Source organism: Roseinatronobacter thiooxidans, from assembly GCF_001870675.1.
In the GTDB taxonomy this organism is placed as follows: domain Bacteria; phylum Pseudomonadota; class Alphaproteobacteria; order Rhodobacterales; family Rhodobacteraceae; genus Roseinatronobacter; species Roseinatronobacter thiooxidans.
Map to the genome: position 1 here is coordinate 1 of NZ_MEHT01000001.1, position 115,343 is coordinate 115,343.

The 115,343-nt window shown below is 60.1% G+C and carries 101 protein-coding genes (1 of these 101 running past the window's edge); 51 read left to right on the plus strand and 50 right to left on the minus strand.

Annotated elements, in window-relative coordinates:
- The first annotated feature begins 209 nt into the window (after window positions 1-209).
- The 4 genes from BG455_RS00005 (at window position 210) to mepA (ending at window position 3,792) form a co-directional block, all read left to right on the plus strand.
- Window positions 210-653 (plus strand): DUF302 domain-containing protein, encoded by a 444-nt coding sequence (locus BG455_RS00005; RefSeq protein ID WP_071468181.1) that lies wholly within the window; start codon window positions 210-212, stop codon window positions 651-653.
- A gap of 193 nt (window positions 654-846) precedes the next feature.
- On the plus strand, window positions 847-1,332 hold the full coding sequence (locus BG455_RS00010) for a fasciclin domain-containing protein (protein ID WP_071467905.1): 486 nt from the start codon (window positions 847-849) through the stop codon (window positions 1,330-1,332).
- A 238-nt stretch (window positions 1,333-1,570) separates the two neighbouring features.
- Window positions 1,571-2,932 carry an MFS transporter gene (locus tag BG455_RS00015; RefSeq protein WP_071468182.1) on the plus strand — a complete coding sequence of 454 codons (1,362 nt, stop codon included), beginning with the start codon at window positions 1,571-1,573 and terminating at the stop codon, window positions 2,930-2,932.
- Window positions 2,908-3,792 (plus strand): penicillin-insensitive murein endopeptidase, encoded by an 885-nt coding sequence (gene mepA / locus BG455_RS00020; protein ID WP_071467906.1) that lies wholly within the window; start codon window positions 2,908-2,910, stop codon window positions 3,790-3,792. The genes BG455_RS00015 and mepA overlap by 25 nt, the downstream gene beginning before the upstream one ends.
- A 103-nt stretch (window positions 3,793-3,895) precedes the next feature.
- On the opposite strand, the gene pip is transcribed toward mepA, so the two are convergent.
- A complete protein-coding gene (pip, locus tag BG455_RS00025) occupies window positions 3,896-4,888 on the minus strand; it encodes a prolyl aminopeptidase (protein ID WP_071467907.1) in 993 nt (330 codons plus the stop codon).
- Between the two features lie 65 nt (window positions 4,889-4,953).
- On the opposite strand from pip, the gene ubiG reads away from it, so the two are divergent.
- Window positions 4,954-5,691 (plus strand): bifunctional 2-polyprenyl-6-hydroxyphenol methylase/3-demethylubiquinol 3-O-methyltransferase UbiG, encoded by a 738-nt coding sequence (gene ubiG / locus BG455_RS00030; RefSeq protein ID WP_071467908.1) that lies wholly within the window; start codon window positions 4,954-4,956, stop codon window positions 5,689-5,691.
- 36 nt (window positions 5,692-5,727) lie between these two features.
- Here the strand turns inward: ubiG and BG455_RS00035 are convergent, their stop codons facing one another.
- On the minus strand, window positions 5,728-6,531 hold the full coding sequence (locus BG455_RS00035; protein WP_071467909.1) for an undecaprenyl-diphosphate phosphatase: 804 nt from the start codon (window positions 6,529-6,531) through the stop codon (window positions 5,728-5,730).
- 208 nt (window positions 6,532-6,739) lie between these two features.
- Here BG455_RS00035 and BG455_RS00040 point away from each other — a divergent pair, with 208 nt between their 5' ends.
- Entirely contained in the window at window positions 6,740-8,182 is a 1,443-nt protein-coding gene (locus tag BG455_RS00040; RefSeq protein WP_071467910.1) for an NAD(P)-dependent oxidoreductase, read from the plus strand.
- Window positions 8,183-8,213: 31 nt separating this feature from the next.
- A complete protein-coding gene (gltB, locus tag BG455_RS00045) occupies window positions 8,214-12,752 on the plus strand; it encodes a glutamate synthase large subunit (protein WP_071467911.1) in 4,539 nt (1,512 codons plus the stop codon).
- A 74-nt stretch (window positions 12,753-12,826) separates the two neighbouring features.
- Here the strand turns inward: gltB and BG455_RS00050 are convergent, their stop codons facing one another.
- The 6 genes from BG455_RS00050 to BG455_RS17220 all read right to left on the minus strand — a co-directional run bounded on the left by BG455_RS00050 (window position 12,827) and on the right by BG455_RS17220 (window position 18,463).
- Window positions 12,827-14,230: an inorganic phosphate transporter gene (locus tag BG455_RS00050; protein WP_425438707.1), complete on the minus strand. Its 1,404-nt coding sequence runs from the start codon at window positions 14,228-14,230 to the stop codon at window positions 12,827-12,829.
- 137 nt (window positions 14,231-14,367) lie between these two features.
- On the minus strand, window positions 14,368-14,877 hold the full coding sequence (locus BG455_RS00055) for an NUDIX hydrolase (protein ID WP_245735425.1): 510 nt from the start codon (window positions 14,875-14,877) through the stop codon (window positions 14,368-14,370).
- A gap of 30 nt (window positions 14,878-14,907) precedes the next feature.
- A complete protein-coding gene (arfB, locus tag BG455_RS00060) occupies window positions 14,908-15,324 on the minus strand; it encodes an alternative ribosome rescue aminoacyl-tRNA hydrolase ArfB (protein ID WP_071468184.1) in 417 nt (138 codons plus the stop codon).
- A 253-nt stretch (window positions 15,325-15,577) separates the two neighbouring features.
- Window positions 15,578-16,213 carry a queuosine precursor transporter gene (locus BG455_RS00065; protein WP_071467913.1) on the minus strand — a complete coding sequence of 212 codons (636 nt, stop codon included), beginning with the start codon at window positions 16,211-16,213 and terminating at the stop codon, window positions 15,578-15,580.
- Between the two features lie 181 nt (window positions 16,214-16,394).
- Complete coding sequence (locus BG455_RS00070) at window positions 16,395-18,050, minus strand: bifunctional metallophosphatase/5'-nucleotidase (RefSeq protein WP_211307066.1); 1,656 nt, start codon at window positions 18,048-18,050, stop codon at window positions 16,395-16,397.
- 257 nt (window positions 18,051-18,307) lie between these two features.
- Window positions 18,308-18,463, minus strand: coding sequence for a hypothetical protein (locus BG455_RS17220; protein ID WP_170124767.1), 156 nt, complete (start codon window positions 18,461-18,463; stop codon window positions 18,308-18,310).
- Between the two features lie 332 nt (window positions 18,464-18,795).
- On the opposite strand from BG455_RS17220, the gene rimP reads away from it, so the two are divergent.
- The 4 genes from rimP to infB are packed head-to-tail and all read left to right on the plus strand — an operon-like array spanning window position 18,796 to window position 24,202.
- Window positions 18,796-19,401: a ribosome maturation factor RimP gene (rimP, locus tag BG455_RS00080; protein ID WP_071467915.1), complete on the plus strand. Its 606-nt coding sequence runs from the start codon at window positions 18,796-18,798 to the stop codon at window positions 19,399-19,401.
- A gap of 3 nt (window positions 19,402-19,404) precedes the next feature.
- Window positions 19,405-21,030, plus strand: a complete 1,626-nt coding sequence (nusA, locus tag BG455_RS00085) for a transcription termination factor NusA (RefSeq protein WP_071467916.1) — start codon at window positions 19,405-19,407, stop codon at window positions 21,028-21,030.
- 17 nt (window positions 21,031-21,047) lie between these two features.
- The gene (locus BG455_RS00090; protein WP_071467917.1) at window positions 21,048-21,680 is read left to right on the plus strand and encodes an RNA-binding protein; all 633 of its coding nucleotides are present in this window, start codon (window positions 21,048-21,050) and stop codon (window positions 21,678-21,680) included.
- Window positions 21,677-24,202: a translation initiation factor IF-2 gene (infB, locus tag BG455_RS00095; protein WP_071467918.1), complete on the plus strand. Its 2,526-nt coding sequence runs from the start codon at window positions 21,677-21,679 to the stop codon at window positions 24,200-24,202. Before BG455_RS00090 ends, infB begins: the two co-directional genes overlap by 4 nt.
- A 162-nt stretch (window positions 24,203-24,364) precedes the next feature.
- On the opposite strand, the gene BG455_RS00100 is transcribed toward infB, so the two are convergent.
- Window positions 24,365-26,539, minus strand: coding sequence for a hypothetical protein (locus BG455_RS00100; protein WP_425438708.1), 2,175 nt, complete (start codon window positions 26,537-26,539; stop codon window positions 24,365-24,367).
- Between the two features lie 240 nt (window positions 26,540-26,779).
- On the opposite strand from BG455_RS00100, the gene BG455_RS00105 reads away from it, so the two are divergent.
- Complete coding sequence (locus BG455_RS00105) at window positions 26,780-27,376, plus strand: thiamine diphosphokinase (RefSeq protein WP_245735426.1); 597 nt, start codon at window positions 26,780-26,782, stop codon at window positions 27,374-27,376.
- A gap of 2 nt (window positions 27,377-27,378) precedes the next feature.
- On the opposite strand, the gene ubiB is transcribed toward BG455_RS00105, so the two are convergent.
- Both ubiB and ubiE read right to left on the minus strand, forming a co-directional pair.
- Window positions 27,379-28,908: a 2-polyprenylphenol 6-hydroxylase gene (ubiB, locus tag BG455_RS00110; protein WP_071467921.1), complete on the minus strand. Its 1,530-nt coding sequence runs from the start codon at window positions 28,906-28,908 to the stop codon at window positions 27,379-27,381.
- 2 nt (window positions 28,909-28,910) lie between these two features.
- Window positions 28,911-29,663: a bifunctional demethylmenaquinone methyltransferase/2-methoxy-6-polyprenyl-1,4-benzoquinol methylase UbiE gene (gene ubiE / locus BG455_RS00115; protein ID WP_071467922.1), complete on the minus strand. Its 753-nt coding sequence runs from the start codon at window positions 29,661-29,663 to the stop codon at window positions 28,911-28,913.
- Between the two features lie 106 nt (window positions 29,664-29,769).
- Here ubiE and mutM point away from each other — a divergent pair, with 106 nt between their 5' ends.
- The 8 genes from mutM to BG455_RS00155 all read left to right on the plus strand — a co-directional run bounded on the left by mutM (window position 29,770) and on the right by BG455_RS00155 (window position 37,153).
- Window positions 29,770-30,633, plus strand: coding sequence for a bifunctional DNA-formamidopyrimidine glycosylase/DNA-(apurinic or apyrimidinic site) lyase (mutM, locus tag BG455_RS00120; protein WP_071467923.1), 864 nt, complete (start codon window positions 29,770-29,772; stop codon window positions 30,631-30,633).
- A gap of 64 nt (window positions 30,634-30,697) precedes the next feature.
- Window positions 30,698-31,474: an enoyl-CoA hydratase gene (locus BG455_RS00125; protein ID WP_071467924.1), complete on the plus strand. Its 777-nt coding sequence runs from the start codon at window positions 30,698-30,700 to the stop codon at window positions 31,472-31,474.
- A gap of 151 nt (window positions 31,475-31,625) precedes the next feature.
- Window positions 31,626-31,892: a 30S ribosomal protein S20 gene (gene rpsT, locus BG455_RS00130; RefSeq protein ID WP_071467925.1), complete on the plus strand. Its 267-nt coding sequence runs from the start codon at window positions 31,626-31,628 to the stop codon at window positions 31,890-31,892.
- Between the two features lie 459 nt (window positions 31,893-32,351).
- Window positions 32,352-33,692, plus strand: coding sequence for a chromosomal replication initiator protein DnaA (dnaA, locus tag BG455_RS00135; RefSeq protein ID WP_071467926.1), 1,341 nt, complete (start codon window positions 32,352-32,354; stop codon window positions 33,690-33,692).
- 106 nt (window positions 33,693-33,798) lie between these two features.
- Window positions 33,799-34,917: a DNA polymerase III subunit beta gene (dnaN, locus tag BG455_RS00140; RefSeq protein WP_071467927.1), complete on the plus strand. Its 1,119-nt coding sequence runs from the start codon at window positions 33,799-33,801 to the stop codon at window positions 34,915-34,917.
- Window positions 34,918-35,007: 90 nt separating this feature from the next.
- The gene (gene recF, locus BG455_RS00145) at window positions 35,008-36,102 is read left to right on the plus strand and encodes a DNA replication/repair protein RecF (protein WP_071467928.1); all 1,095 of its coding nucleotides are present in this window, start codon (window positions 35,008-35,010) and stop codon (window positions 36,100-36,102) included.
- Window positions 36,099-36,536 carry a VOC family protein gene (locus tag BG455_RS00150; protein WP_071467929.1) on the plus strand — a complete coding sequence of 146 codons (438 nt, stop codon included), beginning with the start codon at window positions 36,099-36,101 and terminating at the stop codon, window positions 36,534-36,536. Before recF ends, BG455_RS00150 begins: the two co-directional genes overlap by 4 nt.
- Window positions 36,533-37,153 (plus strand): LysE family translocator, encoded by a 621-nt coding sequence (locus tag BG455_RS00155; protein WP_071467930.1) that lies wholly within the window; start codon window positions 36,533-36,535, stop codon window positions 37,151-37,153. Before BG455_RS00150 ends, BG455_RS00155 begins: the two co-directional genes overlap by 4 nt.
- A 9-nt stretch (window positions 37,154-37,162) precedes the next feature.
- Here the strand turns inward: BG455_RS00155 and BG455_RS00160 are convergent, their stop codons facing one another.
- The gene (locus BG455_RS00160; protein ID WP_170124766.1) at window positions 37,163-39,142 is read right to left on the minus strand and encodes a lytic transglycosylase domain-containing protein; all 1,980 of its coding nucleotides are present in this window, start codon (window positions 39,140-39,142) and stop codon (window positions 37,163-37,165) included.
- A gap of 132 nt (window positions 39,143-39,274) precedes the next feature.
- Between BG455_RS00160 and dapA the strand changes: the two genes are divergently transcribed.
- Window positions 39,275-40,153: a 4-hydroxy-tetrahydrodipicolinate synthase gene (gene dapA / locus BG455_RS00165; protein WP_071467931.1), complete on the plus strand. Its 879-nt coding sequence runs from the start codon at window positions 39,275-39,277 to the stop codon at window positions 40,151-40,153.
- On the opposite strand, the gene BG455_RS00170 is transcribed toward dapA, so the two are convergent.
- The 4 genes from BG455_RS00170 to leuC form a co-directional block, all read right to left on the minus strand.
- Window positions 40,146-41,222, minus strand: coding sequence for an endonuclease/exonuclease/phosphatase family protein (locus BG455_RS00170; protein ID WP_071467932.1), 1,077 nt, complete (start codon window positions 41,220-41,222; stop codon window positions 40,146-40,148). The two genes, dapA and BG455_RS00170, sit on opposite strands and share 8 nt — an antisense overlap.
- Before the next feature lie 41 nt (window positions 41,223-41,263).
- Window positions 41,264-42,112 carry a hypothetical protein gene (locus BG455_RS00175; RefSeq protein ID WP_071467933.1) on the minus strand — a complete coding sequence of 283 codons (849 nt, stop codon included), beginning with the start codon at window positions 42,110-42,112 and terminating at the stop codon, window positions 41,264-41,266.
- A 264-nt stretch (window positions 42,113-42,376) separates the two neighbouring features.
- Window positions 42,377-42,982 carry a 3-isopropylmalate dehydratase small subunit gene (gene leuD, locus BG455_RS00180; RefSeq protein ID WP_071467934.1) on the minus strand — a complete coding sequence of 202 codons (606 nt, stop codon included), beginning with the start codon at window positions 42,980-42,982 and terminating at the stop codon, window positions 42,377-42,379.
- A 65-nt stretch (window positions 42,983-43,047) separates the two neighbouring features.
- Window positions 43,048-44,466, minus strand: a complete 1,419-nt coding sequence (leuC, locus tag BG455_RS00185; RefSeq protein ID WP_111361324.1) for a 3-isopropylmalate dehydratase large subunit — start codon at window positions 44,464-44,466, stop codon at window positions 43,048-43,050.
- 348 nt (window positions 44,467-44,814) lie between these two features.
- On the opposite strand from leuC, the gene rsfS reads away from it, so the two are divergent.
- Window positions 44,815-45,192: a ribosome silencing factor gene (gene rsfS, locus BG455_RS00190; RefSeq protein WP_084386047.1), complete on the plus strand. Its 378-nt coding sequence runs from the start codon at window positions 44,815-44,817 to the stop codon at window positions 45,190-45,192.
- Complete coding sequence (gene rlmH, locus BG455_RS00195; RefSeq protein ID WP_071467937.1) at window positions 45,192-45,662, plus strand: 23S rRNA (pseudouridine(1915)-N(3))-methyltransferase RlmH; 471 nt, start codon at window positions 45,192-45,194, stop codon at window positions 45,660-45,662. The genes rsfS and rlmH overlap by 1 nt, the downstream gene beginning before the upstream one ends.
- Before the next feature lie 20 nt (window positions 45,663-45,682).
- On the opposite strand, the gene BG455_RS00200 is transcribed toward rlmH, so the two are convergent.
- The 5 genes from BG455_RS00200 to BG455_RS00220 form a co-directional block, all read right to left on the minus strand.
- Window positions 45,683-46,600 carry a LysR family transcriptional regulator gene (locus tag BG455_RS00200; RefSeq protein WP_071467938.1) on the minus strand — a complete coding sequence of 306 codons (918 nt, stop codon included), beginning with the start codon at window positions 46,598-46,600 and terminating at the stop codon, window positions 45,683-45,685.
- Between the two features lie 149 nt (window positions 46,601-46,749).
- Window positions 46,750-48,867, minus strand: coding sequence for a molybdopterin-binding protein (locus BG455_RS00205; RefSeq protein WP_071467939.1), 2,118 nt, complete (start codon window positions 48,865-48,867; stop codon window positions 46,750-46,752).
- Complete coding sequence (mobB, locus tag BG455_RS00210) at window positions 48,864-49,364, minus strand: molybdopterin-guanine dinucleotide biosynthesis protein B (RefSeq protein ID WP_071467940.1); 501 nt, start codon at window positions 49,362-49,364, stop codon at window positions 48,864-48,866. Before mobB ends, BG455_RS00205 begins: the two co-directional genes overlap by 4 nt.
- Window positions 49,361-49,969: a molybdenum cofactor guanylyltransferase MobA gene (gene mobA, locus BG455_RS00215; RefSeq protein WP_071467941.1), complete on the minus strand. Its 609-nt coding sequence runs from the start codon at window positions 49,967-49,969 to the stop codon at window positions 49,361-49,363. The genes mobB and mobA overlap by 4 nt, the downstream gene beginning before the upstream one ends.
- On the minus strand, window positions 49,966-50,835 hold the full coding sequence (locus BG455_RS00220; RefSeq protein ID WP_177190856.1) for a formate dehydrogenase accessory sulfurtransferase FdhD: 870 nt from the start codon (window positions 50,833-50,835) through the stop codon (window positions 49,966-49,968). The genes mobA and BG455_RS00220 overlap by 4 nt, the downstream gene beginning before the upstream one ends.
- A gap of 71 nt (window positions 50,836-50,906) precedes the next feature.
- Between BG455_RS00220 and BG455_RS00225 the strand changes: the two genes are divergently transcribed.
- The 3 genes from BG455_RS00225 (at window position 50,907) to BG455_RS00235 (ending at window position 54,938) form a co-directional block, all read left to right on the plus strand.
- Window positions 50,907-51,419, plus strand: a complete 513-nt coding sequence (locus tag BG455_RS00225) for a DUF2478 domain-containing protein (RefSeq protein ID WP_071467943.1) — start codon at window positions 50,907-50,909, stop codon at window positions 51,417-51,419.
- Between the two features lie 172 nt (window positions 51,420-51,591).
- A complete protein-coding gene (gene clpB, locus BG455_RS00230; protein ID WP_071467944.1) occupies window positions 51,592-54,204 on the plus strand; it encodes an ATP-dependent chaperone ClpB in 2,613 nt (870 codons plus the stop codon).
- Window positions 54,205-54,392: 188 nt separating this feature from the next.
- Window positions 54,393-54,938, plus strand: a complete 546-nt coding sequence (locus BG455_RS00235) for an NYN domain-containing protein (RefSeq protein ID WP_245735427.1) — start codon at window positions 54,393-54,395, stop codon at window positions 54,936-54,938.
- Between the two features lie 107 nt (window positions 54,939-55,045).
- Here the strand turns inward: BG455_RS00235 and BG455_RS00240 are convergent, their stop codons facing one another.
- Window positions 55,046-58,363 carry an error-prone DNA polymerase gene (locus BG455_RS00240; RefSeq protein WP_071468188.1) on the minus strand — a complete coding sequence of 1,106 codons (3,318 nt, stop codon included), beginning with the start codon at window positions 58,361-58,363 and terminating at the stop codon, window positions 55,046-55,048.
- An 87-nt stretch (window positions 58,364-58,450) separates the two neighbouring features.
- A complete protein-coding gene (gene trmB / locus BG455_RS00245; RefSeq protein ID WP_084386049.1) occupies window positions 58,451-59,176 on the minus strand; it encodes a tRNA (guanine(46)-N(7))-methyltransferase TrmB in 726 nt (241 codons plus the stop codon).
- 181 nt (window positions 59,177-59,357) lie between these two features.
- On the opposite strand from trmB, the gene BG455_RS00250 reads away from it, so the two are divergent.
- Window positions 59,358-59,786, plus strand: coding sequence for an FKBP-type peptidyl-prolyl cis-trans isomerase (locus BG455_RS00250; RefSeq protein WP_071467946.1), 429 nt, complete (start codon window positions 59,358-59,360; stop codon window positions 59,784-59,786).
- Between the two features lie 428 nt (window positions 59,787-60,214).
- A complete protein-coding gene (locus BG455_RS17020; protein WP_143079847.1) occupies window positions 60,215-60,508 on the plus strand; it encodes a hypothetical protein in 294 nt (97 codons plus the stop codon).
- Window positions 60,509-60,595: 87 nt separating this feature from the next.
- Here the strand turns inward: BG455_RS17020 and BG455_RS00255 are convergent, their stop codons facing one another.
- From BG455_RS00255 to BG455_RS00280, 6 genes are all read right to left on the minus strand, one after another.
- Complete coding sequence (locus BG455_RS00255; protein WP_071467947.1) at window positions 60,596-61,264, minus strand: class II aldolase/adducin family protein; 669 nt, start codon at window positions 61,262-61,264, stop codon at window positions 60,596-60,598.
- Window positions 61,257-62,387, minus strand: a complete 1,131-nt coding sequence (locus BG455_RS00260; RefSeq protein ID WP_071467948.1) for a Tm-1-like ATP-binding domain-containing protein — start codon at window positions 62,385-62,387, stop codon at window positions 61,257-61,259. The genes BG455_RS00255 and BG455_RS00260 overlap by 8 nt, the downstream gene beginning before the upstream one ends.
- A gap of 4 nt (window positions 62,388-62,391) precedes the next feature.
- Window positions 62,392-63,327 (minus strand): carbohydrate ABC transporter permease, encoded by a 936-nt coding sequence (locus BG455_RS00265; protein ID WP_071467949.1) that lies wholly within the window; start codon window positions 63,325-63,327, stop codon window positions 62,392-62,394.
- 3 nt (window positions 63,328-63,330) lie between these two features.
- The gene (locus tag BG455_RS00270; RefSeq protein WP_071467950.1) at window positions 63,331-64,242 is read right to left on the minus strand and encodes a carbohydrate ABC transporter permease; all 912 of its coding nucleotides are present in this window, start codon (window positions 64,240-64,242) and stop codon (window positions 63,331-63,333) included.
- A gap of 96 nt (window positions 64,243-64,338) precedes the next feature.
- Window positions 64,339-65,667, minus strand: a complete 1,329-nt coding sequence (locus tag BG455_RS00275; protein ID WP_071467951.1) for an ABC transporter substrate-binding protein — start codon at window positions 65,665-65,667, stop codon at window positions 64,339-64,341.
- A gap of 37 nt (window positions 65,668-65,704) precedes the next feature.
- On the minus strand, window positions 65,705-66,793 hold the full coding sequence (locus BG455_RS00280) for an ABC transporter ATP-binding protein (RefSeq protein WP_071467952.1): 1,089 nt from the start codon (window positions 66,791-66,793) through the stop codon (window positions 65,705-65,707).
- 91 nt (window positions 66,794-66,884) lie between these two features.
- Here BG455_RS00280 and BG455_RS00285 point away from each other — a divergent pair, with 91 nt between their 5' ends.
- From BG455_RS00285 to BG455_RS00305, 5 genes are all read left to right on the plus strand, one after another.
- Window positions 66,885-67,568 (plus strand): GntR family transcriptional regulator, encoded by a 684-nt coding sequence (locus BG455_RS00285; RefSeq protein ID WP_245735428.1) that lies wholly within the window; start codon window positions 66,885-66,887, stop codon window positions 67,566-67,568.
- Window positions 67,569-67,640: 72 nt separating this feature from the next.
- Window positions 67,641-68,588 (plus strand): N-acyl homoserine lactonase family protein, encoded by a 948-nt coding sequence (locus BG455_RS00290; protein ID WP_245735429.1) that lies wholly within the window; start codon window positions 67,641-67,643, stop codon window positions 68,586-68,588.
- A gap of 3 nt (window positions 68,589-68,591) precedes the next feature.
- The gene (locus BG455_RS00295) at window positions 68,592-69,431 is read left to right on the plus strand and encodes a TIGR01459 family HAD-type hydrolase (RefSeq protein WP_071467954.1); all 840 of its coding nucleotides are present in this window, start codon (window positions 68,592-68,594) and stop codon (window positions 69,429-69,431) included.
- 2 nt (window positions 69,432-69,433) lie between these two features.
- Window positions 69,434-70,402 (plus strand): class II aldolase/adducin family protein, encoded by a 969-nt coding sequence (locus tag BG455_RS00300; protein WP_071467955.1) that lies wholly within the window; start codon window positions 69,434-69,436, stop codon window positions 70,400-70,402.
- On the plus strand, window positions 70,399-71,682 hold the full coding sequence (locus tag BG455_RS00305; RefSeq protein ID WP_071467956.1) for an FGGY-family carbohydrate kinase: 1,284 nt from the start codon (window positions 70,399-70,401) through the stop codon (window positions 71,680-71,682). Before BG455_RS00300 ends, BG455_RS00305 begins: the two co-directional genes overlap by 4 nt.
- 57 nt (window positions 71,683-71,739) lie before the next feature.
- Here the strand turns inward: BG455_RS00305 and BG455_RS00310 are convergent, their stop codons facing one another.
- From BG455_RS00310 to BG455_RS00330, 5 genes are all read right to left on the minus strand, one after another.
- Window positions 71,740-72,696 carry a D-2-hydroxyacid dehydrogenase family protein gene (locus BG455_RS00310; RefSeq protein ID WP_071467957.1) on the minus strand — a complete coding sequence of 319 codons (957 nt, stop codon included), beginning with the start codon at window positions 72,694-72,696 and terminating at the stop codon, window positions 71,740-71,742.
- Window positions 72,697-72,987: 291 nt separating this feature from the next.
- Entirely contained in the window at window positions 72,988-73,167 is a 180-nt protein-coding gene (locus BG455_RS00315) for a hypothetical protein (protein ID WP_143079848.1), read from the minus strand.
- Window positions 73,168-73,266: 99 nt separating this feature from the next.
- Entirely contained in the window at window positions 73,267-73,959 is a 693-nt protein-coding gene (locus tag BG455_RS00320) for a GntR family transcriptional regulator (RefSeq protein ID WP_071467959.1), read from the minus strand.
- Between the two features lie 331 nt (window positions 73,960-74,290).
- On the minus strand, window positions 74,291-75,673 hold the full coding sequence (locus BG455_RS00325) for an MmgE/PrpD family protein (RefSeq protein ID WP_071467960.1): 1,383 nt from the start codon (window positions 75,671-75,673) through the stop codon (window positions 74,291-74,293).
- A 505-nt stretch (window positions 75,674-76,178) separates the two neighbouring features.
- A complete protein-coding gene (locus tag BG455_RS00330; RefSeq protein WP_084386050.1) occupies window positions 76,179-77,210 on the minus strand; it encodes an AbrB family transcriptional regulator in 1,032 nt (343 codons plus the stop codon).
- An 82-nt stretch (window positions 77,211-77,292) separates the two neighbouring features.
- Here BG455_RS00330 and BG455_RS00335 point away from each other — a divergent pair, with 82 nt between their 5' ends.
- The 3 genes from BG455_RS00335 to tcuB are packed head-to-tail and all read left to right on the plus strand — an operon-like array spanning window position 77,293 to window position 80,402.
- A complete protein-coding gene (locus BG455_RS00335) occupies window positions 77,293-77,997 on the plus strand; it encodes a GntR family transcriptional regulator (RefSeq protein WP_071467962.1) in 705 nt (234 codons plus the stop codon).
- Window positions 77,984-79,354: an FAD-dependent tricarballylate dehydrogenase TcuA gene (gene tcuA, locus BG455_RS00340; RefSeq protein ID WP_071467963.1), complete on the plus strand. Its 1,371-nt coding sequence runs from the start codon at window positions 77,984-77,986 to the stop codon at window positions 79,352-79,354. The genes BG455_RS00335 and tcuA overlap by 14 nt, the downstream gene beginning before the upstream one ends.
- Complete coding sequence (tcuB, locus tag BG455_RS00345; RefSeq protein WP_071467964.1) at window positions 79,344-80,402, plus strand: tricarballylate utilization 4Fe-4S protein TcuB; 1,059 nt, start codon at window positions 79,344-79,346, stop codon at window positions 80,400-80,402. Before tcuA ends, tcuB begins: the two co-directional genes overlap by 11 nt.
- A gap of 225 nt (window positions 80,403-80,627) precedes the next feature.
- On the opposite strand, the gene BG455_RS00350 is transcribed toward tcuB, so the two are convergent.
- The 3 genes from BG455_RS00350 to BG455_RS00360 all read right to left on the minus strand — a co-directional run bounded on the left by BG455_RS00350 (window position 80,628) and on the right by BG455_RS00360 (window position 84,969).
- The gene (locus tag BG455_RS00350; protein ID WP_071467965.1) at window positions 80,628-81,725 is read right to left on the minus strand and encodes a 4-oxalomesaconate tautomerase; all 1,098 of its coding nucleotides are present in this window, start codon (window positions 81,723-81,725) and stop codon (window positions 80,628-80,630) included.
- A gap of 9 nt (window positions 81,726-81,734) precedes the next feature.
- Entirely contained in the window at window positions 81,735-83,747 is a 2,013-nt protein-coding gene (locus BG455_RS00355) for a tripartite tricarboxylate transporter permease (protein ID WP_071467966.1), read from the minus strand.
- Window positions 83,748-83,865: 118 nt separating this feature from the next.
- Entirely contained in the window at window positions 83,866-84,969 is a 1,104-nt protein-coding gene (locus BG455_RS00360) for a Bug family tripartite tricarboxylate transporter substrate binding protein (protein WP_071467967.1), read from the minus strand.
- Window positions 84,970-85,106: 137 nt separating this feature from the next.
- On the opposite strand from BG455_RS00360, the gene BG455_RS00365 reads away from it, so the two are divergent.
- The 3 genes from BG455_RS00365 (at window position 85,107) to BG455_RS00375 (ending at window position 88,655) form a co-directional block, all read left to right on the plus strand.
- Window positions 85,107-85,778 carry a response regulator transcription factor gene (locus BG455_RS00365; RefSeq protein WP_071467968.1) on the plus strand — a complete coding sequence of 224 codons (672 nt, stop codon included), beginning with the start codon at window positions 85,107-85,109 and terminating at the stop codon, window positions 85,776-85,778.
- A 59-nt stretch (window positions 85,779-85,837) separates the two neighbouring features.
- Window positions 85,838-87,208, plus strand: a complete 1,371-nt coding sequence (locus tag BG455_RS00370) for a sensor histidine kinase (protein WP_170124765.1) — start codon at window positions 85,838-85,840, stop codon at window positions 87,206-87,208.
- A 409-nt stretch (window positions 87,209-87,617) separates the two neighbouring features.
- Window positions 87,618-88,655, plus strand: coding sequence for an MraY family glycosyltransferase (locus BG455_RS00375; RefSeq protein WP_170124764.1), 1,038 nt, complete (start codon window positions 87,618-87,620; stop codon window positions 88,653-88,655).
- Between the two features lie 113 nt (window positions 88,656-88,768).
- Here the strand turns inward: BG455_RS00375 and BG455_RS00380 are convergent, their stop codons facing one another.
- Window positions 88,769-89,065, minus strand: a complete 297-nt coding sequence (locus tag BG455_RS00380; protein ID WP_071467971.1) for a PRC-barrel domain-containing protein — start codon at window positions 89,063-89,065, stop codon at window positions 88,769-88,771.
- Between the two features lie 475 nt (window positions 89,066-89,540).
- Between BG455_RS00380 and BG455_RS00385 the strand changes: the two genes are divergently transcribed.
- The 3 genes from BG455_RS00385 (at window position 89,541) to BG455_RS17225 (ending at window position 90,602) form a co-directional block, all read left to right on the plus strand.
- Complete coding sequence (locus tag BG455_RS00385; protein ID WP_071467972.1) at window positions 89,541-89,792, plus strand: hypothetical protein; 252 nt, start codon at window positions 89,541-89,543, stop codon at window positions 89,790-89,792.
- Window positions 89,793-89,852: 60 nt separating this feature from the next.
- The gene (locus BG455_RS00390; protein WP_071467973.1) at window positions 89,853-90,242 is read left to right on the plus strand and encodes a hypothetical protein; all 390 of its coding nucleotides are present in this window, start codon (window positions 89,853-89,855) and stop codon (window positions 90,240-90,242) included.
- Between the two features lie 192 nt (window positions 90,243-90,434).
- Entirely contained in the window at window positions 90,435-90,602 is a 168-nt protein-coding gene (locus BG455_RS17225; RefSeq protein WP_177190857.1) for a hypothetical protein, read from the plus strand.
- Here BG455_RS17225 and BG455_RS16785 read toward each other — a convergent pair.
- The gene (locus tag BG455_RS16785) at window positions 90,547-91,110 is read right to left on the minus strand and encodes a sigma-70 family RNA polymerase sigma factor (RefSeq protein ID WP_084386051.1); all 564 of its coding nucleotides are present in this window, start codon (window positions 91,108-91,110) and stop codon (window positions 90,547-90,549) included. The two genes, BG455_RS17225 and BG455_RS16785, sit on opposite strands and share 56 nt — an antisense overlap.
- A gap of 1,084 nt (window positions 91,111-92,194) precedes the next feature.
- Between BG455_RS16785 and BG455_RS00395 the strand changes: the two genes are divergently transcribed.
- Complete coding sequence (locus BG455_RS00395; protein WP_071467974.1) at window positions 92,195-93,112, plus strand: UTP--glucose-1-phosphate uridylyltransferase; 918 nt, start codon at window positions 92,195-92,197, stop codon at window positions 93,110-93,112.
- A gap of 413 nt (window positions 93,113-93,525) precedes the next feature.
- Window positions 93,526-94,794, plus strand: coding sequence for a TolC family protein (locus tag BG455_RS00400; protein ID WP_170124762.1), 1,269 nt, complete (start codon window positions 93,526-93,528; stop codon window positions 94,792-94,794).
- Window positions 94,795-94,822: 28 nt separating this feature from the next.
- Here BG455_RS00400 and BG455_RS00405 read toward each other — a convergent pair whose 3' ends face one another.
- Complete coding sequence (locus BG455_RS00405; RefSeq protein ID WP_071467976.1) at window positions 94,823-95,941, minus strand: glycosyltransferase family 2 protein; 1,119 nt, start codon at window positions 95,939-95,941, stop codon at window positions 94,823-94,825.
- Between the two features lie 100 nt (window positions 95,942-96,041).
- Between BG455_RS00405 and BG455_RS00410 the strand changes: the two genes are divergently transcribed.
- The 3 genes from BG455_RS00410 to BG455_RS00420 are packed head-to-tail and all read left to right on the plus strand — an operon-like array spanning window position 96,042 to window position 100,310.
- Window positions 96,042-98,195 carry a GumC family protein gene (locus BG455_RS00410; protein ID WP_084386053.1) on the plus strand — a complete coding sequence of 718 codons (2,154 nt, stop codon included), beginning with the start codon at window positions 96,042-96,044 and terminating at the stop codon, window positions 98,193-98,195.
- Entirely contained in the window at window positions 98,188-99,441 is a 1,254-nt protein-coding gene (locus BG455_RS00415; RefSeq protein ID WP_071467978.1) for a polysaccharide biosynthesis/export family protein, read from the plus strand. The genes BG455_RS00410 and BG455_RS00415 overlap by 8 nt, the downstream gene beginning before the upstream one ends.
- A gap of 2 nt (window positions 99,442-99,443) precedes the next feature.
- Complete coding sequence (locus tag BG455_RS00420) at window positions 99,444-100,310, plus strand: glycosyltransferase (RefSeq protein WP_071467979.1); 867 nt, start codon at window positions 99,444-99,446, stop codon at window positions 100,308-100,310.
- Between the two features lie 119 nt (window positions 100,311-100,429).
- Here the strand turns inward: BG455_RS00420 and BG455_RS00425 are convergent, their stop codons facing one another.
- Together BG455_RS00425 and BG455_RS00430 are read right to left on the minus strand one after the other, a co-directional pair.
- Window positions 100,430-101,374 carry a glycosyltransferase family 2 protein gene (locus BG455_RS00425; protein WP_071467980.1) on the minus strand — a complete coding sequence of 315 codons (945 nt, stop codon included), beginning with the start codon at window positions 101,372-101,374 and terminating at the stop codon, window positions 100,430-100,432.
- On the minus strand, window positions 101,371-102,624 hold the full coding sequence (locus BG455_RS00430; RefSeq protein WP_071467981.1) for an O-antigen ligase family protein: 1,254 nt from the start codon (window positions 102,622-102,624) through the stop codon (window positions 101,371-101,373). Before BG455_RS00430 ends, BG455_RS00425 begins: the two co-directional genes overlap by 4 nt.
- 153 nt (window positions 102,625-102,777) lie before the next feature.
- On the opposite strand from BG455_RS00430, the gene BG455_RS00435 reads away from it, so the two are divergent.
- Window positions 102,778-103,560 carry a family 16 glycosylhydrolase gene (locus BG455_RS00435; RefSeq protein ID WP_071467982.1) on the plus strand — a complete coding sequence of 261 codons (783 nt, stop codon included), beginning with the start codon at window positions 102,778-102,780 and terminating at the stop codon, window positions 103,558-103,560.
- A gap of 71 nt (window positions 103,561-103,631) precedes the next feature.
- On the plus strand, window positions 103,632-104,321 hold the full coding sequence (locus tag BG455_RS00440) for a sugar transferase (RefSeq protein ID WP_071467983.1): 690 nt from the start codon (window positions 103,632-103,634) through the stop codon (window positions 104,319-104,321).
- Here BG455_RS00440 and BG455_RS00445 read toward each other — a convergent pair.
- The 3 genes from BG455_RS00445 to BG455_RS00455 all read right to left on the minus strand — a co-directional run bounded on the left by BG455_RS00445 (window position 104,315) and on the right by BG455_RS00455 (window position 108,054).
- Window positions 104,315-105,355: a glycosyltransferase family 2 protein gene (locus BG455_RS00445; RefSeq protein WP_071467984.1), complete on the minus strand. Its 1,041-nt coding sequence runs from the start codon at window positions 105,353-105,355 to the stop codon at window positions 104,315-104,317. The two genes, BG455_RS00440 and BG455_RS00445, sit on opposite strands and share 7 nt — an antisense overlap.
- Entirely contained in the window at window positions 105,352-106,497 is a 1,146-nt protein-coding gene (locus BG455_RS00450) for a glycosyltransferase family protein (RefSeq protein ID WP_071467985.1), read from the minus strand. The genes BG455_RS00445 and BG455_RS00450 overlap by 4 nt, the downstream gene beginning before the upstream one ends.
- 105 nt (window positions 106,498-106,602) lie before the next feature.
- Window positions 106,603-108,054 carry a lipopolysaccharide biosynthesis protein gene (locus BG455_RS00455; protein WP_111361325.1) on the minus strand — a complete coding sequence of 484 codons (1,452 nt, stop codon included), beginning with the start codon at window positions 108,052-108,054 and terminating at the stop codon, window positions 106,603-106,605.
- Between the two features lie 327 nt (window positions 108,055-108,381).
- Here BG455_RS00455 and BG455_RS00460 point away from each other — a divergent pair, with 327 nt between their 5' ends.
- Window positions 108,382-109,602: a glycosyltransferase family 2 protein gene (locus BG455_RS00460; RefSeq protein ID WP_071467986.1), complete on the plus strand. Its 1,221-nt coding sequence runs from the start codon at window positions 108,382-108,384 to the stop codon at window positions 109,600-109,602.
- A gap of 10 nt (window positions 109,603-109,612) precedes the next feature.
- On the opposite strand, the gene BG455_RS00465 is transcribed toward BG455_RS00460, so the two are convergent.
- The 5 genes from BG455_RS00465 to BG455_RS00485 form a co-directional block, all read right to left on the minus strand.
- Window positions 109,613-110,599: a phosphoribosyltransferase family protein gene (locus BG455_RS00465; RefSeq protein WP_071467987.1), complete on the minus strand. Its 987-nt coding sequence runs from the start codon at window positions 110,597-110,599 to the stop codon at window positions 109,613-109,615.
- Between the two features lie 161 nt (window positions 110,600-110,760).
- Window positions 110,761-110,979 (minus strand): hypothetical protein, encoded by a 219-nt coding sequence (locus tag BG455_RS00470; protein ID WP_071467988.1) that lies wholly within the window; start codon window positions 110,977-110,979, stop codon window positions 110,761-110,763.
- A complete protein-coding gene (locus tag BG455_RS00475; RefSeq protein WP_177190858.1) occupies window positions 110,976-111,272 on the minus strand; it encodes a hypothetical protein in 297 nt (98 codons plus the stop codon). Before BG455_RS00475 ends, BG455_RS00470 begins: the two co-directional genes overlap by 4 nt.
- A 36-nt stretch (window positions 111,273-111,308) precedes the next feature.
- Entirely contained in the window at window positions 111,309-112,502 is a 1,194-nt protein-coding gene (locus tag BG455_RS00480) for a DUF2793 domain-containing protein (protein ID WP_071467990.1), read from the minus strand.
- A gap of 303 nt (window positions 112,503-112,805) precedes the next feature.
- Window positions 112,806-113,567, minus strand: coding sequence for a hypothetical protein (locus BG455_RS00485; RefSeq protein ID WP_143079850.1), 762 nt, complete (start codon window positions 113,565-113,567; stop codon window positions 112,806-112,808).
- Between the two features lie 119 nt (window positions 113,568-113,686).
- On the opposite strand from BG455_RS00485, the gene BG455_RS00490 reads away from it, so the two are divergent.
- On the plus strand, window positions 113,687-115,343 hold the 5' portion of the coding sequence (locus BG455_RS00490; protein ID WP_071467992.1) for a VWD domain-containing protein. The gene runs 1,049 nt beyond the window's last position; the window shows 1,657 of its 2,706 coding nt (coding positions 1-1,657); it begins with the start codon at window positions 113,687-113,689; its stop codon lies off the right edge, out of view.

The window sequence follows — 115,343 nt, forward strand, 5'->3', positions numbered from 1 at the left end:
AACATTCACCGCAAGAGAGAAATCACCTTCAATGCCAAAAAAGTTCAGACCACCCAAAACTCCCTTTAAAACTTGGTATTTCGCCATGCGCGCCATCATCGGGGCACATGCATGGTAGTGGACAGGGTTTGATCTGTGTCACATCATGTTTTCTGCAAGTGTCTTAGGATGACGTGACACATACATGCAGATGCAAAGGGAGCGAGATGATGAAAAACAAGGTATTTGCGGCACTTGCCGCGATGGCGCTGGCCACACCCGCCCTTGGGGACGGGTTTTACACTGTCGATGTCGATGCGGAATTCGAGGATGTCGTCTTCAATGTAGAGATGGCCATCACGAATCAAGGCCTGGTGATTGATGACATAAGCTATGTCGGCCAGATGCTGGAGCGCACGAAAGAAGATGTGGGCGGGGGTAAAGACCTGTTCACCGATGCGCGCATCTTTTCTTTCTGTTCGGCCTCACTCTCGCGCGAGGTGATGGAAGCGAAGCTGCGCAACATCCAGTTCTGCCCCTATAACGTCTATGTCTATCAGTCGGCCGAAGACGGGGCACCTGTTGTGGTAGGTTACCGCGAATTCAACGAGCCGACCATGCGCAGCATCAATTACCTGCTGCAACAGATCGTTGCGGAAGCAGCTGGAAACTGATGGATCAGGGCCAGATGCCCGGTCTGGCCCACCATTTTGACACGTTATTGTTACTGGAAGGTTCGGGCAGTCGCGGCTTAGCAGGCGGCCCCCTTGCGTCAATGCCATTCACGATATTTTGGGGGCTAATCCGGCGGGGTATTTCAGGCGTAGACAAGGCATCATCACGAAAGATGTAACCTTGGAGGTATCTATGTTTAGAATGACCCTTAGCGCAGTCGCACTTGCAGGTGCAGTTGCAATCCCGACATTTGCAGTTGCAGACATGCACGAGCAGCCCGGCGATATTGTCGATATCGCAGCTGGCAATGAAACCTTTTCCACACTGGTCGCAGCGGTCACAGCCGCAGGGCTGGTTGACACGCTGAAAGGCGAAGGCCCCTTCACTGTGTTTGCCCCGACAGATGAGGCATTCGCCGCACTGCCAGAAGGCACTGTAGAAGCCCTGTTGGAAGACATTCCGACGCTGACGGCAATCCTGACCTACCATGTCGTGCCCGGAACAGTCATGTCCACCGATCTGGAAGATGGGATGATGGCGGAAACCGTGAATGGCGCATCTGTCACCATCGGTGTGGGTGAAACAGTCACAGTTGACGGTGCCAATGTGATTCAGGCCGATATCGAAGCCAGCAATGGCGTGATCCATGTGATCGACGCAGTGATTCTGCCCGAATAAGCCCTTTCGCCACCGCGCAGCCCCTATTGCGGCCTGTCACAGGGCACATCAGGGGTTGAGACGGAGCGGATAAGTTCAGAACTGGCAGGGCGCATCGCGTTCTGCCAGTTTTTTAATGCCCCCCAATCTGGCGCAACAGACACCACCACACCCCGTCTGAATGCACCATTCCTGCATTGGCCCTTGTCAGCCCCTGCGCAGGCTGCCTTAGTATATGCATGAAACTGACGGGGGCCGGATGTCACAGCAGCACAAACGCATTTGGGGGTGGTGGATGTTTGACTGGGCGAACCAGCCCTATAACATCTTGCTTCTGACCTTCGTCTTTGCGCCCTATTTCACATCCTTTGTGGCACCTGACCCCGTTACCGGACAGGCCATGTGGGGCTGGATGCTGGCCATATCGGGGGTGCTGACGGCACTTTTTGCGCCCATATTGGGCGCGATTGCGGACAGTTCGGGTGCCAAGCGGCGTTGGATATTGCTTTGGTCGGCCATGTATGTTGCAGGTGCTGCCATGCTGTGGTGGGCTGTGCCCGATGCGGACCAGACCACGATTATCCTGATTCTTGTGGCCTTTGCCATTGGCATGGTGGGGCTGGAATACGGCATCGTCTTTACCAATGCTTTGCTGCCAACCCTTGGCACCCGCGAGAACTGGGGCAAAATTTCGGGGACCGGCTGGGCCTTGGGCTATATTGGCGGGTTAATCTCTTTGTTCATCATGCTGCTGCTACTGGCCGAGAATGACAGCGGCGTGACCTTGCTGGGCATCGCCCCGATTCTGGGGCTGGACCCCGATTTGCGCGAAGGCACCCGCGCTGTGGGGCCCTTCACAGCACTTTGGTATATGGTCTTTGTCATTCCCTTTTTTGTCTGGGTCAAAGAACCCGCACGGCCCAAAGCCGCCGCTGGCGCAGTCAAACGCGGGCTGGCAGACCTGAAAGCAACCCTGCGCGCCCTGCCCGCACGGCGCAGCCTGTTTGCCTATCTTGGCTCCTCCATGATCTATCGGGATGCGCTGAATGGCATCTATGCTTTCGGGGGCATCTATGCGGCGGGCGTTCTGGGCTGGTCGATCATACAGATCGGGGTCTTTGGTATTCTGGCGGCGGCAGTGGGTGCCTTGGCCTGCTGGATCGCAGGCAAACTTGATTCGCGCTTTGGCCCCAAACCTGTGATTCTTGCCGCCATTGTGCTGCTGATCGTGGTTTGTACAATTATCGTCGGAACAGATCGCACTATGGTGGTGTTTGCGCCAATCGCGGACGGGTCCAACCTGCCAGACATCATCTTCTACATCTGCGGCGCACTGATCGGCGCGGGTGGGGGCAGTCTGCAAGCCGCCTCGCGCACGATGATGGTGCGGCAGGCCGACCCTGCGCGCATGACCGAGGGGTTTGGCCTTTATGCGCTGTCGGGCAAGGCGCTGTCATTCGTGGCGCCTGCGCTGATCGCATTGGCCACAACCCTGACGGAAAGCCAACGGCTGGGCGTCACACCCTTGATTGGGCTTTTTGTTATCGGGTTGGTCCTGCTACTATGGGTGAAACCCGAAGGAGAGCCAGAATTCCAATGCGTATCCCCCTCTTCGCCCTGATCCTTGCCTTTGCACCCCTGCCCGGTGCTGCGCAATCGCTGGCCAACCAGCTTTTCGGCGGGCATGCCCTGCCTTCGCTGCAACAGCCCCAAGCCATTGGTTCGTATGCCAAGGGCTGCGCGGCAGGGCTGGTGCGCCTGCCGGAAACCGGGCCGACATGGCAGGCCATGCGCCTGTCGCGCAACCGCAATTGGGGGCACCCCGATGCGATTGCCTATGTGCAGGACCTGTCGCGCAAGGCCACGCAAATCGGATGGCGCGGCCTGTATATCGGCGATATCAGCCAGCCGCGCGGCGGGCCGATGACTTCGGGCCATGCCAGCCACCAGATCGGGCTGGATATCGATATCTGGATGCTTCCCCCTGCGCGCCTGAACCTGACACAGGCAGAGCGCGAGTCGATCAGTTCCATCTCGGTGCGCACAGAAGACCAGCGCCGTATCAATTCCAACTGGACAGCCCAACACCGCGAGGTGATGAAGCAAGCCGCCCTTGACCCGCGCGTTGACCGCATTTTCGTGGCCGCAGCGGTAAAAATCGAGATGTGCAGAACCGCGACCCCCGCAGATACACGCTGGCTTCAGAAAATCCGGCCAGCGGTGGGCCATAACTACCATTTCCATGTGCGCCTGAAATGCCCCCGCGGGGACAGCAACTGCGTGACGCAAACCCCCAGCGTGGCAGAGCTGTCGAATGGGGGAAATGGCTGTGACGAGACATTGCAATGGTGGGTCACAGATTTTCTGAACCCGCCAAGACGCGAACGTACCGAACCTGCCGCCCCCCGCAGCAGGCACCCGCGCGAATTCACGATGGCCGATCTTCCCGCCCTGTGCCAGCAGGTTGTGGCCTCAAACTGACAGGGTTGGAGGTGTTCATACTCGCGTAATGTATCGCACCCTCCCAAAAACCCGGCTTCTGGCCTACAAACATTGCCGCGTGAACGCGTGGCAACAAAAGCTTTCAAAGCCGAAGACGGTGCCCTTCATGGCGCAAATGGTTCATGACGCGCAGCAATTCCGCGCTTATGCCCGGCTCTGACAAGGCATGTCCGGCGACAGGCACCATTTCCAGCCGCGACCGGCCCCAAGCGGAATGCAGGTTCCAAGCGGTTTGTGGCGGGCAGATCATGTCATAGCGCCCTTGAACAATCGTGCCCGGCACATCTTGCATGCGCTCAAGCCCGCGCATCAGCGCGCCATCCTCGCCCAGAAAGCACTTATTGGCGAAATAATGGTTTTCCAGCCGCGCAAAGGCGCGGGCATAGTCGCTTGGCGCGTCGCCAACCCCCAAGCCCCGCGTCTCGATCGAGGCGAGAGCATTTTCCCAGCGTGTCCAACTGCGGGCGAATCGGTTTTCTTCGTGTAGATTGCCGCTGAACAACCGTCTGGAATAGGCGGCGATCAGGTCATCATGTTCATCTTCTGGCACGGGGCGGGTGAACTGTGCCCAGATTTCGGGAAAGAAGCGCGCCGCACCCCCACCATAAAACCAGTCCAATTCGGACTGCGTGCCCAGGAATACCCCCCGCAAGATCAGATAGGCAGCGCGGTCCGGGTGCGCTTGGGCATAGGCCAGCGACAATGTCGCGCCCCAACTGCCGCCAAACACCATCCAGCGCGAAATGCCCAGCGTTTCACGAATCAGCTCTATATCCGCAATCAGGTGCTGGGTGGTGTTGGCTGTGACCGACGCCGCAGGCTTGGAGCGCCCGCACCCGCGCTGGTCAAACAGCACCACCCTATAGGTGGCGGGGTCGAAAAACCGCCGCATGGTGGGGCTGCACCCGCCGCCGGGGCCGCCATGCAGAACCACGACCGGAATGCCATTCGGGTGGCCGGATTGTTCCACATAAACGCGGTGACCGTCCCCAACATCCAGAAGGCGCTGGTCGAACGGTTCGCAGATCGGATAAAGCGCCGATCCTGTGGTGTCATGTCCTGCTGACTTGTCCATAGACTGACTATATAGTGAGAAACGCGGGCCTGCCATGGGCATGTCACGAAAAAGCCGGAGGAAGCATGTACACATCCACAATCGACCCCAGCGAAATTGCCAAATTCGAAGCAATGGCCGCTGAATGGTGGGACCCGAACGGGAAATTCAAGCCTCTGCACATGCTCAACCCGTGCCGGCTGGACTATATCACCCGGCAGATCGCCGCAGAATTCGATCGTGACCTGACACAGCCCGCCCCCTTCAAAGGGCTGCGTGTGCTGGATATTGGCTGCGGGGGCGGGTTATTGTCTGAACCCATGGCGCGCTTGGGGGCAACTGTGGTGGGGGCGGATGCCGCTGAAGGCAACCTGCCTGTCGCCCGCTTGCACGCAGCACAACAAGGGCTGGAAATTGACTATCGCCACACCACAGCCGAGGATCTGGCCGAGAGCGGCGCAGAGTTCGATGTGGTGCTGAACATGGAAGTGATCGAGCATGTGGCCGACCCGCTGGCCTATCTGACAGCGTGCCAAAACTTGCTGCGACCGGGCGGGTTGATGATCTGCTCGACCCTGAACCGGACCGCGAAAAGTTTTGCCATGGCGATTGTCGGGGCGGAGTACGTTATGGGCTGGCTGCCCAAAGGCACACATGAATGGGCGAAATTCATCACGCCGGATGAACTGTATGCGCTGATCCGCAATGCAGGGCTGGTCCCTGTGGACCGTAAGGGGTTTGTGTTCGACAAGCTGTCTTGGGGCTGGTCGATTTCCGAACGGGATATGTCGGTGAATTATGTCACAGCTTCGGTCAAGCTGTGACGGTGTATTTGAGTATTTTTGGCAAGAAAATGCAGGCTAGCTATAGGCAATCCCCAACAGGATGACGCCAAGCGCAAGCCGGTAGATTACATAAGGTGTGAAGCTGACCGAGCGCAGAAGTTTCATCATGAAGACCAGCGCCGCCCAAGCCGCGAAGAAGGAAATCACCGCGGCAATGGCGCCGTCGCGCGCGGCTTGCCAGTCGGCAATGCGGACCACGTCAATGCCCAGCAATGCGCCCGAGGCGATGATCGTGGGGATGGACATGAGCATTGACAGTTTCGCTGCATCATGGCGGCCATAGCCCAAGGTCCGCGCGCCAGAGATCACGATACCCGAACGCGAGGTGCCGGGGATAAGCGCGATGGCCTGCCACAGGCCCAGATACAGGGCGTGTTTCATCGTCCAGCCTTCGGCAGTGCGCGTCTGCGGCCCCATACGGTCTGTCAGATACAGGACAATGCCGAAGATGATCATCATCCAGCCGATCACGGCGACACTGCGCAGCAAGTCCATCACGCCCAGAAGTTTGAAGATCAGCCCTAGGATTATCACAGGGATGGTTGCGATGATCAGGCACAGAGCCAGAAACCCGCCACGCGTTTCAATCCGCCCGCGCCCCAGTTCGCGCAGACCGCGCGCGGCAAGGCCGACATCTTGGCGGAAATACCAGCAGACCGCGAACAGCGTGCCGACATGCACCGCCACATCTATGACAAGGCCCTGATCCTCCAGCGAGGTCAGGGCGGGCAGCAAAATCAGATGTCCTGATGAAGATACCGGCAGGAACTCTGTGACGCCCTGAATGACCGCCAGCAGGAACAGATGGAAGAGTGGCATGGGAAACCTCTTTTGATCGCGCATAGCCTAAAGGCATTCTGTCGGAAGTGGAATTCGCAATATAAGTCAGCCATACTGACATATTAAATGCAAATTCTGTGGGGAAAGCCGCGCTTCGCTGCATAATTTCTGAATATAGGTCAGTATTTCTGACTTTTCATGCGCGGGTGCATTGTATAAAAGACAAAAAAATTCTGGAGGATCAGCCATGGCGAAACAGCAAATGCTCCGCTTCGTGAAGGTCGGCAAAGAGATGCCTGAAAAGCGTCCGCCGAATTTGCGGTCGGAAGATTTTAACGAAATCTATGCCGAATACGCGGAAGAAAAAGCTGCCGATCAGGCGGGCCGCTGCAGCCAGTGTGGTGTGCCTTATTGCCAAAGCCATTGCCCGCTGCACAACAACATTCCCGACTGGTTGATGATGACCGCAACTGGCCGGTTGGAAGAAGCCTATGAGCTGAGCCAGGCCACCAACACCTTCCCCGAGATTTGCGGCCGCATCTGCCCGCAAGACCGTTTGTGCGAAGGCAATTGCGTGATTGAACAGGCGGGCCACGGCACCGTAACCATCGGTTCAGTCGAGAAATACATCACCGATACGGCATGGGAAAAAGGCTGGGTCAAGCCGATTGCCCCTGCGTCCGAGCGGGGCGAGTCGGTCGCCGTGATTGGCGCGGGCCCCGGCGGGCTGGCGGCGGCTGATATGCTGCGCCGCGCGGGTATACAGGTGACTGTCTATGACCGCTATGACCGTGCAGGCGGGCTGATGACCTATGGCATTCCCGGCTTCAAACTGGAAAAACCCGTTGTCATGCGCCGGATCGAGCAGTTGGAACAGGGCGGCGTTGAATTTGTCCTGAACTGCACTGTGGGCGAGGATATCACCTTTGACGCCATTCGCGGCAAGCATGATGCCGTGCTGATTGCCACAGGTGTGTATAAATCGCGCGATCTGACAGCACCCAATGCGAATGCCGCAGGCGTGGTCAAGGCGCTGGATTTCCTGACTGCCTCCAACCGCAAAAGCTTTGGCGATGATGTGCCGGAATTTGACAATGGCGATCTGGATGCGCGCGGCAAGCGCGTCGTGGTTATTGGCGGGGGCGATACGGCCATGGATTGCGTGCGCACGGCTGTGCGGCAAGGCGCCACTTCGGTGCGTTGTCTGTACCGGCGCGACCGCGAGAACATGCCCGGCTCGCGCCGCGAGACACAGAATGCCGAAGAAGAAGGTGTGGAATTCGTCTGGCTGTCCGCGCCATCTGGCTTTGTGACCGATGATGCGGGCAATCTGTCTGGCGTGCGCGTGCAGAAAATGCGTCTGGGCCAGCCCGATGCCACAGGCCGCCGCGCGCCCGAGGTGATTGAGGGCGCGGATTACACCGAGGAGTCCGACCTTGCCATCATGGCGCTGGGGTTCGAGCCAGAGGATTTGCCAAGCCTTTGGGGCGTGCCGGAACTGACGGTCACGCGCTGGGGCACGATCAAGGCCAAGTTCAACACGCATGAAACCGACCTGCCCGGTGTGTGGGCTGTGGGCGATATCGTGCGCGGGGCCAGCCTTGTTGTCTGGGCAATCCGCGACGGGCGCGAAGCTGCGGAATCGATCCTGAGCTATCTTTCGGCCCCCGCACGGGTTGCGGCCGAATAATCCTTACTCCTTTGTCAAAGGAAGCTGAAGAATGACGAAATATGATGCAGAATGGGCCGCAAACGAAGACGCGCGCCGCGCCTATATTGCCGAACACGGGTTGTACAAGGCTGAGGATGAGCATTCATCCTGCGGTGTCGGGCTTGTCGTGTCGCTGGATGGCGCGCCATCGCGCAAGGTGGTCGAGAACGGGATCGAGGCGCTGAAAGCAATCTGGCACCGTGGCGCAGTCGATGCGGATGGCAAGACAGGCGACGGCGCGGGCATTCATGTGCAGATTCCGGTGCAGTTTTTCTATGACAAAATCCGCCGCACAGGGCACGAGCCGCGGATGGACCAACTGATCGCCGTGGGGCAGGTGTTCTTGCCGCGCACGGATTTTGCCGCACAAGAACGCTCGCGCACGATTGTGGAAACCGAAGTGTTGCGCATGGGCTATTCGATCTATGGCTGGCGGCATGTGCCGGTGGATGTGACAGTCTTGGGCGAAAAGGCAAATGCCACCCGCCCCGAGATTGAACAGATCCTGATCCGCAATTCCAAGGAAACCGACGAGGATACGTTCGAGCGCGAATTGTATGTCATCCGCCGCCGCATTGAAAAAGCGATCACCGCGGCAGGGATTGCCGGTTTCTACATCTGTTCGCTGTCCTGCCGGTCGATCATTTACAAAGGCATGATGCTGGCCGAACAGGTTGCGGAATTCTACCCCGACCTGAAGGACGAGCGTTTTGAATCGGCCTTTGCAATCTATCACCAGCGTTATTCGACCAACACTTTCCCGCAGTGGTGGTTGGCGCAGCCCTTCCGCATGCTGGCCCATAATGGCGAGATAAACACGCTGAAAGGCAACCTGAACTGGCTGAAAAGCCATGAAATCCGCATGGCTTCTGGTGCTTTTGGCGACATGGCCGAAGACATCAAGCCCATCGTGGCCTCTGGCGCGTCGGACTCTGCTGCGCTGGATTCGGTGTTTGAAGTGTTGGTGCGCGCAGGGCGCAATGCGCCGATGGCGAAAACCATGCTTGTGCCAGAGGCATGGTCAAAGCAGGCGGTCGAGATGCCAACTGCATGGCGCGACATGTATTCCTACTGCAACTCGGTCATGGAGCCATGGGACGGCCCTGCCGCCCTTGCCATGACAGATGGCCGCTGGGTCTGCGCAGGGCTGGACCGCAACGGCCTGCGCCCGATGCGCTATGTCGTCACCGGCGATGGCCTGCTGATCGCAGGGTCCGAGGCGGGCATGGTTGTGGTCGATGAACTGGCCGTGCGCGAGAAAGGCGCACTTGGGCCGGGGCAGATGATTGCCGTCGATATGAAAGAAGGCAAACTGTACCACGACACCGAGATCAAGGATAAACTGGCCACTTCGCAGCCCTTTGGCGCGTGGAATGACAAGATTGTCGATCTGAACGAAAAGCTGCGCGATGTGCCAGAGCTGCGCGGGATGGAACCAGCAGACCTGCGCCGCCGTCAGGTGGCTGCCGGGTTCACGATTGAAGAAATCGAGCAGGTTCTGGCCCCGATGGCCGAAGACGGCAAGGAAATGATCGCCTCTATGGGGGATGATACGCCAGCGGCGGTGCTGTCCAAAGTGTACCGCCCATTGTCGCATTTCTTCCGCCAGAACTTCTCTCAGGTGACCAACCCCGCGATTGACAGCTTGCGCGAATTCCGCGTGATGAGTCTGAATACCCGCTTTGGCAACCTGAAAAACGTGCTGGACGAAGACAGCAGCCAGACTGAAATTCTAGTGCTGGAAAGCCCCTTTGTCGCCAATGGCGAATTTGCCGAAATGGTGCGCGAATTTGGCGATCAGGTCGCGTTTATTGACTGCACCTTCCCTGCCGGCGCGGGGGATGATGCCCTGCGTGGCGGGTTGGAGCGTATTCGGTCCGAGGCAGAAGATGCCGTGCGTTCTGGCGCGGGCCATCTGGTGCTGACGGATGAACACCAGGGCGTGGACAAGGTCGCCATGCCCATGATCCTTGCCACAAGTGCTGTGCATAGCTGGCTGACGCGCAAGGGGCTGCGGACGTTCTGTTCGCTGAATGTGCGCGCGGCAGAATGTATCGACCCGCATTACTTTGCCGTGCTGATCGGCAGCGGGGCAACGACCGTCAACGCCTATCTGGCGCAGGAAACCATTGCCGACCGCATTGACCGGGGTCTGGTCGAAGGCAGCCTGATTGACGCGATGCGCCGCTACCGCGAGGCCGTTAATCTGGGCTTGTTGAAGATCATGTCCAAGATGGGCATTTCTGTCATCTCGTCCTATCGCGGTGGGCTGAACTTCGAGGCCGTGGGCCTAAGCCGTGCGCTGGTGGCCGAGTATTTCCCCGGCATGCCCAGCCGCATTTCCGGCATCGGCCTGCATGGTATCCAGATGAAACTGGAAGAGGTGCATGCAAAGGGCTGGCGCAACGGGCAGGATGTGCTGCCGATTGGCGGCTTCTACAAAGCGCGCCGGTCGGGAGAGAAGCACGCTTGGGAAGCGACCAGCATGCACTTGTTGCAACAGGCGTGCAACCAGTCCAGCTATGCGCTTTGGAAGCAGTATTCTGCTGCGATGCAGGCCAATCCGCCAATCCACCTGCGCGATTTGCTGGACATCAAGCCTTTGGGCAAGTCTATCCCGATTGAAGAGGTCGAAAGCATCACGGCCATTCGCAAGCGGTTCGTGACACCGGGCATGTCGCTTGGGGCGCTGTCGCCCGAAGCGCATATGACGCTGAACATTGCCATGAACCGCATCGGGGCCAAGTCCGATTCGGGCGAAGGGGGCGAAGACCCCGCCCATGCGCACCCGCTGCCCAATGGCGACAACCCTTGCGCCAAGATCAAACAAGTGGCCTCTGGGCGGTTTGGTGTGACGGCCGAATATCTGAACGCCTGTGAAGAGCTGGAAATCAAGGTCGCCCAAGGGGCAAAACCCGGCGAGGGTGGCCAGCTGCCGGGCATGAAAGTCACCAAGCTGATTGCGCGCCTGCGCCATTCAACCCCGGGCGTGACGCTGATTTCACCGCCCCCCCACCATGACATCTACTCGATCGAAGACCTTGCACAGCTGATCTATGACCTGAAGCAGATCAACCCGCGCGTGAAAGTGACGGTCAAACTGGTGGCGCAATCGGGCGTTGGCACGATTGCGGCAGGTGTGGCCAAGGCCAAGGCAGATATCATCCTGATCTCTGGCCACAATGGCGGCACAGGGGCCAGCCCCGGCACCTCGATCAAATATGCAGGCCTGCCATGGGAAATGGGCCTGTCCGAGGCGCATCAGGTCCTTGCCATGAACAAGCTGCGCGAGCGTGTGACGCTGCGCACTGATGGTGGGCTGCGCACAGGGCGTGACATTGTCATGGCCGCAATGATGGGCGCCGAGGAATATGGCATCGGCACTGCGGCCCTGATTGCGATGGGCTGTATCATGGTGCGTCAGTGCCAGTCCAACACCTGCCCTGTGGGTGTCTGCACACAAGACGAAGACCTGCGCGCCAAATTCACTGGCAATGCAGATAAGGTTGTGAACCTGATCACCTTCTATGCGCAGGAAGTGCGGGAAATTCTGGCCAGCATCGGCGCACGGTCGATGGATGAGGTGATTGGCCGCGCCGATCTGCTGGCGCAGGTCAGCCGTGGTGCGGCGCATCTGGATGATTTGGACCTGAACCCGCTGTTGCTGACAGTGGATGGGGCAGAGAATATCCGCTATGACCGCAACAAACCGCGCAATGCGGTGCCCGACACGCTGGATGCCGAAATCATCCGCGATGCCGCGCGCTTCTTTGAAGATGGCGAGAAGATGCAACTGTCCTACGCGGTGGAAAACACCCACCGCACTGTTGGCACGCGCGCATCCAGCCATATCGTCAAGCGGTTCGGCATGCGCAACAGCTTGCAGCCCGATCACCTGACAGTGAAACTGGCGGGCAGTGCAGGGCAGTCATTGGGCGCTTTCGCAGCACCGGGTTTGAAGATCGAAGTGTTTGGCGATGCCAATGACTATGTTGGCAAGGGTCTGTCCGGCGGCCTGATCGTGGTGCGCCCGCGCATGTCTTCGCCATTGATCGCGCGCGAGAATACGATCATTGGCAATACCGTGCTGTATGGGGCGACCAATGGTCATCTGTTCGCCGCAGGTCGCGCGGGCGAGCGGTTTGCCGTGCGCAATTCGGGCGCGAAAGTGGTGATCGAGGGGTGTGGCTCTAACGGGTGTGAATACATGACCGGCGGGGTTGCGGTGATCCTTGGGTCCATCGGGGCCAATTTCGGCGCGGGGATGACAGGCGGCATGGCCTATCTGTACGACCCCGAAGGACTGGCTGCGCCCTTGATCAACATGGAATCGCTGGTCACCTGTGCTGTCACCGTCCCGCATTGGGAAGATGAGCTGAAATCGCTGATAGAGATGCATGCCCGCGAAACCGAATCGCAGCATGCGCTTGAAATCCTGCGCAACTGGGACAGCGAAAAGGGCCATTTCCTGCAAGTATGCCCCAAGGAAATGCTGATTCACCTGCCACACCCGATCAGCTATGAGGCCGAGGCCGTGCCTGCCGAATAAGGGCGCGCGTCGATAGACCGAAAAAAGGCGCGAAGCAGATGCTTCGCGCCTTTTCTTATGCGGTTCTGAACCGCTTACAGCGCTATCAGGTTCATTAGATAGAACAGCATAGCCGACAAAAGGGCCGCAGTGGGCACAGTCACCACCCAAGCCGCAAGGATTGTGACGAAATGCGCGCGGCGCACCACCTTCTTGCGCTTGCGCACCTCGATGGGGCTGGTGGTATCTACGCGTTTCTCTTTCAAAACACGCTCATGGTACCATTCACGGAAAAAGCCCACGCCGAAAATTGCGCCAATGGCGATATGGGTGGAACTGACCGGCAGGCCAAGCCATGACGCGAAAATAACCGTAATCGCCGCTGCCAGCGCCACGCAATAGGCGCGCATGGCGTTCAGGCGCGTAATCTCGCTGCCCACAATATTGATCAGCTTTGGCCCGAACAGCAACAGTCCGATGGACAGGCCGATCCCGCCAATCAGCATCACCCATAGCGGAATGCCAACCGCATCGGACGCGCCACCATTCTGCACCGCATGAACGATTGCGGCAACTGGCCCAATCGCGTTGGCGACATCATTCGCGCCATGCGCAAAAGACAGCAGCGCCGCAGAGAAGATCAGCGGAATATTGAACAGGATTTTCAGCGATTTCTTGCGATTCTCCATCCCCTCGCTTTGGCGGCGGATGACGGGGCGCATGGCGAAGGTCAGCGCAAGCCCCACGCCAAGCCCGATCAGAATAGCCGTGCTGAAGGGGATTTTGATGATCTTGTCCAGACCCTTGAGCGACAGATATGTGGCGAAACACCCGCCCATGATGCCAATCAGAATGGGCACCCAGTAGCGGGCAGCCTCGATCATATTGGGGCGGTAGATGATGCGTGATTTGATGATCGCAAGGAAGATGGCTGCAAACAGCCCGCCCAGCAGGGGCGAAATGACCCAGCTTGCCGCGATTCGCCCCATCATGGGCCAGTTCACGGCGGCAAAGCCCGCCGCGGCAATGCCTGCGCCCATGACGCCGCCGACGATGGAATGCGTGGTCGAAACTGGCGCGCCAACCCATGTGGCCAGATTGATCCACAGCGCACCGGCCAGAAGGGCGGCCATCATCGCCCAGATGAAGACCTGCGTTTCAGCCACCGATTCGGGCGCGATGATTCCGCGCGACACTGTGCCGACAACATCGCCGCCGGCAATCAACGCGCCTGCGGTTTCGCAAAGTGCAGCCACAATCAGCGCGGTGCCAATCGTCAGCGCGCGCGCACCAACTGCTGGCCCCATATTATTGGCGACATCATTCGCGCCGATATTGATCGCCATATAGGCGCCAATAATCGCAGCGGCTATAACCACCAGACCCAGCGGCTCGAACCCGATAAAGGCCGCGACTGCCAGCCCCGTGATCGCCATGAAGGCAAGTGCAAGCCCGGGTGCAACCAGCGGGCGCGACGTATAGGCGACCGCCTGTTCCATTGCGGAAATGCGGTCGAGATCCTTGTTCAGCGTCTTCCAGGATTTTTCTTCAATATTTGACACGCGGTGGCACTCTCTGTCATCAAACTGTCACACAGGGCAGTATCAGAGGTGCCAGAACGCGACAATGACCTTGATTACGTCTGACCGGATTGTTGATCCAGCCGTTGCAGAAGGGCTTTCAATTCGGGCGGGGTCACCACATTGGCTGCATCTGCCAGCGAAAACCATTTGCGGGTGCGCTTTTTGGCTTCGGGATAAGTGTCGCTCAACTCGGATACATCCAGCCTGTAGATCAGGGGGCGGCATTGCACGGGCAAGCCACTTTTCTTGATCTTGGTATAGGTGAATGCGCCAATCGGGTCTTGGCTGATGGTTCCCCTGACGCCTGCTTCTTCCCACGCCTCGATCGCGGCGGTCTGGTTCAGGGCCTTGTTGCGCATGGGCCAGCCTTTGGGGGTGATCCAGTGTTCGCGCCGCAATGTCTGGACCAGCAGCACCTCTGGCCCGTCAGGGCCATCGCGCAGGCACAGGGCAGCCGCCTGCACAAAGGCAGGGCGGATAAATTCCAGCACGTTGTTCAGCATTTCATGCGGCATCGACCGGACATTCATCTGCTCTGTTCCCCTGTTCAACCCGCGTGACATGGTTTTGTTACGGTTTCGTGGCGCATTCGGTCAGTCTTGGCCCGGTGGCGTGCGCATAGACTTTATTTCGGCGCGGTGGGCCTTGGATTCAAGGCGGCGTCTTTTGCTGGCCAGTGTGGGCCGTGTCGGAATGCGCGGTTTCGGACGCTCCAGCGCAGTGCGGATCAACTCTGTCAGGCGAGCGCGCGCAATTTCGCGGTTGCGCGCCTGAGAGCGCGTTTCCTCCACCCGCAGCACCAAAGCGCCATCTTGTGTCCAGCGCCGCCCTGCCAGCCGTTTCAACCGCGCCTTGACAGGGTCTGGCAGGTTAGGGCTGCGCTCTGCCTCGAAGCGCAGCTCGACCGCTGTGGACACTTTGTTCACATTCTGCCCCCCCGGCCCCGAGGCGCGCGAGAAACTTTCGGTCATTTCCCAATCTTGCAAGATGATCTGGTCGTTGATGCGCATGGCCTGCATCCGAATCGGTGAATCGAAAGGGCCGCCTTAAAAACAGGCGGCCCTAAGCGAGCTTCAGGAGATGGAGCCAATTAGAGCATCGGCCCAATCAGAAGGATGTCCCCTTCGGGACTGCCGTCAGGACACGCCCCCTCTGACTGTCTTTGCACCTCTCTCCAACATCACTCTAGACACTGGACCACCTCCTTTCATTGAATTTCTGATAGGTTGATGGTGGCACATATTTTGTGTTTGTCAAAAGAAATTATGCGACAGGTTGCGTTAATTTCCGCACGATGAGTCGGAACGGCACCAAGGCCAGCAGCGCAAGCGCCAGCTTCACACCCCAATCTGCCACGGCAAGACTGACCCAAAGCGGCATTTCAGGGCCAAAACCCAGCATTGGCAGGACTTCGCCCGCCCAGGACACATCATTGGCAGGTTCAATGAAAACCAGCGTGGCCGAAAAGGCGATGCTGAAAAATAAGGCAGTGTCGAGCGTGGAGCCGATGAGGGTCGAGGCAAGCGGCGCGCGCCACCATGCGCCGCCGTGCTTATCCTCGCGCAGGCGATCAAAGATTGCCACATCGACAAGCTGCGCGGTCAGAAAGGCGATGCCAGAGCCAAGCGCGATGCGCAACGTGACCAGAGGGCCGAATTCTCCCATGATCTGCGTGCCGATCAGCGAACAGGCAACCCCCACCGCAAAACCAACCCAGACCACGCGGCGCGCGGCCTGTGGGCCATAGACGCGGTTCATGACGTCATTGACCAGAAAGGCCAGCGGATAGGTAAAGGCCCCCCAGGTGAGCCAGTTTCCGAACAGGAATTGAACAAGGATGTTTGAAGCGACAACAATGGCCGCCATGGCAAGGATGCCGGGCAGATGGCTGCGGGTCATAAGGCTGGTCCGTTTTGACAAGGTGGCGGAAACTTGGGTCTGGAAGACCGGCAGTGCTTAATCCGGTTTGGCCGATCAGGCAAGACGCGAAACACCGCGCGGCGTGGTGCCGGACTTGATCCGGCACCTCTGGTCCAGCCAAGAGGCCCCGGCGCAAGGCCGGGGCTGCCGCGCGCCCTCGTTACTGTAGGATACGCCCGTCCAGCGTAGGGGCGAAGGGTTCGTTCTCGGAAAGATAGCGCGCCAGAACCTCGGCCAGATCAATGGCCGTGTCATACCCGTTCGTGCCGCCGTCGCGCAGCATGGCGTAACCATCGCCGCCACCTGCCATGAAATTGTTGGTAACAAGTCCATAGGTCTGTGTTGGGTCCAGCGCGTCCCACCCGTCGCTGCCCATCACTTCCACTTCCGAGACGCGCCCTGCATTTGGCGCGACCGTCAGATCAAGCCTGAACCGGAGACCCGCCACTTGCGGGAAGCGGCCCGCCCCCTCTTCCACGTCATTCACCCCATGTTCCAGCGCGGCCAGCAATGTCTCGCCCGAGACCTCCAGCGTATAGAGTGTGTTCTGGAAGGGCAGAACAGTCAGCACATCTCCCAATGTCGCGGTGCCCGCCCCCATCGAGGCGCGAAGCCCGCCGCCATTTGTCAGCGCAACGCGAATCCCCTGATGTGCCACTTCGGCCAGCATGGCATCGGTGACTGTGTTGCCCATTTCACATTCGCCCGCGCGACAGGTCTCGCGGCTGCCGTCGATATCGGCCGACAGCTCGGCGACCGGGCGTCTGGTCAGTTCCTCGATCGGGGCGCGCAGGGGCGCGATCAGGGCCTCGATATCTTCGGCGGGCGCATAGGCCGCATCCAGCAAGACAGTGTCCCCGCTGGCGGCAATGACGGCACCATCATCGCCAAATTCCAGTGTCAGATCCCCCATATAGCGCGAGAAGGCATAGGCCTGCACAATCGGCACAGCCCGGCCAGAGGGGCTTTCGACAAGGGTCGCATATGCGACCGCATCTTCTGCAGTGTTCGACATCAGCGTATGGCTATGCCCTCCGATAATGGCGGAAATGCCATCGACCTCGGCGGCGATCTGCTGGTCGCGGCCAAAGCCCACATGGCTGAGCACGAGAATCTTGCTTACGCCGCGCCCCTGCAAAGCGGCCACGCCTTCGCGCAGATGCTCGATCTCATCCTGAAAGGTGACATCCTCGCCGGGTGAGGACAAAAAGACAGTGTCAGGCGTGGTGACCCCCAGAATGCCGATCTGCGCGCCATCACGTTCCAGCACCAGATGGGGCGAGATGCGCCCTGCAAGCGGCGAGCCGTCTTTGACCTGAATATTGCCGGACACAAAGGGAAAATCTGCCTCGTCTATCATCCGCGCAAGGCTTTCTGGGCCGCGGTTGAACTCGTGGTTGCCAATGCCCATCGCGTCAAATCCGATGGCATTCATCATCTGCACTTCGGCGCGTCCGCCATATGTCGTGTAATACAATGTGCCTTGCGACTGATCGCCTGCATCCAGCGTCAGAACGGAGCGTCCCTGTTGCTCATGTGCGGCGCGGTGCTGGCGGATGGCAGTTGCCAGCCGGGCAGAGCCGCCGAAACAGGTATTCTCTGCGGAATCAGAGGGCGAGCAGTTGGTGTTGAAGCGGCTGATCTCATCCACGCGGCTGTGCATGTCGTTGATATGCAGCACAGCCAGCGAAAAGCCGGTTCCAGCCTTGGCCGTGCTGAGCGAGAAGCGCCCCGCGCCAGCCATGGCAAGGCTGGCTCCGGCCACTGTCAGAAAGCCACGGCGGCTGAGTGTTGTCGTGTTCTTGTGAATTGCCATTGCGCTGGCCCTCCGGTCTTATGATTGAAAAGTGGTTTCTGAATTATGACGGTGTCACTGTGGTGCGACATCACAATGACAATGTGCCACGCAATGGTTACGCCGAAGCCGCTGCAACGCAAGATTTTTCCGCCGCTATGCCCGGTTTGATGCCAACTGACGCATGGTTTCCCCTGTCGTGGCGGCTTGCGCATGGGACACAGCTTTACAGGGGGGCCTGGCTGCCAGCATCATTTCATGTGCAAAGCCGCGCAGCGTCAGGTGAGCTTGGCTTCATACTGACCATATTTGCGGAAGCACATGGCGTTGCGCTTGGCCTGCCCAAAGCGCCGCCGGTTTGGGTCATAGACCAATTCTGGCAGATAGATGCGACCCGGCAATGCGCGGCGGCGCTGTGCCTCTGATCTTCGCATTTGGGGGCTTTGTCCCCATGCCCCAAGCCGCCATCAAAGACCTTACGTCGGACGTCGCAGATGAGGCATGTTGAACGCCTGCCATGACACAACAAAGGGTGCTCTTGCCGCCGCAAGACCGTACCTGCCAAAGCGCGGCGGTTAGCACAGGGGTTGCAATCTCGACTATGAGTGTCGCCATATTTTCCAGACCTATGTCGGTTTCGCTTGATATCTGCACGCAACTGTTTTAAGCGACCTCTCAACAGCGGCGCTTGAAACTCAGGCTCCACCGGAAATCATAACGGGCCGCGCGCCCGTTTTTTTGTGTTTGGCCCGGGAAAGGGGCAACAATGAGCGATCTTATCGCCAAGACAACCTTGGACCAACGCCTTGCAAAAATCGTCACTCCGGTGATCGAAGGGTTGGGTTTTGAACTGGTGCGCTTGCGCCTGATGGCGGGCAAGACCCGCACTTTGCAAATCATGGCAGACCGCCCTGATGGTGGCATTGAAGTGGCCGATTGCGCAGCAATCTCTACCGCTGTGTCCGCCGCGCTGGATGTAGAAGACCCGCTGGACGATGCCTATACACTGGAAGTGTCCAGCCCCGGCATTGACCGCCCCCTGACCCGGCTAAAGGATTTTGCCGTCTGGGAAGGGTACGAAGCACGTCTGGAAACGACAGAGCTGATCGATGGCCGCCGCCGCTTCAGAGGCGAGTTGGCAGGCGTTGAAGGCGATGAAGTGCTGATCGAGATCGAAGAGAATGGCGAGCCGATCACCATTGGCCTGCAATTCGACTGGCTGTCCGAGGCGAAACTTGTCCTGACGGATGAATTGATCGCCGAAATGCTGCGCGCCCGCAAGGAAAGCGGCGCATTCGACGAAAGCCAGTTTGACGAGATTGAAGACGACAACGAAGCGGACGCGCAAGGCGCGCCCCATCAGGAGGACTGACACATGGCAATCACCTCTGCCAACCAGCTTGAGTTGCTGCAAACAGCCGAAGCCGTTGCCCGTGAAAAGATGATTGACCCCGAACTGGTCATTCAGGCGATGGAAGACAGCCTCGCGCGGGCTGCAAAGTCACGCTACGGGGCCGATATGGATATCCGCGTCAGCATCGACCGCAAGACAGGCGTCGCCGCGTTTACGCGTGTGCGCACTGTTGTCGATGAGGAAGAGCTGGAAAACTACCATGCTCAACTGACCGTCGAGCAAGCCAAGCCCTATCTGGACGACCCGAAACTGGGCGATGAGATTATCGACCGCGTTCCCCCCGTGGAACTGGGCCGGATTGCGGCGCAATCTGCCAAGCAAGTCATTCTTCAGCGTGTCCGCGAAGCAGAGCGTGACCGCCAGTATGAAGAATTCAAGGACCGCGCCCACACCATCCTTAACGGTGTCGTCAAGCGCGAAGAATATGGCAATATCATTGTCGATATTGGCCGCGGCGAAGCTGTGCTGCGCCGCAACGAGAAGATCGGGCGCGAAAGCTACCGCAACGGCGACCGCATCCGCTGCTATGTCAAGGATGTGCGCCGCGAAGCGCGCGGGCCGCAGATTTTCCTGTCGCGCACAGCGCCGGAATTCATGGCCGAATTGTTCAAGATGGAAGTGCCCGAAATCTATGATGGCATCATCGAGATCAAGGCCGTGGCCCGCGACCCCGGTTCGCGCGCAAAGATCGGTGTGATTTCCTATGATTCGGGGATCGACCCTGTGGGCGCCTGTGTGGGTATGCGCGGCAGCCGTGTGCAGGCAGTTGTGAACGAACTTCAGGGCGAGAAGATCGACATCATCCCCTGGACCGAAGATCAGGCAACTTTCCTTGTCAACGCGCTGCAACCTGCCGAAGTCAGCAAGGTTGTGATCGATGAAGAGGCAGGCAAGATCGAAGTTGTCGTCCCTGACGAGCAGCTTTCGCTGGCCATTGGCCGGCGCGGGCAGAACGTGCGTCTGGCCAGCCAGCTGACGGGCCTCGACATCGACATTCTGACAGAATCCGAAGAATCGGCGCGGCGTCAGGCGGAATTCGCCCTGCGCACCAAGCTGTTCATCGACGAGTTGGACATTGACGAGATGATGGCGCAACTTCTGGTTGCGGAAGAATTCACCTCGCTTGAAGAAGTGGCCTATGTCGATCTGGATGAATTGCTGACAATCGACGGCTTTGACGAAGAAACCGCGCAAGAGCTGCAAACCCGCGCCCGCGAACGGCTGGAAGCAGTTGCAGCGGCCGCACTGGAAAGTGCGCGTGCCTTGGGTGTCGAAGACAGCCTGATCGAGTTTGAGGGCCTGACACCGCAAATGGTCGAAGCGCTGGCCAAAGACGGCATCAAGACCCTGGAAGACTTCGCCACTTGCGCCGACTGGGAACTTGCAGGCGGTTGGACCACAGTCGATGGCGAGCGGGTCAAGGATGAAGGCTTGCTGGAGCGCTTCGAGGTCAGCCTTGAAGAAGCGCAGCATCTGGTGATGACCGCGCGCGTTCTGCTGGGGTGGGTCGATCCAAGCGAGCTGGAACAGGACGGGGCCGAGGACGGTTCGGACGAAGACACCGAACTAGAGGGTGAACAGACCTGAGCGGCGCGGAGGCGCACATGACGCGCGGAGGCAAGACTGTCATCAAGGATGGGCCAGAGCGGCGTTGCATCGTATCGGGCGCATCCGGCGATGCACGCGCGCTGATCCGCTTTGTTGTCGGGCCAGAGGCGCAGATTGTGCCGGATCTGGCAGGCAAATTGCCCGGCCGTGGCATCTGGGTCAGCGCAGACCGCACCATGCTGGAGCAGGCAGAGAAAAAGAAAGCCTTTGCCCGCGCCGCCCGTCAGGCTGTATCCGTACCCGAAGGGCTTGCGGATATGGTCGAGGCGCTGTTACTACGCCGCGTGATCGATCTGATCTCGTTGGCGCGCAAAAGCGGATTGGCCCTTGCAGGCTATGAGAAATGCCGCGACCTTGCCCTGAAAGATGAGATGGCCATTCTCATTCAGGCGCATGACGGCTCGACTCGGGGAAAGACGAAACTGCGCCCGCCCGATGGGCCTGACAGCTATATCGGCTGGCTAAGTGCGCAGGAATTAGGTTTGGCATTTGGGCGCGAACATGTGATACATGCTTCGCTTCGTGCTGGTGGACTCAGTAAAGCTGTTGTAGAGGAAGCAACAAGACTGAAAGGTTTGCGCACAGGTATCGGCGGATATGCCGCCGGAGAGGATAAGACGGACGCATGAGCGATACAGACGGAAAGAAAACACTCGGAATAGGCGGCAAGGGCGGCCATGTGAAGCAAAGCTTCAGCCATGGACGGACGAAATCTGTCGTGGTCGAGAAAAAACGTAAACGCGTGGTGGTCCCGAAGCCGGGCGCCCAGCAAGCGCCTGGGACTCAAGGTAAGGTTCCAGCGCAGTCTGACCCATCGCGCCGCCCCGCCGGGATTACCGACGCCGAGATGGAGCGCCGCCTGAAAGCGCTTGCCGCCGCCAAAGCGCGCGAGACGAAAGACGCCGCCATCCGCGACGCGGAAGAACGTGCACGCGAAGAAGATCGCCAGCGCCGCCGTGATGAGGCAGAAGCCCGCGAACGCGAAGAACGCGAACGCGAAGATGCCCTGCGCGCCAAAGAAGAAGAAGAGGCCCGCGCCAAAGCCGAGGCCAAAGCCGACGCTGATGCGAAAGCCGCGAAAGCTGCGCGCAAGGTCAAAGAAGACGAAGCGCCATCGGCCCCAGAGGCCGCAGCCGCGCCCTTGTCCGAACGCGCACGGCCCGCAGCACCCGCACAGGATGCGCGCAAAACAGTCAAGCGCAGCGAAGATGACCGCGCAGTTCGCGCCAAACCCCGCGACGATGCGGGCGGACGCCGTGCAGGCAAACTGACGCTGAAAGACGCGCTGGCAGGCGATGGCGGTCGTCAACGGTCTATGGCTGCGATGAAACGCAAGCAGGAACGCGCCCGTCAGAAAGCGATGGGCCAGACCCAGTCGCGCGAAAAAGTTGTCCGCGAAGTGCAGTTGCCTGAAACCATCGTGGTGCAGGAACTGGCCAACCGTATGGCGGAACGCGTGGCAGATGTGGTCAAATCGCTGATGAAAATGGGCGTCATGGCCACCATGAACCAGACCATCGACGCCGATACCGCAGAATTGCTGATCGAAGAATTCGGCCACAAAGTTGTGCGCGTCTCGGATTCCGATGTCGAGCAGGTGATCACGCAGACCGACGACAACCCCGACGATCTGCATCCGCGCCCACCGATCATCACGATCATGGGCCATGTCGACCACGGCAAAACCTCGCTTCTGGATGCTATCCGCAAAACAAGTGTTGTGTCCGGCGAAGCGGGCGGCATTACGCAGCATATCGGGGCCTATCAGGTCAAAACCGAAAGTGGCGCGATCCTGTCTTTCCTCGACACGCCCGGCCACGCGGCCTTTACCAGCATGCGTGCACGCGGTGCGAATGTGACAGATATTGTCGTGCTGGTTGTTGCCGCCGACGATTCCGTCATGCCCCAAACGATCGAGGCGATTAACCACGCCAAGGCCGCCAAGGTGCCGATGATTGTTGCCATCAACAAATGTGACAAGCCGTCGGCCGATGCCAACAAGGTGCGCACCGAATTGTTGCAGCACGAAGTTGTTGTCGAAGCCATGTCGGGCGATGTGCAGGATGTCGAAGTCTCGGCCATCACCGGGGCAGGTCTGGACACACTGTTGGAAGCCATCGCGCTTCAGGCGGAAATTCTGGAACTCAAGGCCAACCCGGATCGCAACGCAATGGGTGCCGTGATCGAAGCGCAGCTGGATGTGGGCCGTGGCCCCGTGGCAACTGTTCTGGTTCAGAACGGCACATTGCGCCAAGGCGACATCTTTGTGGTCGGCGAACAGTGGGGCAAGGTCCGCGCATTGGTCAATGACAAGGGCGAGCGGATCAAGGAAGCTGGCCCATCTGTTCCTGTCGAAGTGTTGGGCCTGAATGGTACGCCAGAAGCAGGCGATGTGCTGAACGTGGTCGAAACCGAAGCGCAGGCGCGCGAAATTGCCGAATACCGGCAGGAAGCGGCCAAAGACAAACGCGCGGCAGCGGGTGCGGCAACCACACTGGAACAGCTGATGGCCAAGGCCAAAGCGGATCAGGATGTCGCCGAACTGCCCGTTCTGGTGAAAGCCGATGTGCAAGGCTCTGCCGAAGCAATCGTTCAGGCGCTGGAAAAGATCGGCAATGACGAAGTGCGCGTACGCGTGCTGCATTACGGTGTTGGCGCGATTACCGACACAGATGTGGGCCTTGCCGAAGCCTCGGGCGCGCCGATCATCGGCTTTAACGTCCGTGCGAATGCCTCTGCCCGCAATTCGGCCAACCAAAAAGGGGTCGAGCTGCGCTATTACTCGATCATCTATGATCTGGTTGACGACATCAAAGCGGCAGCCTCTGGCCTGCTGTCGGCAGAAGTGCGCGAGAACTTCATCGGCTATGCCGAGATTCGCGAAGTCTTCAAAGTATCGGGCATCGGCAAGGTTGCTGGCTGTCTGGTCACCGAAGGTGTCGCGCGGCGTTCTGCCGGTGTGCGCTTGCTGCGGGACAACGTGGTTATTCACGAAGGCACGCTCAAGACCCTCAAGCGCTTCAAGGACGAGGTCAAGGAAGTGCAGTCGGGTCAGGAATGCGGCATGGCATTCGAGAATTACGAAGATATCCGCCCCAAGGATGTCATCGAAATCTTCGAGCGCGAAGAGATCGAACGCAGCCTGACCTAAGTGTCAGTTGCATCTTGAAGATTAGGAAAAAGGGGCCAGACATGGCCCCTTTTTTCATGGGCTTGATTGCCCATCGCCCTTTCAGGTGCAAATGCACAAAGGCCCCGGTTCACAACCGGGGCCTTTGTGGGTTGGCCTGCAATTTGTTGGGGCTGCTACACCTTACCCCGCTGCATATTTGCGGGCAGGCTGGTCAAACTCTGACGCTGATGACAGGCGGAATGCACCCCCTTCCCCGCGCTGCAAACGCCCTTCGCGCAGCAAAGTCCCAAACCCGCGCAGCATATCGTCACGCGTCACATCACGCCCCTCATTATAGGCCAGAACATAGCTCATCAGGTCAACGCGGGTGAATTCTTCCTGCCCTTTAAGATGGGTCTTGAAGGCAGCCGCCGCTTCGATCTGCTCATCCAGCAACCATGCATCCACCGCTTCCGCGAAATCCTTGAACGCTTTGCGATCTTCAGACGACAAGGGCGAGGCTTTCTTCAACCCTTCCAGATCGATTGTCCGATCGGCGGTACTGGCAACGCGGCGGGGGCGCACTGGCGTGGCCTGTGCTGGATTATCCACACGCTGCTCTGACACCAGCACCAAGGGCGCGCGTTCCGGTTCAGGGCGGGACCGGCGTGTCGCGTCAACCCGCGCCGGGCGCCGTGGCACAGGCTGAAGGGCCTCTGCCAGCGCTGTTTCCTCGGACAGGTCAGGGCGCTCTGGCTGGGGTGCAGCGACGGCCACCTGCTCTGGTGCGGCGGTGGCAGTCTCTTCCTCAAGCTCTTGGTGTGCGGGTTCTGACGGTTGCGCCATCTCTGCCTCTCGCAGCGGGGTCGGGCGCAGCGGTTCTGGCGCGACCAGATCCTCGCGGTAGCGCTCGATCTCGCGCGCCTGCACGATATCGGGGCGACGCGGGCCTTTTGCGGCTTCTTCGGCGCGCGTTGCATCGACAGCCACGCGCATATGCTCGAACGTTTCGCGGCGGCGCTGCGATTCGACTTGCCCCAATTCCGAACGGGCCGTTTCCAACAGGCGGGCTGCCGTTTCATCTGTATCGACGATCATGGCGTCAAATTGTGCGCGCGAATTGACAGCACGGCGGGGCGCTGCCTGCCGCTCGATATTCGCAAGCTCTGCAATCAGGTCGGATTCGTCTGTCTGGCTTAGCCCTGTCTCGCCGATGGCCTTGCGGATGCGAACGCGCAATTCCTCATCCGTCAGGGGGCCGTCTTTGTCGTCTTCATCTGCGGGGGCCTGTTCCGCATCGAGTGCGGACGCAGCGGCATAGCTGTCTTGCAAATCGGCATCGAAATCATCATCGTCCAGATCATCGAACTCATCGTCGAAATCTGTTTCATCGCGGTCAAAATGCGCGGCCAGAACCGAAGCATCCTGCGTTTCATCCTCTGCGTCCGCCTCATCCGCCGCTGCGACACCCGGCTCTGGTTCCGGGTCGTTCATGGCCGCATCCATCGTTGGCGCATCAGCTTCTTCGCTAGCCTCGGAATACAGTTCTGCATCCCATACGGCGTCGTCGAATGTGCTTTGCTCGGCCAGCACCTCTGGCGCGATCACGGCCTGCTGCGGTTCCGCTTCAACCGGCGCAATCTCTGGCTGGGGTGCTGCCTGCTCTGTCGCTTGGGAGGCGGCGTCCTGTTTGGGCGCTGTGTTGGCGGCATGCGCGATTCGCGCGCGGATGCGGGCCAGTTTTTCGCTCATGCTGATTGAAGTGGCAGCTTCGGCCGCAGTTGGTTTGGGCTGAGGCACAGCGGCCATGGCAGGTGTCTGCACCCTATCTTCAACGGCCCCCGTGGGCGCGTCGGAAGTGTTTTGCACCTCTTCTGCGCTGTCCGAAAGGGGTGCATCTGCCTGCGGCTCTGTGGCCTGTGGGTGTAGGCCCTCTTCCTGCGGCGCATCCCCGCCAGATGCGGGCGCGGCACTATCTTCGGCAATGGCAGGGTCGGTTGGCAATTCTGCTACGGGCGCATCGTCTTGTGCAGATGCGTCCAAAAATTCCGCCGCTGTTTGGGGGGCAGGCATCGATTCGGGTGCAGGCGCGGTGTCAGCTGGCATCTCGCCCGACAGCGCAAGCGGGCCTGTCCCGTTACCGGCCAAAGCCTCTGCCCGCAAAACGACACCGTTCTCCTGAATGCGCGCTTCAACACGGCGCTGAATTTCACGTTCGGCAATACGATGCAGCATTTCGGCATCGGGGGTCGGGGGTTCCGCGCCAAAATAGCGGTCCTGCGCTGCCAGATCGCGGAAATATTCGGCAATGCCCTGCATTGTCCCGAAAGGTTCGTCAAACCCCTCTAGCGTGCAAGAGAATGTGCCATAAGACACTGTCAAAATTTTGTTAGGGCCAACCATAACATGCTCACTTTCGTTACCTGTACGATTGCAGATTTGCGCAACACCTGAGCGATTAGATGTTCAGACTTTGGTTATTTGATGATCTGAATATGGCTAAGAAAAGACCGATTCGAACTAGGGAAAGACTTTATCGATATGCGCCTGCCTGTCGACTCAATCTATGGCGTAACGCTGGTGGGTGGGGGCATATTCTCACAATGCGACCTAGATATGGCATTGACGCTGGCGCCGATGCTGGTCGCGGCAGATGGCGGCGCAAACAAGCTGATGGACTGCGGCCATATTCCGCAACATGTCATCGGTGATCTGGATTCGCTGGACGCTGCGCATCTTGCCCGCTTGGGCGACAGGCTGGTTCATATCGCGGAACAGGACAGCACGGATTTCGATAAATCCTTGCGCGCCCTGCATGCCCCCTTCATTCTTGCGCTGGGGTTTGACGGGGCGCGGCTGGACCATACGCTTGCCGCCATGTCGTCACTGGTGCGGCACGGGCGCGCGCGTGTCGTATTGCTGGCCGCAAAGGATATCTGCTTTCTTGCGCCACCGCGTCTGGCGTTGACGCTGCCTGTTGGTGCGCGCGTGTCGCTGTTTCCGATGGCCCCTGTAAGCGGGCGGTCAACAGGGCTTCACTGGCCGATTGACGGCATACAATTTGCCCCTGCCGCCCAGATTGGCACCTCTAACCACGCGGAGTCAGACCGGATTTTGCTGGAATTCGATCACCCCGGCATGTTGGTCTTGCTGGAGCGCGCGCATCTGGCAGTGACACTGGACGCGCTGCAAGCCAGCCCCGACTGGCGCTAAGTTCAGAGCATCGCGCCGATTACAACACCCGCGCCCAACACCCCAGCACCAATCAGACTCCAGACAACGGGGCCCGCGCGTTTTGGCGTGGTTTCGCGCCGTTCAGGGTTGGCTTGGGCGATCAGGGCCTCTTCCACCAACCGTGGCAGGTGCGGGCCGAAACGGGTCAGAATGCGCGCGGTCGCCAGCAGATCAGCCGCCAGCGCTTTTGGGCCAATGCTTTCGCGGATGTATTCTTCAACCACGGGTTTGGCCACATGCCACATGTTTATTTCGGGGTTCAGCGACCGCGCGACCCCTTCGACCACCACCATTGTGCGTTGCAGCAAGATCAGTTCAGTACGGGTTTCCATGCCAAAACGTTCTGTCACTTCAAACAGATAGGCCAACAGCCGCGCCATCGAGATGTGGCGCGCATCCATGCCGAAAATCGGCTCTCCCACCGATCGCAGGGCGCGGGCAAATTCGTCTATGTCACGGTCAGGCGGCACATAGCCCGCTTCAAAATGCACTTCGGCCACGCGCCGGTAATCCTTGCGAATGAACCCGAACAGGATTTCGGCATAGGCACGGCGGGTAAACGGGTCGATCCGGCCCATGATCCCGAAATCCAGCGCGATAATCTCGCCCGCGCCTGTGACCTTCAGATTGCCCTGATGCATATCGCCATGAAAGAACCCGTCCCGCAGCGCATGGCGCAGGAACAGCGTCAGCACGCGCACGCCCAGTTCGTTGCGGTCAATGCCAGCTGCATCAAGTGCGGCATTGTCGCCCATCGCCATGCCTTCGGCCCAGCTAAGCGTCATCACGCGGCGCGAGGACAGGTTCCAGATGGGGCGCGGCACGCTGAAGCCCGCGTCATTTTCAGTATTCGCCGCAAATTCCGCAGCCGAAGCTGCCTCCAGCCGCAAATCCAGCTCGCCCTCGACCACGCTTTCAAAATGGCGGATCACATCCAGCGGGCGCAGACGGCGGGTCGAGGGCAAAAGCCACTCAATCACACCGGCCGCAAAATAGAACGCATCCACATCGGTGCGAAACGCGCGCTCGACATCGGGGCGCAGCACTTTGACGGCAACGCGCACACCTGTATCGGCAAGAGTGGCCGAATGCACCTGCGCAATGGATGCAGCCGCCACCGGCTCTGACACATGCGAGAAAATCTGATCTACCGGCGCTTCCAGTTCCTGCGCGATCATCGCCATGGCTTCTGCGCGCGGGAATGGCGGCAGCTTGTCTTGCAGATAGCGCAACTGGTCGGCCAGTTCCTGCCCCACCACATCGGGGCGGGTGGCCAGGGTTTGCCCGAATTTGATATAGGCAGGGCCAAGAGCGGTGAGCGCGCGCGTCAGCGGCGGCTGGCTTGGGTCGCCCTTCAAGCCCAGCAGCTTGAACGGCCAGCCCAGCACGCGGGCCGCAAAGCGCAGTCGCGGGGGCGCATTCATGGCTTCCAGCACCACATGCATCGCACCTGTGCGCTCGAATGTGGCACCCGTGCGGATCAGCCGCCACAGATTGAACGGTCCGCGCATGATCAGATCTTCCAGCCGGAATGCAGCGCCGCAATACCCATCGACAGGTTGCGGTATTTCACCTGCCCGAACCCTGCAGCAACGATCATATCGGCGAAACGGTCCTGATCGGGGAAGCGGCGGATGGATTCGACAAGGTATTGATAACTGTCGCGGTCATTCGCCACGATCTGCCCCATGACGGGAATCACATTGAACGAATACAGATCATACAGCTTTTGCAGCCCATCAACGGGAAGCTGGCTGAATTCCAGCACCATCAGCCGCCCACCGGGGCGCAGCACGCGGTAGGCTTCGGACAGCGCATCTTCAATCCGCGTGACGTTGCGAATGCCAAAGCTGATTGTATAGACATCGAAACTGTTATCGGCAAAGGGCAACGCCATCGCATCGCCCACCAGCCAATCCAGCACATGGGCCATGTTTTCAGCTTCGGCGCGCTTCTGCCCCTCGATCAGCATCGATTCGGTCAGGTCCAGCACCGTGGCATGCGCCCCTGCACCTGCGCGTTTCAGGAAACGGAACGACACATCGCCCGTGCCGCCCGCAACATCCAGCAGGCGCTGGCCGGGGCGCGGGGCCAGCCAATCCATCATGGCGTCTTTCCAGACACGGTGAACGCCCATCGACATCAGATCGTTCATGACATCGTATTTCGAGGCAACGCGGGTGAACACACCCTGCACCAGCCCCGATTTCTGATCTTCACCTACGGTCTGATAGCCGAAATGTGTTGTCTTGTCGTTCTCGCTCATGCCTGCCACGCTCCGCATGTCTGCCCGCTTTGGGGCTGTCTGCTTCCTCTTATAAGGTTATAGGGGGGCGATACAATGCGACCCCGTGACAAGGCGGACCAAAGCCATGCCAGAATTGCCCGAAGTCGAAACTGTGCGCCGTGGCCTGTTGCCCGCAATGGAGGGGCAGCGCATTGCACAAGCCGAATTGCGCCGCGAAGGGCTGCGCTGGCCGTTCCCCCCTGACATGGCGGCCCGTCTGTCGGGCGCGCGCGTGCTGCATCTGCGCCGCCGGTCGAAATATATTCTGGCCGATCTGGATACAGGCGAAAGCCTGATCATTCATCTGGGCATGTCGGGGCGCATGGTCATCTCGGGGCTGGAAGCTGCGCATGTGCCCGGACAGTTTCATTTCGACCACCCTGCCATAGAAAAACACGACCACGTCCTGTTCCATATGGAAAATGGCGCGCGGGTCACGTTCAACGACCCGCGCCGCTTTGGCGCGATGGACATGGGCGCAACGGCCACGCTGGAGGCGCACCCCCTTCTGGCCAGCATCGGGCCAGAACCGCTGGGCAATGGATTTCAGGCAGACTATCTGGCAAGCCGCCTGCACGGGCGCAAAACCCCGATCAAAGCGGCCCTTCTGGACCAGCGAATCGTCGCGGGTCTTGGCAATATCTATGTCTGCGAAGCGCTGTTTCGTGCGCGCATCAGCCCCCTGCGTGCTGCGGGCCGCATTGGCGCAGGGCGCATCCAGCTTTTGACCGACACCATCCGCACCACCCTTATGGACGCGATCAAGGCGGGCGGGTCCAGCCTGCGCGACTATCGCCAAGCCAATGGCGAACTTGGATATTTCCAGCATTCTTTTCAGGTTTACGGGCGCGAGGGGGCAGCCTGCGTCACCGATGGTTGCCCACAAACCGTGCGGCGTGCCGTGCAATCAGGCCGATCCAGCTTCTATTGCCCAACCTGCCAGAGATGACTTGAACCCCGTGATCAAGCTGCTATGCCAATGAGCCTGATTACAACAACCAAGGTGCCAACCCATGGCCTATGAAACGCTGATCGTCGATATTGACAACCATATCGCACTGATCCGCCTGAATCGCCCTGATGCAATGAACGCGCTGAACAGCACCTTGCTAAGCGAGCTGGCAGACGCGCTTGGCGCTGCCGACAAGAATGACAAGGTGCGCTGCATCGTCATCACCGGCTCTGACAAGGCATTCGCGGCGGGTGCGGATATCAAGGAAATGTCGGAAAAAGGCTTTGTGGACATGTTCCAAGCCGATTTCTTCGCCCCCGAGACAGAGGCGATGTTGCGCGTGCGCAAGCCCATTATTGCCGCTGTTGGCGGCTATGCACTGGGCGGCGGGTGCGAATTGGCGATGATGTGTGATTTCATTATCGCTGCCGATACCGCCAAATTCGGCCAGCCAGAGATTAACCTTGGCGTGGTGGCAGGCATTGGCGGCACCCAGCGCCTGACACGGTTTGTCGGCAAGTCCAAAGCGATGGACATGCATCTGACAGGCCGCTTCATGGATGCCGAAGAGGCCGAGCGTTCGGGCCTTGTCAGCCGCGTGGTTCCCGCAGGCAAGCTGATGGAAGAAGCGATGGCGGCCGCCTCCAAAATCGCGGAGAAGTCACAGATCACGGTCAAGGTTGTCAAGGAAGCGGTCAATCGCAGCTATGAGACGACCTTGCGCGAAGGGCTTTTGTACGAACGCCGCGTGTTCCACATGCTGTTCAATACCAAGGACCAGAAAGAAGGCATGTCGGCTTTCCTTGAAAAGCGCCAACCGCAATTCCGCGACCAGTAACGAAAACAGCTATTCCCTTTTTTGCACAGCTGTCGTATATGCGCCGCACATGCGCGTGGGCCCGCTTAAGGCACGAGTCGAAACTGGTCTGTTGGGCCAGTTAGGGTCCGTTGTGCAAAATAATTGAAACGGACACGAAAGACACAAGCCCATGGCAAATACACCACAGTCGAAAAAGCGCGCCCGCCAGCTAGAGCGCCGCACCGAAATCAACAAAGCGCGCCGCTCGCGCCTGCGCACTTTCCTGCGCAAGGTTGAAGAAGCCATCGCTTCGGGCGACCAGACCAAAGCGAATGAAGCGCTGCGCGCAGCTCAGCCAGAACTGGACCGCGGCGTAACCAAAGGCGTTCTGCACAAGAACACCGTTGCCCGCAAAATGTCGCGCCTGTCAGCCCGCATCAAGGCACTGGCCGCCTGAATCTGGCGTCAGTCCTGCCAGAAAAACCTGCTTCTAAAAGGCACCTTTTCGGGTGTCTTTTTTTTGTGGCAGACAGGCAGTCGTGCCCCTCGTCTGGCGATTCTTTGCATCGCTTTTCGACGTCAAGCTGCAAGTTCTGTTGCCGCTCCGAGGTCCGGTTGCTAATGTCTGGACGACTCGGGGTCTGGTGCCATGAACAGTGAATCGCAGCCTGCGATGCCCATTGCCCAAGTTCGGAAATCGGTGTGTCTCTGTTTTTTACGCGGTGTTTAGCTGCCACTAAACTATGCGGAACCCACTGATATTATTGATGTAGTGTAAAGCACGGCAAGGTTTAGGCAGACCATTGCTTTGTAATGAGTGTCTTGGAATGCGCCAGGCAGGGGGCTGCCAGCACATAACAAGGTTTGGGTGAACGATGCGACTGTGGATGCAAGAAGATAAAAAGGCTGGGGTGTGATGGTTGCGGATCAATGGACCGGAATTTCTGAAGAGCTGCGTTATGAAATTGGGGATAGCAACCATAAGAACTGGATCGCGCCCTTGGAGTGCCTTGGGATCACCGATGGTGTTGTGCGCTTCAGGGCACCGTCCCGCTTTGTCGGCGATTGGGTAAAACGCACATATCACGACCAGATTTTCGCGCGCCTGCAAACGCTGGCCTGCGATGTGTCGCGGATGGAATTTATTGTGGGCGACCCCACGCCGCGCGCCGCAGTCGCTGCGCCAGCCACCAGCAAGGCCGCACAAGGTGATGACCTGCAAGGCGCCCCCCTTGATGGGAAATACCATTTCGACAATTTCGTTGTGGGCAAACCGAACGAACTGGCCCATGCCGCAGCCCGCCGCGTGGCCGAAGCCGGGCCTGTCACCTTCAACCCACTGTTTTTATATGGGGGTGTCGGCTTGGGCAAAACCCACCTGATGCACGCCATCGCATGGGAATTGAAAGCCAAGCGCCCTGATCTGCAAGTTCTGTATCTCTCTGCCGAACAGTTCATGTACCGATTCGTGCAGGCCCTGCGCGACCGCGAGATCATGGATTTCAAAAACCTGTTCCGCTCGGTCGATGTGCTGATGGTGGATGATGTGCAATTCATCGCCGGCAAGGACAGCACGCAGGAAGAGTTTTTTCACACGTTCAACGCCTTGGTTGACCAGAACAAACAGATCGTCATTTCCGCAGACCGCGCCCCCGGAGAGATCAAGGATCTTGAAGCGCGCATCTCGTCGCGGATGCAATGCGGCCTTGTGGTGGACCTGCACCCGACCAACTACGAATTGCGCCTTGGCATTTTGCAACGCAAAGCCGCGCAATTTGCCCAAAGCTATGGCAGCATCAAGATTGATGATGGTGTGTTTGAATTTCTGGCGCATCGAATCACCACCAACGTGCGCGTTTTGGAAGGCGCGTTGCAGCGCCTCTTCGCCTTTTCCAGCCTGATCGGGCAGGAAGTCACACTGGATATGGTGCAAGATTGCCTGTCCGACATGCTGCGCAGCTCAGAGCGCCGCGTGACGGTTGAAGAAATCCAGCGCAAAGTGGCTGAACACTTCAACATTCGTCTGTCCGATATGCTTGGCCCCAAACGCACCCGCACGATTGCGCGGCCGCGCCAGATTGCGATGTATCTGTCCAAAGAAATGACATCGCGCTCTCTGCCCGAAATCGGGCGACGCTTTGGCGGGCGCGATCACACCACGATTTTGCACGGCGTGCGCAAAGTTGTCGAGATGCGCACACAAGACACGCAGTTGAATGAAGATATCGAATTGCTGCGCCGCCTTCTGGAAAGCTGAACTCTTGCCGGAATCAGCGAAAAAACGCTTGTCGTCATATTAAAATTGACTAGGCTCGCGCACCCGGCAGGGTGTGTTCTGCTAGCGATTAAGAAGGGTCTAGGGCATGAAGATCAGTATTGAACGGGCGGTATTGCTCAAGGCCGTCGCTCAGGCGCAATCCGTGGTAGAGCGGCGCAACACGATTCCCATTTTGGCCAATGTCCTGATAGAGGCCAGTGAAGGCAGCGTGACCCTGCGCGCCACCGATCTGGACATCGAGGTTCTGGACCGCGCGCCAGCGATGGTCGAACAGGCCGGTGCCACGACAGTGTCGGCAGTGCTGTTGCATGACATCATCCGCAAATTGCCCGATGGCGCTTTGATCGAGTTGGTGGATGACAGCCGCACAGGGCGGCTGCAAGTCTCGGCGGGGCGGTCGAACTTCTCGCTGGCCACACTGCCGAAAGAAGATTTCCCCGTCATGGCGTCCAGCGAATACAGCGCCAATTTTGCAGCCCCCGCCAAAGTGCTGCGCCGCCTGTTCGACAAGGCAAAATTCGCCATCTCGACCGAGGAGACGCGCTATTACCTGAACGGCGTCTATATGCATGTGGCCGACAGCGAAGGCGGCCGCGTGCTGCGCTGCGTGGCAACAGACGGGCACAGGCTGGCACGCATTGATGCGCCCTTGCCCGCAGGGGCCGAAAACATGCACGGGGTGATTGTCCCGCGCAAAACCGTGGGCGAATTGCGCAAACTGCTGGAAGATGACGATATGGAGATTGCAGTCTCTGTCTCGGAAACCAAGGTACGTTTTGCAACGCCGGATATGACGCTGACATCGAAGGTGATTGACGGCACCTTCCCCGATTACAGCCGCGTCATTCCCACCCAGAACACCAAACGGCTGGAAGTGGACGCAAGCGAATTTTCCAAAGCGGTTGACCGCGTGGCAACGGTGTCTTCCGAACGCTCGCGCGCAGTAAAGCTGGCGCTGGAAGATGACAGGCTGGTTCTGTCGGTAAACGCCCCCGATTCGGGTGCCGCCGAAGAGGAACTGATCGTCGCCTATAGCGATGAACGGCTGGAGATTGGCTTTAACGCCAAATACCTGCTGGAAATCGCCTCTCAGGTAGATCGGGAAAATGCTGTGTTCATGTTCAACACATCCGGCGATCCAACCCTGATGCGCGAAGGCAATGACACCAGCGCGGTCTATGTTGTGATGCCAATGCGGGTTTAACCCAGCGGCACCGCAAACAGCCAAGCCCCGCAGCATTTGCGGGGCTTTTTCATGCTGGTAACTTGCAGCAATAGTTTTTACCGCTAGGCCATGTCGATTCATGTCTGCCACCTGACCCTCTCGCATTTCCGCTCGCATCAGCGCACGCGGGTTGACTTGGATGGGCGCCCTGTTGTGTTGTCGGGGCTGAATGGGGCAGGCAAGACGAATATTCTTGAAGCTGTCTCGCTGCTGTCACCGGGGCGCGGTCTGCGTCGCGCCAGCCCCGATGACATTGCGCGACGTCCGCAATCCCTGGGCTGGAAAATCCGCGCAGAAATGGCAACGCCGGGCGGGTCGCGCCAGCTAGAGACTTGGGCAGAACCCGGCAGCCCGCGACAAGTCCGCATAGACGAGAAGACCGCCCCCCAGATCGCCTTGGGCGAACTGGCCGCCATGCTGTGGCTGACACCCGCGATGGACCGTCTCTGGCTGGAAGGCACCGAAGGGCGGCGGCGGTTTCTGGACCGTACTGTTCTTAGCTTTCGCCCCGACCACGCCGCGCAATCGCTGGGCTATGAGAAAGCCATGCGCGAACGCAACCGCCTGTTGCGCGAAGGGGTGACAGATGCGGGCTGGTTCGCGGCACTAGAGGCGCAAATGGCCCAGACCGGCGCGCGGATCAGCGCCAACCGCCACGCCGCTCTTGCCATTCTTGGCCAGCATGCCGATCCGGACAGCCCTTTCCCCGAAGCCGATCTTGCGCTGGACTGCGCCGCCCCCACGCAGGAAGACGCCCTTGCAACCGCGCTGGCCGAAGGGCGCAGGCGCGATATGGCGGCGGGGCGCAGCCTGATTGGCCCGCACCGCGCCGATCTGCGCGCGACATGGGCCGCCAAGGGCATGGACGCCGCGCAATGTTCCACCGGAGAGCAGAAGGCGCTGCTGATCTCGATCATCCTTGCCAATGCCCGCGCGCTGGCCACGGTTCGGGGCAGCGCACCCATTTTGCTGCTGGACGAAGTCGCAGCCCATCTTGACGCGACCCGCCGCGCGGCGCTTTATGATGCGCTCTGCGACCTTGGCGCGCAGGCATTTCTGACCGGCACAGGGGCCGAACTATTTTCCGATCTCGGCCCCCGCGCGCAACATTTCACCGTCTCGGAGCGCGACGGGCGCTCGATTCTTGAGGAGATTGCCCCATGAGCTATCCGCGCCAGCGCATCACCCTCGTCACCCTTGGCGTCGACGACCTCAAGCGCGCGAAAGCGTTCTACAAGGGGCTTGGCTGGGTGCCCGCCGAAGAGGTTGACGGCATGGCCTGTTTCCAACTGCACGGACAGGCGCTGATGCTTTTCGGGCGTGCGGAACTGGCGAAGGATCAGGGCCGCGAAGGTGCGGTGCTTGGAACGGGCGCGGTCACGCTTTGCCAGAATTTCGACAGCCGCGAGGATGTGGACACCGCCTATGCCGAGGCGCTGGCGGCGGGCGCGCAGCCGCTCAAGGCCCCCGAAGCCGTATTCTGGGGCGGCTATTCGGGCTATTTCACCGACCCCGATGGCCATGTCTGGGAATTGGCCCATAACCCGTTCTGGCCGCTATCAGAAGATGGCAGCCTGACCTTGCCCGAGGCCCCATGACCATCTCATTGCTGGAACTTGCCTTTTACGCAGGTGCAATCCTGGTCCTGTTCCTGACGCCTGGGCCGGTCTGGGTGGCGCTGACCGCGCGGGCCATGTCGGGAGGGTTCACCTCTGCCGCGCCGTTGGCCGTGGGGGTTGCCTTGGGCGATATGATGTGGCCGCTGGCCGCGATTTTCGGCCTGACATGGATATTGTCGATCTATGGCGACCTTCTTGAAGCCATGAAATGGGTTGCCGTAGCCATGTTCGTGGTGATGGGCTGGCAGTTGATCCGGCATGCGGCGCGCGACATCTCGGCCGACAGCCGCCTGACCCGCCCCGGCGCGCTTGCCGGATTTGCCGCAGGCGTGACGGTGATATTGGCCAACCCCAAGGCGATTCTGTTCTATATGGGCGTCTTGCCCGGTTTCTTCGATCTGACCCGCGTGACATGGGCCGATATTGCGGCAATAGTCCTCGTCTCGGTAACAATCCCGATGCTGGGGAACCTTGGCATGGCGCTTCTGATCGACCGCGCGCGCGCGCTGTTGCGATCCGGCACGGCCATTGCGCGCACCAACCGCATCGCAGGGGTCTTGATGATCGGGGTGGGCGTGGTGATTGCCGTCACCTGACCCAGCCCCTTATCTGCCGCGCAAAAGCTGCTCCATCTCAATGGGTTGCGGCGTACCAGCAAGACGCGAGCGATAGATCACAAGCGATTCTGCCACACGCATAATGTAATTGCGCGTCTCGGCGAAAGGCACGCTTTCCACCCATGTAACAAAATCGACCGAGACATCGCGCGGGTCGCCAAGGCGCGGAATCCATTGGCGCGGGCGGCCCGGCCCCGCATTATAGCCCGCAGCCACCAGCGCCAGCGAAGGGCCGAATTCGTCGCGCAACTCTGCCAGATAGGCCGCGCCAAGCTGGGCGTTCAGGCTGGGGTTACGCGTCAGGTCACCCGCCTCAAACGGGACATTCAACTTGCGCGCCATCATCTGCCCTGTTCCGGGCAAGACCTGCATCAACCCGCGCGCATCGGCGGGGCTGACAACGGCGGGGTCAAATTCGCTTTCGCGCCGCGCAATGGCCTTGACCAGATCAGTCGGCACAGGCAGCGCCGTTCTGGCCAGTTCCGTCACAGGGAAATAGGCGCGCGGCAAGACAATCTCGTTTTGCACGGCAAGCTTGGCGATGTTCAGCGCGAAATTCGGCTCTCCCAGATCCAGCATCAAATCTGCCAGCGCGCCGATCTCTGCTTCTTCGGTCAATTGCCGCGCAAGAAACAGAATGAAGCGCCGCGCCTCGTGCCATTGATCTGCCTCTCGCAGCAACAAGGCCGCTTGCAACAGGTCAGACTCTGCAAGGGCAGTGTCGCGCCAATTTGGATAGTCCGGCCCGTTTATCAGCGCAGGGTCCAGCGTCATGCCCAGCTTGTCGGCGGCAAGTTGGCCGTAAAAACTGGTCTGATGCTCGGCCCCGAATTCATAGGCGGCGCGTGCGGTAATCTCATCGCCAAGCGCCTCATGGGTGCGGCCCTGCCAATAGCCTGCGCGCCCCAATGTGATCGGGCTGGTGCTGCGCACCTGCAACGCGCGGAAATGCGGCAGCGCATCGGCAGGCCGGCCCAGATGTTCCAGCGCGACAAAACCGGCCAGAAACTCCAGATCGACGAAACTCAACCCATCATCCAACCCGTGCGGCGTGGCCAGATCATAGGCGCGCTGAAACGCACCCTCCGACAGCGCGCTGCGCACCAGAAAAATGCGGCTGCGCCCCCACGATTCGGCAATCCCCAACCCCTCTGCCGCGCGCGACTGCGCCAGAATCAACTCTGCCGCGCCGTCATGATTGCCCGCGCGCATGCGGAACTGAAAGCGGTCATGCATCAGCCCCGGATCACTTTGCAGCGCATCGGGCACCGCCGCGACAAGGGCATCCACCCCTGCCGCGCGTTCTTGCAAGGCGATGCGCGCACGCGCCACGCGCTGTTCGTCCGCGCTGATGCGGTCCAGATGGCGTTGGGCGGCGCTACGCTCTCCGCGCCACAGCAGCATATCGACGCGGGTTGCGTGATAGGGCTGCAAGCCCCCATCGAAACTGCGCAGCAGCCGCAATTCGCTTTCACCGCCCAAAGGCTCTTCGCGCCACAACCGTTGGGCCAGTGCTTCGGCTTCGGCTTCGCGCCCCACATCGCGCAGGGCAAAGACCTTTGCAATCCAGCCCTGTTCCGACACAGGATCGCGCTGTTCAAAAAAGGACAGAATGTCTGATGTGCTTTGGCTGGGCAGCAAGGCCTCTGCCTCTCGGGCGACAGTATTGATCAGCGGCCAATGCGCTTTGTTGTCCAGAAACGCGACATAATCGGAAAAACTTCCATTCCCTGCGCGCAGGGCTTGCCACGCAATGATATCCTGCGCGACAGGGTCTGTCTGCGCCGCGCGTGCGCGTGCGCCCTGCCAATCGCCCGATTGCGCGGCGTCCAATGCGCTGGACAGCAGCCCCGCCGCACGCGGGGGCGGTGCGGTTTCTTGCCCCAATGCGGGCGACAGGCCCCATATTCCGACGAAACACAGGGCCATACCCCAGTGCCATAATGCCAAGGCACTTCTCCGACCCATGATGCGCGCCCCTTTTTCACCTTGAAAAACACTCTCGATAGTTCTAACCGCCTCGGTCAGGGCGGCAAGACACAATTGCGCAATCACATTTGGTCCGCATCTTGCCCCGTACACGCAACCGAGGAGGCGCGCATGCAGATCAGAGGGTCCATTCCAGCACTGGTCACCCCGTTGAAAGATGGCGCGCTTGATATTGACGCGCTGCATGCGCTGGTGACATGGCAGATCGACGAAGGCTCTCATGGGGTGGTGCCGGTTGGCACCACGGGCGAAAGCCCGACGCTGAGCCATGCCGAGCATCTGCTTGTGATTGAAGAAGTCGTGAAAGCCGCCGCCGGTCGTGTTCCGGTCATCGCGGGCGCAGGGTCGAATAACACGCTGGAAGCCATCAGCTTCATGCGCCACGCCGAAAAGGTCGGGGCCGATGCCGCGCTTGTCGTGACGCCCTATTATAACAAACCCACGCAAGCGGGAATGATCGCACATTTCACCGCCCTGCATGAATGTTGCGAGCTGCCGATCATCATCTACAACATCCCCGGTCGGTCGGTCGTCGATATGATGCCAGATACGATGGCGCGATTGGCGGAATTGCCGCGCATCATCGGGGTCAAGGATGCAACTGGCAAGTTGGAGCGCGTTAGCCAGCAACGTCTGGCCTGTGGGCCGGATTTTATCCAGCTTTCGGGCGAGGATGCCACAGCACCCGGTTTCAACGCCCAAGGTGGCGTTGGCTGCATTTCCGTGACCGCGAATGTCGCCCCGCGTCTGTGCGCCGAATTTCAGGAAGCAACCTTGGCAGGCGATTATGCGCGCGCGTTGGAAATTCATGACATACTGATGCCGCTGCATCTGGCCATTTTCGTGGAACCCGGTCTGGTGGCCGCCAAATACGGCCTGTCGCGCCTTGGCAAATGCACTGAAGACGTGCGCCTGCCCCTTCTTGGCCTGACACAAGATGCCCGCGACAAAATGGATGCGGCTATGCGCCATGCAGGCTTGATCAATTAAGCACAGTCACGGGGCGGAGACTGCGCAGGTCAATATCCACCCAAACGGGCCGGTGGGTTATGGGCGTGGCATCCGGCCCATCTAGCAACGTCGCGTCGGGGCTGCCCCGCGCGGGCCAGAACACCCCGCTGGCAAGCACGCGCATATCGGCTGATGGTAAAATATAGCTGACACGCAAATTGCCGGGCGCGTGGGGCCATAAAACCGTATCCTGCGCATCTGGCCCGGTATGCGTGGCGCTGAATTCATTGGCTGCCGCTTGCACTGCCCCTTCGCTTTCGGGACGGGGGTCTTGCAGCAAGGGACTGCTCAGCAGCGCAAGCATGGCACTGTTCAGGCCATCGCCATCAAATGGGTCAAGATTGCTGCCCCCGATCACAACAAACGGCCCCTGTGGTGGCGGCATCGGCAACTGCGCGTGCAGCAAGGCAAGCCAAAACGCCGTCTCGTCATGGTTGCGATACAGGTTGCGCGCGCTTCGCCCGCCGAATACGGGCGGGCCTGCTTGGTACACCAGCAGGTGCAGGCGCTGCCCCTCGCCTATGTGCAAAGGGATGTCCCAATGCCCTGTGCTGGAAAGGCGTTGTCCTGCCAGAACTGCGGGGTCCAGCGCAGGCAAGCGCGCATCTGGCAGGTCGCGCCACAGGAAATGCGAGAAATCGCGCGCGCGATCCGTATCGATCGGGTGGCGGGAAAGCAGCGCAAGCGCGCGCTGACCCGCGAAACTCCCGTAACCCTGCGTGTCGTCAGGCGTGTCGTCGCGGCCATCGCCCGACATGTCATGGCCCGTGCGCAGACCGGCATTCGATGGAAACGCAAAGGCATGGGGCAAATCTGCGCCGCGCGCGGCGATCATGTCCTGAAAAGCACCCAGAGTGACCAGACCATGGTCATAATCCAGCCCCGACAGAACCAGAATATCGGGGGCGAGATGGGCGATGATTTCGGCCTTGCGAGAGGGCAACTCGGCCCCTGCAAGCATGTCGCGCAAGGCGTAGCCCGGGCCGCGCGTGGCCAGATCTATGCGCCAGAATACCAGCCGCAAACTGTCAGAGCGGGCACCCGACAAAGGTGTGTCGGAGGCCGCAACAGGCGAAACCAGAAAAAGGTTCAGGAATAGGCAGATTGCGGTGGCAAGGGCACGGCATCTTGCGCTTCGGCAACCCGCCTGCGCTGCGCCCGAATAAGCTGCGCCACGCGATACATCGCAACGCCGCGCATCACCAATGTAACCGGAATGAACGCCCAGAGCGAGACCCCCCATACCAACGCCAGAGGCGTTTCCAATGTCACCGGCTGCACCAGAAATGTGGACAGATGCAGCAACGCTGGCAAAGAGAATGGCATGATAATCCCTAATACGACGTTAATTTGTGCGTCGCGTTCCAGCCGTTGAACGATATCAACGCCTTTGGTGGGATCAAAATTGGGCAGATTCACCCAGACATTGAAGATTTCGGCGCGGCGCGGCCAATAGCCCAGCATCAGCCCGATCAGAAACACCCCCAGCCCAACCAGCGACAGGGTATAGGCCAGCGCGGCGCTGACCTTGACGATTGCCAAATGCTCGACCGATAGACCCTGCGGCAAAGAGGCTACAAGCAGCGCCACCGGACTGAACGAAAAGCTCAGAATATTGCCAAGCACAATCGCAAGGCTTGTGAAAATCCCCGCTGCCCCTGAATAAAGCGCGATTTCACGCTGCAACGCAGTGACCGACAGCACAACAACAACCAGCAAAAGGAAACGCGCGCGGTTATAAGGCTTTGCGTCCCGAAACTCGATCAACCCGGGATAGGCTGCCGAATATTCTGTCATCACCACGATTGCCGCCAGAATGGCGAGAAACGTGACGCCTTGGGCGACATCTTGTGAAATTTCAGGCAGCAGCAGCGCCGGACACAGGAACACAAACGCAACAAGAAAGCCGCGCAGTAAAAGCTGTGCCACTTGCAACATTGAAATCCGACTGCCTCGCCTCTGGGCCATATTACTGGTTGTTCCAGACTCTATTGTTTGTCCACGCCGCAACCATTGTGGCAGCGACTGCCTTTGTTTTGACACAATGTTGCCCATTTTTACCGATCCTCACAAGATGTATTCAGAGGATCAGCCAAAGCCGTGGCCATTTCGAGAAGAAACTGTCGCGCGTTTGCATCAAATTCATGGAAAAATTACGGCACCCGACTGGGGTGCCGTAAAAATTGGCTTTAATTTACAAGCTCAGACCCAAGGCCGCGCCTGCGCAGCCTGCGCCACGAAAGTATCAATTGCAGATACTTTCTCCAAAGTCAGGCCAATATCATCCAGCCCGTTCAGCAGACAATGCTTCTTGAACGGATCAATCTGGAAGGAAAACACTTGCCCGTCAGAACTGGTCACGGTTTGCGATTCGAGATCGACCGCGATGCGCGCATTCGCGCCCTTGCTTGCATCTTCCATCAACAGATCAACCTGATCTTGCGGCAGCACGATCGGCAGCATGCCGTTCTTGAAACAGTTGTTGAAGAAGATGTCAGCGAAGCTGGTCGAGATAACGACCCGGATGCCGAAATCCGCCAGCGCCCAAGGGGCATGTTCGCGCGATGAGCCGCAGCCGAAATTGTCGCCCGCCACCAGAATTTGCGCGTTGCGATAGGCGGGCTGGTTCAGCACGAATGTCGCAATCTCGTTGCCATCATCGTCAAAGCGCATCTCGTCAAACAGGTTCTTGCCAAGCCCCGAACGCTGGATCGTCTTCAGGAACTGTTTGGGAATGATCATATCCGTGTCGATATTGACCAAGGGCATGGGCGCGGCAACGCCGGTAAGTGTGGTGAATTTATCCATTCTGTCTCTCCTGACCGAAGCACCGGGGCTTTGCCCCGGACCCCAGAGTATTTTAAGCAAGAAAATCAGGCAGTCTGTGCCATCATCTTGCGGATATCTGTCAAGCGGCCGGTGATGGCGGCAGCGGCGGCCATGGCGGGCGACATCAGATGTGTGCGCCCCCCGCGGCCCTGACGCCCTTCGAAATTGCGGTTCGAGGTGGCGGCGCAGCGTTCGCCCGGTGAAAGCTGGTCAGGGTTCATGGCAAGACACATGGAACAGCCCGCAAGCCGCCATTCAAAGCCCGCATCGAGGAAGATTTGCGCAAGCCCTTCTTCTTCGGCCTGTGCGCGCACAAGGCCAGAGCCGGGCACGACCATCGCCCGCAGGCCCGGTTTGATTTTCTGGCCTTTGAGAATGGCGGCGGCGGCGCGCAGGTCTTCGATGCGGCCATTGGTGCAAGAGCCGATGAAGACAGTATCAATCTCGATATCCGTGAGTTTCTGACCCGGCTTCAGGCCCATATATTCCAGCGCGCGGCGCGCGGCATCGACCTTGCCGCCTGCGAAACTGGCGGGGTCGGGCACTTCGCCTGTGATTGGCAGCACATCTTCGGGCGAGGTGCCCCATGTGACAACAGGCGCAATCTCTTCGCCCTTAAGCGTGATGACCTTGTCCCAATGTGCATCCGCGTCGGATTTCAGGGTCTTCCACCATGCCAGCGCCGCATCCCATTGCGCGCCTTTGGGGGCATGGGGGCGACCTTTGACATATGCGAAGGTCTTTTCATCGGGCGCGATAAGGCCTGCGCGCGCGCCCCCTTCAATAGCCATGTTGCACACGGTCATGCGCCCTTCCATCGACAATTCCTCGATGGCTTGGCCGCAATATTCGATCACATAGCCCGTGCCGCCGGCAGTGCCGGTGGCGCCAATGACAGACAGGGTAATGTCCTTGGCCGTGACGCCCGGGCGCAGCGAGCCTGTGATCTCGACCTTCATGTTCTTGGATTTTTGCTGGATCAAAGTCTGCGTGGCCAGAACATGCTCGACCTCGGAAGTGCCGATCCCATGGGCCAGCGCGCCGAATGCCCCATGGGTGGCGGTGTGGCTGTCGCCGCAGACCACGGTCATGCCGGGCAAGGTCCAGCCCTGTTCGGGGCCGACGATATGCACGATCCCTTGGCGGATGTCGTTGACGGGGTAGTAATTCACGCCGAATTCACGCGCGTTGCGATCCAGCGCATCAACCTGAATGCGCGATTCTTCATTCTCGATGCCGTTTTCGCGGTCGGGCGTGGTGGGCACGTTGTGATCTGGCACCGCGATTGTCTTTTCGGGGGCACGCACCGTGCGCCCGGACATGCGCAGCCCTTCAAAGGCTTGCGGGCTGGTCACTTCGTGAACAAGGTGGCGGTCGATATACAGAAGGCAGGTGCCGTCTTTATCTTCATGGACAACATGAGCGTCCCAGATTTTATCATACAGGGTCTTGGGCATGGCGATCTCTCTCGGATGGGAAGGTGCTTTGCAGACTGAACGACCGGCCCTTGGGCCGGAATCCGGGATCAGTATAGGCGTGCGAGCACGGACCTTGCGTCACGTTCAAAGCGCTGCGGCAGGCGCGCGTGGTCTGACATGTCAAAAAAACGTTTCATGGGCTGGTAAATACGCCCGAATCAGCGTTATGGCAACGGTAGAAGACTAGACTGCTCAAGAAGCGTTATTTTTGGCTTCACCATACTGCGAAGTCATGCACGCGATCATTGAGAAATCACCCCACCAATGTTATACTGACATTGTCAACACGCTTTACAGGAGGACAGGTCTCTGTCTTACACTGACACGACCGCCATTGCGGCCCACCCAGCCACCGCGCGCGCGGTCCCCATCAGCAGTGATGCAATACTGGAGCTGGTTTTAACTTCGCTTGACGACGACAAGGCCGAAGACATTCTGACGATCGACCTGAAGGGGAAAACCGCCATGGCGGACCATATGGTCATTTGTACAGGGCGTTCGACCCGACAGGTTGCCGCGATTGCACAGAAACTTCTTGACCGCCTGAAAGAAACCTTCCGCCTGTCGGCGCGGTGCGAGGGCAAGGAAGTCGGCGATTGGGTGCTGATCGATGCGGGCGATGTTGTCGTCCATGTCTTCCGTCCTGAAGTGCGCGAATTCTACCAGCTTGAAAAGATGTGGCAGGATACAGGCACCACGCCTGTCGCCTGATGCGGCTGCATATCTGCGCGATCGGGCGCATTCGCAAAGGGCCAGAGCGCGCCCTGATCGACGACTACATCCTGCGGTTTGACCGGACAGGGCGGGCATTGTCGCTTGGCCCCTGTCTGGAACATGAGGTGGATGACCGCAAGGCCACCACAGCGCGCGAACAGGGGCGGCTGCTGGACCGCGCGCTGCCCGCATCTGCCTGTGTTATCGCCTTGGATGAACGCGGCGAGATGATGGATTCGCGCGATTTCGCGCGGTTTCTGGCAAGCCAGCGTGATTGTGGCACCAGTGATCTGGCATTCGTGATCGGGGGGGCGGACGGGTTGGACCCGCCCTTGCGCGACAGGGCAGACAAGCTGTTATCCTTCGGGCCGATGGTCTGGCCGCATATGCTGGCGCGGGTCATGCTGTGTGAACAGATCTACCGTGCCGCAACAATTCTGGCAGGCAGCCCCTATCACCGCGACTGAGCCTTGCCCAAAGGCGCGGATCAGCTGCGCAACTCCCAGTCATCTGCCGAACGCGCACCGAATGTCTCGACCAGAAAATCGATAAGCGCGCGAACTTTTGGCTGCGTGTAGCGCCCTGCCGGATAGACAGCATACAGGCTTTGCACATCGCGCGGCAAATCGGGGATCACATCTTCAACCAGCCCCGCCTTCATTGCGGGCGCATAGAGGAAGCTTGGCAGATAGGCGATGCCCAAGCCGTTAATGGCCGCTGTCAGCAGCGATTGCCCGTCATTAACCGAGAACCAGGACGCAGACCGCACTTGCCGCTGTTCGCCTGACGGGGCCGAGATGCGCCAGACCGAGCTGGCCGCATTGTGCGAATAATACAGCAGGCGGTGGTCATTGAGGTCGTCAATTCGCGTGGGGCGACCATGTTTTTCCAGATAGGCGGGCGATGCGATCAGCCGTTGCGTGGCTTCGCAAATCTTGCGGGCGCGCAGGCTGCTGTCATCCATCTCGCCCATGCGAATCGCCAGATCGAACCCTTCCGAGATCAGTTCGACATAGCGGTTCTTCAGCACCATGTTGACCGAAACATCGGGGTAGCAGTTTAGGAAATCGCCCAGCACGGGTGACAGATGCGTTGCGCCGAAATCGGTTGGCACAGCGATTCGCAAAATGCCCGAAGGTGCCGATTGCATAGAGGTGACCAGATTATCCGCCTCGCCCGCGTCATTGAGCACGCGGCGCGCGCGGTCGTAATAGGCAAGGCCGATATCCGTGGGGCTGACGCGGCGTGTCGTGCGGTTCAGCAACCGCGCGCCCAAGCGGGTTTCCAAAGACGAGACATGCTTGGACACAGCCGATTTGGAAATTCCCATCTTGCGCGCCGCATCGGTGAACCCGCCTTGGTCCACAACAGTGGCAAACGCTTCCATTTCGGTCAATCTATCCATGATTACGCCCTACAAAATCAAATCATCTGATCACACACTCCACCACAAATTGGGCAAGAATGCGGTCGCGGCGGGTCAGCACTGCGACAATCTTTGCCTTTTCGACAAAATATACGGGTCTTTGGCGACAAAGCCGGACCGTGCGCGGGTTACAGGCCGAAGCTGGAAAAAGGGATATAGCGCACCATCACACCGGGGCCGATCTGTGCTGCGCAATCGGGCAATTCGACCAGCCCTTCTGCCCAACTTAACCCGCTGATCCGCCCAGACCCTTCAGAGGCAAAGACTTCTGCGCGCCCCTGTGCATCCAGTCGCGCGCGCAGGTATTCCCGCCGCCCCGGTTTCTTGGATTTGGTAAACGCGGCTTCCACCATGAACCCTTGCGGCGCTTGCCAGCCACAGCCCGCCATCAGCGACAGGGCCGGACGGCCAAAAACCAGCGTGCAGACAAAGGCCGCAACCGGATTGCCGGGCAGGCCCAGGACAGGCACGCCCCCCCACAGCGCCAAGGCCAGCGGACGCCCCGGTTTCAGGGCAATGCGCCAGCTGCTAAGGTTGCCCGTCTCGCGCAGCAGGCGCGAGACATGATCCTCATCCCCCGCCGAGGCACCGCCCGAGGTCAGAATCACATCGCACTCTCGCGCGCCCGCGTCCAAGGCAGCGGAAATGCGCGACGGGTCATCGGGCATATGCCCCAGATCAACAGGCGCATGGCCCCATTTGCGCGCAATATCTAGTAGCATGGGGCGGTTGGCGTCGAAAATCTGGTGTGGCTGCGCATCTGCACCCGGATCGGCCAGCAATTCGTCACCCGTGGACAGCACCCCCACCCGCAAGCGGCGATGCACTTGCACATGGCCCACGCCCAGCGCCGATGCGAGTGCCAGATCGGCGGGGGTCAGCCTGCGCCCTATGTGCAGGAAGGGTACGCCCGCCAAAACATCTTCGCCCGCCTTGCGCGTGTTGATGCGCGGCTTCACCGGCCCGTCAAAGGCCACGCGCGCCGCGTCACTGGCGCAATCTTCTTCCAGCACAACCGTATCCACCCCTTCGGGCAGAATCGCACCGGTAAGGATGCGCACCGCATATCCGCGCGCCACTGCCCCCGCAAAGGGTTGCCCCGCCGCCGCGCGCCCTGCCACCAGTGGCAATGTATAGGGGCCATCCCCTTGCAAGCTGTCATGCGCAAAGCCGTAACCATCGACCGCGGAATTGGCGGCAGGCGGGTTGGCGCGCCGTGCCACCAGATCTTGCGCCAGAACGCGCCCACCGGCCTGATGCACGGGCACATCTTCCACGCCGGTCAGCGGGTGCAAGACCGCGCGCAACCGGTCAAGTGCAGTGTCCACGGGCACCCAGTCCACCCCCTGCGGCATGGCGAAACAATCGTTGCGCAGCCGTGGCGGGGTCAGGGCTGGCGCATCCAGCGCGGCCAACAAATGCGCGTCATGGCCTGCGCCCAGAATCCAGCCTTCTTCGCGCAAAGTCTCGCGCGCGGCGGGCGCGGCCATAAGCTGCGTCATATCCGCGTGGTGAAAGGCCCGCGCCAGCAAATCCACCTGTGCGGCATCCTTGCAGGCATAGCCTTGCGCCAGCTTCACCGCCGGATCGATCAGCGACAGATAGGTTTCCACCAGCACAATAGGTGCCGCGCCCTGCTGCATCGGCCAGACCGACAGCGCATCGCCGAATTCTTGACGCAATGCGGCCAGATGCGCCTGCCCCAGCAGGCTTTGCGACCCGACAGAGCCGGTGGTGTATAACTTCCACATCGGGTGCGCGCCGGAACACAGCGCTTCCGTCTCGCGCAGCTCTTCCAGCCCGTGGCCTGTGCGCGCGTTGCCCTTGGCAGGCAGGTCGGGCAGATCGCGGCCATTGGGCCTGCCCCAGAACGGCCCGATACCGGGGAAGTGCCGGTTAATCTCGGCTGCAACCTCAAAGCGGTTATTGCCGTTGCGCGCGTCATCGGTGATGCGTGCGGCCAGCCAGTCCCAGACCGCCAGCGCCTCGGCCCGGCCTGTCAGATGTGCGGCAAACCCGCGCGGGAACCCGAAGCCAATGTCAAAGGCCACAAGCATACGCTGTCCTGCGCGCAAGGCAGAGGCAATCTCGATGCGCAACGCCTGCATGCTTGCCGCGCGCGTGGAAATGTTGCGGGGCGGCACTGCCCCTGCCCCCGCGCTGCCGATCCAGATGGAATCCGCGCCCAGTTTCGGCGTTGCATTGGCCGACCAGTCCACCACCAGAACGCGGTCAAATTGGCTCATGCCCGCAGCCCCAGATCGCGCAGGATGAAATCGGCAATGGCGCGGGTGTCATCCAGATGAAACACAGGCTGTTCCAGCCCATCAACCGCCACATCAGACGCAACGGCCCGAATGGTGGCATTCCCGCGCGCCAGCAGGTCGCGGCCTGTCTCAGTGCGGTAGGCTTCAATTTTGGGGTGGTCGGCGCGCTTATACCCTTCGATCAGCACCAGATCGACGGGCGAGAGGCGGGTCACCAACTCTGCCAGCATCGGTTCTGGCTGGTCGCGCAATTCATGCATCACCGCCCAGCGCCGTGGCGAGGAGAGCACCACCTCGCGCGCGCCCGCTATGCGGTGACGGTAGGAATCGCGGCCCGGATGGTCAATTTCCGTATCATGATGGGCGTGCTTGATGGTTGAAACAGTCAACCCACGCGCCACCATTTCAGCCACAAGCCGTTCCATCAACCCCGTCTTGCCGGTGTTTTTCCACCCCGTCACGCCATAGATATTCATGCCTGCCTCACCAACTGCTCGGCACTGGCAATATCCTCGGGGGTGTTGATGTTGAAGAAGGGATCGAAGGGCACGGTTTCAAATTCCGCCGTGCCTGCGCCGTGGGTGTCGGTCCATAAAACCACTTTGCGCAAGCCGCCTGTCAGGGCTGCGCGCAAATCTTCGCGTAGCGCGACAGGCCACAGGCCAAATGTCGGGTGCCGCCACAGCTTGCCCCCCTCACGCGTGGCCGCCAGCGCCAGACCAGAGGGGCCAGCGGCCGCTTGCAGGCGGGCCACCAGATCGCGGGGGAAAAACGGGGTGTCTGCCGCAACGGTGACAATGGCATCGGCCCCCTGCCCTGCCGCCCAGTCCAGCCCCGCCAGCACACCGGCCAAAGGGCCGGGCCAGTCGGGCAGGGAATCAGGCACAACCGGCAGGCCGAAATCATCAAACCGTGCGGGCGCGCCATTGGCGTTCAACGCAATCTGCCCCACTTGCGGGCGAAGCCGGTCAAGAACATGGTCCAGCAAGCACTTGCCTGCCACAACGCGCAAGCCCTTGTCGCCGCCACCCATGCGCGTGGCCTGCCCACCTGCCAGAATAACCCCCAATGGCGCGCTCATCCCTCGGCCCCTTTGCGGCGGCTTTTGCGTGGCTCGTCCGCGACAGCGGCCATATCGGCATCGCGGATCAGCCGGTCTTCGCCCGACAGGCAGATAAACCGCTGCCCCCGCATCCGCCCGATCAGCGTCAGCCCCACTTGGCGCGCAATCTCCACCCCCCAAGCGGTGAAGCCGGATCGAGAGGCCAGCACAGGAATGCCCATTTGCGCGGTCTTGATCACCATCTCGGATGTCAGCCGACCCGTGGTATACAAAATCTTATCCGCGCCGCTGACACCATGCTGGAACATATAGCCAGAAATTTTATCGACAGCATTATGGCGGCCCACATCTTCCATATAGGCCAGCATTGCAGTTTGGTGGCACAGAACCGTGCCATGAATGGCACCTGCCTCCAGATACAACGATGGCAAAGTATTGATCTCTTTCGCCAAAGCATAAAGCCAGCTTGTGCGCACCTCTGCCGGGGGCAGGGTCAGCCCCTCCAACCCCTCCATCATATCACCAAACACAGTGCCCACCGCACAGCCAGAGGTGCGGGTTTTCTTCTTCACCTTCTCTTCATAGCTGGTCTGGCGCGTGGTGCGCACCACCACCACTTCCAGATCGTCGTCATAGTCAACTGCGGTGATCTGGTCATCATCGCGCAACATGCCCTGATTGCGCAAAAAGCCCACCGCCAGATATTCGGGGTAATCGCCAATCGTCATGGCGGTAACAATTTCCTGCGCATTCAGAAATATGGTCAGGGGCCGTTCTTCCACCACGCGGATCTGTTGCAGCTGACCCGTATGGTCATGCCCTTCAACCGCGCGGGTCAGGCGCGGGTTGGATGGGTCGGGAAAATGACGGGGGGGCTGGGACATTGCCATCTGGTCCTGCGGATCGTTTCACACTAGATGGGCATATAACATGTGCAAAAGAAAAGGGCAGGCCCATGTTGGGATATGTCACGGCAGAGGGGCGCGGCGCGGCAGACAAGCTGTTGGCCGAACTGGCGCAAAGCCTGCATGCACGCGGCTGGCCGCTGGCGGGTGTGGTGCAGATTAACCGCGAAACACGCCCCGACAGGTTGTGCGACATGGACCTGCGTGTGTTGGGGCACGAGCATTCCTTGCGCATCAGTCAGGATCTTGGCCCCCATTCCAAAGGCTGCCGGCTGGACCCGCTGGGGCTGGAAAACGCAGTCGGGCTTGTCGATGCTGATCTCGACCGCCGCCCCGCGCTGCTGATCATCAACAAATTCGGCAAATCCGAGGTTGAGGGGCGCGGCTTTCGCCATGTGATCGGCAAGGCACTGACCGAAGGGATTCCGGTGCTTACAGCGGTGAACCGGCACAATCTGGACGGGTTTCTGGCCTATAGCGCCGATATGGCGCAGCCGATCGCGCCTGACCATGCCGCCCTGCTGGCATGGTGCGAGCAAACCTGCGCCGCGCGTCTGGCCTGACCTTCGCCCAAAATCCTGTAAGGCGGGCGCGCAGAATTTTCTGCGCGCCGCACCTGTGCCTATCTTGCAACAGCACAACCACCATCCCACATAAGGTTCAAGGCCCACAGAGGGGCGCGCTGCATCGCAGGCACCTTTCGCATTCAGGGCGCTTATGAAGGAGAGAACAGTCATGAATCTGGAAAAATTCACGGAACGCGCACGCGGCTTTTTGCAAGCCGCCCAAACCATTGCCCTGCGCGAAGATCACCAGCGCCTTGTGCCCGCGCATCTGCTGAAAGCCCTGCTGGACGATGATCAGGGCATGGCCGCCAATCTGATAAAACGCGCAGGCGGTGCGCCTGACCGCGTGGCGCAGGCCAATGACATCGCGCTTGCGAAAATCCCCAAGGTTTCAGGCGGGGAAGGGCAGATTTATATGGACCCGCAAACCGCCAAAGTGGTCGATCAGGCCGAACAGATTTCAAAAAAGGCAGGCGACAGCTATGTGACTGTCGAACGCCTGCTGACAGCGCTTGCGCTGGTGAAATCCGACGCCAAAGACGCGTTGGATGCCGGTGCCGTGACCGCCCAGAACCTGAACACAGCCATCAATGACATTCGCAAGGGGCGCACCGCAGACAGCGCATCGGCCGAAGAAGGCTATGACGCGCTGAAGAAATACGCCCGCGACCTGACGCAGGCGGCCCGCGAAGGCAAGATTGACCCGATCATTGGCCGCGATGAAGAAATCCGCCGCGCCATGCAGGTTTTGTCCCGCCGCACCAAGAACAACCCTGTGCTGATAGGCGAGCCGGGCGTGGGCAAAACCGCCATTGCCGAAGGGCTGGCGCTGCGCATCATCAATGGCGATGTGCCGGAATCCCTGCGCGACAAGAAGCTGATGGCGCTGGATATGGGCGCTTTGATCGCAGGCGCGAAATATCGGGGCGAGTTTGAAGAGCGGCTGAAAGCCATCCTCTCCGAAGTCACCTCTGCCGATGGCGAAATCATCCTGTTCATCGACGAGATGCACACGCTTGTGGGCGCGGGCAAATCCGAAGGGGCGATGGATGCCGCGAACCTGATCAAGCCTGCACTGGCGCGGGGTGAGTTGCATTGCGTGGGTGCCACCACGCTGGACGAATACCGCAAGCATGTGGAAAAAGACGCGGCCCTGGCGCGGCGTTTCCAGCCTGTTGTTGTGGAAGAACCCACAGTCGAAGATACCATCTCGATCCTGCGCGGGATCAAGGAGAAATACGAGCTGCATCACGGCGTGCGCATCTCTGACTCGGCGCTGGTGGCAGCGGCGACGCTGTCGCACCGCTATATCACCGACCGCTTTTTGCCCGACAAGGCCATCGACCTGATGGACGAGGCCGCAAGCCGCCTGCGCATGGAAGTGGACAGCAAGCCCGAGGAACTGGACGCGCTGGACCGCGACATCTTGCAAAAGCAGATCGAGGCTGAAGCCCTGCGCAAGGAAGATGATGCCGCCAGCAAGGACCGTCTGACCACCTTGGAAAAGGAATTGTCAGACCTGATGCAGCGCAGCGCCGAGATGACAACCTCGTGGCAGGCAGAGCGCGACAAGCTGGAAGCCGCGCGCCAGATCAAGGAAGACCTTGACCGCGCGCGCATAGATCTGGAAACCGCCAAGCGGCAGGGCGATTTCGCCAATGCAGGCCGGTTGCAATATGGCGCGATCCCGGAACTGGAACGCAAACTGGCCGAGGCCGAGGCCCGCGAGGCCGAAAAGCTGGTGGCAGATGCCGTCCGGCCGGAACAGATTGCCGAAGTCGTGGAACGCTGGACAGGCATTCCCACCTCGAAAATGCTGGAAGGCGAGCGCGAGAAACTTCTGCGCATGGAAGACGAATTGCACAAGCGCGTGGTCGGTCAGGACGAGGCTATTCACGCAGTCGCCAATGCCGTGCGCCGTGCGCGTGCGGGGCTGAACGACGAAAACCGCCCCCTTGGCAGCTTTCTGTTCCTTGGCCCCACAGGTGTGGGCAAGACCGAACTGACCAAGGCGGTGGCGCAATATCTGTTCGATGATGATCAGGCGATGGTGCGCATCGACATGTCGGAATTCATGGAAAAACACTCGGTCGCGCGCCTGATCGGCGCCCCTCCGGGCTATGTCGGCTATGAAGAAGGGGGCGTTCTGACCGAAGCTGTGCGCCGCAGGCCCTATCAGGTGGTGCTGTTTGACGAGGTCGAGAAGGCGCACCCAGAGGTGTTCAACGTGCTGTTGCAGGTGCTTGATGACGGGCAGTTGACCGACAGCCATGGCCGCCGCGTGGATTTCAAGCAAACGCTGATCATCCTGACATCAAACCTTGGCTCTCAGGCGCTCAGCCATATGGCAGAGGGTGTGGACCGTGCCTCGGTCAAGACCGAGGTGATGGAGGCCGTGCGCGCCCATTTTCGGCCCGAATTCCTGAACCGGCTGGATGAAACAGTCATCTTCGACCGGCTGTCGCGGAATGATATGGATGCGATTGTCGATATCCAGATGGCGCGGCTTCTCAAGCGCCTTCTGGCACGCAAGATCACGCTGGACATGGACGACGCCGCCCGCACATGGATGGCCGACAAGGGCTATGACCCGGTTTATGGCGCGCGCCCGCTGAAACGGGTGATCCAGCGCTATCTGCAAGACCCGCTGGCGCAGATGCTGCTGTCGGGGTCGGTGATGGATGGCGCAACCGTCACTGTGACCGCAGGGGCGGATGGTCTGATCATCGGCGACCATCTGGTCGGCGATGACGATGCCCCGCGCATGAAACTGGTCCACTGAGGCGGCCCGTTCAGCGCCTGCGCAACCTGACCCCGGCCTTGCGCCGGGGTCTCTTGCTTCAAGCAACATGTGGCAGAACTGCTGCGATGGACCGGCTTGTTTCGGCAGCGCGCCACAGTTTTGCCCGAAACTTGTGCGACACACAAAGCGCACTGAACCAGTGAGAGGGGCAAATGCGCATACCATTCATGTTACTGGGCTTGTCTGTCCTTGGCTATACACTGGCACAAAGCCTGCCGGGCTATGCCGATCTCGGGTTTCTTGCGCTTGTGACAGGGGCAGCGGCGCTGCTGCTGGTCGCGCAGGCGTTCTGGCGCAGGCGAGGTCAGCGCGCGCAACCTTATATCCTTCTGGATGGATCAAATGTTATGCATTGGGGCAACGGGCAGCCCAGTCTGGTGCCTGTGCGCGACGTGGTGTCACAGCTCAAAAAGCAAGGTTACAGGCCCGGCGTAGTGTTTGACGCAAATGCAGGCTACAAACTGGAAGGCCGGTATTTCAACCACAGGGTTCTGGCGCGCAGGCTGGGCCTGTCGCCCGACCTTGTGTTGGTCGTGAACAAGGGCGAACCTGCGGACCCTTTCATTTTGCAAGCCGCGCAGGATTACGATGCACGCATTGTCAGCAATGACCGGTTCCGCGATTGGTCAGAGCATTTTCCACAAGTGACCCAACCGGGATATCTGGTGCGGGGCCGCGTTCACCAAGGCGCAGTGCAGCTTGATCTGACCTGAGAGAATGAACCGCACAAAGGCACGCAACCTGACCCCGGCCTTGCGCCGGGGTCTCTTGGCTGGCCGCGAGGTCCCGGCGCAAGGCCGGGACAGCGTTGCACCCCTTATCAGTGGAAATCCCGACTGGGAAACAGTTGCTTGGCCTGTTCGCGCGGGTGGCGCACGGAACGGGGCTGGCGGGTTGGCACGGGGCGGCGGGCTTCGTCGCTGCGCCCCGCTGTCGGGTCGATCACCCCGCGCCCCATCTCGCCCAACAGCGCCGAGCAATCCTCGACCCGCTCTGCAATCACATGAATCACGGCCCCCTCGCGCTGCACACGGCCTGTCACCCGCAGCAAGCGGCCACTGATGACCGCACGGCGAAACTGCTCATAGATTTTCGGCCAGACCACCACATTGCTGACGCCGGTTTCATCCTCCAGCGTGATGAAGATAACCCCCGAGGCCGTGCCGGGGCGCTGGCGCGTGATCACCAGCCCGCAGACAACAACCCGCCCGCGCGCCTGTGGCAGCTGGTCATGCGCGGTCAGTCCCGAAAGACCCGGGCGCAACACTTCCATGGGATGGGCGCGCAGGGACAGGCGGAGCGACAGGTAATCTTCCACCACCGCCTCGCCCAAGCTGAGCGCGGGCAGGGTGACAGGGGGTTCCACGATGCCCTCGCCATCCATCCCCCCTTCGAACAGCGGCAGGGGTTTGGGGCCTTTCAGCGCGCGCACGGCCCATAGGGCCGCGCGCCGGGCCAGCCCCATACAGGCCAGCGCATCGGCTTCGGCCAGCCGCGTCAGCGCTGCAGGCGCCACCCCTGCCCGCCGCCACAGGCTTTCGGCGTCAGGGTAGCCATTGCCGCGCGCGGCCACGATCCAGCCCGCGTCCTCCTCGCCCATGCCGCGCACTTGGCGAAGGCCCAGCCGCAGGGCCAGCCCGCCATCGGCGCGCCCCTCCAGCGTGCAATCCCAATGGGAATGATTGACCGAGACGGGCCGCACCTCGACCCCGTGATCGCGCGCATCGCGCACGATCTGGGCAGGCGCGTAAAACCCCATCGGCTGGCTGTTCAGCAGCGCGCAGGCGAAAGCCGCCGGATGGTGGCGTTTCAGCCATGCCGAGGCATAGACCAGCAGCGCAAAACTGGCCGCGTGGGATTCGGGGAAGCCATATTCGCCAAAGCCTTCAATTTGGGCAAAGCAGGCATCTGCAAAGGCAGGGTCATAGCCGCGCGACAGCATGCCTGCGATGAAGCGGTCGCGGAAACTGCCAATCGTGCCCATGCGTTTGAAGGTGGCAAGGCTGCGGCGCAGGCGATCCGCCTCTTCGGGCGTGAAGCCCGCCGCAACCACCGCAATCTGCATGGCCTGTTCCTGAAACAGCGGCACGCCAAGCGTGCGCTGCAACACATCGCGCAATTCAGGGCTGGGCAGATGCACCGCCTCTTTCCCCTGACGGCGGCGGATATAGGGGTGGACCATGCCGCCTTGAATGGGACCGGGGCGCACAATCGCCACTTCGATCACCAGATCATAGAACACACGCGGGCGCATGCGCGGCAGGAAATTCATCTGCGCGCGGGATTCGACCTGAAACACGCCAATCGCATCGGCGCGGCACAGCATGTCATAGGTGGCGCCATCCTCGCGCGGCAGGTTTTCAAGGCTGTAGCGCGGCCCGCCAGTATGCGCGACCAGATCGAAACATTTGCGGATGCAGGTCAGCATGCCAAGCGACAGCACATCGACCTTCAGAATGCCCAGCGCGTTGATGTCGTCCTTGTCCCATTCGATAACCGTGCGCCCCTGCATCGCGGCATTCTCGATCGGGCACAACTCATCCAGCCGCCCCTTGGTAATAACAAACCCGCCGACATGCTGGGACAGATGGCGCGGAAAGCCGATAATCTCGGCGATCAACTCCATCGTCTGGGCAAGGCGCGGCTCTGCCGCGTCCAGCCCCAATTCGCGCAACCGTTCCGGCGCAGGCGGGCCAGAGCGCCAGCCCATTGACGATGACGCCAGCGCCGACACCACATCGGCCGACAGCCCCATCACCTTGCCCACCTCGCGCACCGCCGCGCGCGACCGGAAATGGATAACCGTGGCGGTCAGCCCCGCCCGTTCACGCCCGTAACGTTCATAGATATGCTGGATCACCTCCTCGCGGCGCTCATGCTCGAAATCCACGTCGATATCTGGCGGCTCTCCGCGGGCTTCGGACATGAAACGCTCGAACACCATGGAAATTGTGTCGGGGGGGACTTCGGTAATGCCCAGCGCATAGCAGATCACCGAATTGGCCGCAGACCCCCGCCCCTGACACAAAATCCCGCGCCCCCGCGCGAAAGCCACGATGTCATGCACAGTCAGGAAATAAGATGCAAACCCAAGCGCTGCGATAATGCGCAATTCCTTGGCCACTTTCGCGGCAGTGTCGGGGGGCGCGCCGGTCGGGAACCGCCGCCACACCCCCTCTTGCACCAGACGTTCCAGCCGCGCCTGTGCCGGTTCGCCATTGGTCACCTCATCAGGGTATTCATAGGACAGTTCATCCAGATTAAAGGCGCAGCGATCCGCGATTTCCAGTGTGCGGCGCAGGGCGGCAGGGTATGGGGCAAAGACGCGCGCCATCTCTCGCCCCGATTTCAGGCGGGATTCCGCATTGGCCAGCGCGCGCGCGCCAAGACTGTCGATATCGCAGCCGATCCGCAGACAGGTCAGCACATCGGCCAGCTTGCGCCGCCGCGCGCTATGCATCCGAACATCGCCCAAGGCCACCATCGGCATGGCCAGCGCCGCTGCCTGATGCGCACGCAGGGCAAGGCGTTCGGGGTCGCGCCCGTCATAGCGCGGACAGGCCCCAAGAAAGCAGTTTCCGGGGAAATTCGCAGCAATCTGGCGTATCTGCCCCTCGCCCCCGGGGGTGCGCTGTTCTGGGGGCAGCGCGATCAGGATCATATCGCGCCCGCCCGCCAGCAGGTCGGCATGGTCCAGATGGCAGTCCCCCTTGGGCGCGCGCCGTTTGCCAAGGCTGAGAAGCCGCGACAGGCGCGCATAACCCGCGCGGCACACAGGCAGCGCCAGCCATTCAACCGCGCTGTCACGCAACACCAGCCGCGCGCCCACGATCAGGCGCGGTAAGGGGCCATCCGGCACAGACAGGGCCGCGCCTGTGTCGGTCTGGCGGCTGGATGTGTCGGTCTGCCGGTGCGAGCGGATGGACACAGCTTCAGCCTGCGCGCGCCCCAACTCGCGCAGCGCCACATGCGCGCGCACCACACCGGCCAGCGAATTGCGATCCGTGATCGCAATCGCGCACAGCCCCAGCTCCGCCGCCCTTGCGACCAGCTCCTCGGGGTGCGAAGCCCCGGTCAGGAAGGTGAAATTCGAGGTCACGCACAGTTCGGCATAACCTTGCGCGCCAATCCTTGACATGATTGCCCCTTCGCACAGATCAAATGTTCTATATTTGTTCTTTTGCGATTCGGACAAGCCCTGTCTGTCATCCCACCATGGGACAGATCAGCGCGCAGGCGTGGGGGTGCGCTGGAAGGTCAGGTAATGCGGCCTGCGCCCCTCGCGCAGGGCCTTTTGTTCATAGCGGGTGGAAATCCAGTCATCCCAAGGGGTTTCCCAATCGGTGGGCGCGGGCGTCAGGCACTCGAACCCTGCGGGCGGCACTTCTTCCATGGTCTGGCGGACATAATCGGGAATATCGGTTGCCACACGGAAAATTGCACCGGGCTGCAAGACACGCGCCAAGGCGTCCAGATAGTCGGGCGTCACAAACCGGCGGCGATGGTGGCGCGCCTTTGGCCAAGGGTCCGGGTATAGCAGAAAGGCGCGCTGCAAGCAGCCATCGGGCAGCACATCGAACAGATCGCGCACATCCCACGGATAAATGCGCAAATTCTCAACCGCTGCAGTGCGGATCTTGCCCAGCAGCATGGCCACACCGTTGATATACGGCTCGCACCCGATAATGCCGACATTCGGGTTCAGGCTGCATTGATGGACCAGATGCTCGCCCCCGCCAAAGCCCACTTCCAGCCAAAGCGGGCGGGCATCGGCAAACAGGGTTTGGGGGTCGATGGTCTGGCGTTCGGGGTTGTCTTCGAGGCTGACGCCGACAGGGCGCAAGGCGTGCAGGTCTTCGTCAAGATAGCGCTTCTGCGCGGGTCGCAGGGTCTTGCCCTTGATCCGGCCATAGAAATTGCGCTTCTCCGGGGGCGTATCAGGGGCTGTCATTGGGGCACTCCGCGTTTCGGGCGGGGTATGCAGGCCATGGATGCCCCCGTCAAGATCATCTGCGGCCCTTCGGGTTTACAACCCTGTCCTGACTTGGCATGCTTATAGAACTGCCACAGAGCAACCGTGCGAGCTTGCGCGCCTCTGACAATTCACCCCCCCAACCTTGGAAGGATACCCCATGACGCAGGCGACAGCCGGCAACACAGTCAGCATTCATTACACAGGCACCCTTGAGGATGGATCGGTCTTCGACAGCTCTGAGGGGCGCGACCCGCTGGAGTTTCAGGTCGGATCAGGCGCGATCATCCCCGGGCTGGACCGCGCGATCCTGGGCATGAGCGTGGGCGAGCAGAAAACCGTCACCATCCCCAGCGCAGAGGCATATGGCGAATACCAGCCGCAGGCCCGCCAAGATGTACCCCGCGACCAAATTCCCGACAATATTCCGCTGGACCCCGGCACAATGCTGCAAATGCAGACCCCAGAGGGCGGCGCCATTCCGGTTGTCGTGGCCGAAGTCACGGATGAAAGTGTCACACTGGATGCAAACCACCCGCTGGCAGGCAAAGACCTGACCTTCGCGGTGGAAATCGTTTCCGTCAGCTAATACTACAGTTGCGGATATTGTCGAATTTTCCGATGTGCGATGGCGGCATCGAGCTGATGCTGGCGTCGCCATCTTGACCAGTCCCAGATGGCATCAAGACTAAGATTGTGGTTCGCAGCAGACGGCGAATGAGTCTTCGGATTTCTGATGTTGCCATACAGCGCTGAAGGCGTTCGAAGAGGTCGTGATCCCTACTGGCACCTGCGCCTTTCCCAAACGCTCCCGATTGTCAGCCCATCGCTGAATGCGCCCGCCGAGAGCCGCTGCTCTGAGCGCTTGAACGCAGGCCCGACAAATGCCTACAGGTCATCAAGCACCCCGCGCAAATTTCCAAAGCTGCCAGCCCGATCCAATACAGACATGCGCATCTCTCCAATCCCATGGCGCAAGTGAACCAGAACTCAACACAATACGCTACTGTAGTATGAATGATGCAAATCGGATTTTATAATACTGGAATAATTGGTCTATCCGGCAATATGGCAAGAGGGTCACTGCTTCAAATTAGGGATGGCAACAACCGGAATGTGCAAGTCTCAGTATCTGGTGGCGAGGTCCTTCATCAGCTCGGCAACAATAACACTGCGGCCTTGGAGGTCGAGAATGCAAATGTGCTGTATAAACAAATCGGGAACGATCTGGCGGCTTCTGACCCTGTACCTGTTTCCAACTATGGTGGAACAGGTGGCCATATTTCAATGACTCAATATTTGGATTGGTAAGAGGCGCCGCGTCACAAACTCTGGTCCAAGTGCCCGGACTTGACCGAGCACTTCCAATTAGGCGGTGTCGCGGTGCTGTGCCCTTACTTATTGCGCCGCCCTTGCGTCCGCTGCAGTCCCGTAGACTGGCATATTTGCCCCCGCTTTGCTATGCGCGGCCATCAGCGTATCGCGGACATAAGCGATATGGGCTGTCTCCTCGATGATCTCGGCCAGATATTGCGCGGCCATCAGGGACTTTCCGACACCAATCGTGCCATGATTGGCAAGAACGGCGGCCCTGATATTGGTATCTGTGAACACAGGTGAAATCTCTGTCTCTGTCTGGGGGCCACCCATATGTGACAGCGGGATCAGTGGCATCCGGCCAATCTTTTCAATGGTTTGAACGGTCAGACAGGGTATTTCCAGCCCGGCGCTGGCATAGCCCGTCGCCCATGGGCTGTGGCAATGCACGATGGCATTGATATCGGGCCTGATGCGATACAGATCGAGATGGAAATCCAGGTCCTTGGATGGCTTGTGATCAGATGGCAGGATCGTGCCATCCAACAGCACAATCTGAAGATTGTGGCGCGTGCATTCGGCAAACCCAACACCAGAGGGCTTGATCACGATGGCATCGCCCGCATCCAGCCGCACAGACAGATTGCCCCCTGCATTGGTTTGCAGGCGCAAGTCAAAACAGCGCCTTGCGGTTGCGATCAACGCATCCATCTTTTCGGTCAGGTCAGGAAATCGGGATAAATCAAGCATCTGGCATCCTTTGCAATAAGGCTTTTACGGCACCCTCGCCGGTTTGGGGGTCGTTAATATGGTGGGGGACACGCGCGACGGTGAACGCTTTGGCTTCGCACGCAAGAATATCGGCCGCGATCTCGCGCAAGTGCGGGTCTTCAATCGCGCCGCCAGAACGGTCTTCGTGGCTGAACCCGCCCATTGGGACCAGCACATGCGTGGGGGCCGATGCTGCATTCAAGGCATCTGCCAAAGCATGCGCCTGCCCCTCCATCTCGGATTGGGTCAGTTTAACATGGGTAAAATGGCTGGAATGGCGGTAATATGGCCGCGCCAGATAGGCAGAGTCCAGTGTGTCAACCGCACCAAGTCCCAGAAAGTTCAGCGCCCCCGGCAACACCACGCGCGGCAGGAACCCTGACACGGTGAACCTGTCAGGCATCGGCACACAAGCCCCGGCAAGGTGCATCCGGCCCAGCTCGTGCACATTCAGGTCTATGACACCTGCCGCGCGGCCTTCGCGCACAAAGCGTGCAAATGCCGCGCCGCCATAGCCGTTTGAATGGAACACCGTAGCCTCTAGGCTGCGGCGCGCAAGCGCTTGCACAACAGCTGTGCCAGCTGGCCCTGTCGCCCCCAAAGTCGATACAGCAATGGACGGGCGCGCGCTGGTGGCAATGCCGCGCCGGTGCCGCAACCCTGCAACCATCGCAGCGGCATTGTCAAAAACCTGCGCCAATGTGGGGTTCATGCCCTCAATGTCACACAGGGTTGGAATCAGGGTGATTGCGTTTTGCGCAAGCGCCGCGCGCGGATCAAAGGCCAGCGTTGTGATCAGCAGGCGCGGAAGGTCTGATGGCAAGGCGCATAGCACATCCAGCGCGATTTCGCCGCCTGTGCCGCCACCAATACCCAATGCCGCAAGGCTATCTCCTGCCAATGCGCAGGCTTGGGCGCGCGCCTCTGCCGCGCGGGTCTGCATCAGCGCAAGTTTCGCCGCGCCCGGCAACACCACCCCACCAGAGCCAAGCGAGATGTCGATCAGCGCAACCTCCAGCCCTTGCGCGCGCAGCGCATCGCTCAGGGCCGCAAGCTCTGCTTGCTTCGTCTCTGATGTGCCGATCAGCAGAACCCGCGCCACACCCCTAACCCTTGACCGCGCCCGCCGTCATGCCCGTGATAATCTGGCGCGAGGCGAAAAGGGTAAACAGGATGGGCGGCACCGCAAGCAGCATTCCCGTGGCAAAGATGGTGCCCAAACCGTCAAACTCGCTTGCATTGTTCACGATCAGAATTGGCACTGTCATGGTTGTGCGATCCGCCAGCGCCGAAGCCAGCAGGTATTCGTTCCATGCAATTCGGAAGGTAAAGATCGCCGCAGCCGCAAGCCCGGGCTTGATCAGGGGCAGCACCACCATAAAGAAGGTCTGGAACGGCCCCGCACCGTCAACCCGTGCCGCCTCTTCCAGCGAATAGGGCACTTGCACGATGAAGCTTTGCAAAATCCAGATCACAAAGGGCAGGTTCATCGCCACATAGATCAGGATAATCCCCGAATGCGTGCCCGCAAGGCAGATATCGCCACGCCCGCCGAAAGTGTCGCGGATAAATTCACCCAGCAGGGTGGTCCGCCCGATGCAAAATGTGTTGTTCCACAGCCCGAAGACCGGCACCAGCAGCACCGCTGGCGGGATCATGCGCACCGCCAGCGTCGACAATGACATGCTGTCGCGCCCCATGAAGCGAAACCGCACCAGCGCATAGGCCGCCATCGTGCCCATGATCAATGTCAGCGCCGTCGAAATCAGCGCGATGATCAGCGAATTGATGAACGCCCCCCCGAAGCGGATACGGCAAAACCGCAGGTGATCGGGTTTGTACCACAACAGATCGCACAGGGCGGTTTCATAATTGCGGATCGTGGGCATGAACAAAAGCCCACCTGCCCCGCTGGTGATATTCACATCCAGTTTCAGAGAGTTGATCAGCAATATGCCCACAGGGCCAATCGACATGAAGATCAGCATGGCTATCAGGATATAGAAGCCGAAGTTCTGGCGCTCATGATTGGGGTGTGACATGGCTCAGCCCTCTTCTTCCTTGGTGAAACGCAAACGCCGCGCACGCGCTTCTTGCCAGCGGGTGAAGGCGAACATGCCCAGTGTCAGAACCATCAGCAGCATCAGCAACATATTCGACATTGCCGCCGCCTCGCCCAGTTCTCGAAACTCTCGCGCAGTGCGGGCGATGCGCAAGGCCAGAATTTCAGTTTGCAGGCCCGGCCCGCCGCCGGTCAGCACAAGGATCACTTCCAGCACCTTGAAGGCATCTATCAAGCGCAGCAGCAAGGTGACGATCAGCACAGGCGCCATCAGGGGCAGTTTGATATGCCAGATTTGCTGCATCGTGGTCGCACCATCAATGCGCGCAGCTTCCAGTGCCGAACGCGGCAAAGATTGCAGCGCAGCCAGCGACAGGATGAAAATGAACGGAGTCCACTGCCACACATCTGCAATGATGACCGACAGCAGCGGGTTCTGGCCCAGCCAGTCAACCTTTGGCAGGCCAACCGCTTCCAGCATCCGGTTGATGGTGCCATAACTCTGGTGGAACATGTAGCGCCAGACAAGGCCCACCACCACGGGCGCAATCATCATTGGCAGAATGAACAGCGTCCGCAGCAAGGACATGCCGCGGATCTTGCGGTCCAGCAGCAAAGCCAGACTCACCCCAAGCACCATTTCCACACTGACAACGCTAAAGGCGAACACCAAGGTGACCCAAAAGCTTTCATGAAAGGCAGGGTCCGCAAGCAGGCGCGCGTAATTCGCCAGCCCAACAAACTCGGTCTCGGTAATGCTCTGGCTGGGGTCCCAAGCGCGAAAGCTGCCCCAGATCATGTATCCAATCGGATAAAACAGCGCCAGCAGCATCACAAGCGCCGCAGGGGCCGCGAAAAGATAAGGGGTCAGGCGGTTTGCGGAAAATCGTGTCACGATTCAAGGGCCTTCGGGTGCTGGGTGTCAAAGCTGCAAGGCAAGATCGACGCGCCAACGGGCAAACCGTGGCGCGCCGCAACAGTCAGGTCCGGCTTATTGCCAGATGTAATAGCCCTGTTCTTCCATCAGCGCGCGGGTCCGCTCTGCAATCCCGTCAAGCGCTTCCTGAATATCCAGATTCTGCGTCAGAACCTGACTCATGGTTGTTCCGATATCGGCGTTAATCCGCCCCCATGCCGGAATGATCGGGCGCCAGTCAGGATCGGCATACTGAAGTGCCTCGCCAAAGGTGGACGACCAGGGGTATAGGGCGTTCAATTCTTCATTCTCATATGTCGAGAAGCGCGACGGGTTACCGCCTGCCAGCGCAACAGCCAAATCACCTTCTTTCGATGTCAGCCATTGCATCAGCAGAAACGCAGCTTCTTTATGTTGCGCATTGGCAGGAATCCCAAGCCCGAAGCCGCCTGTCTGGCTGGCACGCTGCACACCCATCGGATGCATGGCATAGCCCACATTCCCCGCCACTGTTGACCTGCTCTCATCCTCGAACGTGGGGGCGAATGCGATGGAATCGATGAACATTGCCGCCTGCCCTTGGGCGAAAGCATTTGCCGCCTCGTTCGGGCCGAATGCAGACGATCCCTCGGGGCCGCAATCTACGATTCGTTTCAGTGCTTCTGCGGCGGCCACGCCTTGCGCGTCATTCAGACGTGGCTGCCACGCATCATCAAAAACGCGCCCGCCTAGCGGGGCCAGATGCAGCAGCAGCGCATGCGAGGCCTGATGGCCCGAAGCCGCACGGCTGGCCACGCCCCCCATGCCCGGCTCCAGTTCTGGAATGCGGCACGCCAGATCCAGCAACTCGTCATAGGTTTCAGGCGCAGTCAGGCCGTGTTTTTCAAACACATCCTTCCGGTAAAACAGCACCGAGGTTTCAGACCCGAAGGGCAACCCGAAAAGTGACCCTGTCGGGCCGGGCAGATAGCCTTTTTCACCCCCTGCAACGCCAATATTCTGAACATAGCCGTCAATCAGATCGCCTGCGTCATAGGTTGGGTCTGCAAGGCGCGGATTCATGAAATACTTTGCCAGATTTTCCAGTTGGTCGGCATAGACGTAATCCGCCTTGGAAAAGACCACATAGGAAATCAGGTCATATGCCCCTTCTGACAGTGTCAGCTCCAGCGTCTGGCGTTCGCGCATGTCCAGATAGGGCAGCATATCGACTTCAACCTCGATGCCGGTTTGCGCCGTGAATTGCGGCAAAACCTCCATCGCGGCATTATAATGCGGATGTGAAGGGAAATTCACGACAAGTGTTGTGCCCGCATAGGGCGCATATGGCCCGTCCTGCGCCAATACCGCAGAGCCGAGCGTCAGTGTTGCAATAATTGTAGTATTTCTTAAAGTATTCAGCATTTCCGTATCCTCCCAGTTACAGAGTTTAGATGTGGCGCTAAATGGCCACTTCGGTCTTTGGATCGAACAGATGCAGCCCTTCGGGGCGGACTGCGAAACGCAGTGTTTCACCAAGTGCAATCGGGGTTTCAGATTTGATCTCGACCGTCACCCGCGCATCGCCGCAGTCGCAGATCAGAACAGATTGCGCGCCCACATATTCGGACACGATCACTTTCAGGTTCAGCCCCGCCCCCTCTGGCGCATCAGGCACATATTCCAGATCCGAGGGGCGCAGCCCCAGCGTGACCTGCTTATAGGCCAGCTTTGTTGCGCGCGCGGCCAGTGCGGGGGGCAGGCGCAGCGCAAAACCCTTGCCCTGCGCCATCAGATCACCGCCTTGGGACACAAGAATTGCATCCAGAAAATTCATCGGCGGCGCACCAAGAAAACCCGCAACAAACTTGTTTGCAGGGTTCCGAAACAACTCTGTCGGGGTGCCTTGCTGCTGAATATGCCCCCCATGCATGACCACGATACGATCTGCCAATGTCATGGCTTCGATCTGGTCATGGGTGACATAAATCATGTTTTTCTTGACGCTCTGCCGCATCAGCGCCAGTTCCGCCCGCATTTGCCCGCGCAATTTCGCGTCAAGATTGGACAGCGGTTCGTCAAACAGGAAGGTCGATGCATCGCGGCACAGCGCACGGCCCATGGCAACACGCTGGCGCTGCCCGCCCGACAACTCGCCCGGTTTGCGGTCCAGAAACGGCGACAGACCCAGCATTTCCGCCACATCGCGGACTTTGCGGTCTATCTCGGCTTTGGGCCGTTTTTGCAGGCGCAGCGAAAACGACATGTTTTTCGCAACATTCATATGCGGGTAAAGCGCGTAATCCTGAAACACCATCGCAATGTCACGGTCTTTCGGGTCCAGATTGGAAACTGCGCGCTCCCCCATCCAGATTTCGCCCGCCGAAATATCCTCAAGCCCGGCGATCATGCGCAGAGTCGTGGACTTGCCGCATCCGGAAGGGCCGACAAGCACTGTGAACTCATGCTCGGCCATGTCCAGATCGATGCCATGAAGAACCTCGACGGCACCATATCGCTTGACCAAGCCTTCAAGGCGAATCGGCGGCATTTAATTCCTTCCTTCTGAATATCGCTAAGTTATGTATACAAACGTAAAAGTAAATATCCAAAATTGCATCCCAACCAAATATTCGCTATGTATGACTGAAACGGAGGGTAGAGCAATGACTTCGGTGGACGACAAACAGCAGACACGCAGTTCTATGGTACAGCGGATCGAAGCTGCATTGATGGATGACATCGCCGCTGGCGCGCTAGAACCGGGCGAGCGGCTGGATGAAGTCAAACTGACCGAACGCTTTGGCGTGTCGCGCACACCTGTGCGCGAAGCTCTCGGCAGGTTAACCGCACAAGGCGTGCTGGTCCCCGGAGAAAAGCGCGGCGTCAGAGTGGCCAGCTACACGCGCGAGGAATTGGCGCAAATATTTGAAACAATGCACGAAATTGAAGCGGCTTGTGCAAGAATTGCATCACAAAGATTAACACTTCTGGTGCGTTCGGAAATCGAAACCGCGCAAGCGCGCTGCGTCGCCGCCGCCCAGACAGGCGACCTTCAAGGCTATTTGCGTGCCAATGAGGCGTTTCATTTTGCAATCTACCGCGCAACAGGCAACCCGTATATGGCCGAGCTTGCATCCGATTTCAGACGCCGCACAGGGCCGTTTCGCGCCAAAAGATTCGCCACAAAAGCAGACCTTGTCGCATCGGCAGAAAGCCACGAATCGTTGATCGCAGGTATTTTCTCCGAAGATTCAAAAGCCGCCGCCGATGGGATGCGCGCACATATGACCACCAGTTTTCTGCAAACTTTGGCCATGAATTGACGTAACAGCGCAGAATTTGCTTGCACTCTGACGCAGCTTCAGATTTCTGTATACAAAGTTTATACTTTGCATATGGAGATTTGCATGGGCGTTCAGGAAACCCGGATTTACCCGATCAACACTGGCTGGCTGGAAGCCGATCTTGGCACCTACGTGTTCTGGAAAGGGCCTGCGGGAAAAAAATACTGGAATCCGGTTTATTGCCACTATGTCGATACGGGAACGCATAAGATCCTGATCGATACCGGCCTGTGCGACGAAGAGCGCGCAACCAGATATCACCACAAATGCGACAAACGGGGCTGCCTTCAGGTGCATGAACATCTGGAACAGAAACTTGGTGTGCATCCAGATGAAATTGACGCGATTGTTTTCACGCATCTGCACTGGGACCATGTCCAGAACATGAAGCAGTTCAAGAATGCCCGCTATATCGCCCCCAAAGCTGAAATCGAAATGGCCTTTAACCCGCTTCCGCTGTATTATCGGACATACGAGTCGGGCTATCTGGGGATTGAACCCGCCTATGCAGGCTGCGTGTTTGAAGCCGTGGCCGATGAATGCGAGGTGTTGCCCGGCATAACCATGTTCCACACACCGGGGCATTCTGTCGGGCATATGGCGGTGTCTGTCGCAACGGCAATGGGCGATATCGTGGTGGCAGGCGACGCCATTTTCGTTGAACGCAATCTGGAACCGAACCCCGAGGAAGGCTGGCGCCACTGGGTGCCCGCGCGGTTCGTCAACAGCTATGAAGGCTGGAAATCGGTCGAGGAAATCGACAAACGGGCGGATTACGTCCTGCCCTGCCATGACGAGGCAGCCAACGCGCGCGCGCCCTATTTCCCGTATGAAGGCATGCCATTGCGCAAGCGTCGCCAGCATATTCCCGGCTTCAAGTTCTATTTCGGAGATATGCCTGCCGGCAGCGTTGCCAAAGCTGCACCTGCAATGACCACAGCAGAGGCAGAACGCTATCTGGCCGGATTGAAGCACCCCAAGGACATGGCCGGAACCTGACCGATGGTTGTCCAGATCGGGACCCTGTTACAGATTGCGCCGCGCTATGACGCTATCATTCTGGATCAGTGGGGCGTGCTGCATGATGGCACCACCCCCTATCCCGCTGCGCAGTCTGCGCTTGCGCAGCTGCACAAGGCGGGGGTGCGGCTTGCGGTCTTGTCCAATTCGGGAAAACGCGCGGCCCTGAATGCCGCGCGGATCGAGTCCATGGGCTTTGCGCCAGAGTGGTTTGAACTGGTCATGACGTCGGGCGAGGCGCTGTGGCAGGATATCCAGACACGCGCTGTCACCGACAGGGTGTTTTTCCCCATTGAAGCCGCATCGGGGGATGCGCTGTCATGGTCGGACGGGATAGAGGTTGCGTTTACGTCAGAGATGTCGCGCGCGGATGCCGTCTTGCTGATGGGATTGGGCGATGCGGGGCACGCGCACCGCGCCCTTGATGAAGCGCTTGCGCGCGCCCTGCCCGTCTATTGCACCAATCCCGATCGCGCATCGCCGCGCGCAGGCGGGGTTACAGTGCCATCGCCCGGCGCATTGGCCCATGCCTATGCAGCGGCAGGCGGCACAGTCCGGTTCTATGGCAAGCCACATCTTGCCGTGTTTCGCGCGATCGAGCGTGCGCTCGGGGTTGCGCCTAATCGCCTGCTTATGGTGGGCGACAGCCTGGAGCATGACATTGCAGGGGCGGCGGCAGCGGGCTGGCATAGTGCCTTTATCGAAGGCGGGCTTCATCGCGCCACATTCGCAGCATGCGAAGACGCGCCTGCCAGTTTGCAGGCATTGTGCCACGAAACAGGCTTCGCCCTGCCGGATTTCACACTTTCAACACTGAGGTAGAGATGATCACTCCGACCACCTTTCCTGCGTTCCGTGCCCTTTCGGCACGGCTGGGGCAGGACCGGCTGCGCGTACAAGGGCCGGGCGGCAACACCTCTCTCAAAGAAGGGGATGTGATGTGGGTGAAAGCATCGGGCACAGAGCTGGCAGATGCACAAACCGCCGATATCTTCGTGGCGGTGGACCGCGCCGCAGCACTGGCCGAAGCCCGCGAACAGGCCGGGGACGGGTCGTGCAGGGCCACAATTCTTGACCCCACGCTCAGCCTTCGCCCCTCGATCGAGACGACATTTCATGCCGCGCTGGACTGGCCTGTTGTGGTGCACACACATTCCGTCGCAACCCTGACCCATGCGATCAGCACCGAAGGGTTGCGGATTGCACAGGAAAAACTGGCAGGGCTGCCCTGCGCCTTTGTACCCTATGCCAAGCCCGGCTTGCCGCTGACGCGCAACATCCTGCGCTGCATCGGGCGGCGCACGCAGGTCATTGTACTGGCCAATCACGGGCTGGTCATTTGTGGCCCGAATATCGCCGCCACCGCCGATCTGATGGAAGAGGTGGAAACCCGCCTTGCAATGCAGCCCAAAGACACAGAATGGCCAATGCACGCCCATCCGCCGCCCGACGGGTTTTCATGGGCGCAGGAAAGCTGGATCGCCACCGACCCCGTCGCCTGTGCGCGTGCAATCGCTGGCTCTTACTATCCGGATCATGTGGTCTTTCTTGGGCCAGCTTTGCCGCGCGCCGACCATGCGGGCAAACCACCCGCCTTTGTAGTCGAGGGGCGCGGAATAGCACTTCGCCTGAACGCGACAGCATCGCAAAAAGCGATGCTGCGGTGTTTGTCCGATGTCTTGTCACGGCTGCCCATAGGCTGGAACGCAAAGGCCATCGGGCCAGATGCCGAAGCCGAATTGCTGAACTGGGACGCAGAAAAATACCGTCAGGCGCTGGCGGCCCGATCATGACCGCATTGGCATTGGGCATAGACCTTGGCACATCGGGGGTCCGGTCTGCAGTGCTGGACCCCACCGGCAGGCCGCTTGCCTCGGCGCGCAGCGCATATGGCCCGCGCGACAGTGACCGCTGCACCCCCGAGGCATGGTGGGCCGCCGTCACAAACTGCCTGAGCGCGCAAATGCGCAGTCTTTCACAGATCGGGCACAGCCCTGCCGAAATCACCCGCATCGGTGTTGACGGAACATCTGGCAGTCTTGTCCTGACCGATCGCGCATTGGTGCCTGTAACCCGCGCGCTGATGTATGACGATGCGGGCTTCACCCGCGAAGCCACACTTATCGCGCGGCACGCGCCCCAATCCCATGTCGCCAATGGCGCAGGCTCTGCGCTGGCGCGGGCCTTGCGCCTTGTCGCAGAAGACCCGTCAGCACGCGCAGCACATCTGCTGCATCAGGCAGATTTCATCGCAGCACGCCTTATGGGCAAAGGCGGCATGACCGATTACAACAACGCACTCAAGACAGGTCTGGACCCCGCAGCCGCAGCATGGCCGGACTGGATGGCAAACTTGCCCTTGCCTGCCCATCTGCTGCCCCATGCGCTGCCCCCCGGCGCACCCTTCGGGCCGGTTTGTGCGACGGTTGCCACTATGTTTGGCCTGTCGCGCGCCACGATGGTTCATGCCGGAACCACAGACAGCATCGCCGCATTTCTCGCAGCGTCCGATCTGACCCAAGGGGCCGCGGTCACGTCTTTGGGCACAACACTTGCGGTCAAGCTTTTTTCCGCAACCCGTATCGATGCGCCCGAAATGGGGCTTTATGCACACAGGCTGGGCGCAGGCTGGTTGTTGGGCGGGGCCTCTAACACCGGCGGGGGCGTGCTGCGACATTTTTTCGACGGGCCACAGTTAACTGCCTTGTCCGAAAAAATTGACCCTGCGCAGACAAGCCCGCTGGAATATTACCCGCTTTTGAAGACAGGAGAGCGCTTTCCTGTCAACGACCCAACCCTTGCCCCCCGCCTTGAGCCGCGCCCAACAGATGATGCCGCATTCCTGCACGGTTTGCTTGAAAGCATCGCGCGGATCGAAAAGCAGTCATATGACGTGATGGCAGCGCTTGGGGCCGGATTTCCCCATTATGTCACAACTGCCGGTGGTGGCGCGGAAAACGACACCTGGACAAAGATCAGGGCGCGCGTGCTGGGCGTACCCGTCTATAAAACACCAACCCCCGAAGCCGCTGTCGGTACCGCGCGACTGGTTCAATCCGGCATCTCAGCATAATCAGGCGCGCCCCGCGATCAGGGCAGCGCCGTCACATCGCGGGTCAACTCTGCAGGGCTATAGCTGGCGGATGGGGCTTCCTTGGGTATAGGCGCGAATGGCCTCGACCGTCTCGCCATAAAACAGCCGCCATGTGGCTTGGGTGACATAACCCAAATGCGGGGTCAGCAGCAGCTGGCCATTCTCGATCAGATCGCGGTCGCGGATCGCATGGTTCTTGGGCAACGGCTCGATATCGAAGACATCCAGCGCCGCCTTGCGCGCGGGCGCGGCGCGCAGCGCATCCAGCAAGGCACCCGTGTCAACAATTGGCCCGCGCGACGTGTTCACAAGCATGGCGTCGGGCTTCATGGCCGCAAGCGCTGCGGCATCGACAAGGTTGCGTGTGCGCTCTGACAAGACAAGATGAATGGAAACGGCATCCGAGCGCGCCATCAGATCCGCCAAGCCAAAGGCGCGCGTAATTCCCAACTCGGCGCAGCGCGCATCGGTCAGGTTCTGTGACCAAGCAATGATATTCATCCCGAATGGGCGCGCACGTTCAACCATCTGCGCCCCAATCGATCCGGCACCGATCAGGCCAAGCGTCATTCCATCAAGGTCGCGCCCAAGCCCCAACTGCCACCCGCCCGCAGCGACAGAGCGCGCCTCGGGAAGCAGGTTTCGGGCCATGGCCAGAATCAGCGTCATTGCGAATTCGGATGTGGTTGTCTTGCGCCCCCCAGTGCCGCACACAGTAATCCCGCGGGATTTCGCGGCCTGTGCATCAAGGGCCAGATTCCGCATTCCACTTGTCACGATCAGCCGCAGTTTCGGCAGTCGCGCAATCAGCGATGCGGGCATTCGGGTGCGTTCGCGCATCAGGCAAATCACGTCAAACGGGGCAAGGCGCGCGGCAAGTGCATCTTCGTCATGCAGCGTATCCTGAAAGACTGTTATCTCGGCCTGAAGACTGTCCCAATCCGCCATGCCAAGGGCACGCCCGGCCCAATCATCCAAGATTGCGATACGCATCACTTTACTCCGTCTTTGGGTGGTTTCCGGCGCGCCTGTCCAAACTATAAGCTCTTTAAGTCGCGGCGGTAAGTCGCACAACGTGACGGGTCACAAAAATTCCACGCAGGCGCGTGACGATGGGCAGCGCTTGCGATGCTGGTTAACAGTTGCATGTGACGCATAGATGCACGCGCTTCGGCCTTAGGGCCACGACCCTTTTTTGTTGCGCGTCTGCGTGGCAAAGCCCGCCACATTTGCGGCCAGACTAGACATATCTTGTGGCCGCAAATACGCCGGTATCGCAGACTGTCAGTCCACGATACCCAGCGTCTTCAAGTCGGAATAGGCAGGCTCACGGCCATCTTCGTAAGCATTCGATACGTTTATGGCTGCATACAGACGGTCAAAACCGGCACCGATCGCGGCCAAAGCCGCCAGAATGCGGTCAAGGATCAGTGTCGAAGCGGGTACAGTCGTAACGCTGTGCATGATGTCTTTCCTTTCAGGATGACCATCAATTATGCCCGTGGCGGCTATGTTGCAACGCAGCATAGCGTAATCCGGCTATGCGTCAGGCGCATAGCTTTGTCAGTCTTCTTCGTGAATTGTAGACATGAAACGTATTTTCGCGCGCTCGACATGGCGAAAGAATGCCTCTTGCGCGCGCAGCCGGTCGCCAGACGCCACTGCGTCAATCATTTCGGCATGTTCGCGGTTCGACACCGCCAATCCGCCCGCCTGCACCAGCGATCTGGCGCGGCACAGGTGCAGTTTCTTGACGAAACCGCGATATTCCGTTGCAAGTACCTGATTATTGGTCGCCGTGATCAGGAAGTCGTGAAAGGCAAGGTTCTTGCGGTAATAGTCTTCGAAGGACCGCGCCTTTGCTAAGACTTCCATCTCCTCGACAAAGCGGTACATGGTTTCAAGCATGATGTCGGTCAGCCGGTCTGTCAGAATCCGGCCCGCCAAACCAAACAAGGCGGCGCGCACATCATACAGCCCCATCGCCTCGCGCGTCGAGATTGACCTGACAATCACGCCCTTGTTTCTGGCCATTTCCACCAAGCCCCGCGCGGCAAGGGCTTGCATGGCTTCGCGCAAAGGGCCACGGCTTGTGCCAAAGCGGCGCGCCAAGTCGATCTCGATCAGGCGCTCTCCGGGCTTGAACTCTCCGGCAAGGATCAGCTTCTCCAGCGCCTGCTCAATCTGCTCGGTGCGCGAAACAGACCTGTCGCTCATATCGCCCGTATCAGGGGCGTGGTCTGTAGATAAGGTCATATCGCTACCATATTTCACTTGCTCAGGGCTTAACCGTTACAGCAAAGCGGGCATGCGCTGAACCGCTTTTTCCCTCAAGCGCCCGCCCCGATTGCCTGAAGGATCGCGCAGCCCATCTTGTTGGGGCTGCCTGTGCCAGCACAATAACCCCCGTGCGCAGACCAACACCCCCACCAGCCCTGACAATATCTCTCGCGTTTCGCCCGATCGGCGGGTTTGTCCAACCTATAGGCTGGCCTGCACAACCAGCAGCGCAGGCCATGCGGATATAGGCAGGGACGATTTCATGTCCGATTTCACCCCTGTTTAATCCGCAAGGCCCGGCCATGGGTCATGCGCTCACTGCACCTTCGCTGGAACAGCGCGCGATTTCCGCGATATCGCTTAGCTCAGGGCTGCGCCATGCCAGTTGCAACAGCTTTTCAGTTGCAGCCTCACCAATAACCAAGGCCGACTGCACTGTGAACTTGTGGTCGATCTGGGCATCGGTCAGCGGCACGTCACGGCTGCCTATCGCGCGCTCGATATGCTGCGTCATTGTGCTGCCATCCTTGAAGGTCACCTCAACCGTGACCGACGCCTCGTGGCAAGAACTGTCCGCCGTCGCGTGAATCCGGTCGCGCAAATCGACCACCGCGGCGTCATTCACCATCTCATCCGTAAAAGCAGTGGGCGCGCCATCGCCATGCAGCAAAGCGACTGCGGCAGAATGGAAGACGCTGAACTTGCCTTCCAGCCCTGTGCGCGGGGTGCGTTTGCCGGTCAATTCCAGCACCAGCGGGTGCGTGGTCAGATGCACCGAGGCAATATCGGCAACGCGCGCTCCGATCTGTTCGCGTATCTTCTGGCACCCTTCAATGGCAGGGTGAATCACGATCCCGCAGGCAAATGGTTTGTAGCTGTTCAGCGCGGCTTCCCAACGCTGGCCCAGATCGCCCAGAATTTCGGACCAGTCCTGCTTGTCCGACATGACGCTGGCAAAGCCGCGCGGGGCCTCAATTGCACGCTCGGAACTGTCAAAGCCTGCTTCGGCCAGCAAGGCCGACATCATGCCATTCTGCGCGGCACGTCCGGGGTGAAAGCTTTTGGTCATGGTGCCGAACATCTCGCGCAGCCCCGAGGATTGGCTGGCAGCCAGACCGAACGCCCATTGCAGCCGCTGACAATCCAGCCCGATGGCCTTGCCAACCGCAGCCGCAGCCCCGAAAACACCCGCAGTGCCTGTAATATGCCAGCCGCGGTCGTAATGGTGGGGGTAAACTGCATTGCCGATGCGGCACTCCACCTCGACCCCGACGATCAGCGCGGTCAGAAAATCCTCGCCCGACATTGGCCGGTTTTCAGCCAGCGCCAGCAGTGCCGATGCAACAGGACCAGCCGGATGGATGATCGTTTTCAGATGCGTGTCATCATAATCCAGAACATGCGAGGTAATGCCATTCAGCAATGCCGCATGGGCCGGGTCCAGCCGTTCGGGGCGTCCCAAAACAGTTGCGCTGGGTTTACCGCTCAGCGGGATAACGGCGCGCAGCGCGGCATCCACGGTTTCATGACGTGCCCCGCCAACAGCGCAGCCAACCCAGTTGACGAATGTACGCAACCCTTCGCGCCGCACATCCGCCGGAATATCCTTCCCCTCTAGGTCCACAACCCATTGGGCCAGAAGCCGCGTGACTTCGGGTGTACCCGGGGGGGTTTCTTGATGTCCGCTCATGTTCAGTATCTCCTTTTCAGCTGACCGCCCGCGCCAGCTTTGGCACCGGCCAAATTTGTATGACAATACACATTTATTAGACACATATTGTCAACACTTTGAATCAGGAAAAGTCTGGGAGCAGCCAGCGTCAACCCAGCTTTGAAACCTGCTATGGGCAATTTCTTCCAATATCTTGATATAATTTATACAGCATTTCCGCCGCAGCACGCCGCCCCACACTCAGAAACTTTACGCAAGCGCGCAGGGCTTCAATTTTGCATTGTAGACAAAATAACCATATGGCGGAACTTCGGCGTAGATTGTCCGACCAAGACCCGGCCCATGGTCACAGAAAACCGTCATCGGCCAGACCACCAGAGGGTAGAGCCACCACTTGCGACAGCGCGCTTGGCCCCGATCGCACAAGCACCCGCAGACAAGTGGCAGGCCGTAGCGGCCGCACAACGTTATCCCCTGCCACAAGCCAAGAGCAGCCCTAAAGCCTGCGCAGATATTTAAAAGCTTATTTCGGCCTTCCCCAGATCAGCCGTGCCATGATTGGCGCGCCGGTGATTACCACGATCAGGCGCATCAGATGGTGGATGACGATGAAACCCAGATCAGCACCCGCCACAATCGCCAGAATTGTCATTTCTGCTTGCCCACCGGGCGCAAAGGACAGGAACGCTTCCAGCATGGGCGCGCCACCGATCTTATGCGCCAGCACCGTGAACACACCAGCAAGGGCAGCCAGAATAACCGCAAAGGCCGCACCCGCCGCCACGTCGTGGCGCAACTCGCCCAGTGTGACGCCGCGAAACTGCATGCCGATGCCCATGCCAATGAAGAACTGCGCCGCCATGATCGCCTCGGCAGGGGGGCGATGGTGCAGGATGTCACCAAGTGACAGGGCCGTGGCAAGGATCATGGGGCCAAGGATCGCCGCACCAAACAGCCCGATCCGCACCCCCCCTTTCCAGCCGACCAGCGCAACCACCACCATGATTGCCATTTCACCCAACGGCACCTCTCGGGCAGGTGCGCCAATGGGCTGGTCAAGGCCTATGCCGAAAGGGCCTGTCAACAAAACCGGCACCAGCGTGACAATAACCAGAACCCGTGTGGCGTGAATCAAGGACAGCGCGCGGGGGTTCGCGCCTGCCTCTTGCCCGAAAAGCACCATATCCTGAAACCCGCCGGGCATGGCCGCGTAATAGCTGGTGATACGGTCAAAGCCGCAGACACGCTGGAAAAACGGCACCCCCACCAGACCGATGATCGCCACATAAACAGGGATCATCGCAAGGGTCATGGCCATTAGCGGGACTTGGCCCAAAATCGCAGGGGTGATCGACGCGCCGACAGCCACACCCAAAACAGTGCGCGCCGCAACCGAGACCTGACCTGCACCCTGCATGCGCACCCCCGCAAGGGCCGCGAACAGACAGGCGAACATCGGCCCGAACAGAAAGGGCAAGGGCAGCGAAAGAAGCTCGAACACCCCGACACCGACAAGGGCGATGGAAAACGTTATCAGGCGGGCGCGTGTAAACATGGCGACTCTCGAATTACATAGCTGTTGCATACTCTTGTATCCAAGTGTATGCAACATGAAACCCGCAGTCACAGAGTCTCCCATGCGCAATTCATCAGAATCCGTCGCCGACCTGCCCCAAGGCCAGAATGCCTATGACAGGCTGCTGGAAGACATCCGCCTTGGTGTGCTGCTTCCCGGTGCGCGCCTGCGCGAGGTTGAACTGGCCGCGCGCCTTGGCATTTCGCGCACCCCCGTGCGCGAAGCGCTGCGGCGACTGGAAGCAGATGGTCTGGTCGAACATCTGCCACGGCAAGGCGCCAGCCTGCGGCGGCTTGGCTATGCCGAGGTGATGGAACTGTACGAGATGCGCGCCGTGCTTGAAGGCACCGCCGCGCGGCTGGCCGCCCGCGCCGCATCCGACCTTGAATTGCACGAATTGTCCGAAATCAATGCCGCGATGACAGCAAGCGATGTGCCCACCGAGGTGGCCCGCCTGAACCGCCAGTTTCATACCTCGCTGATCAACGCCGCCAAGAACCGCTATCTTCAAAGCGCGATCGGGGCGATGGCGCGGACATTGCTGATACTTGGGCAATCCACCTTGTATGACCCTGCCCGCAGCACCAGCGCGGCACAGGAACATGACCTTTTGCTGCGCGCGCTGCATGCGCGCGACGGCGAAAGGGCCGAAGAGTTGATGCGCGCCCATATCGAGGCGGCGCATCGCATCCGCCTGCGCCAGTTGCGCGCAGCGGGATTGATGGACGGAATCGAACCGAACGGGGGCAACAATGTTGCAATATGATGTGGTGGTCGTCGGCGGCGGGAATGCCGCGCTTTGTGCCGCAATCGAGGCCGCAGAGGCAGGCGCGCGGGTGGTGATACTGGAATCCGCGCCCGAACATATGCGGGGCGGAAATTCGCGGCACACCCGCAATTTCCGCTGCATGCATCATGGGCCTTTGTCCGTGCTGACAGACACTTACGGCGAAGATGAATATTACGACGACCTGCTGCGCGTCACCAAAGGGCAAACCGACCCCACACTGGCCCGCCTTGCCATCCGCGACAGCGAAGCCTGCCTGCCATGGATGGAACGGCATGGCGTCATTTTCCAAGGCTCCCTCTCGGGCACCTTGTCGCTGGACCGCACGAATGCGTTTTTCCTTGGCGGCGGCAAGGCGCTGGTCAATGCCTATTACGCCTGCGCCGAGGATCTGGGCGTAACGATCCGCTACAACGCCGAGGTGCTGCATGTCGATCTTAGCGACGGGCGCTTTCACAGCGTCACGCTTGCGGATGGCGAACAGATCGCGGGGCGCGCGGTGGTGCTGGCCTCTGGCGGGTTTCAGGCCGATCTTGACTGGCTGACCCGCGCATGGGGGCCAGGGGCCGAGAATTTCCTGATCCGTGGCACGCCCTATAATCGCGGCGTTGTGCTGCGCGATGTGCTGGATCAAGGCGCGCAATCGGTGGGCGACCCTACACAATGCCATTGCGTGGCCATCGACGGGCGCGCGCCGAAATTCGATGGCGGCATCGTCACGCGGCTGGATTGCGTGCCCTATGCGCTGGTGGTCAACCGCGATGGCGACAGGTTCTATGACGAAGGCGAAGATGTCTGGCCCAAACGCTACGCCATCTGGGGCCGGCTGGTCGCCGCTCAGCCCGACCAGATTGCCTATGCCATTACCGACCAAAAGGCGCAGGGGCTGTTCATGCCCCCCGTCTTCGCGCCGGTAAAGGCCGAAACGCTGGGCGGGCTGGCGCAGGCGCTTGGCCTGTCGGGCGATGCACTGGAAAAAACTGTAGCGCGCTATAATGCCGCCTGTCAGGATGGCAGCTTCACCCCCGGCGTGCTGGACGGGCTGGCCACCAACGGGCTGGAGCCGCCCAAAACCAACTGGGCGCGCCCGCTCGATACACCGCCCTATTACGGCTATATGCTGCGCCCCGGCGTCACCTTTACCTATCTGGGGCTGAAAGTGTCCGAGCGCGCGCAGGTACAAGGCGCGCATGGCCCGCTGCCCAATGTCTGGGCCGCAGGCGAGGTGATGGCAGGCTCGATCCTTGGGCAAGGCTATCTGGCAGGGTTCGGTATGACCATTGGCACCGTTTTCGGACGCATCGCAGGACAGGAGGCAGCATCCCATGCTGGATAACACCCCGAACTTACAAGACGAGGCCGCGCGCCAGTTCCAGATTTGCAATTCCTGCCGCTATTGCGAAGGCTATTGCGATGTGTTTCCGCAGCTTTTCGCCCTGCCAGAGATGACAGCGGCTTCGGCAACCCATCTGGCCAATCTATGCCACAACTGCCGCGGCTGTTATTACGCGTGCCAATATTCCCCCCCGCACGAGTTCGACCTGAACCTGCCCGCTGTGCTGGCCGAATTGCGGCAAGACACATGGGAACGCCACGCGCGCCCGCAGGCCCTTGCACGCGTGTTCCATTCCCATGGTGTGGCCGTAGCCGCCGCACTGATTGCGGGCTTTGCGCTTTTGTTCTTCCTTATGGCCACGCTGCGCCCTGAAAGCGGCGAAGGGTTCTATGCCTATCTTGCGCATAACGCGATGGTGGCAATCTTTGCGCCCGCTTTTCTGTTGCCCCTTGCAGGGCTTGCCTATTCCCTGCGCAGCTATTGGCGCGAGATTGGCGGCGGGCGGATCACATGGGCCAGCCTGCGCCATATGGGCAGTTCTGTCGCGCGAATGAAAAACCTGTCCGGCGGGGCAGATCAGGGCTGCAATTTCGAGCAGGGCGCGCGCTATTCCAACGCCCGCCGCTATGCGCATCAGGCCACGCTGTGGGGCTTTCTGATGTGCTTTGCCGCGACATCTGTTGCGACGCTGATGCATTACGGGCTGGGCTGGGAAGCGCCCTATCCGTTCTGGTCACCCCCCAAACTGCTGGGGGTTCCGGGCGGCATTCTGCTATGCCTTGGAACAGGTGCGCTGGCATGGCTGAAACTGCGCGCCGACCCAGAGTTGGGGGCCGCGCGGGTCTGGGGCGGCGAGATGGCCTTTGTGCTGCTGCTGTTCACGGTATCCGCAACGGGCCTTGCGCTTTATGCCGCCACCGGCACCGGCGCTGTGCCTGCCTTGCTGGCAATACATCTGGGCGCGGTCTTCGCATTCTTCGTCCTAACACCCTACACAAAGATGGTGCATGGGTTCTACCGCACCGCCGCGCTTTTGGCGCGGCGATAAGGTGAATGGGGACATAAGATAAGCCGCACCACGTCATGACGTGGTGCGGCGAGCCTTGGTTCATGCTGGATAGATTTATGCCAGGCAAATCCGCGAAAGAGTAAGGCTATGCGCAGCGCCAAGCCAAATCGCCGCGCGGGTGCACAGCCCTGTGGGGCGCGGCGGGCCTACGCCCCTTGAATCCGCGCATAGCTTGCGACCGAATGGCAACTTCATCGCTATGCTTTAACGTGTCACCCCGTCCCAAACCCCGCGCGGCACCATGACACTGCCGCGCGCCAGAAGGCGGGCGGTACGGGTCAGGCCGGCGGCACGGATTTCGACGCCCGTTTCCGACGCCGCGAAATCCAGCAGCACATCCAGCGCGCCTGACGGGTGTTCGATCTGCATCGCCGCTGGCCCTGTGGCGGGCACATCCGACAGCCCATCGGCAACCGACCCTTTCAGCACAGCACAAGCGGCAAGGCATTGCCCCCCTGTAACCGCCATGCTGGGATGGCACGCCCAAGGCGTAAGGTAGCGCGCGCGCAGGCTACCGCCTGCAAGCGGCGCAGAAATCAGCCCCACTTTGGGCGTGACAGAGCCGGAAACATCTGCCCCCAGCCCCATCATTGGCCCCGCCTTGCAGCGCAGCGCCTCGACCCGCGCCAGAAGGGCGGTGTTTGCGTCAATTTCCTCGGGGGTTTCGTCGCCGCGCAGGCCCATATCAGCAGCGCGCAGAATCATCATGGGCATCGCCACGTCGATCATCGTCACCGCGACCCCGTCAATCACATCGCACGCATTCCCTGTCGGCAGCAGTGATCCGCACATAGTGCCGACCGTGCCCATGAAACTCAGCGCCACCGGCGCGGCACTACCGGGCAAGCCGTCAAGCGTGGTGCCCCCCTCATAGGTGACGCGGCCATCCGGGGTCTGCACAACCGCATCCACCAGCGCGCCCGTATTGACCGCGCGAATGCGCAAGCGCGTCTGCGGCCCCCGCACCGGCACCAAACCCATCTCTATTGCCGCAGGCCCCACGCCTGACAGGATATTCCCGCAAGTCGGGCGGAAATCGACCTCTTCGCGCATCGGGTCCACCTGCGCGAAGAAGTAATCAATATCGACCCCCTCAACGGTCGAGCGTGACAGCATGGCAACCTTGGTGGTCACCGTCGCACCCCCGCCGATTCCGTCAATATTCAGCACATGACCGGACCCAAGCACCGCGCGCAGCACAGCCGCCAATTGGCCCCGATCATCGGGCAGGTCAGCCGCGTTGAAGTAAGGGCCGCGCGATGTGCCGCCGCGCATGAACAGAAAGGGGATTTCAGTTTGCATGTCTCAGTCTCAGCTAAATGGCCATGGAAGCCGGTAAAGGTCTTGCAGCACCCCGCCCGGAAAGCGCATGTTCAGCGCCGAGGCGAGGGTCAGCACAAAGCCTGCGCAGCCCGCAGTCAGGATCACAGTCATCAGCCAGCTTGCTTTTGCGCGCAGCTTCAGGAACGCCACAAAGAAGGTGACCAGCGCAATGGCAAAACCGAACAGCGCCGTCAGCGCCACAAGCGAGCCGACCCATGCAATGGCCCCAAGGGTCGAGCGAAGCGGCACCCCTTCGGCCTGCGCCTCATGCTCGGTATCGCTGGAGACAGCATGGTTCGGCTTGCCGAAGACCAGAAGCCCCAGAACCACCGCCGTGAATGCTGCGCCCGCGCAGGCCATGATCAATGGAAAGACCTGCCCAAGAAAGCTTTGCTTCAGCGCATCTTGAATGCCCACCGCGAAAAAGGCCAGCGCGAGAGCCGCGAAAATAATCTGCGGCAAGCGCGCGCGGATATTGGCGGCAGGGCCCCTGCCGCTGCCGCTGTCGCGCGCCTCGACTGCCAGAATTTCCGCAGGCGTCGCCTCGGACACGCGGGCGCGCAGGCCCAGCCAGATTGACCCTGCAGTAATCCCGATGATGATCATAACCCCTGTGCGGGTCAGGAATTCCCAGCCATAGAATTGCACGGCCTGATACAGATATGTCTCGGCCTGTGTGGCCAGAACAAAACCAATCAACAATGCAGGGCGCGGCCAGCCAAAGCGGCGCATATAAACACCCAGCACACCAACGACCAGCAGCGTGATCAGGTCATCCAGCGTGCGCGTTGCCTGAAAGCCCGCAAAGCAGATGACCGCAATCATGAAGGGCGCAAGCAGTTTGAACGGAATCAGCGTCAGTTTGGAAATCGGCACCGCCAGAACGATGCACAGCCCCGCCCCCAGCACATTGGCCAGCGCAAGGGACCACACGATTGTATAGGTCAGGTCCAGATTGCTGCCCACCATCGAGGGCCCCGGCTGGATGCCAAGCAGCACCATGCCGCCCAAGAAAACCGCCATCGCGCCGCCACCGGGAATCCCGAACAAAAGCGTGGGCAACAGCCCGCCGCCTTCTTTGGCGTTATTGGCCGATTCCGGCGCGATCACGCCGCGCACATCGCCTTGGCCGAATTTCGGGTTATCCTTGACGGTCTGGACCGCGTGCCCATAGGCGATCCAGTCCACCACGGTGCCACCCAGCCCCGGAATGGCACCGATCAACGCCCCGATGCCGGAACAGCGCAGCGTCAGCCACCAATTTTTCATCACATCGCGGATGCCCTGAAACCAGCCTGCGCCCAGCGTGTTATGCTCTGATATCGCGCGGTCACGGCGCAGCAGATCGACAATTTCGGGCACCGCAAACAGGCCCAGACCAATAATGATCAGCGGGATACCATCGTAAAGGTAATCCACACCATAGACCATGCGGAATTCGCCCGTTGCAGGTGCGCCCCCGATTGACCCGATGATCAGCCCCAAAGCACAGGCCGCCACGCCTTTGACCAGCGACTTGCCCGCCAGCACGCCAACCATTGACAGCCCGAAAACCGAGAGCATGAACAATTCGGCAGATGAAAAGGCCAGAATCACCGGTCGCGCGATCAGAACAAAGCCTGTCAGCACCACCGCGCCAATCAATCCGCCCACAAGTGACGCGAAAAACGCCGCCGACAGCGCGCGCGCCGCCTCGCCGCGTTTGGCCATTGGGAAGCCGTCCAGCACAGTGGCTTGCGACGCGGACGATCCGGGAATGCCCATCAGCACGCTGGCAAAAGTGTCCGATGTGGGGATCACCGCAACCAAGCCGATCAGCATGGCCAGCGCCGATGTCGTGTCCATGCCGTAAAGGAACGGAATCATCAGCGACAGGCCCGCAATCCCGCCAAGGCCCGGAAAAATACCGATCATCAGCCCGACAATCACGCCGATCATCATGTAACCGATATGCTGTAACGTCAGGATATTCGTCAGGGCAGAGACAAAAATATCGAACATGAGAACCCTCCGATGGGCAAGCGGGCAGATCGCACACAAGAATGCGGCGAAGCGGCGTCAGGCATGGGAAAAGAAAACCCCTCCGGCCATGGCAATGGCCGAAGGGGTGGTACAGGGCTTAGTCGCCCAGACGCACGTTATATTCGCTTTCCAGCATCTCGACGACCATGGCGCGAACCTCGGGGTCGATATTCGTGCCTGCGGTGAACAATGCCTCGGCGGCACGGTCGGTCACCTGCTCATAGCTGCCAAGTGCGGCAACGAATGTGTCCAGATATTCTGGGTCTGCGAAGACATCACGCCATGCCTGACGATAGGTCTCGACCAGCTCTTCTGACGCGCCTGCGGGCAGAACAACCATTTTCTGCGCAGCAAAACCAGCCGTGTTGAACGCCTTATATGCGTCATACATCGGGCCGGACGGTGCTTCGCCATGCACCATTTCATAGACTTCTTCCAGAATTGGCAGATCGGGGAAAGTTGGGTCGCGCTGCGGATTGCCATCTTCATCCAGAACGCCCCATGACATCAGGGGAACCGCAGTGCCTTCTTCGACAAGCGGGGTAACGTTGTTGATGAAGGCGGAAGAGGTTTGGTAATCGATATTCACCTCGCCACGTTCAAAGGCCAGACGCCCGTCGCCGCGCCCGCCAAAGCCGAACACATAGTTCACATCCAGCCCCAGCAGTTTGAACGCCAGCATCGGCACCAGATCAAGCGATGTTGCGCCCTGGCTGGCATAAACAAGCCGCTGCCCTTGCAGATTGGCGACATCGTCAATGCTTTCCACCCCGGTCGAAGGCGAAACATAGGCCACGCCGCCTGTCGGGCCGACCATCACAACCGACCAGTCCTGATATTCATAGCGCACGCGCGGATCGCCCAGCAGATAGGGGAATTGCGTGGACCCGGATGTTCCCAGAATGGTCAGCCCATCGGGGCGGGCGCGCTGCGCGAACAGGTTTGTCCCGCGGGTCGATCCGCCACCGGGTTCATTGACGACAACCACTGTCGGGTTGCCGGGCAGGTGCTTGGACAAAAACGGCGCATTGAATCGCGCCCATGTGTCAGAACCGCCACCCGTGCCGAAAGGAATGATCCATTCAATTGTCTGGCCCGAAAAATCTGTTTGCGCCAGCGCAGGCGCACCCAGTGTGACCGCCGCTGCTGCCGCAGCAATATAGCCCAGCGCCCCGCGCCGGGTTGATGTTGTCGATGTCATGTTGACCTCCCAAGTCATTTTGCGCACAGTCGAAAGAGCGCCTCTACACTCTACCATGCTATGGCACTCGTAACCACCAAACCTGTCAGTATTCTGTCAGAACGCCAGAAAACAACAACCACCGGCTGGAAGAAGCGATGCGGATTGTGCTGATCGAAGACCACGCCATTCTTGCGCGCGCGCTGATCCAGTCGCTTCAGGATGCCGGGCACGCGGTGGACTGGCTGCAAGACGGGCAGGAAGCTGACAGCTTTCTGGCGCAGAATGGCGCGGATCTTGCCGTGGTGGATGTGAACCTGCCCGGCCTGAACGGGTTGCAAATTCTTGGCCGGTTGCGCGCGCGCGGGCAAAGCTTTCCGGTACTGATGCTGACAGCACACGGGCAGGTGTCCGACCGCGTGGCGGGCTTGGATGCGGGCGCAGATGACTATCTGGTCAAACCCTTTGAAATGGCCGAACTGCATGCCCGTATCCGCGCCCTGTCGCGCCGCCCTGCCGAAGCGCGCAGCGAGGTAGAGGTGATTGGCGGCGTCACCTATAACCGCGCCGCATGCAGCCTTGTGACCAGCGCAGGCGCATTGACCATCTCGCGCCGTGAACTGGCCTTGTTTGAAGCGTTGATCGAGAATATCGGGCGCGTGCGGTCCAAAGACCAGCTGGGCGAACGCATTTACGGGATCGGCGCAGATATCGAAGCCAATGCTGTCGAACTTCTGGTCTCTCGGTTGCGGCGCAAGCTGGACGGGCATGGCGTGTCCATTCGCACGCTCCGCGGCCTTGGCTATATGATGCAGGTCGAAAACGCATGAGGCGCGGCGGGCTATTCAGGCGCAAGCCCTTTGCAGGCTCGCTGCGTTTGCGGTTGTTCGTGCTGATTATCCTGCCGCTTGTCGCAGTGGCCCTTGTGGCCGGTGCCCTGCGCTACTGGCAGGCACAAACCCTGTCACAAACGCTTTATGATGATGCCTTGAAAGTTGTGGCGCATGTGGTCGCCCGCGAAGTCATCATCACGCAGGGCGATGTTGTCACCGATGCGCTGCTGAATTCTTTGGTCGGGGTGTTGGGTGATCCGATTTTCTACAATGTCTCGGCAGCCGATGGCCGGATTCTGGCAGGCTATACCGATATGCCCGATGATATTATCCCGGCGGACCGGCAAAGCAGTGACCCCTATTTTTTCAATTTCATCTATAATGACAGGCCAGTGCGCGCCGTTCTGCTGCGCGAATTCATCGCCGACCCTTTCTTTGACGGCTGGACAACAGTTCTTGTCTGGCAAACCACGACCCAGCGCCGCGCGCTAAGCATGACCATCCTTAAACAGGCGCTTGTCACACTGGCCTTGGTGCTGGTCACGGCGGCGGCGACTGTCTGGGTGGGCATTACGCAGGGCGTGCGGCCCCTGATCGACCTTCGGGAAGCGGTGTCATTGCGCAGCCCGTCAGAGCTTGGCCCCATAAGGCGCATTGTCCCCAACGAAGTGCGGCCGCTTGTTCAAACCATGAATTCCCTGTTTTCAAGGCTTCAGGCCGAACTGCACCGGCGCAACACCTTCATCTCCAACGCTGCGCATCAAATCCGCAATCCGGTTGCTGCCATACGCGCCCAAGCCGAAGCCGCCCTCTCGACCAAAGACGCAAACCAGCGCGAGGCCCGCTTGCTTGACCTGCACGAAGCCGCCAGCGACCTGTCCCGCCTAAGCCAGCAACTGCTAAGTCTGGAAGCGGCAGATCATTCGACGATGACAAATGTCCAGCCATTAGATTTCACACAGCTTGTCGCCGACATGGCGCGCAAAACGGCCCCGGCCGCGTTGAAACAAGGGGTCGATATTCACCTGAACGCGCCCGAACAGGGTTTGACCGTGACCGGCAATGACATCTTGCTGCGCGAAGCCATTGAAAACCTGCTGGATAATTCCTTGCGCTACGGGGCTGTCAATGGTGGCGAATTGAACCTGACACTGCACCGCGACAACCAGCGCGCCATGCTTTTTGTCGAAGATGACGGGCCGGGCATACCCAAGGCGGCCTCGGAACTTGTGTTTGAACGTTTCGTGCGCTTGCCGCAAACCAGCAAAAAAGGGCAGGCCGAGTCCGGCTGCGGCCTTGGATTGGCAATCGTACGCTCGATTGCAGCCGCACATGGCGGGACATGCTATGTCCGAAATAAAGAACAAGGATGTTGCATTGTGCTGGCCTTGCCCTTGGCAGGCGACAGCAATGTCCGAGAAAGTTGATAGGTTTTTCGGTTTCAAATTACCGTGCAACAAGAAGTTACAGGCCAAGTCACCTGACTGACGGTTCCCGCAATGCGTCGCAACAGGCGCGTGTGGGACTTAACTTTTGCGGGCCAGCGGTAGCCACCTTGCCGCCCCCCGCGCGCCCCAGAAGCCACGCGCCCACAGGTTGCACAATTTCTGAGTAAAGTAGAAAAAGCACCCAAAACAACGCCGCACTGCAGCGCTTTCTTCTGGCAATCCCTGACTCTTGCTGATAACTTTATATGGTAATGGTATCTTTCGCTGGTAGTTTGCCCTTTCTCTTAAATCTTCAGACTTGGAAGACGCAATGATTCTGGTTGGGATTTTCTCATCTTGCGTGCTGTCATTTTTTATTGTCATTTTTTCCCATAAAATTAGGGCATTAATGCGAGAGCGTGCCGACACCGAAGCAGTGCAGGCCTCGCATGAGGGGGACCCGCTGCGGTTGGGCGGCTTTGCGATCATGGGCAGCCTGATTGTGATGCTGGGCTATACCGCCCTATCCTTTCCAACCGGCATGGCAAGTCTGATCCTGATCTCCGCGATCCCAGTTCTGCTGGCTGGCGCGCTAGAGGATTCGGGCCGTGCTGTCTCGGCCAAGATGCGTTTGCTGGCGGCGGGTGTGTCGTCAGTCTTTGCCATAGCGCTGCTGGGCTTCTGGATCGAGTCGATTGACTACGCATATATCGATTATCTTCTGGCGTTTCCGGTGGTCGCAATTCTGGTGACAATCCTGTTCACATCGGGCTTTTGCCACGCCTTCAACTTAGTGGATGGTATGAACGGTCTGGCCGCGCTGATCGGAATGGTTGCGGCGGCGGGGCTGGGCTTTATCGCGTTTTCCAATGCAAGCCCCGATATTGGCCGCTTTGCCTTTGCCCTGTTTGCCGCGATTGCCGGTTTCGCTTTGCTGAACTGGCCATTCGGGCGCCTGTTTCTGGGCGATGCAGGGGCCTATGGGATTGGGCACATCCTGGCGTGGACAGCGATCACCCTGTCTGTCACGCGCCCCGAAATTGCGGTTCCCGCGCTGGTCCTTGTGCTGTTCTGGCCACTTGCAGACACGCTGCACACCATCTTGCGCCGCCTGTTGCGGCGGAAAGAGGTTTTTGCACCGGACAAGATGCATTTGCACCAAAAAGTGCGGCGCGGGCTGGAGATTATCTTTTTCGGCAGCCGGAAAAGGAAACTCACAAACCCGCTTACAACTGTGGTGCTGATGCCACTCATTGTCGCGCCTGCGCTAACGGGCATGTGGCTGGCACAGGAACCAACCTTGGCATGGATCGCCCTTCTTGTGTTTTTCACATTGTTCAGTGCGACACATGTGGCCGCGATCTACATCTCCAGAAAGCTGCGAAGCCCGCAATCGGCATACCCGAAATATCAAGGCATCGGCGCACCAATTGCAGAGCAGTATTAAGAAATTCAAACCCTGCCCTGCCGTGCGCGCACATGACAGTGGCAGGGCCGCGACGGCACGTTCTGCGGCAAGATCACGAAACCCGCCAAGCACGCGCCGCCCTTGCCGGGCATTCAGTCAAGATGTTCGGGCAAATCCTTAAGCTGATCTTTCGTCCAGGCTGTATGCCCGTGCACCTTTCCTGCCCCGTCCCGCATCAGATGCACCTGATCACGCCCAAGCCTGACGGGTTTGGACCCGATGCCCAGAAATCCGCCCACATCGACAATCACTTCCATAGTGACCCCTGTGCCATGCAGATGTGAGATTGTGCCGATCTTCTCGTCTTCCGGCCCGTAAACAGGGGCATTTACAAGGGTGTCTTCGGTCAACTCGCTGGTTGCAAGCGGGGTATATGCGCTAAGGTCCATGTCTCTCTCTCCTTTGATGTGCAGGGTAAAGATGCCATCGGCAAATGGGGTAGAAGCTCGACTGCCATTTCGTTGGCCATGGCGAGAAATCGGGAAAACCGCCACATTCTTCGTGCCATTGCGCCCGATTGACATGCCGAGGGCACCTTCACCCACCTAACCCACAGCAGCGCGACGCGTTCCATTGGGGTCATGGCGGTGCAAGGGTCTGCGGCTTACCGAGGGGTGCCCCCTTGTAGCTGGCACTTGCGCAATAAGACCTGCGTAGTTTCCGGCCCTATCCGGCTGTTTTTGCAACGCGTAACCTCTGGCAACGGGGCAAAACCCGCCGGCACGGAAATGTCACACCTGTGAAGCGGAAATGTCACATCTGCGAAACAGCGCAGGAACAGTTGAAGCAATTTCGTTACATCATGAGATTTTTCATATATTATCCAGAGATTGTGCAGTGTGACAGACGCAGAGGGAATCGCTCATGGCCTATCATAGCAAGGACGGGCAAGAATTCGTCGGTGTGCGGGCGTCTCGGACAGGGAAAAAACAGATCGTTTATGACGCATGCGCAGGCAAACGGATCGTGCTGACAATCAAAAACAATAGCGTCACATCGCATGCAATCGACGCAGTTTTGCGCGAAGGGATTGGCGCACAGAGAGTGCTTACAGGAGTGCTAAAAGCGCTGGATAAGCGGAATATCGCGTTCGAGTTGCCACAGGCTGACAGTTAACTCGCCAATCCGGGAAACTATGCCATAACCCCTTCACAGGAACCGACGAGGGGACGAAGGATGCAGGCACTTATCCATCAGACGACTTTACACGGGCTGCAATTTCCCATTCGTGGGTCTGGCGTGACGCTTGGCCAGACAGTCCATCTGAAATGTGAAAAAGACCACAGAGTAGCCGCTTTTGTAAAACTGCCTGTGCGCTGGACATTCGGATTGGGCGGCACGCGGCTTCGGCAACTGGGCTATCTGCCTGTTGAAGCTGCCGAATTTGTAACACCTGCGCTGGAACGCCACGCCGTGTTACGCGTGCGGATCGTCGAGTTGGAACCTGCGCATGCCCGCACCGAAGGGGTTGATCAGGTCTGCGTGTCGGTTTGGGGGCAGCCCGCTGACCTGAAACCTGCGCGACGCGTGGCGCAAGACTCCCCCGATCTGCCGCCCCTAAGTTAGGCAGCGAACCGGCCCGCGCAGGCCCCGCACCCACCCGCGAAAATGACGCGTGTGGAATACCGGCCCCGTGGCGCGCATCTTAGTTTTGACAACATATATGCTAATCGCCTATAAGCCCGCGACTTGCCGGAACTGAACGGCAGGATATGTCGGCATTTGGCCAGACTGCGAAACGTTTTAAAGGGTGTCGAAATGTCAGATCAAAGCAAGGGCGAGTCCGCCGATGACGGTGAGGACGCCTCACTCGACCGCGACCTGAAAGCGCTGTTCAAGGCTGTTCAGTCCGAACCTGTTTCTGATGAGATCAAGCGCCTTGCACAGCAACTGGAAAGCCGGTTGAAAAATCTCGACAAAGACTGACAGGCCCGCGCTTCCAACGGGGCTTGGCGCTCATGTTCGGCACGTCTTCTAGCTTTTTCTTCAACATGTTACGGCCCCGATTGACCCGGCTTTTAATCGTTCCGATTTCACATTGAAGCAAGTGCGCCGCATCGGCATAACTTTCCCCGATGACCAGAACAACAACCACTGCCTCCCGGTAGCTTAAAGGCAACTGTTGCAAGGCCTGTGACAGCTCGCATCCCTGCATATGCCACTCTTGCGTGGCGGGCGTGCTGACACTGCCAGAGGCACATTGATCCGCGCCTGTATGCTCATGTCGGCGCTTTTTCAGATTCGTATAGAAACAGTTGCGCATGATGGTGAATAGCCAACCGCGCATATTTGTGCCCGCCTTATAGGACGCGCTATATTCAACCGCCCTGAGAAGGGTCTCTTGCACCAGATCTTCGGCTTCGTCACGTCCCCGGCAAAGCACTCTGGAAAAACTCCGCAAGGCGGCAATATGGTCTAATACATTATCTGACACAGCTGGTCCCCATGCGTTTGCAGCCTAAATCTGCTGCGCGGTGTCAAGTTGGCTGGACGTGGCGTGCAACCTGTTGCGTCAACCGCTTGGTGCACAGCGCTTCCAGCTTGGCTGGCAGGCCTGAACTATGTGCCCGAACGGGGCTGCACCACAACTTGTGTTTGCACTAGGGCGAAGCCCTTTGTTACCGAAACTTCAGTTTACGCGCCCGCTTTGAAGTGCTGATCACAGGTTATGCCCTGTCTTGGATAAAGCCTTATCGTTACAAGACCGACTACCCGAGCAAACAGCACTTTTGCCGGTGCGATTATGTTGTGCGACCGTATCTTGGCCGCCAATGGTCAACCGCCCTATTCCCCACAACCCGATGATATATCGGTCGCGTCACCCTATTTCACGCGCGCCCTAACTGCAGCAGCGCCAGATATCGGCCGAGTCAGCGCCTCTATCGAATTAGGATTTTAAGGTATCTTTTGATGCCAGTCTACGGATTTTGACAAAAATGTTCCGTTAAGAGCATGATATACGGCAGTTTCAACTAATAATTGTGCATGAGAGGGATCACATTGCAATCCTAGGTTGCACGCATGTTATAGTATATCCTTAAACTTTGCTGCCCGCACAAATAAAACATTCACAAATTCAAAATATTGATTCGCAATCACGAACCGGCACTCCCGCCAAAGGCGCAGAATCTGGCAGCGCGCCACGATTTTTTGCAGCCCCACGCCATAAAACTCTCTGAGGTTGCTGGAACATTTCCGCCCCCGGCCGGTTCCACTGCTTCTTGGCGCACAACACGAGGGAGAGGTTGCCATGCCTTAGCTACAGAGACTGGCCGCGCATGTCGCGGAACCGGCACTGGCCGCGCGAGGGTGGGGCGCGCAACAGCGACCGGAGGGCGCAGAGGCAACTGGAATGGGGTAGGACCAGTTGGCAATCTGCCGCATCGAACAACACGACACCATCGCCGACCACGGGCCAAAGGCAAGATCGCATACCGAGCTTTCCTGCGGCCCGGAACCAACCCGAACACGATTTGGGCAAGCGCGGTATCAGGCACAAAACAAAGGGCCAACATACAATGACACAGCATATTGCGTCGGTTATCATACCGGCTGCGGGACGGGGAACACGGCTGCTGCCAGCCACCAAGACCACGCCAAAGGAACTTTTAAACATATACGACCAGCCCGCCCTGCAATTCGCCATTGACGAAGCGATTGATCTGGGTGTCCAGCGGATTGTTCTGGTCATTCATCCAGACAAGATGGGAATCCGCCATTACCTGACCCCAGATCGCGCCTATATTCAGGATCTGCGCGCCTCGGGCAAGGCACGGCTGGGGGCCGCCCTGGCCAGTATCGAAGTGCCGGACCATATCGAAGTGGCCTATGTCGAACAGCCCCAACCCTTGGGCCTTGGCCATGCCATTTCCTGCGCCGAAGGGCTGGCCCTGCCCGGCCCGTTCGGGGTGATCTTGCCGGATGATCTTATTCTTGGCACGCCCTGCCTGTCAGAAATGGCCGAGCATTATCAAAGCGGGCACATGATTGCCGCACTGGAAGTCCAGCCAGAAGACACCAGCAGCTATGGTATCTTTACCGTAACACAGCCCTCGATCGGGCGCAGCGTGCTGGTATCCGGCATGGTCGAGAAACCCGCCCCCGGCAAAGCGCCATCGCGTCTGGCCGCTGTGGGGCGCTATATTCTGGACCCGCGCATCTTTACCACGCTTCACAATGTGCCTTACGGCGCAGGCGGCGAGATACAGTTGACAGATGCCATCGCGCGCGATGCCGACCATGTGCCCCTGCATGCCTTTCGGTTCAGCGGCACGCGCTATGATTGCGGCTGCCATGACGGGTTAATGGACGCAGCCCTTGCCCGCCAGCGCATGGTCAAGCATGCGGCAAACGGGGCTGCGCTTTCAACCCTTCCGATGGGCGCGAAACTTCCCCCGCTTCGGCCTGATCCCACCGATTTTTATCAAACCAGATAGATGCGCCATATGCCAGCGCAGGTGGTGGCTGGCACATCGCGCGCCACCCGCCGCCCGCGCCGCTTTGGCCTGCGCGGGCAAGATTAGCGTGAAAAAACCCAAAACTGCCCACCGTGGCAGAGAAACATCCCTGAAAGACAGAATTCGATGACGTGTGAAAGAATTACACCTGCGGCGCAGAATTTTGCTAAATTTCACAGGAACATAATCAACCCCCTGATGTTGGACTCAGGGGGAATCTGTGGAGCAACTGCCAAATGCCTTTAAACGCCGTGAAATATTTGAAGCCCGCAGCAAAAGTTGCTGTTCTGTCTGTATTGCTTGGGGCCTGTGCGCCGATGGGGCCATATGTCGCCAGCAGAGACTTTACAGTACCAGCACACTGGGCGGCGTTTGCCCAAAGCGAACCGCGCATGGCCGATCAAGGCTGGGTCGCGTCATTCAACAGCTCTGTACTGAACCAGCTTGTCCAAGACGCCATGACAAGCAACCGCGACCTGCGCGCCGCTGCCGCACGCCTGACCGAGGCGCAAGCCCTGGCACGGCAATCGGGCGCGGGGGCCTTTCCAACGCTTGATGCCGAACTGGGCACACGGGCCGATGGCAACGGCTCGTCGCGCAGCGGTGTCGTGGCCGGACTGGGCGTGAATTGGGAACTGGACCTATGGGGCAGGGTTCAGGGCCAGCGCATGGCTGCCGGATATGAGGCCGTCGCCGCCGAGGCGATTTTCGAGGCCGCGCGACAGTCGCTTGCCGCAGCCGTGACACTTGCGTGGATCGATGTGAATGGCAACGCGCGGGCCTTGGAAATTGCGCGTCAGGAACTGACGGCACGCCAATCCCTGCTTAACAGCGTCGAAGCGCGGATCGAGGCGCAAGAAATTCTGGCGGTCGAGGGGAATTCGGCGCGCGCCGATGTCTCGCGCGCGCGCGATCGGGTGATTGCGTCCGAAGCCGCCGTGGCCAACGGGTTGCGGGTGCTGGAAGTGCTGACAGGGCGCTACCCCTCTGGCCGCCTGAATGCCGTGACGGGCCTGCCTGCATTGCCGGGCCGTGTTCCGGTCGGATTGCCTGCCCAGATTCTAGAGCGGCGACCAGACATTATTGCCGCAGAACGGCAGGTGGCAGCCGCCTTTTATCGCCGCAGTCAGGCCAAAGCGGCCCAAATGCCGCTTGTGTCCTTGTCGGGCGACATTACCCGCCGCCATGGCGGGCTGACACCGGACGGGCTGGTGTGGTCGCTGGTTGGCAATATCTTTGCGCCGATCATAGATGGCGGGCGGCGCGCAGAAGAGGTGAACATTCGTACCGCGCGACAGCAAGAAGCCCTTGCGCTTTATGGTGCCCAAGCGCTGACCGCCTTCCGCGAGGTTGAAACGGCCATCGCCGATGAAGCGGCCCTTCGCCGCCGCTTGACCCTGCTGAACAGCGCGGCGCGCGAATTGGAGCAGGCGGTCGGAACCGAACGCCAGCGCTTCGAGGCGGGCGAGCTGGAAGCCTTCCGCCTGAATGATCTGCGCGTGCGCTATTACGCAGCGCTGCGCGACGCCCATGCCGTTCGCGTGGCGCTGCTGCGCAACCGTGTCGAGTTGCATCTCGCGCTCGGCGGTTCCTTTGTCACCGAGGTGCCTGCGCCAGCCGCCTCTCAACAGGATTTAGCCAGTGCAAGCCAAACCGATTAGCCTATCCCTGCTTTGCTACGGGCCGGTCTTACCCCGGCAACTTCGACCAATAGAGTCGGCCCGTAGTTGCCCGCAGCAAGGTCTGCGGCATAAGACGGATGGACGAAATCGTCATGGCGCGCCTGACATATCCTTGGCGCAGCAAACGGGCAGCGGTGGCAGACTGCATCTTCGCCAGATCGGCAAGGTTTTCAAGCGTCAGCCCCGCTGCATCTTTTTCAAGCGCGCGCGCGATAAAGCTGCAATCGCGCGCTTCCAATTCATAAGGGCGGTAACCTGCCAGTTCCATCAGCTTGGCGGCGCTGGCAACACGCAAGTGGCGCTGCTCGTCAAGGCTCAGGCCGGTATCGCTTGCAGCCCGTGCAACCATTTCGGCCAGATGGGTCGCTTCACGCCAGCGCGGCTTGGCTGGCAGTACAATGTCACGCAGCCCTGCCGCGCGCCGGCAGGCCGACAGTGCCGCAAGCTGCGAACACAGTGCCATCAGGCGGCCATTGACGATAGAAGATGCCGAAATACTGCCCGAATGCACACGGTAAGAACCGACAATCTCAGGCAGGCTGACAAGTGCGCCATATTCGGCAAGACGCCAATACAGATCACTATCCTCCGAGACGGGAAAGGGCCGGTAGCCGCCCACCGCGACCAGCGCATCCCGCCGCGCCATGAAGAACGGCTGTGTCAGGGGCGGTTCGGTCGCGGGCGCGCGGGCAGGGTCGGCGCGGGTGACACAGGGCGGGCAATGGGTGCGGCCCGTGCGCGTGCCATCAGCGCGTATTTCCCGATGCGCCCCCGAGGTGGCGACGACACGCGGATACATCAGCAAATACGCGATCTGCCTTGCATGGCGGTCAGGGTCGGACATGTCATCTGCATCAAGCCGCGCAACAAAGGGGCTGTCTCCGGCGGCAAGCCCTGCATTCATGGCCGCGGAAATTCCGGCCCCCGACTGGCGGATCACACTGACACGGCGATCATCGGCAGCAAAGCCCCGCGCAAGGGTCTGCGTCTCGTCGGTGCTGCCATCATCGACAATGAACAACCGCAAATCAGTCGCACTTTGCGCCAGAACCGAGGAAATCGCACAGGCCAAAGTCGCGGCGGCGTTTCTGGCCGGTATAATCACATCGCAGGGGGGGAAAGACATGGTGCTTCCTTTGTCGATCAAGTCTCGCGGGTAACCCGCACGGCGCACCAACCTGTCTTGGGGCGTTTTGTTTCAGTATTTGCTAAAGGATGAATATAAAATGACAGGGCCTATCGGAGAGAAAGCAACACTCTGGCAAGTGCCCCCTGCCATGGGGCCAACCCGCGAGGTGATCTCGCTTGATCCCGCGCGCGCGTTCCGCGCCCTGCGCCGCCAATGGGCTGTGATTGCCATCGCTGCAGTACTCGGCGGGGGTCTTGCACTGCTCAACGCGCTTGGCACAGTGTCACGCTATGACGCGACAGTGACAATATTGCTGGATCAGGAACGCTCGGAACTGCTGCATCAGGTGTCGGCCTTGCCCAATACAATGGTCACCGATGCCGCCATCCAAAGCGAGATGGAAATCATCCGCTCGCGCGCGCTGGCGCTGGCGGTCGTCGATGCGCTTGCGTTGCATGAAGACCCCGTCTTTCTTGACCCCCCGATAGATGCCAGCACGCGGATCACCAACCAGTTGCGCGCCCTTGCCAGCCCGCTTCTGGGCGGGTCTGCCACCGACCCGGCCGCGCAGGACACAGCGCAGGCAATCGACCCTGCCCAGCTTGCCCGCGAAGAGGCCGCCTCGATCCTGCTGAAACATGTCAGGGTCGAACGGATCGACCGCAGTTTTGTCATGCGCGTCACCTATACCGGCTTTGACGCGCAGCGCACCGCAAGTATCGCACGCAGCTATGGCGAGGAATACACCCGCTTCCAACTGGCAGGCACCACAGAGATTGCGATCAACGCGGGCAAATGGATCAGAGAACGCCTTGACGTGATGGAGCGCCGCAACATCGAAGCCGCAAGCGCCGTGCAGCGGTTTCGCCTTGAGAACAACCTGTTGCAGGCGCGCGGCGATTTGCTAAGCGAACAGCAGCAATCCGAACTTGCCTCTGCGCTGGTCGAGGCCGCAACCCAAACCGCCGCATTGCAGGCAGAGCTTGAAAGCTACGAGCAACTCTTGACGGCCTCATCGGGTGAAATTGCCGCTGTCGCGGCAATGCAGGCCGAAGGCAATGCCAATAACCCCATGGTCGAGCTGCGCCGCGAATATACCGAGACACGACGCAGCCTGTCCCGCGTCACCGCACAGGCAGGCGAAGATCATCCACAAGCCATTCGCCTGCGCACCGCACTGGCCGCGCTGGATACCGACATCGCGCTAGCCCTTGAAGGGACAGTGGCAACTGTGCGCGCACGCTATAACATTGCCCGCAGCCGCGAGGCGTCTTTGCGGCAGGAACTGGCCGCAATCACCGATGCGGGCCGCGGCACCGAGAATGTGGGCCAACTGGCCCAGCTAGAAGCAACCGCGCAGACCTATGCACAGGTCTATGCCGATTACCTGCGCCGCTTTGAAACCACGATGCAGCAACAGGGCTTTCCAATCGCATCGGTGCAAATCCTGTCAGATGCCGAAGTGCCGCGCCAACCTTCCAGCCCGCGCAAATTGCGGCTGATGGCTGCGGGCATCTTCATGGGCGCACTGCTGGGTTTGGTCTTGGCCGCCCTGCGCGAGATGCGCACAGCCCCGCTCAGAACCGCCGGAGAAGTTGTTGCGCAATGCGGCCTGCCCTGCGTGGGGCTGATCCCGCGCAATGCAGATCCGAACAGCACCACGAAAACAGGATGGATCGCGCAGCGCACCGCAACCCGCATCCGCCAAGAGATTGACCGCAAGGCCCCGCTGGCAACGGGCCGGATTGTGGGGCTGGCCGCTGTCGATGCCGGTGGTGATATGGGCAGCGTGGCCGCAGCGCTGTGTCAGGCCATGGCGGCGCGCTCTGGCCGTGTCAAACTGGTCGATGCGGGCGGGCTGGACGATGCCGCCAGAATAGCGCTGATGGATGTCGAGAATCTGGAAATCGTCCCTTATGAAGAGTTGCAGGCAGCGCTTTATGAAAAATATGCCCCACGCCCCAATGATGACGCGCTTGGCGCGTGGCGAGAGCAGTGGCCCTATACCGTGATTGTCATGCCGCCCCTGACACAGGCCGTGATCCATGATCAGGCCGCAAGCATGCTGGATGCCACGGTCCTGACAATCACTTGGGGCGAGGTGCCGCCCGGTTTGCTGACCGAAGCCATGCGCGACCATCGTGATTTCCGCGCGGGCCTTGCGGCCACTGTTCTGGACAGCGCCAATCTGCGCGGCGCGCGGCGTTATTTGGGGTCTGACGAATACGAGGCACGGTTGATTCATGCATAATATCTTGCGGGCAATCTTGGTGGTTCTTGCCCTCACCAGCGGCGCACGCGCGGCAGAGTATGTTCTTGGCCCGCAAGATGTGGTCATGGTCCGTGTCGGGCATTGGGACGCCGTTCTTGGCGCCTATGTCGCCTGGACAGATATGAACGGCGAATACACCGTCACCCCCGATGGCGCATTGGCCCTGCCCCTTGCAGGGCGCATCACGGCTGCTGGGCAGGACCCGGGCGCGGTTGCGACAACCATCGCCACCGCCCTGCGCAACCAGCTGGTCAGCCGCGAAGAGGTGCAGGTCACTGTCGATGTTGTGGGCTATCGCCCGGTCTATGTTCTGGGGGCCGTGCGCACCCCCGGGGCCTATCCCTATGCCCCCGGTATGACAGTGTTGCAGGCCATCGGCCTTGCAGGGGGGCTGTCGCAGGCCCGTGTCGAGTTTCAGCGCAATGCGCGCACGGCGCTGGCCTCTCTGGGCAATTACGAAGTGTTAAGTCTGGCGCTTCAGCGCAGGCTTGCCACCGAAGCCCGTCTTGTCGCCGAAACTGACGGGCAGGGCAGGGTTGAGATGCCCCCCGACCTGGAGGGGACAGGCATGGGCACTGAATTGATGGCGCGCGAGCGCGAAATCTTCGCCGCGCGCAACGCGGCGCTGGCCTCGGCGCTGTCGCAGCTCGACGGGCTAGAGCGTTTGCTGCAACAGCAGATCGAACAGATGACCAGTCAGGTCGCGCTTCGCGAACGCCAACTGGACCTCGCAACCGAAGAGATGGACAATATCACCGATCTTGTCGCGCGCGGCCTGTCTGTTGCAGCGCGCCGGATCGAACTGGAATCGCGTGTGGCCGATCAGGAAGTCCGGCTTCTGGAACTGGCAACCGCACGCCTGAACGCAGAACAGCGCCTGAACGAGGTCAGGCGCGAACGGCTGGATCTGGTCAACACCCGCGCGCGAGAGGTGGCCGAACAACTGCTGACCATCCGTACCGAGATCGCGGAATACCGCATCCGGCTGCGCACCGAAGCCGCGCTTTATGCGGAAGCCACGCAATATGAAGACGGCTATATGCAGATGGAGGGTCTGGGGTCACCAGACATGATGCTGACACGCGGCAATGCGGACGCGGTGCCGGTGACGCGCTCTGACCTGATCCGGCCAGGGGATGTTCTGGAACTGGTCCTGCCCCTGCCGGGGCAGGACGCTTTCGCACCCCCCCCTGCAGCGCGCCCGATACTGCAAACACAGCGCTAGCCATGGGGGCCTGCATCGACCTGTGCATCTGCACTTTCCGCCGCGACAGCGTGACAGAAGCCTTGGCGAGTGCAGCCGCGCAGGTTCTGCCACAGGGGGTAAGCCTGCGCATCATCGTGGCCGATAATGACGATCTCCCCTCGGCCCAAGAGCGGGTAAATTCGGCATCTGCCACAAGGGCGGTTGTCTATCTGCATGCCCCTGCGCGCAATATCTCGGTGGCGCGCAATGCCTGTCTGGATGCAGCGCAGGGCGAATTTGTAGCCTTCATGGATGATGACGAAACCGCGCCCCCCGACTGGATCGCCACGCTTTGGGCCTGTCTTCAGGATACGGGCGCCGATGCGGTATTTGGTCCGGCCCGCGCGCTCTATCCGGCAGATGCGCCCGACTGGATCACCGCCAATGACTTTCTGTCCAACCATCCGCAACACAGGGGCGGAGGCGTCGAGACGGGGCATACCTGCAATGTGCTGATGCGCAAACCCGCGCTGCGCTTTCGCACAGATCTGGGGCAGTCAGGGGGCGAGGATACGGATTTCTTCTTCCGGCTGGGGCGTGCGGGGTTTCGCTTTGCCATCTGCGCGGATGCAGTGGTGCATGAGGTGGTGGACCCGCGCCGCTTGCGCCTGCGCTGGCTGGCAGAGCGGCGCTTTGCCGAAGGGCGGCATTACGGGGCCACAGCAGGGCGCGCGCGGCTGGGGCTATGTGCAAGCAGCAGTGCGAAAGCCGCCTATTGCGGCTTGCGCGCCCTGCCCCATCTGAGCAACCCGACGGGCTTGGCATTCTGGGGGCTGCGCGCAGTCTTTCATGCAGGCGTCTGCTGTGGGGCGCTGGCGGGGGCTTCAGGCCGCAAAGCTTATGGATAGACCCGCGCCCGATTGAAAGTGCCGCAGCCCCGGCCTTGCGCCGGGGCCTCCCCTCAGCCACGGTCGAGGCCCCGGCGCAAGGCCGGGGCTGCGCTGCACCCGCTTGCCTGCACTGCGCCCTAAATGCGTTTGCGCACGGCCTGCGACAGCTGGCGCAGCAGCCGGGGCAAGGCGGCGGGGTTGCGCAGCAGGGCCGATACCGCAGGCCCTGCGCGCTGCGCGCGCAGGGCAGCCATGATGGTTTCCGCTGTGCCCAACTGCTCGATCTGCCGGATGCGCTGGTGCATCAACTGCCGCAGTTTCGGGTCGGATTGCGCATCCGCAAAGGCACGGTCTGCCGCGACAAGCTGGCGCATATGCGCAGGGTCGGCACGGTGCGACACCGAGGCGTTATGGCGGAAATAAAGGTAATCCGGTTCGGGCGAAAACCACACCCGCGCCCCCGCGCCATAGCAGGACAGGATCAGGTGAAAATCCTCTCCGTTGCGCAGGCTTTCCGTGTAGCCAATGCGGTGGCGCGAAAGAAAATCTCTCGATATCATGGGTTTGAGATAGCCCAATGTCCGGCCATCCCCGCCCTCGAAATTGCCGCGGATATATGTCGGCAAATCCCAGCGCAGGGGCATGTCAGCATGGGCCACAAAGGCCCGTCCAAACTGCGCCGCAGCGGCGCGGTCGGATTGGCCCGTCACCTCGCACAGGTTGCCCAGAACCACATCCGCAGGGGCCGTCTGCGCCAGTGCCAGCATCCGCGCCAGCCGGTCGGGGCGCATCAGATCATCCGCATCCAGCACCGCAACCCAAGGCGCGCGCGCGTGGGACAGCGCCAGATTGCGCGCCGCCGCCGGGCCTGCATTGGTGCCCAGCCGCAGCGCGTGCACGCGCGGGTCTGCTGCCAGCGCTTGCGCGCAGGCAAAACTGTCATCGGGCGAGGCGTCATCGACGATGATCACCTCAACCCTGACACCATGTTGCGCCAAGGCAGATGCAACCGCATGCGGCAGGGTGCGCGCCGCGCACCATGCCGCAACAAGAACCGAAACCTGTGGCGCATCCGCTGTCATGGCAGCGCCGCCCGCATATGGCCCCCCAGCACAGCGCGGCGCTGGTCGCTCATCTGCACAATCAGATAGGGCACCAGAAACGACCCCGCAGTATAGGGGGTGAAAAAGTCGATCTCGACGCCCGAGCGGATGAAGAAAACCACCGCCAACCCCGCGCAAATCGCCGCCCCTGCGCGCCGGCCTGTGTTCATGACAACACGCAGCGCCGAAACCAACAGCACCACCATCCACGCCCCGACCACTGCCGTGCCGACAAGCCCCAGTGCCACGAAGCTTTCGATCAGGGTGTTATGGAAATGAAAGCCGGTGCGCGCCGTGATGTAGAATTCGCGCCAGAGCAATTCTGCCTCGGGCCTGTTGTGCACCCAGAATGCGGAATAACCAAGGCCCAGAAGCGGCCTGTCTTCGCCAAACAGAATGCCCTGATTCCACAGATAGGTCCGCCCCGTCAATGTGGTGTCCTTGCCAAACACCTCAAACACTGTGTCCAGCGCGCCAATCTGCGCGGCCAGCGCCCCAAGGCCCAGGGCGATGCACAGCAAGATCACGATGCTTTGCGCCCGCGCCCCGATCCCGATGCGCATGATCCCAAGCACAGCCAGCATGGCAAATACGCCTGCGGCCAGCGCAATCACTGAAGTTGCAGAATCCGACAGGATCAATGTCCAGACAGCAAAGCCCGCAACGGCAAGTGCGACGGGGCGCAGCAACAAGGGCGTGCGGGGCATAGCTGCGTAAGCCAGCGCAAAAACGGTGGTCAGAGAGGCGTAAAAGCCCAATTGGTTCTTCGAGTCGAACGCCCCCTGCAACGCATAGGAGGCATCGACATAATCATACCCGTATTGCCCCTCGGAATGTGAATATAGCAAGATCACCAACCCGCCCAGCACCCCGCCCGCCGCCAGATTCCGCACCGACACCACGCGCGCGGCGATCAGCCCGCAAAGCACTGTGGTACCGTATTGAATAGCGGCGCGCAGTGTTGCGCCGGGCTGGTCGGACCATAGCACCGACACCGCAGCCAGCGCAGGCAGCATCAGCACAAACAGGACCGGCCCGCGGTTGTGAAGCAGCCGCTCTGGCGCAAGCACCATCAGCGGAAACCACAATGCATAAAAGGTCAGAATTGCCTTTGGCCCATACAGCGTCGAATACGCGAAAACGAACAGGGAAATCGCAATGGCGGGCACCGCAAAAATCGCATTCGATGCAGGATCGAGGATACGGGCGCGCGGAATGGCAAGGCTCATCAATCATCCTTGATCAGGCAGGGCAATATCTGCGGGTAAAAATGCCGCTCTCCCCCCACAAACCTGGCACCCGCCAATCTGTTCCCGCCTTTTTCGCGGAACATTTCGGCGGTTTGGCAGGTTTGGGGGCCTTGGACATAGAAAGGGCATTTCATGCGCGCATCGCGTTTGACCACTCTGGCGGCAACCGCGCTTTTGGCCATGCCAGCCGCCGCAACCGACCAGCGCGGATTTCTGGAGGAATTTGACACGCTGGACAGGGACAGGTGGTTCATTTCCGACGGGTGGGTCAATGGCCCGCATCAAAACTGCCTATGGTCGGCAGAGGCGGTGCAACTCCGCGATGGGGTGCTGCGGCTGTCGGTTGAGGAGGCGGCAGAGGGGCCAGAGGCGTATCTTTGCGCCGAAATCCAGTCCGAGGACCGCTTCGGCTTTGGGGTATTCGAGGCGTTGGTGAATGTCCCCTTTGCCAAGGGCACGAATTCAAATTTTTTCACATTCATCGGCCCGCCGCAAAATCTGCCACATCATGAAATCGACTTTGAGTTCCTCGCCCGCACGGCGCCGGTGTTGCAAACCAACACCTATGTCGAGGGCACGGGCGGGAACGAAGCCCTGCTGCCGATCCCAGATGAAGATGGCTGGCACCACATCGCCTTTATCTGGGAAGCAGAGCGCCTGCGCTGGTATCTGGATGGCACCCTGATCCGCACCTTGGAAGGTGAAAAAGTGCCCAGCCTGGAGCAGAAAATCTATCTGTCCATCTGGACAACCGACAGTCTGACAGACTGGATGGGCCATTTTGAATGGGCAGGCCCGCTGGTTTTTCAGGTGGATTGGGTGGCCTATACCCCGCTTGAACAGGAATGCCGCTTCGAAGCGTCCATTCTATGCGATGAAGGCTATCGGGCTGCGCTTTTGGACACCGAAGATTAACCCTTTTGCAGGAACAAATAGACCCGCTTCCGACTTTACCACCATTGAAACCTGCATCAGTGAGGAATTTTATGGAAAAGCGGCTCGATCCTTCGCCGTCTCTTCTTATTGCCAGCGCGTCACGGCACGGGGGGAATGACGGGCCGTCACCCGATACCCTGACCAAGCTGGCATTTGACCGCGTCAGCGCGGGTCTGGTTCTGGTCATGCTGTTGCCGCTGCTGCTGATCATCGCGGTCTGTATCCGCCTGCGCGATCCGGGGCCGGTTCTGTTCTCTCATCGCCGGATCGGCAAGGACGGCCAGCCCTTTGGCTGCCTGAAGTTTCGGACAATGGTGGTCGGGGCCGAACAGATTCTGGCGCGACATCTGGCAGAAAACCCCGAAGCGGCCCGCGAATGGCGCGACACACAAAAGCTGCGTGATGATCCGCGCATAACCCCGTTGGGTGCAACGCTGCGCCGCACAAGTCTGGACGAGTTGCCGCAGCTTCTCAATATCCTGAAAGGCGAGATGAGTCTGGTCGGCCCCCGCCCCATCGTTATGGAAGAGGTCAGCCATTACGGCACAGCCATCCGCGATTACATGTCGGTGCGGCCGGGGCTGACAGGGCTGTGGCAAATAAGCGGGCGCAGCGATGTGGGCTATACTGACCGCGTCAAGCTGGACCAGCAATATGTGCGTCAACGCAGCTTCCGGGGCGACCTTGCAATCATGCTGCGCACTGTGGTGGTGGTGCTGCGGCGGCAGGGCAGCTACTGATCGCACCCTGCCGTGTGGCGCAACGGCGCGCGGCGGCGCGTGAAGCGCTGCGCATAGCGCCACAAGAACCCGATAGCCCAGCCCAGATGCATCAGCATCGCCGCAGGGCCTGCCCATGCCACGGCTGCGCGGCCGGCACCCACAGCAAGCACTGCGCCATAGCACAGGCATATCGCGGCCCATAGCAAGGCCGGTGCCATCAAGGCAAACCAACCCCATGCAGGCGCAAGCACCGCAGGGACAAGCGCGATCGCCGCCAGCGCCACCGCAGGCACGGTCGCCAAAGGCAGCACCTGGCGCAGGCGCGGGCGTAGGCCGTGTTTCAGCACCGTTTCCGCCCGCCCTGCGCCAAAGCGGACATATTGCAAGAATAATGCCTTGGGCGTCTGGCGGGGGTAATAGCCAATTCCTGTGCGCCCGCTCAGCCAGATGCGCCCGCCATATCCGGTCAGGCGGTGGTCAAACTCTGCATCCTCATTATGGCTTTGGCCTGCATCATACCCGCCAATGGCGCGAAAGACGTCCATCCGGATCAGGGCGTGGTGCCCGTGGTCAATGAACCGCCCGCCCCCCCCTGTCCGATGCGCGGCCCCGCCGGTTCCAAGGCGGCTGTTCTGCGCCGCCGCAACCCCTTCGCAAAAGCCACTGTCGCCAAGCGTGGTCATGCCCACACTGACCGCTGCCGCGCCTGTGCGGCGCATATCGTCCAGCAATGCGGCCAAAAACCCGCGCGGATACAGGGCATGCGCATCGGCGCGCAACAGGTGGGTCGCGCCCTGCCCCTGTGTCGCCACAGCCAGATTCAGGGCCGCGCTTTGAATACGGCGGGGGTTTTCCAGAAAATGGATGCGCGGGTCATCCATGCGCTGCACAAGCGCAGGCGTGCCATCTGTGCTGCCCCCATCCGCGACAACCAGCCGCGTGTCGGCGGGGGCATCTTGCAGCAAAGTGCGGATCACGGTTTCAATATGCGCGGCCTCGTTCAGGGTGGGAATGACGATCAACACCCGCTCGGGGCACGCGCGCGCTGTCATAGCGTCACGCGCTTTGGTTCTGCCTGCGGCGCGATATTGGCAAGAAGCATAACCAGATCGACGCAATCATCATGGTCTGCGCGCCACATCTCGCGCGGCAGGCGGCGCTGGCGCTTCTGAAGCGCGCGGTAATCCTGCGCACCCAGCATGCCCAGCCGCTGAGCCAAAGCGTCGGGCGACAGGTCAGGCAGCAGAATCCCGATATCATGCCGAAGCAGGGCACGCCCCACCTCGCAATTCAGGCGCGCAATCGGAACACTGCCGTAATACACACTTTCATACAGCCGGTTCGGCAACAGCCAATCGGAATTTGCGCCCGCCTCATACAGATCGACACCCCATGCGAAATGCACGCCCGCATAATGGCTGCGCAGGTCGTCCATTTGATATGGCCCCTCGAACCGCAGATAGGGCCGCCCGCTGATCTGTGCGGCAAAATCGCCAAAAACCGCAGGCGAGGGGCGGCCACGAATGACAACCTCGATGCGCCCATGCGCCAGACGCGCGGCCTCGGACAGAATATCCAACGACTTGCGGCACCGCAGCGCGCCAAACCACCCGATCCGCCAAGGGGGTCCGGGCAGGTGCGATGGCGGCGCGTTCTGCGCATGTATCGGGGTTTCGCCAAGGTCCAGAACCCTGTTCTCGACAATGGCAATGCGGTCCCCGAAGACATCGCCAAGGTGATGGGTCACAAAGGCGGGCGAGCTGGTGATGACAAGGTCCACATGCGGCGCAAGCCGCTTTTCCAGCAGTCGCAATGCCTTGCCGCGCGGGCCTTGATCGGTCAGCAGGCGGTGAATATCAAGGCATTCATAAACCACGCGCGGGCGCGTGTGGAAGCGGGGTATCAGACTGACAGCAACCGCCAGCATTTCCAGATTTCGCGCGATCAGAACATCTGGCTGGCCCAGATGCGCCAGCACCTCTGGCCTGCGCGCCGCAATGACAGAGGCAATCTGCCACGCGCGCTGCGCCAGCCTGCCATCTGCACTGCGCCCCAGAACCAGCGCACCGGGATGAGATGCCGCGCCACGGCTTAGGCCCGCAAGAGCCACGCGCGCGCCACCATCGACCAGCATGGCAACCCTGCGGTGAATGGCAGGATCGGTCAGATCATGGGCGAGGTAGGCAATCTTCATCGGGGCTGCTTTCCACAAATCGGTCGTGATCTAACTGTTGAAGCGCGCAAATGTTCCCGCCCGCCCGCATGCATAGCGGGCCGTGTCGGCATGTGTCCGCGCGCCTCAGCTTGGGGGCGGCGTGACATTGGCAGGGCGCGGCTTGATGCGGCGCAAAACGGGGGCCAGCAGTTCCCACCCCTCGCGCAATGTGGCCCTGCCAGAGGGGAAGGCGCTGATCAGCAGCGCCGTCAGCGCATAAGACAGCGCCGCACCCGCCAGCAAGGTCAGAACAGGGGGGTCCGGCAGCAGGGGTCTGGCCAGCCAGACGCCTGCTACCGCAAGATGGCCTGCCAGCATCAGCGGGCCTGCCGAAGTAACAATATCGCGCAAGGAAACCGGCCCTTTGCGACACAGCCATACCCATAAAACCGGTGCCATGACATAATGCGCCACCGACAGCGCCACAGCCACCCCGAACGCGCCATAGGGCAGGCCGATCACATAGGCCGTCACCGCCAGCGCGGCCATGACCATACCCCACAGCACATAATCCTGCGTCCGCCCCTGCGAAATGAACAACCACCCCGAGGAGCCGCTAAGCATCCGCAAAAGCCCTGCAAAGCCCAGCGCCTGAAAGATGGGCGCGCTGGCATGCCATTGCGCGCCAAGGGCCAAAGAAATCACGACATCGGCCAGCGCGATGGTACAGGCCACCCCCGGCAAGGCCAGAAACAACACAAGCCGCAGCACCCGCAGATAGGCACTGCGATAGCGGTGGGGTTCATTCAACAGGCGCGACAGACTGGGAATCATCACCCTGTCCAGCGGGTTGGTGATCTGCCGAAGCGGAAACAGCAAAAGCTTGTAGGCGCGGTCATACAAGCCCAACTCCACCACACCCCATGCGCGCCCGATCAGGACATTGTCGCTGTTATGGGTCACGAAGCTGCTTAGGTTAAAGCCGGTAACCCCAGCGCCAAACCCCAGCAGCGCGCGCCCCTGCGGCACCCAGCGGGGGCGGTCGGGCAGCCATGCTGCGCTGACCCATGTCAGAACCGTGGGCACCAGCGTGCCCGCGACCATACCGGCGAAAACCGCCCAGTAATCAGGCCGGAAAAGCGCCCAAAGCGTTGCCACGCCAAAAGCACTTACAGCACCGATCACACTGATAACCGCCAACCGCCCGAAATGCATGCGTCGTTGCAAAATCGCGCCATGCTGTGCCGCCGCGCCACTGGTCACAACAATCAGCGACAGGGCCGCAACCAGCGGGCCAACCCTGCTATCCCCGTAGAAAGAGGCGATCAACGGGGCAGTCAGGAACAACGCGGCCGCCAGCGTGACGCTGGCTGCAATATTGACCCAGAACAGAAAGCTGACCTCTTCTTGCAGAATATTGGGGCGCTGCACCGTCGCCTGAAGCAGCCCGAAATTCTGCATCATCCCGACAAGGGCCAGAATCGGCACACACATCGCAATCAGCCCGAAATCACCGGGCGAGAGCAGCCGCGACAACACAACGACCGAGCCGATTTGCGTGGCCAGCAAAACCGCCTGCGACAGGGCTGTATGCATCGCACCGCGCCCGACATTGGAGCGCAGCGAACCGCGAGGGGGATCGAAGATGCCATGCTGCAAATAAGCGACCAATTCTTTTCAAACGCATATGTTCCGCCCGGCCAGAGGGTTCGCGCAAAAACCATGGGGTATCTGCCTCAATCCGCAATTGGGTGAAATGTTCCCGCCTGTTCGGGAACAAAGCGGCTATGAGACGGTTTTTCAATCATTCCGCCATCTGGCCGGGCCTGACCGGCATCCTGCGGCATATCCATATCCGGCGCGCCTGATCGCCTGTAGCGGTTCGTGGACAGGCAGATCGCACAACAAAAGTGAGTTTCGACTATGCAACCCTCCCCGCGCGTTTCGGTTATCTTGCCGACATTCAACCGCCACACCTACCTTGCCGAGGCGATCACCTCTGTTCTGGCCCAAAGGGCGCCGCCGCTGGATATTGTGGTGGTCGATGACGGCTCGACCGACAGCACCCCCGATATCTGCGCACAATTTGCGCATGACATCACCTATGTCCGGCAAGAAAATGCGGGCAAGCTGGCCGCCATCGCCACGGGCCTTGACCGAACCAGTGGCGACCTTGTCTGGATCATGGATGACGACGACATTGCCGCCCCCGACGCGCTGCAAAACCTTGTCGCGCCCTTTATGCAGAACCCCGAACTGGTGCTCAGCTACGGGCGGATGACCAGATTTGACGATGACAACCCGCAAGCGCCCGATCAACTGGTAGAATACCCCGACGACCCGCGCCCTTTCCTTGTGCGGATGATGGAAGATTGCTTTGTCACCGGCCACCCCTGTGTGCTGGTGCGCCGCGATGCGTTGCAGGGGCTGCGCCCCTTTGACCGTGCGGTTATCGCATCTGTGGATTATTATCTGCATCTGGGTGTCGCGCAAAAGGGACCGACCGCTTTTGTTGATACTGTGGTATTGCGACAGCGGCAGCATAGCGGGTTGCGCGGCCCCAAACGCAGCCGCTATGGCGAGGCGGATCGCAACGCCAAATGGGTGCTGCATGACGCCTATTTGCTGAAAAAGATGCTGGCAGACCTGCCGCTGGACGCGTATCTCAGCGCGCCGCCTTGGACTGCAGGCCAGCCGCTTGCACCCGCCGCGCAGCGCAGGGCGCTGATCCAGAAAGCAGTCATCGCGGGGCGCAAGAAACTGTGGCCAGACGCGACAGCGGCGTTGCACATGGCCATGCAGATGCTGCCGGACACGCCCCTAAGTGCCGATGAATTGCGCGTGCTGTCAGGCATGCTGGGCTGTCGCTACGGCATAAACGAAGTGTATGAGATGCCGGAAATCCTGACCGGATTACACAGCGCCTGCGCCATACGGCAGGATCAAAGCACGGTCCTGACAGCACTTTCGCGGCCACTGCTGCACGAGATCAAGATTGCGCGGCGCGAACACGACCTGTCGCGGGCGGCGCGCACGGTCAGATGCTGGTCGCAACTGATGGATATCCGCGCGACATGGGTTGCGCTGCAATCCGCCCTTGGGCGCAATTTCACACGGGCTGCGGCAAAGATGCGCCTGAGTTAGGCGCGGCGCGTCACCGGACAGAGCGCCATTCCTTCAGCGCTTCATAGCGCCCGCGACCCAGAACAGAGCGCGCCAGCCGCTTCAGCGCACCCCCCCCTTGCCGCAGCGAAAAGGCACTGGGAAGGCTGGCCAGAACCGCCGCCGCCGAAGGCTCGATCAGCCTGTGCGTTTCAAGGCATAAAACCGGCTTGCCCGAAAGCTGCGCTATCATCCGCGCCTGCGCATGGCCGCTTCCAATAAACAGCTCGAACGGCCTTTTGCGATAATGCTCTGCCTTGAATCTCTCACACGCCGCTGGCTGCGCCTGCGCGGGGGTGCTGGTCATATCCAGCATGATGAGTTCGTTATATTTCACGCCAATCGCCGCCAGCCATGCTTCTGTCTGCGCGCGATACTTCTCCAGACGACTGGTCACCAAGGCCCCGACAGGGCGGGTTGGCGCATATAGCGGGCGGGCCTCGGTCAGGAATTGCAGATAGGCGGCGGCGTCTTCATTCTCATGCTCGGCGGGGTCGTGACACAGCACACCGTCAATATCCAGACAGGCGCGTTCCAAGGTGACATGATGCATGAAATTCCATTGGAACACACGCGGCTGGGGAACCACCTCTAACACTATATCCGTCTGTGGATGGTCCCGCGCGGTGCCGTAGACCGCCGCAAAGATCACCTCATCCCCAAGCGCTGCTGCCTGAACCCGCTGGCGCACGGTTTGCATCGCGCTGCCGGTGCTGATGCTGTCATCAAGGATCAGAACCTTGCGCGGCCCCGCCCCCACAGTGCGCAGACTGTGGGTTTTGGTTGTGCCTGCCGAATAGACGCGCCCTTCAAGGTAACTGTCCAGATCGGCCATGCGCACATTGGCGATCAGGGCGAACAGATTGGCCGCAAGCAAGCCGCTGCGCGGAACCCCGACAACCAGGTCCAGATCGCGCGGCAGGCGATACATGTTATTCACAATCGCCGCGTTCATGTCAGTGATAGACCGATAATGCATGTGGTATCTCTTGCTATGCCCGAAGCGAGGCGTTGAACGGCGTGGTTGCGCATGCACAGGCGCTGAAATTGCGGCAGTGCTCATTAGGCGAAACTTTGCCTATCGTCTTTTGTTCCCGGATTTTTGAAAGCGCGCCTGCGGCCCCCTGCCATGCCACGGCCTTAGCTGTCGGGTTTGTCAGGCCCGCCCGACAGGACGCGCCGCGCTTGCGCGCGGGTCTGCACGATGTCGGGCGGCACCTCGGCCCCTGTTTCGGCGCGGCGCACGATCAACCAGTCGGTTGCCGCCAGAAATGCGCGGGCCTCATCGCGCAACGCGGCGCGCTGCGCGGCAATGCGCGCGGCATCCAGATCGGCAGGGGTTGTGATGCTTAGTTTCATGCGGCACCCCCACCCAGCGGTTTGCGGATTGCGGGTATTTCCACCACCCCCAGGGCCTTTGCGATCACCCAAGGGTGCGGGGGCTGGTCATCCGCCGCAGTCTGGCCCAGCACCACACGAACAGTGCAGCGCAGCACCCCGTTTTCGCGCGTGATCGGCCCCAGAAACGGGCTGTCATCTGCGCGCCCCTCTCCGCCTTCGGGGACGGGGGACAGGTCATATTCGGTGCCGTCGATGGTCAGAATATCGCCTGCGACATGCAATGTCGTCTCGGGCTGGTGTGGGAGCCCCATTGTCGGGGAAAGTGTCAGATGCATATCAATTCCTCCTTAAAACCATCGGCCAATGCGCAGTTTAGCGCCATCAATGCTGGTCACTGTGCCCACGAAAACAGCTGGGTCTGTGACAATCGGATTATTGTCATTGGTGCAAATCTGCGTGCCATCCGCAAAGCGGACAAACGCACCATTGGCATTGCTGCCGCGCTGCAGGATCGCGCCTGTCGGCACGCCCCCTGTTTGCGACACAGTGCCCAGAATGTTCTGCGTGTGAAACAGCTCTGCCCAGTCCGACCATGCCAGCGTGCCGCTGGCTGTGCCGTAATTGCGGATGAATGCCCGCAACGCAGCGTCGCCGATCGCGAATTGCGTGGCGCGTGCCCCGCTTAACCGCGCCTGTGTCAGCAAACTATGCGCCCCCACAGGCCCGCTTGTCGCGTTCAGCGGAAACAGCATGCTGCCATAGCGCAGATCATCCAGATCCGCGACAGTTTGGCCGCTATCACTGCCCAAACCGAAATCGCCCACTTTCGTGACCCGCCCTGCGGTGGTGTCAAGGCTGGACTGCGTGACCGCAGTGCCCGACAAGACCCCCGCGACCGCAGCGCCTTGGGGCAGGGTGACATGGCCTGTGCTGCCATCGGCCACAAGGGCTTCAAGAAAGCTGGCCCCATCGGGGCTGACCTTGATCGAGAAATCGTCATTGCCGGCCGTGCCCATCTCGGCGCGCCCGGACCAGCCGGTCTGGAACAGCAGGCTGGCCGTGTCGGGGGCGGCGTTTTTGTTGATCTTCAACTGATGGCCCGCGCCCTGATGGGTCAGCAAACTGGACTGTCCGGCCACGGCCAGCGGGTTGTTGGCATCATAACTTGTGCCGATGCCGATGCCTTGCAGGTTTTGCAATGCGCCGGGTTCGGGCACCACCCATGACTGTCCGTCAAAGACCCGCATTTGCGCCGCATGGGTCGCGCACCATCCTGAGGCAGGGGGCACGAAAAGCCACGCACCGCCCACGCGTGCGGCCAGTTTACCACCCTGACCGGCCCAATCCCCTTGGGGCGCAAGGCCCAAGGCCCAGACCTGCCCATCGATTGCAGCAACAGGCGGGGCAATAGCGTCAAACCCCTCAAGCACCAACTGGACCAGCAGGTCCAGCCGCTCTAACGCCTCGTTATGGGTGACGTGTTTCTGCGCCTGAGCGGGTTGCAGAAAGGGCAAGGACAACCTTGCAGAAAGTTCGGACATGGGCGACCTCGGCATGATCTTGAAGTTCAGCAAGCCGCCAGATTAAGGACATTCCCCTAAATCGCGCTGAACCAAGCGTATGCCGCGTTTACCTTGTGTTAGTGTTCTGCATCTGAAAATAGGGTCCGCCAATCGGTGACGAAGATCGGCAAGGCGGGAATTTTCAGCTGTTCGCGCGGAACAAAGGGCCACAGGCCCGCCGCGCCTCAAAGGGCCGCACCCACGGCCCGACGCTGCGCGGCTTTGGGCAAATTTCCAATGTCCCCCAAGCCCCTGTTACAGCCATTGGCACTCTGGCCGTGCTCAGGGCAAGGCCAGTTCCACCCCTGCGCGCAATCCGGCTGCGTTGCGCCCATAGACGCGCGCCTCGGCGAAGCCGCGCGCGGGCAGGTGCGGCAGGTGGTAGCGGGCCTGAACCGCGCCGTAGGGTTGCAACTGGCGGTGGCGGCTGTCGATGATGATGGGGGCCGCCCGCACCTGCAAACGGCTGTCCGTGCCGCGCAATCCGCCGCCCGCGCCCAGTTCCAGAACGCCGGGAAACGGGTGGCCAAGCTGCCTGAACACCATGCTGTCCACCTCGATAAAGCGGTTGCGGGCGTCAAGGGTCACGGCTTCATCATACACCAGTTGAGCCGACCCGAAAGGCACCCGCAGCCGACCGGCAGGCACCACATAGCGCGTGCGCCCCTGCCCCAGCCGCAAGCTGCTGTCCAGATGCCAGCCTTGCGCCAAAGCATGGCGCATTTCCAGCATCACGGCCCCCTCTTGCCCCCTGATTTCGCGGTAATCAATATCTGCGCGGGCCTTGCCCCTGCGGCTGCCTGTGGTGCCATTGCCCGCACTGCCCCCCGACTCCGCCCCAGAGGCCGAAGGGGGGCCAAGAAAATCTGCCACCGCCCGATCCAGTGCCGCAGGCCCATAAGCCAGATCAGCCTGTGCATACCGCAGCGCCAGCTTGGGGGCAGGGCCAGCAGCGCATCCGGCCAGCCCGCAAAGCCCCACGGCCAAGATAGCCTTGCGAACCAGAGTGATCGGGCCACTCAACCTGTGCGGAAATAACACCACGCGTATTTTACCTTGATCTGAACCAATTTTTTACGTCATAGTTAAGGAAATTTTAACAATTCAATTCGCCCCAGACCGACAAACGGGGATACATTGCGCAATAAAGGATCATTTAACGTATGACCACAGTAACTTTGAACCCCGAATTCGAGTCATTGCTGGCAGGACTGGACGAAACACGGCTTCCGGATTTTTCACTGGACCATTTCAACCTTCTTGAAAATTTCTGGATCGATGAGGATGATGTGGTCGGCGATATCATCCTGACCTCGACAGGTGTAAGCGCGCAGGTGGCAAGCCGTGACCCGTCGGACCCTACCCTTTACACGTTCAAGATCAGCGGCACCGGCATAACCCCTTCCAGCACGCTGGATCAACTGGGCGCCGCCATTGAAAACGGCACCGCGAATGGTACGATCACCCAGATCAGCATCGATTATGGCAGCCTGCGTATTGCGCAGCTGGACATAGCCCCCCAAAGCCTGACGCTAAGCAGCGGCAACCAGAGTCTGGAGCTGACAGGCGGCTTTCCTGTCACGCTGTCGAACCTTATCAATCTTGTGGACATTCTGGATGGCGAGGCCGAAGGGTCACTGGATGATTATGGCTTCACCGGATTTAGCCTGCGCGACGGGTCCACGGTTCTGGCCAGCCTGCAAACCGGCGAGGATTTCACACTGAACCTTGACGGTTTCACGCTGGCCATGACAGGTGTGGATGTCTCGGTTGAGGAAATTTTTAATTTCATCAACCCCGGTCGCGGGCAGATCGTGCCCGAAATCACCTTGTTCAATTCCAGTGGCAATGTGGTGGCGGGAACACCTTTCAGCTTCTCAAATGACTCCCCCAATTTCATCCGGATAGCGTATGAGAACCTGCCACAGGGCACCTATTATGCGCAGGTCAGGGCAAGTGACCAGCAGGTGGTCGATTGGCAGACCCAGACCGGACTCTACGAGCTTTACAGCAGTTGGTGGGGAAGCACCCCGGGTGTCGGTCAATGGACATCCGAAAATATGGGCGATGCGCCCGCCAATGCGACCACACCTTATGTCCTGAATTCGGGCGCAAATTTCTTTGGTGCCGTGGACAGCGTGGGCGATGCGGACTGGATCAGGATCGAGTTTCCCGAGTGGAATTCGACCTATACAACATCGGATGACGACACGGGCGAGCAGTTAACCTTCAACAGCCCGCTTGTGCTGCAAGCCTTTGGCACCGGCCAACTGGAACCGCAGCTGCGCGATTTTCAGGGGTTCAGCTTTGACAGCCTGACAATTACCACACCCGATGGCACCGAAATCCTGTCGGCCACCGATGTGGCAAGTTTCCGCGACTTTATTGACGCGCTGGACGAGGTTCTGGATTCCCTGTTCCTGCCCAATATCGGCGGGCTGGGGCTGGCCTTTGCCACAGGCGACCCGCATCTGCTGACGCATGACGGGCTGGGTTATGATTTCCACGCCGCTGGCGAATATGTGCTGATGCGCGCCACCAATGGCCAGAGTTTTGAATTGCAGTCGCGCATGTCGCCCGCAGGCGAGAATGTCACCGCCAATGTCGCCGCCGCGCTGCGCGTGGGCGATGATACGATCATGATCGCACCGGGGGCGACCCCGCTTCTGGTCAATGGGGAAGCTGTGACGCTGGCCAATAACGCAACGCATCTTCTTGGCGCAAACGCGATCATGCGGGAGGGCAACAGCTACAAGATATATGTAGTCGATCCCAACGAAACACAAGGCCTTGTTCAGGTCGATATCATTGGCAGCCGCG

Bases quoted from the DNA above. Each gene is read 5' to 3' on its own strand.
- nusA (WP_071467916.1), top strand. From the start codon at position 19,405: ATGGCAATCACCTCTGCCAACCAGCTTGAGTTGCTGCAAACAGCCGAA.
- BG455_RS00470 (WP_071467988.1), bottom strand. From the start codon at position 110,979: ATGAAACTAAGCATCACAACCCCTGCCGATCTGGATGCCGCGCGCATT.
- BG455_RS00425 (WP_071467980.1), bottom strand. From the start codon at position 101,374: ATGACAGCGGATGCGCCACAGGTTTCGGTTCTTGTTGCGGCATGGTGC.
- BG455_RS00305 (WP_071467956.1), top strand. From the start codon at position 70,399: ATGACCGCATTGGCATTGGGCATAGACCTTGGCACATCGGGGGTCCGG.
- BG455_RS17225 (WP_177190857.1), top strand. From the start codon at position 90,435: ATGTCAGATCAAAGCAAGGGCGAGTCCGCCGATGACGGTGAGGACGCC.
- BG455_RS00265 (WP_071467949.1), bottom strand. From the start codon at position 63,327: ATGTCACACCCCAATCATGAGCGCCAGAACTTCGGCTTCTATATCCTG.
- BG455_RS00440 (WP_071467983.1), top strand. From the start codon at position 103,632: ATGGAAAAGCGGCTCGATCCTTCGCCGTCTCTTCTTATTGCCAGCGCG.
- BG455_RS00055 (WP_245735425.1), bottom strand. From the start codon at position 14,877: ATGTCACGCGGGTTGAACAGGGGAACAGAGCAGATGAATGTCCGGTCG.
- rimP (WP_071467915.1), top strand. From the start codon at position 18,796: ATGAGCGATCTTATCGCCAAGACAACCTTGGACCAACGCCTTGCAAAA.
- mepA (WP_071467906.1), top strand. From the start codon at position 2,908: ATGCGTATCCCCCTCTTCGCCCTGATCCTTGCCTTTGCACCCCTGCCC.
- BG455_RS00410 (WP_084386053.1), top strand. From the start codon at position 96,042: ATGACAGGGCCTATCGGAGAGAAAGCAACACTCTGGCAAGTGCCCCCT.
- ubiB (WP_071467921.1), bottom strand. From the start codon at position 28,908: ATGCGCGGACCGTTCAATCTGTGGCGGCTGATCCGCACGGGTGCCACA.
- BG455_RS00275 (WP_071467951.1), bottom strand. From the start codon at position 65,667: ATGCTGAATACTTTAAGAAATACTACAATTATTGCAACACTGACGCTC.
- ubiG (WP_071467908.1), top strand. From the start codon at position 4,954: ATGTACACATCCACAATCGACCCCAGCGAAATTGCCAAATTCGAAGCA.
- BG455_RS00455 (WP_111361325.1), bottom strand. From the start codon at position 108,054: ATGCATACAGCCCTGTCGCAGGCGGTTTTGCTGGCCACGCAAATCGGC.
- BG455_RS00365 (WP_071467968.1), top strand. From the start codon at position 85,107: ATGCGGATTGTGCTGATCGAAGACCACGCCATTCTTGCGCGCGCGCTG.
- BG455_RS00310 (WP_071467957.1), bottom strand. From the start codon at position 72,696: ATGCGTATCGCAATCTTGGATGATTGGGCCGGGCGTGCCCTTGGCATG.
- infB (WP_071467918.1), top strand. From the start codon at position 21,677: ATGAGCGATACAGACGGAAAGAAAACACTCGGAATAGGCGGCAAGGGC.
- BG455_RS00330 (WP_084386050.1), bottom strand. From the start codon at position 77,210: ATGTTTACACGCGCCCGCCTGATAACGTTTTCCATCGCCCTTGTCGGT.
- BG455_RS00255 (WP_071467947.1), bottom strand. From the start codon at position 61,264: ATGCTTGATTTATCCCGATTTCCTGACCTGACCGAAAAGATGGATGCG.
- BG455_RS00040 (WP_071467910.1), top strand. From the start codon at position 6,740: ATGGCGAAACAGCAAATGCTCCGCTTCGTGAAGGTCGGCAAAGAGATG.
- BG455_RS00010 (WP_071467905.1), top strand. From the start codon at position 847: ATGTTTAGAATGACCCTTAGCGCAGTCGCACTTGCAGGTGCAGTTGCA.
- BG455_RS00320 (WP_071467959.1), bottom strand. From the start codon at position 73,959: ATGACCTTATCTACAGACCACGCCCCTGATACGGGCGATATGAGCGAC.
- BG455_RS00160 (WP_170124766.1), bottom strand. From the start codon at position 39,142: ATGGGTCGGAGAAGTGCCTTGGCATTATGGCACTGGGGTATGGCCCTG.
- BG455_RS00280 (WP_071467952.1), bottom strand. From the start codon at position 66,793: ATGCCGCCGATTCGCCTTGAAGGCTTGGTCAAGCGATATGGTGCCGTC.
- BG455_RS00315 (WP_143079848.1), bottom strand. From the start codon at position 73,167: ATGCACAGCGTTACGACTGTACCCGCTTCGACACTGATCCTTGACCGC.
- BG455_RS00460 (WP_071467986.1), top strand. From the start codon at position 108,382: ATGCAACCCTCCCCGCGCGTTTCGGTTATCTTGCCGACATTCAACCGC.
- BG455_RS00350 (WP_071467965.1), bottom strand. From the start codon at position 81,725: ATGCAAACTGAAATCCCCTTTCTGTTCATGCGCGGCGGCACATCGCGC.
- BG455_RS00325 (WP_071467960.1), bottom strand. From the start codon at position 75,673: ATGAGCGGACATCAAGAAACCCCCCCGGGTACACCCGAAGTCACGCGG.
- recF (WP_071467928.1), top strand. From the start codon at position 35,008: ATGTCGATTCATGTCTGCCACCTGACCCTCTCGCATTTCCGCTCGCAT.
- BG455_RS00150 (WP_071467929.1), top strand. From the start codon at position 36,099: ATGAGCTATCCGCGCCAGCGCATCACCCTCGTCACCCTTGGCGTCGAC.
- BG455_RS00375 (WP_170124764.1), top strand. From the start codon at position 87,618: ATGCGAGAGCGTGCCGACACCGAAGCAGTGCAGGCCTCGCATGAGGGG.
- BG455_RS00300 (WP_071467955.1), top strand. From the start codon at position 69,434: ATGATCACTCCGACCACCTTTCCTGCGTTCCGTGCCCTTTCGGCACGG.
- BG455_RS00220 (WP_177190856.1), bottom strand. From the start codon at position 50,835: ATGTCCCAGCCCCCCCGTCATTTTCCCGACCCATCCAACCCGCGCCTG.
- trmB (WP_084386049.1), bottom strand. From the start codon at position 59,176: ATGACAGCCCCTGATACGCCCCCGGAGAAGCGCAATTTCTATGGCCGG.
- BG455_RS00465 (WP_071467987.1), bottom strand. From the start codon at position 110,599: ATGCATTATCGGTCTATCACTGACATGAACGCGGCGATTGTGAATAAC.
- dnaN (WP_071467927.1), top strand. From the start codon at position 33,799: ATGAAGATCAGTATTGAACGGGCGGTATTGCTCAAGGCCGTCGCTCAG.
- mobA (WP_071467941.1), bottom strand. From the start codon at position 49,969: ATGAGCGCGCCATTGGGGGTTATTCTGGCAGGTGGGCAGGCCACGCGC.
- BG455_RS00390 (WP_071467973.1), top strand. From the start codon at position 89,853: ATGCAGGCACTTATCCATCAGACGACTTTACACGGGCTGCAATTTCCC.
- BG455_RS00200 (WP_071467938.1), bottom strand. From the start codon at position 46,600: ATGGATAGATTGACCGAAATGGAAGCGTTTGCCACTGTTGTGGACCAA.
- BG455_RS00360 (WP_071467967.1), bottom strand. From the start codon at position 84,969: ATGACATCGACAACATCAACCCGGCGCGGGGCGCTGGGCTATATTGCT.
- rlmH (WP_071467937.1), top strand. From the start codon at position 45,192: ATGCGGCTGCATATCTGCGCGATCGGGCGCATTCGCAAAGGGCCAGAG.
- BG455_RS00295 (WP_071467954.1), top strand. From the start codon at position 68,592: ATGGTTGTCCAGATCGGGACCCTGTTACAGATTGCGCCGCGCTATGAC.
- BG455_RS00125 (WP_071467924.1), top strand. From the start codon at position 30,698: ATGGCCTATGAAACGCTGATCGTCGATATTGACAACCATATCGCACTG.
- BG455_RS00480 (WP_071467990.1), bottom strand. From the start codon at position 112,502: ATGTCCGAACTTTCTGCAAGGTTGTCCTTGCCCTTTCTGCAACCCGCT.
- BG455_RS00415 (WP_071467978.1), top strand. From the start codon at position 98,188: ATGCATAATATCTTGCGGGCAATCTTGGTGGTTCTTGCCCTCACCAGC.
- dnaA (WP_071467926.1), top strand. From the start codon at position 32,352: ATGGTTGCGGATCAATGGACCGGAATTTCTGAAGAGCTGCGTTATGAA.
- BG455_RS00235 (WP_245735427.1), top strand. From the start codon at position 54,393: ATGTTACTGGGCTTGTCTGTCCTTGGCTATACACTGGCACAAAGCCTG.
- mobB (WP_071467940.1), bottom strand. From the start codon at position 49,364: ATGAATATCTATGGCGTGACGGGGTGGAAAAACACCGGCAAGACGGGG.
- BG455_RS00250 (WP_071467946.1), top strand. From the start codon at position 59,358: ATGACGCAGGCGACAGCCGGCAACACAGTCAGCATTCATTACACAGGC.
- BG455_RS00090 (WP_071467917.1), top strand. From the start codon at position 21,048: ATGACGCGCGGAGGCAAGACTGTCATCAAGGATGGGCCAGAGCGGCGT.
- BG455_RS00395 (WP_071467974.1), top strand. From the start codon at position 92,195: ATGACACAGCATATTGCGTCGGTTATCATACCGGCTGCGGGACGGGGA.
- BG455_RS00065 (WP_071467913.1), bottom strand. From the start codon at position 16,213: ATGACCCGCAGCCATCTGCCCGGCATCCTTGCCATGGCGGCCATTGTT.
- BG455_RS00380 (WP_071467971.1), bottom strand. From the start codon at position 89,065: ATGGACCTTAGCGCATATACCCCGCTTGCAACCAGCGAGTTGACCGAA.
- BG455_RS17220 (WP_170124767.1), bottom strand. From the start codon at position 18,463: ATGCGAAGATCAGAGGCACAGCGCCGCCGCGCATTGCCGGGTCGCATC.
- BG455_RS00430 (WP_071467981.1), bottom strand. From the start codon at position 102,624: ATGAGCCTTGCCATTCCGCGCGCCCGTATCCTCGATCCTGCATCGAAT.
- BG455_RS00225 (WP_071467943.1), top strand. From the start codon at position 50,907: ATGTTGGGATATGTCACGGCAGAGGGGCGCGGCGCGGCAGACAAGCTG.
- BG455_RS00405 (WP_071467976.1), bottom strand. From the start codon at position 95,941: ATGTCTTTCCCCCCCTGCGATGTGATTATACCGGCCAGAAACGCCGCC.
- arfB (WP_071468184.1), bottom strand. From the start codon at position 15,324: ATGCGCATCAACGACCAGATCATCTTGCAAGATTGGGAAATGACCGAA.
- BG455_RS00070 (WP_211307066.1), bottom strand. From the start codon at position 18,050: ATGGCAATTCACAAGAACACGACAACACTCAGCCGCCGTGGCTTTCTG.
- dapA (WP_071467931.1), top strand. From the start codon at position 39,275: ATGCAGATCAGAGGGTCCATTCCAGCACTGGTCACCCCGTTGAAAGAT.
- tcuA (WP_071467963.1), top strand. From the start codon at position 77,984: ATGTTGCAATATGATGTGGTGGTCGTCGGCGGCGGGAATGCCGCGCTT.
- BG455_RS00400 (WP_170124762.1), top strand. From the start codon at position 93,526: ATGGCCGATCAAGGCTGGGTCGCGTCATTCAACAGCTCTGTACTGAAC.
- BG455_RS00240 (WP_071468188.1), bottom strand. From the start codon at position 58,363: ATGTCAAGGATTGGCGCGCAAGGTTATGCCGAACTGTGCGTGACCTCG.
- ubiE (WP_071467922.1), bottom strand. From the start codon at position 29,663: ATGAGCGAGAACGACAAGACAACACATTTCGGCTATCAGACCGTAGGT.
- BG455_RS00015 (WP_071468182.1), top strand. From the start codon at position 1,571: ATGTCACAGCAGCACAAACGCATTTGGGGGTGGTGGATGTTTGACTGG.
- BG455_RS00035 (WP_071467909.1), bottom strand. From the start codon at position 6,531: ATGCCACTCTTCCATCTGTTCCTGCTGGCGGTCATTCAGGGCGTCACA.
- BG455_RS00175 (WP_071467933.1), bottom strand. From the start codon at position 42,112: ATGTTGCAAGTGGCACAGCTTTTACTGCGCGGCTTTCTTGTTGCGTTT.
- leuD (WP_071467934.1), bottom strand. From the start codon at position 42,982: ATGGATAAATTCACCACACTTACCGGCGTTGCCGCGCCCATGCCCTTG.
- BG455_RS00355 (WP_071467966.1), bottom strand. From the start codon at position 83,747: ATGTTCGATATTTTTGTCTCTGCCCTGACGAATATCCTGACGTTACAG.
- BG455_RS00290 (WP_245735429.1), top strand. From the start codon at position 67,641: ATGGAGATTTGCATGGGCGTTCAGGAAACCCGGATTTACCCGATCAAC.
- BG455_RS00155 (WP_071467930.1), top strand. From the start codon at position 36,533: ATGACCATCTCATTGCTGGAACTTGCCTTTTACGCAGGTGCAATCCTG.
- clpB (WP_071467944.1), top strand. From the start codon at position 51,592: ATGAATCTGGAAAAATTCACGGAACGCGCACGCGGCTTTTTGCAAGCC.
- BG455_RS00285 (WP_245735428.1), top strand. From the start codon at position 66,885: ATGACTGAAACGGAGGGTAGAGCAATGACTTCGGTGGACGACAAACAG.
- BG455_RS00435 (WP_071467982.1), top strand. From the start codon at position 102,778: ATGCGCGCATCGCGTTTGACCACTCTGGCGGCAACCGCGCTTTTGGCC.
- BG455_RS00335 (WP_071467962.1), top strand. From the start codon at position 77,293: ATGCGCAATTCATCAGAATCCGTCGCCGACCTGCCCCAAGGCCAGAAT.
- mutM (WP_071467923.1), top strand. From the start codon at position 29,770: ATGCCAGAATTGCCCGAAGTCGAAACTGTGCGCCGTGGCCTGTTGCCC.
- gltB (WP_071467911.1), top strand. From the start codon at position 8,214: ATGACGAAATATGATGCAGAATGGGCCGCAAACGAAGACGCGCGCCGC.
- BG455_RS00385 (WP_071467972.1), top strand. From the start codon at position 89,541: ATGGCCTATCATAGCAAGGACGGGCAAGAATTCGTCGGTGTGCGGGCG.
- BG455_RS00005 (WP_071468181.1), top strand. From the start codon at position 210: ATGAAAAACAAGGTATTTGCGGCACTTGCCGCGATGGCGCTGGCCACA.
- tcuB (WP_071467964.1), top strand. From the start codon at position 79,344: ATGCTGGATAACACCCCGAACTTACAAGACGAGGCCGCGCGCCAGTTC.
- BG455_RS00475 (WP_177190858.1), bottom strand. From the start codon at position 111,272: ATGGGGCTCCCACACCAGCCCGAGACGACATTGCATGTCGCAGGCGAT.
- BG455_RS00445 (WP_071467984.1), bottom strand. From the start codon at position 105,355: ATGACAGCGCGCGCGTGCCCCGAGCGGGTGTTGATCGTCATTCCCACC.
- rpsT (WP_071467925.1), top strand. From the start codon at position 31,626: ATGGCAAATACACCACAGTCGAAAAAGCGCGCCCGCCAGCTAGAGCGC.
- BG455_RS17020 (WP_143079847.1), top strand. From the start codon at position 60,215: ATGATGCAAATCGGATTTTATAATACTGGAATAATTGGTCTATCCGGC.
- BG455_RS00205 (WP_071467939.1), bottom strand. From the start codon at position 48,867: ATGAGCCAATTTGACCGCGTTCTGGTGGTGGACTGGTCGGCCAATGCA.
- pip (WP_071467907.1), bottom strand. From the start codon at position 4,888: ATGGACAAGTCAGCAGGACATGACACCACAGGATCGGCGCTTTATCCG.
- BG455_RS00105 (WP_245735426.1), top strand. From the start codon at position 26,780: ATGGCATTGACGCTGGCGCCGATGCTGGTCGCGGCAGATGGCGGCGCA.
- BG455_RS00050 (WP_425438707.1), bottom strand. From the start codon at position 14,230: ATGGAACAGGCGGTCGCCTATACGTCGCGCCCGCTGGTTGCACCCGGG.
- BG455_RS00420 (WP_071467979.1), top strand. From the start codon at position 99,444: ATGGGGGCCTGCATCGACCTGTGCATCTGCACTTTCCGCCGCGACAGC.
- BG455_RS00450 (WP_071467985.1), bottom strand. From the start codon at position 106,497: ATGAAGATTGCCTACCTCGCCCATGATCTGACCGATCCTGCCATTCAC.